Below are 115343 nucleotides of genomic sequence, written 5' to 3'. Positions count from 1 at the left end.
GTCCAGCAAGCGGCGACGCTTACCTACCAGCATTTTCAGCGCCCGGGAGGTGTTGAAGTCCTTGTGATTGGCCTTCATGTGCTCCGTCAGGTGGCTGATGCGATAGGTGAACAGCGCGATCTGGCTCTCGGCCGATCCGGTGTCCGCTTTCGATTTTCCGTACTTCTCAAAGATCTCTTCCTTTTTCGCTGAATCTAAATACATGTCGTTTTACTTCTGAATAAATTGATACCATATTATTTAAGCGCGGCAAAGGTATTCCTTCGATCCGGACGCGCAAACCCGGGAGGGCATGGAGATCAGGCCCTTTCAAGCGGCGTCACGGCACTGAAATGCCATTTCTGGTGACTCGAAATGGCCGCAAACCTCTTTTTAGTCGTTTCGGGCGGCCCGAAATAGCCGCAAACCTCTTTTTAGTCGTTTCGGGTGACCCGAAATGGCCAAAAACTACTTTTTAGCCGTTTCGGGTGGCCCGAAATGGCCGCAAACCTCTTTTTAGTCGTTTCGGGTGACCCGAAATGGCCAAAAACCTCTTTTTGGTCGTTTCTGGCGAAAAGATGCGGTTCCGAACTTCCGCTTCATCCCCCCAAAAGATGGATTGCGGCCTATATTTCACTTCGCCCGTATTTAAGCGGACGCTTACTTTTGCCCCCGATTTTTCAACGAGAGATATATACGACAGATAAGTACGATGCAGAAAATTAGGAACATTGCAATCATAGCACACGTCGATCACGGCAAAACGACCCTGGTAGACAAGATGCTTTTGGCCGGGAAACTTTTCCGCGAGGGACAAGCCGAGCCGGATCAATTTTTGGACAACAACGACTTGGAACGCGAGCGCGGCATTACGATCCTCGCCAAAAACGTCTCCATCAACTACAAGGATTACAAGATCAACATCATCGACACCCCGGGCCACGCGGACTTCGGCGGCGAGGTGGAGCGTGTGCTCAACATGGCCGACGGATGCCTGCTGCTGGTCGACGCCTTCGAGGGGCCGATGCCGCAGACGCGCTTCGTGCTCCAAAAAGCCATCGGGCTGGGGCTGAAACCGATCGTGGTCATCAACAAGGTCGACAAGCCGAACTGTCGGCCGTCGGAGGTGCAAGAGATGGTGTTCGACCTCATGTTCAGCCTCGACGCTACGGAAGATCAGCTCGACTTCCCCACCATCTTCGGCTCGGCCAAGCAGGGCTGGATGTCCGACGACTGGCAGAAGCCGACGGACAACATCTACCCACTCCTCGACGCCATTATCCAGTACATCCCCGAGCCTGAGACGCTCGAGGGGGCGTCGCAAATGCTGATCACGTCGCTCGACTATTCCAAATACGTAGGCCGTATCGCCGTCGGGCGTGTCCACCGGGGCGAACTGCGTGAGGGGCAGGACATCGTCCTCTGCAAACGCGACGGCAGCGCGGTGCGGTCGAAGATCAAGGAGATCGACGTCTTCGAGGGCTTGGGGCGCAAGAAGGTGGACGCTGTGGCATCGGGCGACATCTGTGCCGTGATCGGCATCGAGGGCTTCGAGATCGGCGAAACGATAGCCGACGCTGCGACGCCCGAGGCCCTGCCCACCATCGCCATTGATGAGCCGACGATGTCTATGCTTTTCACCATCAACAACTCGCCCTTCTTCGGCAAGGACGGCAAATACGTCACCTCTCGCCATGTCCACGAGCGACTGCTTCGGGAGCTGGATAAAAACCTGGCGCTGCGGGTGGAGGCTACGGATTCGGCCGACTCGTGGAACGTGTTCGGGCGTGGGGTGTTGCATCTTTCGGTGTTGATCGAGACCATGCGCCGCGAGGGATACGAATTGCAGGTGGGTCAACCCCAGGTGATCATCAAGGAGATCGACGGCGTAAAGCACGAACCGGTGGAGCAGCTGACGGTGAACCTGCCCGAGGAGAGCGCCAGCAAGATCATCGACGTCGTGACCCGCCGCAAAGGCGAAATGACCTCCATGGAGAGCAAGAACGGACGCGTCTTCCTCGTCTTCAACATCCCCTCACGCGGCATCATCGGCCTCAACAACCTCGTGCTGACGCTTTCGGCCGGGGAGGCTATCATGGCCCACCGCTTCCTCGAGTTTCAGCCGTGGAAGGGCGACATCGAGCGCCGCCAGAACGGCTCCATCATCGCGATGGAGACCGGCAACGCCTTCGCTTACGCACTGAACAACCTGCAGTCTCGCGGCCGCTTCTTCATTGCCCCGGGCGAAGACGTCTACGCCGGGCAAGTCGTCGGCGAACACAGCAAGGAGGGCGACCTGGTCGTCAACGTCACCAAATCCAAGAAGCTGACCAACATGCGGGCCTCCGGATCGGACGACAAAGTGTCGCTGGCGCCGCCGTTAGTCTTCAGCCTCGAGGACGCGCTGGAGTATATCAAGGCGGACGAGTACGTCGAGGTGACGCCTCACCATATGCGTATGCGCAAGATCATCCTCGACGAAATCGAACGCAAGCGGCAGAACAGAATATAGGCAGTTAAAAGGGTAGTCAGAGGGTAGTTAGAGGGAGTAAAAGGTAGTCATTCGATTACTCTTCTGCATTCAGCCTGCCTCTAGCTACCCTCTAACTACTTCTAACTCCCCCCGAACTACTTATTAGAACAAATGGAAATCGCCGCACTTGTCTCCGGGGGCGTGGATAGCTCCGTCGTGGTGCATCTGCTGAAGGAAGCCGGATACACGCCCACCATCTTCTACATCCGCATCGGCATGGAGCGGAGCGACGGCACCATCGATTGCCCCGCCGAGGAAGACATCGAGATCACGACCTACATCGCCCGCAAATACGGCTGCCGGATGGAGGTGGTCCCCCTCCACGAGGAGTATTGGGACCGCGTGGTGGGATACACCATCGACGCCGTCCGCCGCGGCCTGACGCCCAACCCGGACATGATGTGCAACCGCTACATCAAGTTTGGCTGCTTCGAGGAGCAGTGGGGCCACCACTTCGACCGCATCGCCACGGGCCACTACGCCACCACCACCGAGGTCGACGGCCAGACGTGGCTCTCGACGGCCGCCGATCCGGTGAAGGATCAGACCGACTTCCTCGGGCAGATCACCGGCCTACAAGTCGCCAAGCTCCTCTTCCCCATCGGCCACCTGATGAAGCATGAAGTGCGCACCATCGCCGAGTCGGCGGGCCTGCCCAGCGCGCGCCGCAAGGACAGCCAGGGCATCTGCTTCCTCGGCAAGATTCGCTACAACGACTTCATCGAGCGCTACCTCGGTCGCCGCGACGGCGACATCGTGGAGTGGGAGACGGGCCGAACCGTCGGCCGTCACCACGGCTTCTGGTTTCACACCATCGGCCAGCGCAAAGGGCTCGGCATGAGTGGCGGCCCCTGGTTCGTCGTCGGCAAAGACGCCGCCGCGAACATCGTCTACGTCTCCAATGGCTACGACCCCGAAACGCAGTATGGCCGGACGATCCGCACCGCCGGATTCCACTTCATCACCGCCGACCCTTGGGGGGCGTTCGACGATGAGCGTGAAATCACGTTCAAAATTCGCCACACGCCCGACTTCACACGGGGCCGCATCCGCCGCGTAGAGGGCGGATACCAGATCGACAGCGAGGAGAAGATTCAGGGCATCGCTCCGGGCCAGTTTGCCGTCGTCTACGACCGTGACCACCGCCTTTGCATCGGCAGCGGGCCCATCGTCGAGGGCCGCACGGAGCCGGCGGCCGTCGTCACGCGCTGAAATATCTACCATTTCTTTTGAACCCTCATCGTTGCGCCGCGCAACAGCCACTCCGCCCATGGATCGGAGGCTGTTGTGCGGCGCAATCGTTATTGCCCATTCGTCATCAGAATAAATTTTTCTGTTGGTAGGGTAGATCCGTACTGCATCCCCGCCATCTGTACTTGAAAATCTAATCGTTCACCCCTTACAGTCCATATCAAAGCGCGTATTCAATACGCCCAGACGCCGCTATTCCCCAAATGATTGATCGAAAGCTATCCCTCAGACTGATTCATAACCTTCGTACCATGCGACAGCTTCCCCTCTCACAGAAACATCGCTATCGAATCACGCAGAAAGCTGCCCGCTCATAGATACATAGCTATCGCGCACAGCGATATGAATCCTACACGCATGATACTTAATATCGCATACAGCGATAATAAATTCTCGTGCGGAGCATTTAATATCGCGCACGTAACTAATAAGTCCTCACGCAGGACATTCAATATTGAGCGAGTTTATAATAAATATCCTCGCAGGACGCTCTATATCGCACACAGAAATAATAAGTATTCGCGTAGGATCCTCCATATCGCGTACATCAATAATAATCCATCGAATAGTTCGCTTAATATTGACAGCATCAATGGGGTGTGATCGCAGAATCACATAGCTATTGAGATGCTCAATGACTATGTGATTTGCAGAAGCATTCTTATTGCACTATGCAATAGCTATGTAATCCACATACTGGCCCTCAGCGCTTTACGCAATACTCATCCAACTCACAGAGAGGTTCTCAGCGCTTTACGCAACGGCTATGCCTCTGCCTGAATGATTTTCACCGGCAAATGAAATGACTATACTTCTAATTAGCGCTCCATTTTTTATTCATGGAATGGCTATGTCTCTCTGAAAAAAGCTCTTATCTCTTTATGCAACTGCCAGGCCCCTGCCCAAATGATTTTTGCCGACAAATTAAATGACTATGCTTCTAATTAGTGCTTCATTATTTATTCATGGAATGGCTATGCAGCTCTGAAAAATACTCTTATTTCTTTATGTAACAGCCATGCCTCTGCCCGAATGATTTTTGCCGACAAATTAAATGACTATGCTTCTAATTAGTGCTTCATTATTTATTCATGGAATGGCTATGCAGCTCTGAAAAGTGCTCTTATTTCTTTATGAAATAGCCATGCCTCCGCCAAAATGATTTTCACCGACAAATTAAATGACTATGCTTCTAATTAGCGCTTCGTTCTTTATTCACGGAAGGACTATGCCTCTCTGAAAATCCTCCTTATTTCTTTATGCAACAGCTATGCCTCTCCTCAAATCTTCCTTATTCCTTTGTGAAACAGCTATGCATTGATCCGATGAATAACTATCATATCAGACAAAAAGGAAGATCAGCAATGGAGGGTGATCCATGATAAAAAGAATGGCAATCCGACTCCAGAAAGGAAGATGATTTTTGAGGTAAACATTTATCGGAATACAAAAAGGGCTGCCCGAGACATCATCTCGGACAGCCCTTTGTTGATGCGCACGCCTATCGGCGGAGATTTAGCGGAAGGCTTGCAGTCGGTCGGTCAAAATTCGGACGCCTTCGGAGGCGCCGTAGCGAATGAACTCAACGTCGTTTCGGTAAACGGCCACCTCCTTGGGGTCGATCAGGAAGATGGGCTGGCCGCGGCGAACGTAGCTGAGCAGACCTGCGGCGGGGTAGACGTTGAGCGAGGTGCCGATCACGGCGAAGAGGTCGCAGTCCGTGACGATGCGAATCGCCTCCTCGATCATAGGGACAGGCTCGCCGAACCAGACGATGAACGGGCGCAGGCGGCCGCCATCGGGGGCGGTGTCGCCCAGGCGCATGTCGGGGTGCTCGGGATCGATGTCGATCGGGCGATTGAGGTTGCGCTCGGAACAGGCTTTCATCAGTTCGCCGTGGAGGTGGATGACGTGCGAACTGCCGGCGCGTTCGTGAAGGTTATCCACGTTTTGCGTGACAATGCGAACGTCAAAGTCGCGCTCCAGGGCCGCCAGTCCGCGGTGGCCGTCGTTGGGCTCGGCGCGAAGCAGTTCGCGTCGGCGAGCGTTGTAGAAGTCGAGGACGAGCTGCGGATTGCTGGCGAAGCCCTCGGGCGTGGCGACATCTTCGACGCGATAATTCTCCCACAGCCCGTTGGAGTCGCGGAAGGTGGAGATGCCGCTCTCGGCGCTCATACCGGCGCCGGTAAGGATGACTAACTTTTTCATGCGATGGGTGGAATTTGAAATGTTCGTGATTCGACACAATGAGGGGTAGCAAAAAGCGGCGAGAAAGGGTTGGGTGCGGCGGCGCCCGTCCCTTTTTTCACGGCTTTATGCTACCCCCCGGTGTACTTATTTCTTCTCTTCAGGTCGGCTGAGGGTCTTGCGATACAACTCTCGGTCGGCGAGCACGTCGAGGGCCTTCTGGAGCGTCTTATCGTCCTTGAGGTTCTCGATCATGGCGCCCTCCTGGTAGTAGTAGCGCTTGACGATTTCAGCGGCGATGAGCTTTTTGATGTCGTCTTTATAACGCTCCAAGTCGCGGTCTAAGTTCGGCTTCAGACGCGCCTCAAGAGCGACGAAAGTGGCGGAGTCCTCGGCCAGATAGCCCTCATATTCGGCTACTTCCCGAAGGCTCTTGAGTGCCTTCTCACTCTGGCGGTCGTAAGTGAAATTGGCCTCCTTGAGACGCTTCTTGAAGGACTCGTAATCGGCGTCGGGGAAGACGAAATCTTTGGCCGGCGCGATGGTGGGATGGGCCCGCACCCAGTCAGTGACGAAGTCGAAGAATGCAAAATCGTTGACGAGGTAGAAGAGCATCGTGGGCGTCTTTTTTTCCTCCATCTCGAAGTCTGGACGGATGCCGCCGCCGTCGCGTACGGGCCGCCCGCTGGCGGTGTAGAAGACGGACGTGAGGCTGTCGGGTACAGCCGAGACTGAACCATCGGCGTTGCGATGCGAATAGTCGAGCTGCTGAATGCAGCGGCCGCTGGGGATGTAGTATTTACTGGTCGTGATCTTGATCTGGCCCTCGTAGGGCAAGTCGCGGGGAGTCTGCACAAGCCCCTTGCCGAAGGATCGGTTGCCGATCAGCACGGCGCGGTCCATGTCCTGCAGGGCGCCGCTGACGATCTCGGAGGCCGAGGCGGAGTTGCCGTTGATGAGCACCGCGAGGGGGATGACGGAGTCGACCGGATCGAGCGTCGTGCGGTAGGTGCGATCCCAAAGCTTCATCTTGCCGCGGGTGGAGAGCACTTCGCGACCCTTCGGGACGAACAGGTTGACGATCTGCACGGCGCTCGAAAGGAGGCCGCCGCCGTTGTCGCGGAGGTCGAGGATGAGGCTCTTGATGTGGTGGTTCTGCTTCAGATCTTCCAAGGCTTCGCGCACCTCATCGGCGCTGCGCTCCTTGAATCCCTCGAGATAGATATAGCCCGTGCCGTCGCCATAGACGCCGTAGTGCACGACTTGCTTCAGGGATACCTGTTTACGGGTGACTTCTACCTTGCGGGGCTTCTTCTCGCCCGGGCGCTCGATCTTGATCACGACTTTGGAGTTGGGCGTGCCCTTGAGCAGCTCGCTGACGCGCTCGGTGGTAGCCTTGCGGACGTCGGCCGTGTCGATCATCAAGATGCGGTCGCCGGCCTTCAGTCCGGCCAGGGCGGCGGGCATGCCTTCGAAAGGCTCCGAGATGATCACTCCGCCATCGCGGGCACGGATATAGGCGCCCACGCCGCCGTATTCGCCGGTGACGAGCATTTTTATGTTGTCCGTCTCCTGCTCCGGGTAATATTCGGTGTAGGGATCGAGGCCCTTGAGCATGGCGTCAATGCCGCGGCGTACGACCTTCTCGGTCTCCACCGAATCGACGTAGAACATTTCGACTTCCTTCACGATCGCGTTCAGGATGTCCAGTTGTTTGCTGACTTCGAAGCGGCGCTCCGTCTGCGGTTTCTGCGCCCAAAGTGGGCCACCGATGCTTAGCGCAATAGCCAGGCAGAAGACTTGCGCTCTCTTTACTTGTAACATGTATGTGATGTGTATGATTAGTAAGTCTACGATCAGCCGAGGATGCTGCTGACCTTCGACGTGATTTGCGCCCATCGTTCAGGCACGATCTGCGGCCCGACGGTCTCGACGACGTTCCCCGCCATCAAGGCACCGATTTCGGCCGATTGGCGGAGGGTGGCCCCGCGTGAGTAGCCGTAAAGGAAGCCCGCAGCGAAGTTGTCGCCCGCTCCCGTAGTGTCAACGGGGTTGTTGCTCACGGCCGGCACATGGACCGTCTCGCCAGCGTGACCGGCCAGCGCCCCGTCCTTCCCGACGGTAACGACGGCGTACTTCACTTCTTTCATGATCTCACGAAGCGCTTCCTCGGCCGACTTGCCGGTGTAGGCCTCCGCCTCGGTCTCGTTGGAGAAGAGGATGTCGACGTATTCCGGGATGGCCCGGTGGAGCATGTAGCTGAAGCCGTTGACGATGTTGAAGTTCGAGAGGTCGAGCGCCACTTTCTTCCCGAGGGCCTTCGCGCGACGTAGGATGGGGAGGAAGAGGCGATCCGTCGAGGCGTTGGAGATCAGGTAACCCTCGACATAGATACAATCGTAGGCGCGGAGTGTCTCGTCCATGATCTCGTCAGAGGTGAGCGTGGCGGCGGGGCCGAGGAAGGTGGCCATCGTGCGTTCACTGTCCGGCGACATCAGCACGGTACAGCAGCCCGATATGCCTTCTGAGCGCACGATGTGCGGCGTCACGCCAGCATCGCGAATGGCCTGCTCATAGAAGGCGCCATTGGCGTCCGTCCCAACCTTGCCCACGTAGCCGACTGAGGCGCCGAGCAATGCCAGCGCGCGCATCGTGTTGCAGACTGATCCGCCCGGGGCGTCCGAGCGTTCAAGGCCCGATTGTTCTTGTTGGATGGCGCGCATCGTAGATTCGTCTACCAGCTCCATGACGCCTTTCTTCATTCCCATTGCTTGCAGCGTAGCGTCGCTCTCGAGGCGCAACAGCACATCGAGCAACGCGTTTCCGATTCCGATAATTCTCATGTCTCGCTTATTTTTTTCGCAAAAGTATTGCATGTCTCCAATCTGCCCCTATCTTTGCGGCGTCTTTTTGAGGAACAGACACCTTCTTCCTTAGCTCAGTTGGTTAGAGCATCTGACTGTTAATCAGAGGGTCCTTGGTTCAAGTCCAAGAGGAAGAGCGAGAGGCGATCGATTATTCGGTCGCCTCTTTCGTTATCCCCCGAAGTAACCCAATCATCCACATCAACAGCCTTGTCTCTGGCTCTATCGAAGCCGATTTTAGGCGGAACGTGAGCGAAAAGAGCTGATGCGTGAGCTTTATCTCACTGGTGCACGAGCCTGTCATTGCTGGCAAATGAGCATTGATAAGCTGGCGCGTGAGCTTCACCATGCTGGTGCGCGAGCTTGTCGTTGCTGGCGGATGAGCATCAGTAAGCTGGCGCATGAGCTTCGTCTTGCTGGTGCGCGAGCTTCGTCTTGCTGGTGAACGAGCATTAGTAAGCTGGCGCGTGAGCTTCATCCTGCTGGTGCACGAGCTTGTCGTTGCTGGCGCATGAGCATCAGTAAGCTGGCGCGTGAGCATCATCCTGCTGGCGCGCGAGCTTGTCGTTGCTGGCGGATGAGCTGGCCGTGGCTGGGGCGCCAGCTTGCTACTCTCCCCTTGCGTACTACTTTTGCGGCCGGTATTTACTATTAATCATTCGACAGAAATGAAACGTATCTTATTTGTATTGACAGCCATCTTAATGATGACGGCAGGAGCTCTCTCGGCTCAAGAGAAGAGCGCGTCGATCACAGCTACAGGCAGTGCGACGTTTGACTTTGGTGACATCAAAGAATCGGCCGGCCCCGCCAGCCATGTCTTTACGGTGATGAACAACGGCGAGCTGCCGCTGGTTATCTCGCGTGTCGTAGCCTCTTGCGGCTGTACTACACCGGAATGGACCAAGGAACCGATCGCTCCGGGTAAGACGGGACAGATCAAAGTGACCTACAACCCCGCTGGACGCCCCGGTAAGTTCGTCAAGACCATCTCAGTCTACAGCAATGGTAAAGCCGACGGAGGCAACTATGTGCTGACCATCCGCGGTAATGTCATACAAAACTCCTGAGACAGGGATGATCGGTAAACCTCACCGCGCACTTAGTTTACTGGTGACAATTGGATGTCTCTTTCTGTGGCAGTACTCAGCTGCCCAGAAAGAGGCAAAATTGTTTATAGGCCAGACGGTTCACGACTTCGGACGCATCGACGAGAAGAAAGGCGCCGTCAAGCACGACTTCATTCTGCGCAACGACGGACAGGCGCCGCTGGAGCTGCAACGCGTCACCTGCGCCAACCGTAGCGTCATCACCCGCTGGTCCCGGACGCCCATCGCACCCGGACAGACGGCTCGCCTGGAGGTGACCTACAATCCCGCGGGCCATTCGGGCGACTTCAGCATCCTCATCGATGTGCTCAGTAGTGCCTCATCCGAGGCCACCGCACTCGTCATCAAGGGCAGCGTGAAGCCCAACCCGAACGCCCCCAAGCAGCCGATGGCCGACTTCTCGCCCGACCAGTGGACCTTCGACTTCGGTAAGATCAAGGAGGAAGACGGCTTTGCAATGCACGTCTTTCGCATCAAGAACACCGGAACGGCGCCGCTGAACATCTCCCACGTGCAGTCGTCCTGCGGCTGCGCCGAACCGGAGTGGACACGCACACCGATCCCCGTCGGTGGCATAGGCGACGTGGTCATCACCTACGATCCCACCGACCGCCCCGGCCCCTTCCGTAAGAACATCACCGTCTACTCCGACGCCAAAGGTGGCCGCCACAAGCTGACCATCACCGGCGAAGTGATCGCCAAGGCACGCAGCCAGAAGATCCTCTTCCCCGACACCATCGGGCGGATCGGCACCCAGCAGCGCCGCTTCGACTTCTACCTGCTCCGTGAGCGCGAGATCGCCTCGCAAGAGGTATGGATCGAGAACCTCTCGGACGAAGACGTTCGGCTCTCCTTCAGTCATCTGCCCGCCTATGTGCACGTAGATGCCCCCCGACTGCTGGCACCGCACAAGGCGGAACGCATCAAGGTGACCGTCGACGCCAAGGCCATCCATAGCAAGGGCCGCACCGAGGGCTATTTGGTCTGGAAGTCTGAGGACGCCAAAGGCCGCGAGATCGCCTCGCGGGAGATCCCCGTGGCCGTGAACGTGGTGGACGACTTCAGCACCCTCTCGCAAGCCGATAAGGACGCAGGGCCAGCGCTCTCACTCTCCGCCACCGTCATCGACTTCAGCGCCAAGAAGGGCGCTACGAAGCAACAGCTGACCATAACCAACACGGGCCACGCCCCCCTTGTCTTTCACAGCATCACCTGCGACGCATCGTGGGTCAAGGTGAGCGGCAACAAGAAAAAGGAGCTTCGCCCACGCGAATCGATGACGCTCACCTTTGCCCTGAAGGACAAAGCGTATAAGGGTGCAACCGAGCTCTACATCGTCTGCAACGATCCTCAAGGCCCAGTGCGCATCGTGCGCATCAAGGCAGAATAAGTTGTTAGCGGGTAGTAGGAAGTAGTCGAGGGGATTCAAGCGTAGAACCCACTATTTCCCGCTACCCCTAACTACCACCCTCTCACTACTCCTCATCCCCCCCACTCATATAATCACTGACACACATGAATCATCCTGAGAACGACGAGAAATACAAAGGGCTGAAGGTGAACAGCGGCACCTCTTACGCGCCGACTGTCAGTCCCTACCTCACGGCCCGACGCCCGCGCAGATTCACCACCACGGAGTTTGTCGAAGGCATCCTCCGCGGTGACACCTCCATCCTCAGCCAGGCCGTCACACTGGTCGAGAGCTCCCGCCACGAACACCAACAGCAGGCCCAAGAGATCATCGAGCACTGCCTGCCACACACCGGACACTCCGTCCGCATCGGCATCACGGGCGTACCAGGTGCCGGCAAGAGCACCTCGATCGACGTCTTCGGCATGCACGTCCTCAAGCGCGGCCATAAGCTGGCCGTACTGGCCATCGACCCCAGTAGCGAACGCTCGAAGGGCAGTATCCTGGGCGACAAGACCCGCATGGAAGCCTTGGCGCGCGAGAAGAACGCCTTCATCCGACCCTCCCCCACGGCCGGCTCCTTAGGTGGCGTGGCTCGTAAAACGCGTGAGACGATCATCCTCTGTGAGGCCGCAGGCTTCGACACCGTCTTCGTCGAGACCGTCGGCGTGGGCCAGAGTGAGACAGCCGTCCATTCGATGGTCGACTTCTTCCTGCTCATCCAGCTGGCCGGAACGGGCGACGAGCTGCAAGGTATCAAGCGCGGCATCATGGAGATGGCCGACGGTATCGTCATCAACAAGGCCGACGGTGACAACATCCGCCGTGCCGAGATGGCCGCGGGCCACTTCCGCAACGCCCTTCACCTCTTCCCCCCGACGGAGTCCGGCTGGTTCCCCAAAGTGCTCACCTACTCCGGCTATTACGGCCTCGGCATCGACGAGGTCTGGGCCATGATCGACGAATACATCGCCTTCACCAAGCAGAACGGCTACTTCGACCGTAAGCGTAACCGTCAGGCCAAATACTGGATGTACGAGAGCATCCACGACATGCTCCGCGACGCCTTCTATCGCCACCCCGGCATCGAGGAGCGCCTGCCCATCGTCGAACAACAGGTGCTGCACAACGAGATCAGCTCCTTCGTAGCCGCCAAGGAGATGATGGACATCTTCCTGAAGGGAACAACGAAAAACTAAAAACGGCGGGGAGAATCCCCCGGTCATACATCGAGCGCAGGCGAGGAGAACGCATCCGGTTTCTCCTTGCCTGCGCGCTTTTTATGCCCATACCTCACAGGGGGGAGTGTAGAGGAGAATCATCATTCACTCAGAATCTGAAAGCCTCGTCATGCCGCATGACGCCTCCGCTGGATCAAAAGTGACGCTGGCATGCCGCATGACGCCTCCGCTGGATCAAAAGTAACGCTGGCATGCCGCATGACGCCTCCGCTGGATCAAAAGTAACGCTGGCATGCCGCATGACGGGGCCGCTGGGTCAAAAGTGACGCTGGCATGTCGCATGACGAGACCAAAATGGCCGTTGAGACGCCGTCGTGCCGCATGACGAGACCAAAATGGCCATTGAGGCGCCGTCATGTCGCATGATGAGGTCAAAATGGCCATTGAGACGCCGTCGTGTCGCATGATGAGACCAAAATGGCCATTGAGACACCATCATGTCGCATGATGAGGCCAAAATGGCCGTTGAGACGCCATCGTGTCGCATGACGAGACCAAAATGGCCGTTGAGACGCCATCGTGTCGCATGACGAGACCAAAATGGCCGTTGAGACGCCGTCGTGTCGCATGACGAGACCAAAATGGTCATTGAGACGCCGTCGTGCCGCATGACGAGACCAAAATGCCCATTGAGACGCCGTCGTGCCGCATGACGATCGAACTCACGTCTCAATCCGCTTCTGATTCGCCACTAAAAACATAAGCCCCTCCACCCGCGGGAATGGGGCAGAGGGGCTCTCGGAACAACACCCACGGATGGGCGCGAGGAGGGGCGATCAATCGTGATCGTCGTGGTGGTCGTGCGGCTTAGCCGTCTTGCTGAGCACGACGTCGCGAGCCACGTAAGACTCGTTACCGGCCTCGTCCGTGCAATAGATCATCAGGTGATACTTGCCCGGCGTAGCAGTAGCCGGGATCTTGATGTCGTGATGATGGATGTGCGCCTCACGCTTGCCCGTGAGATCGTACTCCTTCTTGAAGCTGAAGGGCGTCGTACCATCTCCTGCACGCGTGTGGCTATGGCCATCGAAGTTGTTGTGCACATCGATCTTGTACGACTTCAGCATCACGTCGTCCGAAAGATCCATCTCCAGATGGACACCATGCGTGTCACCGATCAGGAGGCTGTCGCCGTTCTCAGGCTCTTCGAGCTTGATCACAGGCTTCGTTACATCAGAATTCTCCTTCTCACAGGCGGTGAAAAGGACGGCGCTCACGGCCAAGAGGCAGAGCGCGGCTGCGGAAAAAATCTTCGCTTTCATTTTGAATGTTGATTAAAGGGGATTTTGATGGATAATTGGAAGTTTCGACCCGGTTCGGGGATCTCCACTTTCCGATAAAAACTCAAGTGGTTGTAATACTTCGTATCGAACACATTTCGGGCATCAAGCGCCACCTCCACGTGCGTACCGAGGGCATGCAGGCGGAGGCTGCCGCCGACGTGGAGCAGGTTGGCCCCAGGCGTCTCGTCCTCGTTCCGGGCGATGCGCCGCTGGCTGGCAATGGCCTGCCACTCGGCGTAGAGGCGCACGCGGCCACGCTCCCACGTCAGCGTGTTGCGCATGGAGGCGGGGGGCGAGAAGCTCAATGCCGTGCGCTCATCCCGGTTGCGGGTGTAGACATACTCGCCGGCCAGGCGATAGCTCAGGTTGGCCGGCAGAGGCACGTCGCAGGTCACCTCGCCTCCGGCAAAGACAACTCGCGCACCGGTGTAGCGATAGATCTGTCCGGCGTGTGGCAAGACGGACCACTCGCCCGTGGGGCGCAGGTAGATGTAATTGTCAAAGAGGCTGAGGAAGGGCGAGACGGTCAGCTCCAGTGCCCCGCGGCGAAAGCTGTACGAGGCGTCCAACTGCCATCCGCGCTCGGAGCCGAGCGAGGGGTCGCCCTGCTCATGACGGAAAGTGCCATGATGGACGCCGTTAGAGGCTAACTCATTCGCGCCGGGCAGACGGAAGCTGCGGCCGAGGTTCACCTTCACGAGGTGCTGCGGCATAGGATTCCAGACGATGCCTGCCGAGAGCGAGTAGTCGCCATACGTGCGATCGGCACCCACGCTCCGCTGCTCGTACGCCTTGACCTTCTCCTCCTCATACCCCTGCCGACGGAGGTACTCCGCGAGGTAAGGATCCGTAGAGGCCGCCACGCGTACACGTCCCAAGTCGTAACGCGCGCCACCGCTCACCATGAAGCGATTGCTGGGCCGATACATCGTGAGCCAGTAGGCCCCCGTGGTGAGGCGTCGGTATTCAGGCAGCAGGAAGGTGTATCCGCCGATGTCGTTGCGCTGCGCTTGGGCGTCAAGCCCCACGGTGTGCTCCCACGTGGTGGAGGGCAGCAGCCGGAGTCGGAGCGAAGCACTGAGGGTGTGGAGTCGGAACTCCAGCTCCTTGTCAGGGTCACGCTCGGGCAGGGGCTGCGTGTCATAGTGGGTGTGGAAGGCGCTCCACTCCTCGCGGTGGTTGTATTGCCAACCGAAGTCGCCGGAGAAGATGAAGCGCTCGCCGAAAAGCTCCTGGTGGGTAGTCAGCTTGAGGTGGTTGACGCGGCTAAAGGGCAGGTCGATGTTGCGCGAATCACCGTCGTCCTGCACACGGGCCAAGTCGGGCACGCCGTGTGCACCGGCGAAGAAGCCCATCTTCTGGTAGGCATTACTCAGGGCCACGTTCATGCGGTAATGGCCGCGAGCGTAGGCCGAGAAGAGCGATGCGTTACGTTCCACGCCAGCCGTGTTCTTGAGTCGCCGCCCGTAGACGGGCATCTTTTGCGTCAGGTAGACGACCGTGTCCGTGGGAACCCGATAGTCGCCGTATCGCTGCTCCGAATAACGCCCCTTGACGTACCATGCGCCGCGCTTCCAGCCCAGCATGAGCGATCCGCCCAGCGTGCCGTTGACCGTCTTGCCGAGCAACACCGCCTCGCCCGCCAGTCCGTTCAGGATGGGCGTCACGGGAGGCAATACCTCAATCACGCCGCCCATCGCATCGCTACCGAAGAGGAGCGATGCAGGCCCTTTACGGACGCGCACTTCGTCGATATTGAAGGCGTCGATCTCCAGCCCGTGGTCACTGCCCCACTGCTGGCCTTCCTGTTTGATGCCGTTTTCGGATACCGCAATGCGATTGAACCCCAGTCCGCGAATGACGGGCTTGGAGAATCCCGCACCGATATCCATCGAATGCACGCCGGGTATTTGTTCGAGGGTCTGCACCAAATTGCCCGAGAAATGGCGCGAAAGGAAGTCCTTACGCACCACATCGACGGGCAGCGCCGTCAGCTTCTCCTGCCGCGTGCGGTAACTCTCCGAGACAACGACCTCGTCGAGTGCTACCGTACGAACCGAATCGGCCGACTGCTGCGCATGAATGGCCCCTGCGAACAGTATGCCCAGCGTACCCGAAAGGAGTTGGATACGCATGTATTCTGCTTAAAAAATGAATGGATAATGAATGGCTGAAATACGTGCCCCGCGCCTCCGTCGAACGATGGATGCGCCTCTGGGGGTGGAGATTCAGCAGGCGGGCGGTGCCCGGAGGTTGTACGAAGCGACGGGCTGGCCAAAGAGCGGCTCGCGGAGGGTGCCCGGTTCGTGATGGGTGTAAGAAAGGGTGACGGAGAGTGTGAGGCTCTCGCCCGGGGTGAAGGGTTCGAGGGAGAAGTGGCAGATGGGGCAGCTGTCGTCGCCGCAGGCTGACTGCGACTGCCCGGCGTCCGTCGTCTGACAGATGGCCGACGGCACGACCTCGTGGTGATGGATAGCCTTCACCGCGAAGAAGGGCATGAGCGTTGCCAGTAGCAACCATGCGATCCGTATTCTGCCTTGTAAACTCGTCTTCACTGTCGTTCTCGTTCTCTCTCTGCATGGATCCTGGGGGGATAAGCCCCCCTTTTTTCCCAGAGCGGCGGCAAAGAAAGGGCAAAATCTCAGTGAATGCATTGATTGCCTCCCTGTACTGCATCAAATCATGGATATTTGGCCTGATTCTTACACGATAAAGATGATCGATATGAAAACGTATTTATTGAATGGACTTTTCTTGCTTGCTGTTTGTCTGTCATCAGCCTGCACAGAGAAGACTTTGAACAAAAAAAGCGACGGACAGAAGGACTTCCCCACATTGTCCGCCATGGAGATTTTTGACAATCTGGATGCTTCTTTTGAGGCGGAAATGCCCCTTGTGGATTCCGGAGGCACACAAATCCGCTCGGCAGGTATGGGTATCCATCCAAGGCTTCCCGACTTTTATGGTGGGGGATATTACGATGCAGAGGGTCATGCGGTGGTGCTTGTGAAAGGAGATCCCGACGCTTATCTCGATGAAGTACGGGTGCGTACGAAGAGCAATAATGTGATTGTCCAACGCTGCGACTACGCTTACAATGAACTGGTCGCATTGAATGACAGCTTGGGGATTCCGTTTGAAGACGAGGCCTTGTGCCGCGAGCTGGGATGGACCGGCAGCGGAATTGATTCAGAAAAGAACCGGGTGATGGTGGGTCTGCTTCCCCTCACGGAAAAAGCAAAGCGTCGGTTCAAAGAGCGGGTTTGCAGTTCCGGAGCCATCGAGTTTGAAGAGGGAGGAGTCAGTGTATTGGATGCCGCTCGGTTGAAGCAACCACAAGCCTCGCCCTTACATTTGCGGCCTTCAAACAGGTAGCGACGCCTCTCCTGCACGATGGATCGGTACGTCTCTCCCTTTCATTACCCCTAACTCATCCCCCCGTTATGCACCCCATCTCCATCATCTCGCTCGGACCGGGCGACCCCGAGCTGATCACCCTCAAAGGCCTACGCCGACTGCGCCAGGCCGACGCCATCTATTGCCCTGCCACCGTCCAGCCCGACGGCTCACTCGCCTCTCGCGCGGCCGACATCCTTCGCGCACTCGATATCGACCTGGCGGCCATCCGACCGTTCCCCGTCGCCATGCGCGACGACCGAGCGGCGGCGCTGGCGGACTATGGCGCGGCCGTCGAGCGGATCGCGGCCGAATGTGCCGAGGGGCGTCGGGTGGCCGTCACGGCCGAGGGAGATGCGGGCTTCTACTCCTCGTCGGGCTACGTCAGCGCACTGCTTGCTGAGCGGGGACTCTCGACGGAACGCATCGCCGGCATACCCGCCTTTGTGGCCTGTGCAGCGTCGGAAGGCGTCGTTATTGCCGAGCAGACGGAGGAGACGGACGTACTGACTACCCTCGCTTCGGCCGACGAGCTGCTCGGCCGTGTGGCTGCGGGGCGTAGCGTGGTGCTGATGAAGCCCTCGCGCTATGCCCCGGCCGTCAAGGAGGCCCTCGCGCAGGCCCCCGACGGCGTGGCCTTCCATTATTTCGAGCACGCCGGCGCCGACGCGGAGAGGGCGTTCTACAGCTGCCGTCGCGACGCCATCCTCGAGCGCCGTTTCCCGTACTTCTCGCTGCTGATCGTCCGTCGGGGGTGACGCAGCGGTTGCATCCTGGGGCAGAAAAGGGCATTGCTGACGGACAAAGCCAATTTCTGGGTCAGGAAAGTGCTTTGTTGGCCAACAATGCCCTTTTCTGGGTCAGGAAAATGCTTTGTTGGCGAGCAATGCTGATTCCTGGGTCAGGAAAATGCTTTGCTGGTGAACAATGCCGATTTCTGACTCAGGAAGCGGGCTTGTCGAAGTTCATTTCACACAAAAAGGCGCCATCAAAAGGGCATTGTTGGCCCAGATAGCCGACCCAACGACCTCTTTCGGGCCTGTTCTGCCGTGCGAAAGGCCTCACACTCCCACACACGGGGGCCGATCTTTGTTACCGACCGCCTCTAATCCCTCTTTACCTTTGCGGCATTCATTATAAATACGAACACGATGACGACGATCCGACCGAAAAAGGCGCTGGGCCAACATTTCCTCATAGATGATTCCATCGCGGCGCGCATAGCCGACACGCTGGCCGACTACCGCGGGCGGCCTGTGCTGGAGGTGGGGCCGGGGACGGGCGTGCTGACGCGCCACTTGCTGGCTGCCGGCCACGACCTCTCGGTAGTCGAGATCGATCCCGCATCGATCAGCTTCCTCCGCACCCATTATCCGGCCCTGGAGGGGCGCATCCTGGATGAGGATTTCCTGCAAATGGACCTCCGCACACGCTACCCGTCGGACTTCATGGTGATCGGCAACTATCCCTATTACATATCGAGCCAGATCTTCTTCAAAGTGCTCGAGGAGCGCGACCGCGTGGTGTGTTGCTCGGGCATGATCCAAAAGGAGGTGGCCGAACGACTGGCTGCACGACCCGCCACCCGCACGGCAGGCATCCTCTCGGCGCTCATTCAGCCGTGGTACGAGGTGGAATACCTCTTCACCGTCCCCCCCTCGGCCTTCAATCCGCCGCCCAAGGTGCAGAGCGCCGTGGTGCGATTGACACGCAACGATCGGCAGGAGCTTGGCTGCGACGAACGGCTGTACAAGACGGTCGTCAAGACGGCCTTCAACCGCCGTCGCAAGACACTCCGTAACGCCCTCGAACCCCTGCTCGGACGCACTTTCGAGGGCCGCGACGACCGCCTCTTCAGCCTCCGCGCCGAGCAACTCACGCTGGACGACTTCATCCATCTCACCCACCTCACCGAGGCGTACCTCCAGCGCACCCACGCAGCCGCAGACGGCGCGATCTAAGCGACTAAGCCGCCCCACCCCCAGTTCAAACATTCTTCTCACCCCTCTAACAACTTATTCACATGTCAGAGATTCGCATTTTCTATCGTGAAGACAATCGCCTGAAACTATCGAAGGACATCGAGGTGCTGAAACGGGCACCCCGCGAGAACCTGCTCTGGATCGACCTCAACGACGTGCCCGAAGAGGCCGAAAGTCGCCTCGAGCAGTTCCTCAAGATCTACATCCAAGAGGAGGAAGAAATGGAAGAGATCGAGATCAGTTCGCGCTACATGGAGACCGAGAACTCGCTCGTGGCCAACTCGCGCTTCCTGCTGTCAAACTTCGAGGAGGAGACGGTCTCGTTCATCATCAAGGATAACACCCTCGTCTCCGTACGCAGCCAAGAGCTCCCCTCGTTCAACGACACCATGCGCAAGCTCTTCGCCAGCCCCCGCAGCTATCCCACGGGCTACCACGTGCTCACCACACTGCTCGAGACCCGAGTCGACTACGACGCCGACCTCATCGAGGATCTCACCCGTGAGATCACCGAACTGAGCAGCCACCTCAAATCCGAAGAGGACGTCGACAACGCCATCCTCATCGCCATCAAAGAGCTGCAAGAGCGCACGATGATCATCCGCGAAAACATCGTCGACAAGCAGCGCGTCTGCTCCAACATGATCAAGAGCATCCTCATCCCCGCCGACGCCAAGGCCAAGATGAGCATCCTCATCAAGGACATCAACTCGCTTTTCGAGCACCTGCGCTTCAGTTTCGATCGTCTGGAGTACATGCAGGACACGTTCCTGGGCCTCGTCAACATCCAGCAGAACAAGATCATTAAGATCTTCACCATCGTCTCCGTCGTCTTCATGCCACCCACGCTCGTAGCCAGCATCTACGGGATGAACTTCAAGTTCATGCCCGAGCTGGAGTGGAAGTTCGGCTATCCGTTTGCCATCGTGCTTATGATCTGCGGCGTGATCGGCATCCTCTGGTACTTCAAGCGGAAGAAATGGTTCTGACGGCCGTTCCGTTTGGCGCGTAGTCTCGCATACACTCTATACACGTCCTAACCACCTTTATCCCCCTATTCCACTCACTCATGCTCATTAAAACCTTTTCGGCAGCCGTATACGGCATTTCCGCCACCATCATTACCATCGAAGTTAGTTGTACGAAAGGCATACAGTTCTTCCTCGTCGGATTGCCCGACGTGGCTGTACGCGAAAGCCACGAACGCATCGTTTCTGCCCTGCAAGTGAATGGCTATCCCTTCCCTCGTCATCGCATTGTGATTAACATGGCTCCCGCCGACATCAAAAAAGAAGGATCGGCCTACGATCTGCCTCTCGCCATCGGCATTTTGGCTGCGTCCGGGGAGCTCAAGACTGACGGATTGCTCGATCGCTATTTGCTTATGGGAGAGCTATCACTCGACGGTAGCCTCATGCCCATTCGCGGAGCCTTACCGATTGCCTTAAAGGCCCGCGAGGAAGGATTTGAGGGCATCATCTTGCCTCAGCAGAACGCTCGCGAAGCGGCTGTGACGGAGGGACTGACCGTATACGGCGTGAATAACATTCGCGAGGTGGTGGAGTTCTTTGCCGGCGAACGCAAGCTGGAGCCAACGGTGATCGACACCTACGCGGAGTTCTTCAGCCAACAACATTTCGACCTCGACTTTGCCGATGTTCGTGGGCAAGAGAGCGTCAAGCGTGCCTTAGAGGTGGCAGCTGCGGGCGGACATAATTTAATCATGGTGGGACCGCCGGGAAGTGGGAAATCCATGCTCGCTAAGCGTCTGCCGTCGATTTTACCCCCGCCTACGCTTCAGGAAGCACTTGAGACGACCAAGATACACTCCGTGGCCGGTAAGACAGGAGCTGGGACGGGGCTTTTGGCCCAGCGCCCTTTTCGTGCACCCCATCACACCATCTCGGACGTGGCGATGGTGGGCGGAGGGTCATTTCCGCAACCCGGTGAGATCAGTTTGGCGCATAATGGGGTACTCTTTCTCGACGAATTGCCCGAATTTAATCGCAACGTGCTCGAGGTGCTCCGCCAACCTCTCGAAGACCGCAACATACACATCTCACGAGCCCGCTTATCTGTCGATTATCCGGCCAGCTTCATGCTCGTAGCCTCGATGAATCCTTGTCCCTGCGGTTATTACAATCACCCAACGCGTCCTTGTGTCTGCACTTCCGGAGCGGTGCGTAAATACATGAATCGAATATCCGGTCCGCTGCTCGATCGCATTGACATACAGGTGGAAATTGTTCCCGTGCCTTTCGAAAAGATCTCCGAGCAACGTCCATCGGAACCTTCTTCAGATGTTCGTGTGCGGGTCGTTCGGGCGCGCGAAATTCAGCAGCAGCGCTATGTCGATGAGGACGGCATCTATTGCAACGCGCAAATGAGCTCCCGCATGCTGCACCGTTATGCCGTGCCCGACGCGGAGAGCCTTGCCCGACTCAAGCGGGCCATGGAACGGCTGAATCTTTCAGCTCGCGCCTATGATCGGATCCTGAAAGTGGCCCGAACGATAGCCGACCTCGACGCGTCGTCCGACATTCGTCCCGAGCATATCTCCGAGGCTATCGGATACCGTACGCTCGATCGCGGCACATGGGGCGAAAGTGTCGGGTAAGGCGAAAATTCATATCCCATCGTGTTCAAAACGGGCGGAACCCCTCGGTTCACGCCCGTTCTTATTTTCGGACATTCCGGAGGTCCTTTTTACGATTCCGATAGAAGTTGCCGCGTGGCCTGAGGTGCTTTTTTCGACCGCAATGGGAATTGCGGAGTGAGCCGAAGTGGCATGCCCCGATTTGAATACACCTCATTCATCTCTTCGCCTCCTTGCGACGTGAGCTTAAATCTAACACAAGATTAACCTTGTCCCCTCAGAGGGGCGTATATCTTTGCCCGCGTTAAATCAACATTTATATAGAATGAAAATGCAATTCAAACACATGCTGCTGGGACTGGCCGTGCTTTGCTTTACGGCTACAAAGGCGCAGCAAATGCCCACTGTTCCGGTGGACAAACAGGTGCGCATCGGACACCTCGAAAACGGATTGACTTACTACATCCGTGCTAACAAATTGCCCGAAAACAGGGCGAACTTCTACATCGTGCAACGCGTGGGGTCGATTCTTGAAGAGGAGAACCAGCGCGGATTGGCCCACTTCCTCGAACACATGGCTTTCCACGGTTCCAAACACTTTCCAGAGGATCAAACGGGCAGCGGAATCATCTCCTATCTCGAAACAATCGGTGTGAAATTTGGGAGAAACCTTAACGCCTATACGGGAATGGACGAAACGGTGTATAACATTGATGACGTGCCTACGGACCGCCGTGGCGCTGTCGATTCGTGTCTGCTGATCCTTCACGACTGGTCAAATTCACTCTTTCTGCGTGACAAGGATATCGACAAGGAGCGAAAAGTAATCCACGAGGAGTGGCGGACACGTCGCAGTGCCTCGTCGCGTTTGATCGACTCTATCGCGCCAGTCATCTTTGCCGGAAGTAAATACGCCGAGCGCATGCCGATTGGCTTGATGAGCGTCGTGGATCATTTTAAGCCGAAGGAGTTGCGCGACTACTATCATAAATGGTATCGTCCGGACCTCCAGGCCATTATCATCGTCGGAGATTTCGATGCCGAGCAGGTCGAGAAAGACGTGAAGCGCATTTTTGGCAGTATTCCCAAACCGGTGAACCCCGCCGAGCGTGTGTACGAAAAAATACCTGATAACGAAGCGCCTGCCGTAGCCGTGGTGACGGATAAGGAGCAGCCCACGGGTTATTTTATGGTCTCTTATAAGCGTGACGCCCTTCCCAAAGAGCAAAAAACGGTGATCGATTATCTCGTTTACGATTTCGCTACGGATATGATCGACAGGATGTTGACGGATCGATTTCAAGAGATGATGCAGAACCAAAATCCGCCTTTTGCATATGCTCGAGCGAGCAATGGATCCTTTTTTGGCGTGGCTACGACGGATGCCATGCAGTTGGCGGGCGTCATTAAACCGGGGCAGGCCGACACGACCCTCTTGACCCTTCTTCGCGAAGCCAAACGAGTGCACGATTTTGGTTTTACCCCCAGCGAATATGAGCGCGCGAAGGCCGATTGGCTCAGCGACATCGAAAAGCTCTACAACGAGCGAGACAAGCAAAAGAACAACTATTACGTGCAGCAATATGTGGAGCACTTCCTGCTCGGGGAGCCCATTCCGTCGCTCGAGGAATACTATCAAATCATGTCGCAGGTCGTCCCCTCGGTTCCTTTGGAGGCCATCAATCAATTGGCTGCGGAATTTATTTCGGACAACAATCGCGCCGTCGTCTTGATGGGCAATGAAGAGCAACGCCCCACTTACCCAACGCCGGATAGGATCCGAAAAATTATCGCACAGGTTGACGGTGAGCACTTAACGGCTTACGCCGATAAATCGATCAATGAGCCCCTTATCGCAACCCTTCCCAACAAAGGAAAGATCACTAAAGAGGAAAAATTGACAGATCGCGGCGTCACCGTTTGGACTTTATCCAATGGCGCAAGGGTGGCTGTGAAAAAAACGGACTTCAAAAAAGACGAGATCCTCCTCGCAGGATTTGCTTACGGAGGTAAGTCGCTCATGGATCCCCGTTACGCGGCGGAGCAGAAGTTGATGGATGACGCATCGTCCGTGGGCGGACTCGGAAAGTTTAGTGCGACAGACCTGAAGAAGGTTTTGGCCGGAAAGAATGCCGACGTGAGTGCCTCGATCAGCGAATACAATCAATCCGTGGGCGGCAGGAGTAGCGTGAAGGATCTGGAAACGCTCATGCAGCTGCTCTACCTGCAATTTACGGCCGTACGAAAAGACGAAACGGCTTACGCGGCCCTCGCAACCCGTCTCAAGGGCATTTTACCCATGTTGGCCAACAATCCAGATTATGCTTTCAATGATTCCGTGATGATGGCCATCTATAAAGACAATCCGCTCATGCGCATTCCGACCGTAAAGGAGATTGATGCGGTCAATTACGATAAATTGCTCGATCTTTTCCGTGCTCGACTTGCTAATGCAGCAGATTACACATTTACCTTCGTAGGTAATGTCGACGAAGCCACTCTTCGCCCACTTGTGGAGCAATACGTAGCCTCGCTGCCCTCGAATGGCAAACCTTCGAAGGCCTTTAATAAGGATTATTTGCCGGTTCGTAAAGGTCAGTTCGAAAATCATTTCTCCCGTCAGCTCGAAACGGAGAAGGCAACAACCTCCATCTATTACTCTGGCGATATGGCCTATACGGCGGACAACTTGATCCTTCTTTCTGCCCTCGAACAGCTGTTCAACATGGAGTTTGTCGATAAAATTCGCGAGAAGTTAGGCGGCACGTATGGCGTAAGTGTCAGCAGCAATGCGCAGAAGCTGCCCACGGAAGGCTTTAGCCTCCAATTCCAATACGATTGCGCCCCCGATCGTCGCGTGGAGTTGACCAACGCCATGAATCAGGTGTCCGAGCGTATGCGCAAGACCGGTCCGGACGCCGTGATGCTGTCCAAAGTCAAAGAATATATGCTCAAACAGCACGCCGACAACCTCAAGGAAAACGGCTACACCCTTCGCGCCACATGGCGTTACCTCGTCTTTGGCATTGATCTCAATGCCGACTACGAGAAGAAGGTCAACGCCCTGACCATCGAATCTGTCCGCGATTTTGCCAACCAACTGCTCTCTCAAGGCAACCGCATCGAAGTTTCGATGAGCAGCAAATAGTTCACAACTGCGTTTTGAACCCTAAGTAGGACTCAAAACGTTTGCTTAACGGCCGGATGCCTCAAAAGAAGGTGCCCGGCCGTTTCTTTATCTCCCATCTTCCGCAAAAGATAGACATCAAAAACACTTTCACCTCATTTTGAGCCTCAAAAAGTACCTCAAAAACATTTGGACTCCATTTTTAGCCTCAAAAAATACCTCAAAAACATTTTGATTCGATTTTGAGCCTCAAAAAGCACCTCAAAAGCATTTGAACTCGATTTTGAGCCTCAAAAAGCACTTCAAAAGCATTTGGACTCCATTTTGAGCCTCAAAAAGAACCGCAAAAGTATTTTGACTCGATTTTGAGTCTCAAAAAGCACCACAAAAGTATTTTGACTCCATTTTGAGCCTCAAAAAGCACCGCAAAAGTATTTTGACTCGATTTTGAGCCTCAAAAAGCACCTCAAAAGCATTTTGAGACCTTCTTTTTTCATCCGGTAGGGTAGGGGCGTATTGCATACGCCCCACAAACGATCTCGGGATAGATCGAAAATTGTTTGATATAAATAATTCGGGTCTTTATGGGGTTAGAACAAAACGGCACATCGGCCTATCGCTTCGTATAGGGCTATTTGTTTGTCCCCTGTGGGGACATTTGTGGGGCGTATGCAATACGCCCCTACCCGGGTACATTTATATATAGGTATATGACCTGCGGTGTATCTTGATGCCTTCTTTTGATCATCAATCGCAGATCATGACCTATTGATGGTCAAGGATTCATATTCAGTTGCCCTGCACCTTATACACGAGCTCCATCCAGACCCAATAACGGAGGGCTTTGCCGATGAGCATCCAAAAAATGACGGGGCCAATGCGTGCACGAAGGAAGCCAAGTGCTACGGCAATAAAATCGCCTACCCCGGGAGTGAAGACAAAAAAGGCTGTCCACGATCCACGGCCTTCAATCCAATGCTGAACTCGTTGGAGACGTGTAATGTCGAGTCGGAGGTATTTTTTGATCCATTCTATTTTGCCGAGACGACCCAAAGCGTAGCAGGTCATGCCTCCGAGCGTGTTTCCGAGTGTTGCCGCCACCATGCAAGGCCAATAGGAGCCGCCGGCAAGCAAGACGCCCGTTAGGACTACCTCCGAACTAAACGGCAAGACCGTTGCCGCAAGGAAGGAAGCGATGAAAACGCCGATATATCCATAACTGATTAGGATGTCCATAGCCGTGTGAGGAGCAGATAGACCAGAAAGGTGAGGATAAGTATGTAAAAGAGATACGTCAGCAGGTTGCGCTTGTCTGAGAAGAAATAGGCAACCAAAATAGAAGCTGGGACATAGAGTACACACAAAATATCGGGCGCGTCGTTAGCATAGACGCATAGTAAAGTGAAGGCCCAGCCGACGAAGACGGATAAGAAGGATAGGTTTTGGCGTGTGCGAACTGAATTTTCCGTGTTGTGCAGCGAGAGGTATATGCTGGTGACGATGACGAGGCAAACGACACACAGCGAACTGATCCAATTGGGCTCAAAGACAGCATGGAGAAAGGGGACATCGGGCGTTGCGAGGGCGTTATAGAAGGCTTGAGGCAGGCGGTAGTCGTTTTGCCAAAGGCACCAGGCGAAGACAAACCCGAACACCGTCAGGAGGCCCAAGACGGACGTCAGCAGTCCGCGAGCTGACAAGGATCCGAAACGATACATGCCATACCAAAAGAGCGGTATGAACCACACCATGTGGGGCCAGACGAGGGCTCCCAGCGATAGGCAAACGGAGATATTAAAGGTCCTCCCGATATCGTCGGGCCGTTGCCAAGATCTCAAAAGCTGACTCAAGGCTAACGTTAAGCCGATCAAACTGAGGGAGACGGGCCTCAAGGGAAACGTGTCGAGGTTGGTGCTGACAAAGAGGAAGAAAAAGAGGGCTGGAAGGGCTCGCCGACCGCGCACGATGATGTATTTGTAGTTAATGCGCTGCACGATTCCAGCCACCAAGGCATAGAGCGAGGCCCCGATGACGTAAGTCGTCAGGCGATCGGGCAATAGGCCGATGAGGGACTGCCAGGTGGGCAAATTTTCGGGCCTCGTGGCCACCGGATATCCTGCCGAATAGGTATAACCCATCATCCAGCACAACAGACATACTGCCGCTGAAAGCAAAAGGTTAGGGATGCTCGTGACATCCATTTTAATCGCGCGCCGCAGCCTACTCTGTGGTTTTCGTCGCCTTCCTGCCGTTTCCATTGGGGGTATAAAGCTATGGGTGAATCAAAAAAAGAGGGGGAGTAGCTGCTCCCCCCGGACTTGTATTTTAGAGATCGAAGCCGATGTCTCGGCGGTAGTATTTTTTCTCGAACGTGATGGCTTCGGCGCCACGATAAGACCGTCGGAGGGCCTCCTCGACCGTGTCAGCCAGGGCTGAGACGGCTATGACTCGCCCGCCTGAGGTGACAATCGCACCATCGGAGCCGACCGAAGTGCCGGCGTGAAAGACGATGGCACCATCCAGCCGCGGGTCGTCTAATCCGGAGATCGTTTTGCCCTTTTCGTAGGCCTCGGGGTATCCGCCGCTGGTCAGCATGACGGTCGTGGCTGCCCGCGGGTCGATCTTGGGCGTATAGTCCTGCAATCGACGGTGGGCCGTAGCCTCAAATAATTCCAAGAGATCGTTCATCAGACGCGGCATCACGACCTCCGTTTCCGGATCGCCCATCCGACAGTTGTATTCTATCACCATCGGTTCGCCCTGGACGTTGATGAGTCCAAAGAAGATGAATCCGCGATAGTCAATGCCCTCAGCGGAAAGTCCCTTCAGCGTGGGACGGATGATTTTTTCGTCCACCTTACGCATGAACTCCTCATTGGCAAACGAGACGGGAGACACGGCACCCATGCCCCCCGTGTTGAGCCCCGTATTGCCCTCGCCGACTCGTTTGTAGTCCTTCGCCTCGGGTAAGATGAAGTATCCGTCGCCATCGGTCAGCACAAAAACGGAGCACTCGATACCATCGAGGTATTCCTCAATCACAACCGTGCGACTGGCGGCCCCAAACTGTCCGTGGAGCATACGTCGGAGTCCTTCGCGGGCATCATGGAGCGACTCGACAATCAATACGCCTTTTCCCGCGGCCAATCCGTCGGCCTTGAGCACGTAGGGCGGGCGAAGGGTGGCCAGATAGAGCTCTGCGACGTCCAATTCGTCGGCCGTGAAGCTGCGGTAGTGTGCCGTGGGGATGTTGTGCCGACGCATGAAGGCCTTGGCGAAATCCTTGCTGCCCTCGAGCTGTGCGCCGGCGCACTTCGGGCCTATCACGGGCACGCGCCGCGGCGCACGATCGCTGTCAAAGTAGTCCGCGATGCCCGCCACGAGCGGATCTTCGGGCCCGACGACGATCAGGTCTATCCGCTCCGCCTCCACGAAGCGCCCGAGCGCCTCGAAATCTCCTGTAGGCAGGTTGACATTCGTACCCAGATGGGCCGTACCGGCGTTTCCGGGCGCAATAAAGAGCTTACCGAGGCGCGGACTTTGCGCCATTTTCCAGGCCAACGCATGCTCGCGCCCGCCAGATCCGATCAGCAACAGATGTAATCCTTTCTTGTCCGTCATTGTGGTGTGATGTAGGGGTTGTGGGTGTATCTATATATGTATGGCCTCTCTGAGGCTGAAAAATGGGCGACAAAGATAGGCGGGGGTGGAAACGAAAAAACGAAAGGCAGAAAACGAAAGTCGGAAGTCTCGCCTCGATCGGCGTTTCCAGTCCTCAGCTTGCGGCACCTGACGCATTCAAAACGCAATGTCGAGGAAGGCGTTCGTGAAGGTCAACATCTTGCGCATAGGGACTACGGGCGAGGTGTCGTAGATGAATCGGTACGTGCCGCGCAGTCCAACGACTTTCGAGAGGTGAAACTTCAGATCCAAGGCACCTCCGAAGCGTGCGCGGCTGAAGTAATAACGTGGATTGGCCTGATGGATGGCTGTGGCAGTGATCTCCCATTTGTCGCTGAGACGATGGCGATAACTGGTCGAGAGATGGAGGCGGATGTTGCGGTTGTAGCCGTACGGAGGGCTAAGGGTGTCGCCGGAGAGGTTTTTCCAGTCCTCGGCTTCATAAAAAAGCGCGGTAGTGAGGAACATCAGGCTGTGCTCAGTATTAATCGGCCGATAGCGCGCCTGTACACCGGTCGATACTTTGCGAATCAGACCGCGCGTGCCTGCCCACTGGGCCTCGACGTAGGGATAGACCTCAAAAGAGGGCTGCAACAGGTAGCGGTACTCGGCATGCAGATCGCCCTCGTCTACAGTGATCTTGCTGCCATAGGTGGTGAATTCAAAGCGCCCCATGAGGTTGATCACATGGCGACGCCCGAGCAGAATGTTGAGGTTTGAGAAGGTCTTGACCTCAAAAAGTTCCTCGTGTTCGGTCTTGAAGTTGACCATGGCGGAGAATGTGCCTTGGATGGGCTTGCTGCTGTCGATCTTCATCGTCATGTTTTCCGAGAAGAGCATCTGGGCTTGCAGGGAGAGGGCGACGGAGAGGAGGAAGAGGGTGAAGAGAAAGGCGCGGCGTCGCAGCAGGTTGCGGGTCGTTGTCGATTTCATAAGGAAGGGGTGTTACGCGTGATGAAACTGCCGCAAAGGTCTCACATAAACCGAAATCAATGATCGAGGCACCCGCCGCGTATCGCACGGACCGAAACGCGCTGTTTTTCACTCCCTGCGTTGCGCAGGGCTCCGAAAGAGACCCTTTTTTGCTCCCTGCGTTGCGCGTGGGGCCGAAAATCATGGCTTTTCACTTTCGAGCGCTGCGAATAGCCCCCTGAACCGGCCGCCGATTCGTCGCTGCGCTTTCGCCTCTGGTCGCACTGTCTATATTTGCGCACCAATCATAAAAAGTACAGATAGATAACATGAGAAGATGGATTACTATGGCTGGCGTGGGCGTCATGATGACGGCCCTCACAGCAACGTATGCACAGGATGCAAAGAAGGACGAGGCCAAGACCGAAGGCCTACAGTTTACCACCGTCAAGGAGCTGAAGATTACACCGATTAAGAACCAGAACCGCACGGGCACGTGCTGGTCGTTCTCCGGCGTAGGCTTTATCGAGTCTGAGCTGCTCCGCACGGGCAAGGGCGAGGTGGACCTCTCGGAGATGTTCATCGTCAACCACTCTTACAAGGACAAGGCAGACAAGTATGTGCGCCTGCATGGCATGCTGAACTTCGCCCAGGGCGGATCGTTCTACGATGTGCTCTACGCCTTCAAGCACTACGGCGCTATGCCGAACGAACTCTACACCGGCCTCGAGTATGGCGAGGACAGCCACGTGCACAACGAGCTGGCGGAGATCGCCACCGCCTACGTCAAAGCCGTCGTGGGTAACAAGAATGGCAAGCTCTCGCCCGTCTGGAGGCAGGGCTTCGACGCCCTGATCGACGCCTATCTGGGCAAGATCCCCGAGAAGTTCACCTACAAAGGCAAGCAGTACACCCCCAAGAGCTACGGCGAATCGCTGGGCCTGAACTTCGACGACTACGTCTCACTGACCTCCTTCACGCACCACCCCTTCTACACCCAGTTCCCACTCGAGATCGAGGATAACTGGCGCTGGTCAGAGAGCTACAATGTGCCTATCAACGAACTGATGGAGGTGATCGACAACGCCATCAACTCCGGCTATACGCTCGCTTGGGGCACCGACGTGAGCGAAAAGGGCTTCACCCGCGATGGGATCGGCATCGCAGCCGACGTGAAGGCGCTCGAGACCTCCGGTTCTGATCAGGCGCGTTGGGTAGGCCTCTCTCGCTCGGCCAAGGACGAGGAGCTGCGCAAGATGATCGAGGCCCCGGGTTGCAAGGAGATCAAGGTCACGCAGGAGCTGCGCCAGCAGGCCTACGACAACTTCCAAACCACGGACGACCACGGCATGCTCATCTATGGCATCGCCAAGGATCAGACGGGTCGTAAGTATTACATGGTGAAGAACTCCTGGGGCACGGACACGAAGTATAAAGGCATCTGGTACGTTACGGAGGCATTCGTAGCCTACAAGACGATCAACATCGCCGTACACAAGGACGCGCTGCCCAAGGCGTTGCGCACGAAACTGGGAATCAAATAAAGCCCTCACTCGCATATGCAGACGTTAGTTGATAAAGTGGAACGCGCCGAAGAGCGTCGTCGCAAGCTGCGCCGAATGCTCCGTGTCGCTGTGCCGATCGTGCTGATCGCCTTACTGATCGTGGGCGGATTCTATTACTACTTCCCGTTTGCCACGGGCATGAAGTCGGGCCGACTGAATTACGTTGTCTATAAAGGCATCGTGTTCAAGACCTACGAGGGAAGACTGATTCAGGCCGGCATTCGTCCGGCGGATACGGGCGGCTTCCAGTCGAACGAGTTCGTTTTCTCCGTCTCTGACAAAGAGGTGGCCGAACAGCTGATGAACGCCGGAGGCCAGACCGTCGAGCTGCACTACACGGAGTATCTCGGTGCCCTGCCCTGGCGCGGCTATTCGCGCTACGTGGTAGATCGCATCGTGAACATCACGGACAATGGTGGCGATGGTGTGGCGGCTCCGACAGAGGGGACGCCCGACATCATGTAGTTAGCCAACTTGGCTGGCGCCCCTGGCGCCTTGATCTTCTTTTGCTTCTTTTCTTTCATCAAGGGAAGAAAAGAAGGTTGGGGTAAGCCCTCAACAGACAAGCATACAAAAAGTAGAAGGGGTCTCCTCACCAAGAGGAGGCCCCTTCTTGTATTCGGTCGTTCCATTCTTTTCACGACCAACAGCGCGTTAGGACGACCGTTTTTACTCGTTCATTTCTCCATGTCCTCACCGCCCGTGTAAGTGCGACGGACAGCACCCTTGTAGTCGATCGAGGGGTGCTGCTCGAGGTACTTCATGATCTCGTCGGCCGACTTGACGTGCAGGTTTGTGCCGTCCTTATCGCCGCGCTTATAGTCGGCCACGGAGGCCACATAGCTGTTGACGGCCACCTTGTAGGTGCGATTCTCGTCGAACTTGCCGCCCTTCTCATTCCTCACCTTGATGGCCTTCACCTCGCGATTCGTGCGGCCCAGGTCGATCTGATACGTGATGCCGGAGACGTAGGCGGGGCCGTAGTCGTCAGCGCGGCAGATAGCCTTCAGCAGCTCCTTGACCTCGGCGCCGGTGAGGTTGAAGATCATCATCTCGTTGCCGAAGGGATCGAGTCGGAGCACATCGCCCACCGTCATGCCTCCCTTGGGGAGCGTCTCGTAGCGCACACCGCCGCAGTTCTGTATGGCAATGTCGGCACCCGTGGTGGCACGTTGCGCGTCGGCCATCATGCAGCCCAGCTCCTGCTTCGAGGAGAATCCGTTAGGCACCTGCGTCAGCACACGGTTGAGGAAGGGGTTGTCGCTGAACTTATCGACCATCGCCTGAATGGCCGTATCGATGCGGGGGCAGTCAGCGATGCGGATCAGGTGCGCCTGCTTGTCGATGACCTTACCGTCTTGCAGCTTCAGCTTGATCTCGGTGACGTTCGTCAGCTTCTTGCCCGCCTGCGTGATCAGCACGCCGCTGTGCAGATGGTTGCCCTCGAGCGGCGTGTGCGAGTGTCCACCGACGATGAGGTCAGCCTCGGGGAAGACCTTGGCCAACTCTATGTCCGCCTCATAGCCGTTGTGAGTAAGCAGGATCAGTACGTCGCAGCGGTCACGCAGCCATTTGTATTCCGGCGCCACGTCGTTGGGATAGCGGAAGGTGATGCCCCGCATGGCGTCCGGGTGAGCGTCTGGAATGCCGTTGCGATTGACCTGTATGAACCCGAGGATACAGAAGCGGATGCCATCGCGCTCGAAGAACTTGTATGGCTCGATGTGCAGCCGGAGCGTATCGTTGGGATACATGTTGGCGCATACGTAGCGAAAGTTGGAGAGGTTGATCAGCTCGCGAAAGCCGTCGAGCTTGGAGTCGAACTCATGATTCCCGACGGCCGAGAGGTCGAAGCCGATGCGGTTCATCAGCGCCACCATGGGATAGCCCGTGATGGGATACATGTCGTTGATCGGGTTGCCCGTGCGATTGTCGCCGCCTGAGAGCAGCAGCAGGTCGGGGTGCAACTCGCGCACACTGTCCACGATGGCCGCAAAGCGGGAGAAGTTCTCCACCGCCGCGTGCATATCGTTCGTGGCCAGAATCGTAAACTCTTTCGTCTGGGCCGATGCTGACAGCGTCAGCACAGCCAATAGGGAGATGCAATAGCGTTTCATATGAATGGTTTATAGGGTTTATGCAGGTTGTTTCTCTTCGTTCTTCTTTCCACGGCGCTTCAGGAACACGATGCCCGCAATGGCCAGCACAAGCAGCGAGATGCCAATGATCGGCCGGAAGACAAGCCATGCGATGGCGATGATGATAAATGACCACGCCAGCCCTAATATCCAGCTGACCAGCCCCACACCGGCATCGACTATGCTACCCAAGAACGGCAGCACCTTAAACAGCATCGGCAGCAATCCGAACATGCCCTTCAGGCCGATCACGATGAGCAGTACACCCACCAGACGCAGCACCCAGGTCAACATGTTGTTCTCTGACCGAGCCTGCTCGATCATCTCGTCCGCGCTCACCGTACCCATCTGCAACCGCGAGAAGCTCTGCCCGTTCTTGGCCCTGTAAGCCTTGAACGTCGAGCCGTCCACCTGGGCGATCAGCGAGATGTCCGCCGGTGGCACCTTGGTGAAGGTCACGCGTACGTCACCGACCTGCGGACTGTTGGGCGAGAGTCCCAAGTAGACCGTGTTCGCGCTCGTGTGCACTAACGACGTCTCAGTATTCACCTTCGGCCTGAGCATATGTAGCCGCTCATTCCACGTAAAGCGTTGCTCCTCCGTCATGCGCACCTCGACGGGCTCGCTACCACTGATCGATGCGACGAACGACTCGGGCAGCGTGTAGGCCCCGAACGTCACGTGCTGCGCCATCTCGTTGCGCTCCTCCACCTCGCTCAACACCCGGTTGGCGTTCCGATATCGCGACTCCTTGAAGTTACTCGAGTTGACCGGCTTCTTGACCCACTCCTGCTCGTAGGTGTACGTCGTGATCGTCTCCTCACCGCCGCCGACCTTATCGCGCTTTTTCCTCTGTGAGTGCTCCACCCACTGGTAATACTCCACCTTGCGGTCAAGCTTTATAGCCTGCTCGCGCACGCCGAAAAGGTCGTCCGTGAGCGTGTCCTTCGTGTCGGCAAAGGCTGACGCATGGATCAGCTTGCCGTTGAGCGAGGCGTCGACCCTCGAGACGTCCGCCACAGACTCCACGTGCGATGCCGCATCGCCGATGGCCTTGGCCGTTCTCACCGTCCGTCCCTCGTTCCACCACAGTAGGCATGTGCCGATGATGAACATCATCAGCCCGCCGATCATTCCCTTCGCTGAGCCGGCCAGGCGTTGGCCGTAGCTCGTGCTTGTTGTCTCAGTATAAGCCATGATTCGTATAGATTAAAAATGTATGGTCTGTCTCCCTTCTCCCCGCATCATTTCGGCTTTTGATCCGAGGGTTCGCCCCGTTTCCGTGCCACCCCTTTTTGTCCCCACAGCGTCTCCTTGTATTCATAATCCGGAGCTGCCAGCCAATTGTCGCATTGCTCAATGAGCAACTCGCAATAGCGATCCAGTCGCTTAGCTCGCATCACCAAATCTTCTCTGCTCATCTTTTCCGTTTCCATCGTAACCGTGTCTTGATTTCGAGGGCAAAGTTACGCCTACCTCTTCCAGCCGTCCTATACGTAACATTACGTATATCCGAATGTTAACGAGGCGAATGATCACGCGTGGGGCTCGACGTCAGAATAAAGCCCGCAGAGAGTTTCTACGGGAGCCATGCGATGGTCTAATCGTTTTCGGAAATGCTTGCAACAATGTTGCAAACGCCAGAAAGTTTTTCGTGAGACTTGCAACACTGTTGCAAACGCCAAAAAGTTTTTCGGGGCATTTGCAGCGTTCCTGCAAGGGCCCTTTTTCCCATTTTGGCGTTTGCAGAACTTCTGCAAGCGCGCTTTTCCCCATTTTGGCGTTTGCAGAACTTCTGCAAGGGCCCTTTTCTCCATTTTGGCGTTTGCAGAACTTCTGCAAGCGCGCTTTTCCCCATTTTGGCGTTTGCAGAACTTCTGCAAAGGCCCTTTTCTCCATTTTGGCGTTTGCAGAACTTCTGCAAGCGCGCTTTTCCCCATTTTGGCGTTTGCAGGACTTCTGCAAGCGCGCTTTTCCCCATTTTGGCGTTTGCAGAAGTTCTGCAAACACCAAAAAGTTTCTCGAGGCATTTGCAGCGTTGCTGCAAGCATTTCCAAAAGCTCTGCGCTGCCTTTAGCGCTCTATCAAAGACATTCTTCCGGGATACGGATCCTCATTCTTTCGCCGAACTCGCGTTTGGAATGTGTTTCGTACAGATTTTTTGTATAGTTCGCAGCATGTATGCCCATTGCGAGGGGGTGCAGATAGATATTCCTTCTATCTTTGCCCCCAATAAAAGAGATTTTACATGAAGCAGCCAGAATCAAGATTAACGCGAAAATACCTGATGGATCATGGCATCAGGCCCTCTACGCAGCGAATTGCCATCATGCAATTTCTATTAGACAACCATACCCACCCTACGGCCGAAGAGATCCATCTGAAGCTCTTGCCTAAGATCCCTTCCCTCTCCAAAACAACGGTTTACAACACCATGAAACTGTTTATCCGCAAGGGTGTGGCGATCATGATCGATATCGATGGCCGTAACGCACGCTTCGACGGCGACGTCTCTACGCACGCTCATTTTCAATGTCGTTCATGCAATCGCATCTTCGATTTGGCCATTCCAGGCCTGTATTCGACTATTTCGTTAGAAGAAGAATATTCTGTTGAAAGCGTTTGCCTCAATATGCGTGGACTGTGCCCCGAATGCAACCGCCGCAAGCAGGCTGAATCCGGTGCAGGTGCAACCAAGACCAACCGGCCAACGCACCCATCTATTGAACAGCTGCTGAATGAGAATCAAGCGGAAGAAGCCATGGCCCTGCAGCTCGAAAGCGAAATGTGATTAGGGTTTGAGTCCCCCGAGCCGCTCCACGACCCGGCGCACGATCCGCTCGGGAGCAATACGCGTCATGCAGGCCCAGTCGCCACGATGGCAGGGCTTGTCGCCAAAGGTGGAGCAGGGGCGACAATCCAGATCCTCTTGGATGGCGTCCTCCGGCGACAGTCCGTACGGATAGAAGCCGGCGAAAGGGTGCGTGGCGCCCCAAACAGAGACGACCGGTGTGCCAACAAGCGCAGCAAAGTGCATGTTGGCCGAGTCCATGCAGAGCAATACGTCCAAGCGGCTGATCAAGGCCAACTCCTGATTGAGCGTGTACCGGCCGGCCATACTCCGCACCCGCGGCCGCGCCGCAGCCCAGCGGTCAAGCACCGCTTGCTCGTCCCCCTTTCCCCCAAATAGAAACAAGGTGATGTCCTCACGTCCGGATAGCAGATCGATCACCCGCTCCATCTGCGCAGGCGGATAGATCTTGCCCACATGGCGGGCGAAGGGCGCAACACCCACCCAATGGCCCGTCTTCTCTCCAGCCATCTCGCTGATCACCGTCTCGTCAACCGGATGAGCTGCAAAAAGCGACACGAACGTGCGTGAAAACGATAGTCCAGCTGCCCGAAAGACGTCAGCATAGCGCTCTGTTACGGGCCGTAGTGGGCGGATCATTTTAGGCGGACGTGCCGTCAATGCCCGACGTTCCCGCCGCATCTTGTCCAGCCGATAGACGGGTACTCCCCGCAATTGAAACACGAGTCCAATCGCTCGGCTACGGATCACATTGTGCAGATCCACCACTCGGTCAAATCGTTCATGCGTCAGCCGAAGGGCCAATCGCACAACGCCCCACAGCGAGTGCTCCGCACCCTTCGTATCGACCCCGACGAGGGTCACATTCTCCGGACGGTGAATAAAAAGCGTAGTAAGGAAGGGCTGCGTCAGCACCGTAAACGCGTCCTCTGGGTGAGCACGTGCGACGGAATAGATGATGGGGATAGTCATAGCCACGTCGCCGATGGCCGAGAGTCGGATGATGAGCGTCTTTGCCATAGACGTGTGGTCTGACGATTAGGCCTGATCAGGAAGGGGACTTCCACATAGCACATGCTCAATCACCTGCGGATAGTAAGCGTATTCGAGTGCATGCACCCGCGTAGCCACCTCTAAGGCGCTGTCGCCGGGCAATACAGGGCATTGCGCCTGAAAGACGATACGTCCCTCGTCGTAGCAGCTATTAATATAATGTATGGTGATGCCCGTCACCCTGTCGCCAGCTGCGATCACGGCCTCATGCACATGCATGCCATACATACCCTTGCCTCCGTGGCGGGGCAGGAGGGCGGGATGAATGTTCAGGATTCTCTCCGGATAGGCCTGGAGTATCACGTCGGGGATCTTGTTCATGAATCCAGCCAAGACGATGAAATCAATCGCAGCCTCGGAGAGTTTCTTGAGCACCGCTGTACCGTCGGCGAAGTCTGCATTGGAAAAGGTCATGGAGGGGATCCCTAAGCGTGCGGCCCGTTCGTGAACCCGTGCGCGGGGATTGTTGGAGCAGATAAAAACGATGTCTACGGACCTATTTCCGGAGAAATATCGGGCAATGTTTTCGGCGTTGCTACCGTTGCCCGAAGCGAGGATGGCTATTCGTCTCATTTCGATTATGGATCAATTGTGGAGCTATGAAGTGCACAAACAAAGCGCGAATGTGCAGGATTTGGGGTTTTTTATAGGACAAAACCAATGAGTGACGGGGGAAAATACTTTCCTTTGCGGCGCAAATGTAAAAATGTAGTATTACACTAATCTTTAAAACTTAGAATTATGTCTGATGTAGCATCTCGCGTAAAGGCGATTATTGTGGACAAGTTGAGTGTCGAGGAATCGGAAGTAACAAACGAAGCGAGCTTCACCAACGACTTGGGTGCAGACTCTCTCGACACAGTAGAGTTGATCATGGAGTTTGAGAAGGAGTTCGGTCTTTCGATTCCGGATGATCAGGCTGAGAAGATCTCCACGGTAGGAGACGCCATTGCTTATATCGAAGCAAACGCGAAGTAATCCCCACGCTTTTTATTCGTCATGGAATTAAAAAGAGTCGTAGTGACGGGCCTTGGAGCCATCACTCCGATCGGAAACACCGCCCCGGAAACGTGGGCGGCGTTACTGAACGGGGTGAGCGGAGCCGGGCCCATCACTCAGTTTGATGCCTCCAAATTCAAGACGCAGTTTGCCTGCGAGGTGAAGGGCTTCGATGCATCGAAACACTTTGACCGAAAAGAGGCGCGCAAATACGACCGCTACGCTCAGTTGGCGCTCGTATCGGCCACCGAAGCGATCGAAGACGCCGCATTGGACTTGGAGAAGGAAGACCTGAACCGGATCGGGGTCATCTTCGCCGCCGGTATCGGAGGGATCCGCTCGTTTGAGGACGAGGTGCGGGACTACAACGAGGAGCGTGGACCACGCTTCAACCCCTTCTTCATCCCTAAGATCATTGCAGACATTGCAGCGGGACATATCTCGATCAAATACGGTTTCCGGGGGCCAAACTTTGCCACCGTTTCAGCCTGCGCTTCGTCGACGAATGCGATCGCCGATGCGTTCAACTATATCCGACTGGGTAAGGCCAACGTCATCGTAGCCGGCGGAGCGGAAGCAGCCGTGGCCATCGTGGGCGTGGGCGGATTCAACGCCATGAATGCGCTCTCGACGCGTAACGATTCGCCGCAGACCGCCTCACGTCCGTTCAGCGGTAGCCGTGACGGATTCGTGCTTGGCGAAGGTGCCGCGGGGCTGGTGTTGGAAGAGATGGAGCACGCCGTGGCTCGCGGAGCGAAGATCTACGCCGAAGTGGTGGGATCTGGTCTCTCGGCCGACGCGTACCACCTGACGGCCAGTCATCCAGAAGGCTTAGGCGCCATCTTAGTGATGCAAAACGCGCTGGAAGACGCCGATCTCACACCCGACGCCATCGATTATATCAACGTGCACGGGACTTCGACGCCAATCGGCGACATCTCCGAAGTGCGAGCTATCAAGCAAGTTTTCGGTAATCATGCCTACGAACTGAATATCAGCTCGACGAAGTCCATGACGGGCCACCTGCTCGGCGCCGCCGGAGCCGTCGAGGCATTGGCATCGGTGCTGGCGGTGAAGAACGACATCGTGCCGCCGACGATCAACCACGCCGAGGGCGACGACGACCCGGAGATCGACTACAAGCTGAACTTCACCTTCAATAAGGCCCAGAAACGCACCGTTCGCGCGGCGCTTTCTAACACGTTCGGCTTCGGCGGGCATAACGCCAGCGTGATCGTCAAGAAATTCGAGAAGTAACGGTGAATCGTTTTTTCCAAATGATAGCAAGGCTCTTTGTTCTCAGGAACAAGGAGCCTTATTCATCGATGTATCGCATGTTGGGATTCTATCCGAACAGCATGTGGCTCTACGAGCAGGCCTTCACCCACCGCTCGTCGCACAACACGCCCGAGGGCAAGCGCTCGAACGACAACGAGCGACTGGAGTTCCTAGGCGACGCCGTGCTGGGCATCGCCGTGGCCGACATCCTCTACAAGCATTTCCCCAACCAAAAGGAGGGCTTCCTGACCAGCACAAGGTCGAAGATCGTGCAGCGCGAGACGCTCAACCGCATCGCCCTCGAGATGGGACTGGACAAGATGATGGTCTCCACCGTGCGCCCACAGACGCACAACAGTTACATCCTCGGCAATGCTCTGGAGGCGCTCATCGGCGCCATCTATCTGGATCAGGGCTACCGACGCTGCCGACGCTTCGTGCAGGAGCGCATGATAGACCGATACACGCCCCTGGATAAGGTGGCGCAGAAGGAAGTGAACTTCAAGTCGAACCTCTTAGAATGGGGGCAGAAAGCGAAGCTGCGCATCGCCTTTGTCCTGAACGAGACGTCGACCGACCAGAACGGCAACCGCATGTTCCAAAGCACTGTCCATATCGAGGACATGCCCTTCGGAACGGGCTCCGGATACACCAAAAAGGAATCGCAACAGATAGCGGCCAAGAAGGCCATCAAAAAGATTCGGTACGACCGCGAGGCGCAGACGCTGCTTGCCGAACTCCGCCAACGAGTCCTCGAGGCCAGGGCCACCCCGGACGTGCTGAGCGAAGCACAACCGGAGTAGTTGCGGGCTGTTTATCGCTGATAATCATCCCAAACAGAAGGAGCCAATAATCGATCGATTATCGGCTCCTTCTGTTGTTATGGGCCAATTGTATCGTACAATCACGAGAAAAAAACTTTTTCGGCCCATTGTATCGTACAATCACGAGAAAAAAACTTTTTCAGCCCATTGTATCGTACAATCGCTTGAAAAAAACTTTTTCGGCCCATTGTATCGTACAATCGCACGAAAAAAACTTTTTCGGCCCATTGTATCGTACAATCGCGAGAAACCCTTTCGGCCCATTGTATCGTACAATCGCACGAAAAAAACTTTTTCGGCCGTTTGACTGAGTCAATTGCCCACCGGAGCCCCTCCGTGGGTCTTTGGCGTACTTTTGTCCGCGTCTCCCGAACGAGACGTTGCTTTCATTCGATTATTCACATCCAAAACCATCCATCATGTTTGATTTCCTACAAGCCTACCCCTGGGCACTGCCGCTCGTGATCTTCTTCGGGCGTATCTGCGACGTGACACTGGGCACGCTGCGCATCATTTTCGTATCGAAGGGCGAGAAGATGAAGGCGCCCATCGTCGGATTTTTCGAGGTCTTCATCTGGGTCGTGGTCATCTCGCAGATCTTTTCGCACGCCAACGACCTCACCGCCTACCTGGCTTACGCCGGCGGCTACGCGGCGGGCAACTTCGTCGGCATACTGGTCGAAAACAAGATCGCCCTCGGCTACTTCCTCATTCGCATTTACACCAAGAAGGGCAGCGCCGCGCTGATCCACGAACTGAACACGAACGGCTTCGGCTCGACCCATATCCGCGGTGAAGGCGCCATTTCCGAAGTCTCGATCATCGAAACCGTCGTCAGTCGGAAATCCGAGCGCCGCGTAGTCAACCTCGTCACCACCTTCGACCCGAACGCCTTCTACGTGATCACCGACATCCGCTCCAAACGCAAAGGCTTCTTCTCCGCCGCCGGAGCACCCCGACTGGGCAAATAACCGGCCCACCCTCTACTCTCCACCCTCTACCCTCTATTCTCTACCCTCTATTCTCTACCCTCTATTCTCTACCCTCTATACCCTCTATGCAATACAACCTCAAAGCCCCCGACCACCTGCAAGCCACCGTCACGCTGCCCGCCTCGAAGAGCATCAGCAATCGCGTCTCGATACTCAGCGCACTCGCCCCCGAGGCCGCGCCCCTCATCAACCTGGCCGACAGCGACGACGGCCGCGCCCTGCAACACGCGCTTCGGTCGGCAGACGAGACCGTCGACATCGGCGCCGCCGGCACAGCCATGCGTTTCCTCACCGCCTACTTCGCCGCCCGGCCCGGCCGCACCCGCCTGCTGACAGGCAGCGCCCGCATGCGTCAGCGCCCCATCGGCCTCCTGGTCGACGCCCTCCGGGGACTCGGGGCCGACATCGCCTACACCGAGCGCGAGGGCTATCCGCCGCTCCGGATCGTCGGCCAGAGGCTGCGCGGCGGCGAGGTGACGATGGATAGCGGCGTCAGTTCGCAGTTCCTCTCCGCCCTGCTGATGGTGGCGCCCACGATGGAACGCGGCCTGCAGCTTCGGCTCACGGGTGCCACCGTGTCGGAGACTTATCTCAGGATGACCGTCGGGCTGATGCGTCGCTTCGGCGTTGTGGTAGAGGAGTCCGATGGCGGGCGGACGTTCCGCGTGGCACCGCAGCCGATCCGCGCCGTGCCCTTCACCGTAGAGGCCGACTGGAGCGCGGCCTCGTATTGGTACGAGATGGTGGCCCTCGCTCGGGATACCACGGCCACGGTAGAGCTGTTGGGCCTCACGCCGGACAGTCTGCAGGGCGACGCCGCCATTGCTGCGCTATTCGAGCGCCTCGGCGTACGCACCACCTTCACCGACCGCGGCCTACGCCTCGACCGGCTGCCCGGCCATCGCCAGCCCGAGCGCTTCACGTGCGACTGCGTCCTGATCCCCGACATGGCCCAAACGCTCGTCGTCACCTGCGCCGCGCTCGGCCTGCCCTTCCGCTTCGACGGCCTGCAAAGCCTGCGCATCAAGGAGACGGATCGGCTGGCCGCCCTACAAACCGAGCTCCACCGCTTCGGCTTCGTCCTCACGGAGCACGACGGCCGTACCCTCCAGTGGGACGGCACGCGTTGCCCGCCCGAAGCTACGCCCACAGTCGCCACCTACGATGACCACCGCATGGCCATGGCCTTCGCACCCCTTGCACTCGTCCGTCCGGGTGGCGTCACCATCGCACACCCCGAAGTAGTCACCAAGAGTTACCTCCGTTTCTGGGACGACCTCCGCGCCGCCGGCTTCCGGTTCTGACGCCCTCGTTTCGCCCCCCCTCATATTTCACTTTACGCTTCTTAGAAATTTGTTTCACCATGTGGTATATCCTGATCAGTATCGTAGTGTTAGGCCTCGTGGCCGCCGGCCTGGGGCAATGGGATCGCCGCCGTCGTCGGCAACGATTCGAGCGGGGCGAGATCGCCTCGATGGAGGATGAAACGCCTCAGACCGTCATTCCCGAGGGCTGCTGTGGACAGCACGAAACGTGCGAGCGCGACAGCCTCCTGGCTGCCGTTGCCGCCGGTCGGAAGGCCGAGTATTACGACGACGAAGAGCTTGACGCCTACCGTGGCACACCCTCCGATGCCTATGCCGAACCCGTCGTGGAGGAGTTTCGCGAAGTGCTCTACACCCTCCGCCAGGACGAGGTGCCCGGCTGGATACGCAGCCTCCAACTCCGCGACATCGCCCTGCCCGACGCCCTCAAAGCCGAAACCCTACTCATCGTCGAAGAGCTGCGCGACAGTCGAGGGTGAGACGCTGAAAACTTTCATTCATATCGAGACAACATGATCCAAACCCACGCCATCACCAAGCGCTTCGACCGGCTACAGATCCTCAAAGGCATCGACATCGAGGTGCATGACCGCGAGATCGTCGCCATCGTCGGACCCAGCGGCGCCGGCAAAACAACCCTCCTGCAGATCGTCGGCACGCTCGACCGACCCGACTCGGGCCACGTCATCATCGACGGCGTCGACCCCTTCACCCTCAACGAACGGCGCATGGCCGCCTTCCGCAACCAACACATCGGATTCGTCTTCCAGTTCCACCGACTCCTACCCGAGTTCACGGCCCTCGAAAACGTCATGATCCCCGCCCTCATCGCCCGCGATTCTGCCGCCGAAGCCGAACGTAAGGCGCGCGAACTGCTCGACTTCCTCCACCTCTCCGACCGCATCACCCACAAGCCGGCCGAGCTCTCCGGCGGCGAAAAGCAACGCGTCGCCGTGGCCCGCGCCCTCATCAACCGGCCCAGCGTCGTCTTGGCCGACGAGCCCTCGGGCAGCCTCGACTCGCACAGCAAGGACGAGCTTCACCGTCTCTTCTTCGATCTTCGTCGCGACCTGGGCCAGACCTTCGTCATCGTCACCCACGACGAATCCCTCGCCGCCCAAGCCGATCGCACGATACGAATGAGGGATGGCGTCATTATCGATTGACACCACCCCTCGTTACGCTTAAAAGCACAGGCCGCAGCCCGCGTTCAGCGCTTCTTCCCGGCCTGATATTCGGCCCAGCCTAAGTAGCCCGTGTCCAGATTGTAGATCACCCGGAAGCCCGCCTTTTGCAGCATCTGCGCCGCCCGCATGCTTCGCTTTCCGCTGCGACAATAGACGGCCACCGGACGCTGCGCGTCGAGCGACTTTTGCGCACGGTCAAGGAAGTCCGACGCCGTCACGTCGATCAGCTGCGCCCCATTGATATGGCCCGCCGCGAACTCGTCCGGCCGACGCACATCCACCAACTGTACCGCCTGATCGCGTGCCAGCAGTGCCTCAAACTCCGCCGCCGTCAGCGACGTGATTCCACCTTCGGCCCCTTCCGACGGCGCGCACGCCATCGAGAGCCATACCGAGAATAATGACATAAGTAACTTGATCATTAGTGTTTGCATTAAAAATATCGGCGCCAAAAATAGGGCATCAAGGCCGCCCGCCAAGTTTTGCCCGGCGCCCGGCCAGCTTCTCCGGCCTCGGTAGAGGCCCTTGCATCAAGGCAAGAAAAGGAAGACATTCATTCACCTCATTAAAACCATCACCCATTATGCGTTACGACAACACATCCGTCCGGCGCCAAGACCGCCTCCTCGACGAGGCCCGCGCCCTGCAAATCCTTCACGAAGGCGAATACGGCTTTCTGGCCCTCGTCGAAACCCGCGCCGATGCCGTCGCTGGCTACGGCATCCCCATCAGCTACGTCTTCGAACCCTCCACCGACCGCATCTACCTGCACTGCGGCCCCGAGGGCCACAAGCTCCGCTGCCTCGACCTCCGTCCATTAGTCACCTTCACCGTCGTCGGCCACACGCGCGTCGTCCCCGCCGGCTTCACCACGGCCTACGAGAGCGTCCTCCTGCGCGGCCGTGCCCTCCGCGGCCTCCCGCCCGAGGAGCGCATGCACGCCCTCGAGCTCCTCATCGATAAGTACAGCCCCAACGACAAGGTCGTCGGACTGAAGTACGCCGAAAAGTCCTTCCACCGCACCGAGATCATCCGTATCGACATCGACTGCGCCTCGGGCAAGCAGAAAGTGATCCGTCCCACAGGCGCCACCCCCGATTGACGCCTCTTTTATAACTGTCGAAGCCTCGTCTCCACCCGGAGTCGAGGCTTTTTCTTTTTTCCATTGGCCAGATACTGCTATAAAACCATTCTTTCAATCGAAACACGACTTTCATCAGCTATGAAAATCATATTTCATATAAAGAACAACTTCCATAGACTATAAATATCACTCCTTCTTTGAAAAGCCATAGCCATACTCTATGACGAATTGACTCTATCTCTATACAATAATTCATCAGCTATGATGATCGTATTTCATCTAAAAACCAACTTTCATAGACTATGAACATTCTTCCTTCTTTGAAAAGCTATATCCACAGTCTATGACAGATTCTATTTACCTCTATCCAATACTTCATCAGCTATGAAAATCATTTCCCATAAGAGAACTATCTCATATACCATATAATAACTTGATATTATCTGAACAACATCTCACATCGTCTATAAAAAATATACTTCGTATAAATACTCCTCACCTATACGATAACTTCTCGATTACATATAAAAACGTATCCTCATAGTCTATGAAAATAGATATCCAATTGAAAGTAAACTATCATAGCCTATAAGAATAGATTTTCGATTGTTCATTTACTCTCATAGCATATAAAAGTCCTATTTCTCATGGAAAAATGCTTTCCTTGCAGTCCTATTGGGCTTCGACGGGCAATAATCGGCTGTCGGAGGCGCTGCCGTCATTTTGACGAAATGAAAAGCCCCGCCTACAGATGCAGACGGGGCCTTTTGTCAAGAGATCGGCCGACCGCCGCTCCCTTTATGGCAAAAAAGAAGGAGCCACACCTTACAGGCAGCTCCTTCTCCTTACTAAACTGAATTCTTGTATGCGAAAGTCCAGTTATTTAGTCCACGTTCAACGTGACACGCTTGAAGGCGGTTACGGTGAGCGTCTTGCTCTGCTGCTGCAGGTATTGTTGGACGGTCAATTTGGCATCCTTGACGTACTCCTGCTGCAGGAGGGTGTTCTCTTTGAAATACTTCTGGAGGGCGCCCTCGGCGATGCGGTCGAGCAGATTCTCGGGCTTACCGGCCTGACGGGCCTTGTCGCGGGCCACCTCACGCTCGGTGTCGAGCACATGGGCGGGCACCTCGTCCGGGGTCACAGCCACGGGGTTCATGGCGGCCACCTGCATGGCGATCTCGCGCGCTACGTGGTGGTCGACCGGCTCGTTGAAGGCTACAATCGACGCGAGCTTGTTGCCCGGGTGGATGTAGGAGACGGTGGCGGCGCCTTGGACGGACTCGTAGTATCCGAGCTCCATCTTCTCGCCGGTGACACCGATGCGGTCCGTGATGTGGTTCTCTACCGTGCGGCCTCCCTGCAGCGTGGCTGCGAGAAGGGCCTCTTTCGAGGCGGGTTTGCCGGTCATGGCGGCGTTCAGGATGTCCTGTGTCAGCGCCACAAAGTCAGCATTCTTGGCTACGAAGTCGGTTTCGCATTTCAGGGCCACGATGGCGGCGAATCCGCCCTCGTCGGCTGCGAGCACGCAGCCTTCGGCGGCCTCGCGGTCGGAGCGTTTGGCGGCCACAGCCTGACCCTTCTTGCGAATGATCTCCATTGCCTTTTCAAAGTCGTTGTCGGCTTCTTCCAAAGCCTTTTTGCAATCCATCATCCCGGCTCCGCTCATCTTGCGGAGGTGGGTGATATCTGCCATTGTTACTGCCATATTGCTATGATTCTCCTTTGTTTGGTTTATGTGGATTCGTTATTCCTCTGAGGTGGCTTGTCCTTCGGCGGCCGAGGCTTCAGCTTCGGCTGCAGGACGAGCCTCGTCGTCACGACGTGAGCGGCGGGCGTTCGACTTGGCGCGGCGATCGCGACGCGGATTGTCTTCGCCGGCTCCCTCTTCAGCGGCGTGGTTGCGCTCGTCTTCTTCCTTATCGCGGGCCTTGCTCTCTTGGAGGCCTTCGTGAATGGCCTGGCAGACGGTGCCGACGATCAGCTCGATGGACTTGGTGGCGTCGTCGTTAGCGGGGATGACGAAGTCGATATTGCTCGGATCGGAGTTGGTGTCGACGATGGCGAAGACGGGAATGCCGAGGCGCTGTGCTTCGCGTACGGCGATGTGCTCCTTGAGTACGTCTACGACGAAGAGTGCCGATGGCAAGCGGTTGAGGTCAGCGATAGAGCCGAGCATCTTCTCGAGCTTGGCGCGCTGGCGGGTGATTTGGAGTTTTTCGCGCTTGGAGAGGTTATCAAACGTGCCGTCCTTACTCATCTTGTCGATGGTGGACATTTTCTTGATGGCCTTGCGGATGGTGGGGAAGTTGGTAAGCATGCCTCCGGGCCAGCGCTCGATGACGTAGGGCATACCTACGGAGGAGGCCTTTTCGGCTACGATCTGCTTAGCCTGCTTCTTGGTGGCCACGAAAAGGATGCGTCCCTTACCGGCGGCGATGTTCTTGAGGGCATCGGCGGCCTCGTCCACCTTGGCGGCTGTTTTATACAGATCGATGATGTGAATACCGTTGCGCTCCATGAAGATGTATGGAGCCATGGCAGGGTTCCACTTCCTTTTTAAGTGTCCGAAGTGTACGCCTGCTTCTAATAACTGTTCGAAACTAAGTCTTGACATTTCTTGGGGTGTTATGATCGTTTACTTTCTCTGTTCGTAGGATCAATCGTGCGGTAGTCTCTATCTGCCTCTCAGCATGTATGGGCTGAGAATCCGCATGATTTAGATACTAAACGTCTTCTCTCTGTCTACTTCCTGTTTGGGAGGTGTATATATAGGTATACATCAACGTTTGCTGAACTGGAAGCGCTTGCGTGCTTTGGGACGTCCCGGTTTCTTACGTTCCACCTCACGGGGGTCGCGGGTGACGAATCCTTCAGCCTTCAGTGCAGGCTTCGACTCGGGATTGATCTTGATCAATGCACGGGTGATGGCCAGACGGGCTGCTTCGGATTGTCCTTTGAAGCCTCCGCCTACGAGGTTGAGCTTGATGTCGTACTGCTCGGCCACGCTGAGGGTGTTCAGGGGTTGCTTAACGACGAACTGCAGGATGGAGGAGGGGAAATAGTCGGCCAGTTCGCGGCGATTGACCGTGATCTTGCCCGTTCCTTCGCTGATATACACGCGTGCGATGGCGGCTTTACGCCTTCCGATTGCATTTACTGTTTCCATGAATTCTTCAGTTGAGTGAATTAATATCTATCGACTTGGGCTGTTGCGCCTCATGTTTGTGTTCGGTGCCGGCATACACGTAGAGGTTGCCGAGCAGCTTATCGCCCAGACGATTTTTGGGCAGCATGCCTTTTACCACTTTGCGGAAGAGGCGATCTTCACCCTTGGCCTTGAGGCGTGCGGGGGTTGTCTCGCGCTGTCCACCGGGGTAGCCGGTGTAGCTCAAATAGACGCGATCGTTCCACTTGTTGCCGGTCAAAACGACTTTGTCGGCATTAATCACGATGACATTGTCTCCGCAATCCACGTGCGGAGTGAAGTTGGGTTTGTACTTGCCCCGGAGCAACTTGGCGATCTTGGAGCACAGGCGTCCCAACGTTTGGCCGTCTGCATCGACGACCACCCATTCCTTGTTTACGGTTGCTTTGTTCGCAGAAATGGTCTTGTAACTTAACGTATCCACTTGCTTTACCTTTTAATTAGAAAATCTACAATGGGGTCTTTCCTCGTCTGCCGTTTGATTCTCCCGGACACTGGGGTGAGCATTCAGCAAGACGCTAAAGACGAATCATTTAACACGTTTGATAATAATCGGGTCGCAAAAGTAGACCTTTTCGCCACATACGCAATCCAAGGCGCAGGCCTGCGGTCAGGCCTATGGGAGGCGGGGAATCGCCTCTAAGCGGCGACTTTCTGGCCCATTTTTGAGCGGTTGCCTCTGGCAGGCGGCCTGACAACATCACTGGAGTGTCCGATAGCTCTGGCAGGCCGCCTGCCAACATCACCGGAGTGTCCGATAGCCCTGGCAGGCGGCCTGACAACATCACCGGAGTGTCCGATAGCCCTGGCAGGCGGCCTGACAACGTCACCGGAGTGTCCGATAGCCCTGGCAGGCGGCCTGACAACGTCACCGGAGTGTCCGGTAGCCCCGGCAGGCGGCCTGACAACGTCACCGAAGTGTCCGATGGTCTTGGCAGGCGGCCTGCCAGTGTTTTTCGGGGCCGATAAGCGAGAGTTTGGCTCGGAGTCGCTGTCTCAAAGCCTTCCGGAGACGGGGGCATAAAAGAATCCGGGGACGGGCCTCGCTCCTGTTCATAGGTGGAGTGAGGCGCCGTCCCCGGATGGCGATGAGGTGTGGGGGAAAAGACGAGATCGGCTTAAAGCAGCTTATTCATCTTCTCCACGAAGGCGGCTTTCTGTCCGGCGCCGACTTGCTTGTCGACCACCTGTCCGTCTTTGAAGAAGAGGACGGTGGGGATGTTACGGATACCGTATTCGGCCACGACGGTGTCGTTCTCGTCTACGTTGACCTTACCGACGGTGATGCGGCCGTCGTACTCCTCGGCCAGCTCGTCGATGATGGGGCTGACCATGCGGCAGGGACCACACCATTCGGCCCAAAAGTCAAGTACTACCGGCTGGCCGGCTGCTAACACTTCCTTGTAGTTTGCATCTGATACGTTTACTACTGACATGATTGATACTGTTTTTTGATGTTGAATTATGATTGATTGATGGTGAAGTCCATGTTGCCAGACTCGCGAATGAAGTCGACAAGCTCCTCGGTGACGCGGATACGGACGTCGTGGGAATACAAATTCAATGCCACGTGGTCGCGACCGAGGATGTAGAAGCTGAGCTGCGTCTTACCGGGATGGCTCTTGACGATGGCTGAGAGCTCGCTGATGGTTTGTTCGTTCAGGGCGTCGATGGGGGCGTTGATGCGGATCGATTGCACGAGGCTGTCCTTGACGTCCTGCAGGAGGCGGATGGTGGAGATGCGGAAGTCGAACTCGGACTCCTTCCAGCGCCGCGGCTGCACGGTGGCGTTGACGAAGAGGTAGAGCCCTTCGCGGCCGTACTTGCCGAAGTTGATGTAGTCATCGCCAAAGAGAGGGATCTCACCGCTGCCGGAAAGGTCTTCGATACGGATGATGCCGTAGGGCTTGCCGTTCTTGGTGAGGCCTTCGCGATAGCCGGTGACGATGCCTCCGAGCGAGAGTTGTCGGCCTTGGAAGCTCTCCCATTCGCGGCTGTCGACGTCCTGCATGGTCATGTTGCAGACGTGGTTGAGGATGATGCGATACTCGTCCAGGGGGTGGGCCGAGAGGTAGATGCCGACCAGCTCCTTCTCGCGATTGAGGCGCTCCAGGGCGCTCCAGGCGTCGAAGCGCGGGATGTCCGGGCGGGCTATCTGCACGGCGTCGTCGGCGCCAAAGAGGGAGAAGGAGGTGCTCTGACGGTCGAGCTTGAACTTGTTGCTGTAGCGCAGGAGGACGTCGGTGAAGGTCTCCTTGCGATCGTTCTCCACGAAGAAGGGCTCGCGGTCGACGCCGAGGCTATCGAAGGCGCCTGAGATGGCCAGCGTTTCGAGGGTCTTCTTGTTGCACGCCGCGGAGGGCACGCGCTCAACGAAGTCGAAGATGTCCTTGTAGGGCCCATGCTTTTCGCGCTCCTCGATGAGGGCCAGCGCGGCACTCTCGCCCATGCCTTTGACGGCCACCAGTCCGAAGCGGATGTCGCCCTTACGGTTGACGCCAAACTTGCGGTGCGACTCGTTCACGTCCGGCCCCAAGACGCGGATCTTCATGGCCCGGCATTCGTCCATGGCCTTGGTGATTTCCTTGATGTTCGAGAGGTTGCGACTGAGCACGGCCGCCATGTATTCCGACGGATAGTGGGCCTTGAGGTAAGCCGTCTGGTAAGCCAGCCAGGAGTAGCACGTGGCGTGACTTTTATTGAAGGCGTAGGAGGCGAATTTCTCCCACTCGCCCCAGATCTTTTCCAGCGTCCTGCGGTCGTGACCGTTGCGGGCGCCGCCCTCGAGGAACTTCTCTTTCAGCTCCATCATCTTATCGATGAGTTTCTTTCCCATCGCCTTGCGGAGCGTGTCGCTCTGCCCGCGTGTAAAGCCGGCCAGGAGGCGCGAGAGGAGCATGACCTGCTCTTGATAGACGGTGATGCCGTACGTATTCTTCAGGTAGCGCTCCATCTCGGGGATGTCGTAACGGATCTCCTCGCGTCCCTGCTTGCGGGCGATGAAGGCGGGGATATGGTCCATCGGTCCGGGGCGATAGAGGGCGTTCATGGCGATGAGATCCTCGAACTCCGTCGGCTGGAGTTCCTTGAGATACTTCTGCATACCGGCCGACTCGAACTGGAAGGTGGCCACGGTGCGTCCGGCACAGAAGAGGTCGTAGGTCAGTTTGTCGTCGATGGGGATGTTATCGATATCGACCACCTCGCCCGTCGTTTGACGGATGTTCTCGATCGCCTCCTTGATAATCGAAAGCGTTTTGAGGCCGAGGAAGTCCATCTTGATCAGGCCCGTTTCTTCGATCACGGAGCCTTCATATTGCGTCACGAGCAGTGTCTCCTTCGTCTCCTTATCCTCGGCCGTAGCCACGGGCACGATGTCCGAGATGTCCTGCCGACCGATGATCACGCCGCAGGCATGCACACCGGTGTTGCGCACATTGCCCTCCAGTTTCTGCGCGTATTTCAGCGTGTCGCGCAGGATGGGGTTCGGACTGTTGGCCGCCTCCTTCAGCTCGGGCACGACCTCAATGGCCGTCTTGAGCGAGTTCACGCGGTCGGGGACCAGCTTAGCCAGCCGATTCGACTCCCGGAGTGGTAGTTGCTCCACACGCGCCACGTCCTTAATGGCCAATTTGGCAGCCATCGTGCCATAGGTGATGATGTGGGCCACGTGATCCTGCCCGTATTTCTCCGTCACCCATTTGAGCACCTCGCTGCGACCGTCGTCGTCGAAGTCGATGTCGATATCAGGCATCGAGATACGGTCCGGATTGAGGAAACGCTCGAACAGCAGGTCGTACTTGATCGGGTCGATGTCCGTAATGCCGAGGCAATAGGCCACGACCGATCCTGCGGCCGATCCACGCCCGGGCCCTACGGATACGCCCATCCGACGCGCCGCTGCGATGAAGTCTTGCACGATGAGGAAGTAACCCGGGAAGCCCATCTTCTTGATCGTGTTCAGCTCGAAGTCGATGCGGTCGCGCGCCTCGTCCGAGATCACGCCGTCGTAACGGTTCAGCTCCCGGGCACGCTCGAAGGTAAGGTGGCGCAGGTAGTCGGCTTCGAACTTGATGCGGATCACCTTCTCGTAGCCCCCCAGACGCAGGTAATTGTCCGACACGACGCGCCCCTCGGCATCCGTATCGTTGAACTCCTCCATGAGGTCTTTGGCGGTGTATTTAGCCCGATACGCCTCCTCCGATCCGAACGACGGATCGATCTGGAAGAAGGGCATCAGCGCCGGCGAGTCGATGGAGTACATCTCCACCTTGTCAGCGATCTCTACGGTGTTGCGCAGCGCCTCGGGCACATCGGCGAAGATGGCGTTCATCTCGGCCGTCGTCTTGATCCACTCCTGTTTGGAGTATCGCATGCGGTTCGGGTCGTTGATCTCCTTGCCTGTGCTGAGGCAGATCAGTCGCTCGTGCGCATCGGCGTCATCCTCGTTCACGAAATGCGCGTCGTTCGTAGCGATCAGCTTCACGCCGTGCTTTCGCGAAAGCTCCATCAGCACCCGGTTCACCTCCACCTGCTTCGGATACGTCGTCATGTCCGCATCCGGCGCATGCGTCTCGTGGCGTTGCAACTCGAGGTAGAAATCTTCGCCGAAGAGCCCTTTGAACCACAGCAGCGACTCCTCGGCCTTGTCCTGCTTACCGGCCATGATCAGTTGCGGGATCTCGCCCCCGAGGCAAGCCGAGGAGACGATCAGTCCCTCGTGATAGCGTTCCAAAAGCTCCTTATCGATCCTCGGATTGCGATAAAAGCCCTCCGTCCAGGCCAGCGAAACGAGCTTGATGAGGTTCTTGTAGCCCGTGAAATTCTTAGCTAAGACCAAGAGGTGCCAGCCGCCCAGGTCGTCCTTTTCCTGCTTCTGGAGCCGACCGTTGCGCGCGCAGTAGCACTCGCAGCCGATGATAGGCTTGAAGAGACTCTGGCGACAGGTGCTGATCTTCTCCGAGAGTTTGCGTATGCGCTCCGTCTCCTCGTCCGTCGGATGCTCCTTATCGCTGAGCGCACGCAGCTCCTTCTCGCAGTCCTTGATGGTGGCGGTGTACTTACTATTCTTCTTCTTGACCTTGTTGTAAAACTCCTTGATGCCAAACATGTTTCCATGATCGGTCAAGGCGATGGCAGGCATGCCGTCACGCTGCGCCTTATCGATCAGCGCATCGATAGACGACTGGCCATCGAGCAGCGAGTATTGCGAATGAACGTGTAGATGAACGAAGGGTTCCATATGGTGTGTGATAGTGGTGGGACAGCTTCTCCTGCCGGTAGGGTAGGGGCGTATTGAATACGCCCCAGCGTGTACCCGGCTGTTTGATTATTCGCCCCTTGCGGGACGTTCGTGGGGCGTATTCAATACGCCCCTACCCAGAGGGGAAGAAAGAAAAGAAGAGACGACGCCCCCCAAGCGGATCAATAAAATCTATACCCAAACGACAGCGCCACGCTGTTTTGGTAGACCTGCGATTCAAAAGGCTGCTTCTGGCGCAACTTATCGATGAAGCCCGTGCGGCCGTAGACAGAGAAAAAGACGCTGTGATACTCCACATAAAGCCCCGCGCCAGCCCCCACATCGAAGCGACGGAACTCGCGGCTGATCCACTCGTGGTGCTCACGTTCGCGTGTAGAGACAGAGGCGAAAGGCCCAGCCATGATGCCCATCTGCCAGTCGGCAAAGCGAATCTTGTAGACCATATTGACCGGCAGGCGGAGCGAGAGATAGCTGCTGCTGTGGCGTCCGGTGATCATCATATCGTCAAAGAGATAGAGATAGTTGTACGCGCCGCCCTCATTGGCGACGGCCAGCTCCGGGACGATCGAAAAGCGCTGTGACAGTGGGATGTCAAGCAGTCCCGCGGCCTCAAATCCGATGCGTCCGCCGTAGGTCACTTCCTCGTCGACGATCTGCGTGAGCTGGTTGTATGACAGCCCCAGGCGCACCCCAGGGATGATCTTAGCTTGTGCGGCGCAGGTCCAGAGCCCGGCCAGGAGAAGGAGGAGATACTTTTTCATCGTTGGTCTCTTGTTACTCGTTATTCATATACACAAAAGTAGACCTTTCGCGGCACGCGCGCTGCAAACGCCCCCGCAGCCCCCCGTTTCGCCCCAGCTCATCCCCGCGAAGATCTCGCGGCATTCTATTTCACCTCAGTTTACCCCAGCAAAGGCCCTACGGACATCTATTTCGCCTCAGCTCGGCCCCGCAAAGGCTCCACGGACATCTATTTCACCCCAGCTCAGCCCCGCGAAGATCTTGCGGAGGTCCGTTTTGTGGCTAAACTGACAGGGGAAGGCCCCACGGACTGTCATTTTGTCCCCGATCGGCTCCGCGCAGGCCTTACGGAGTACGTTGGAAAGCTTTCGGAACTTCCCGAACGATTCTATCTAACTATTTCAGCTATTCGGAAAGCTCCGAGACCTATCTATATGCTTATCCTAATCTCCGGAAAACTCCGAAGCATTTATCCATTATATTACAAGTCTTCGGAATATTCCGATCGATTGAAAACATGATCCTAATCCTTTCGGGAATCTCCGAAAAGTATAAATTCAAGATTATAACTCTTCGGGAAAATCCGAATGGCTACTTCATTGATTTTATATCGATCGGAAAATTCCGGATACTTATATTCCTGTGTTTAATCGCATCGGGAAGTTCCGATGAACTGTATCTATGAGTAATACTTCTCTGGGAAGTTCCGAGCACTTATATCCATGAGTAGTATGCCTTCGGGAAGTTCCGAAAGCCTCCAAACGCAGCCCGTAAGGCCTGCGCGGAACCGATCGGAGACAAAATGACAGTCCGTGGGGCCTTCCCCTGTCAGTTTAGCCACAAAACAGACCTCCGCGGGACCTACACAAGGCCGATCCGAGGCGAAATAGAACGCCGCGGAACCTGCGCAGGACGTTTCTGGGGCCTGACCGTGCGACATGGGGCTCGCACGGGCCGTATCTTTGCCGTCAGAGAATGGATTAACAAGCGACTGTTGACAATGGATGATTTTGCGGCAATAGATTTTGAGACAGCCAACCCGTACCGGAGTAGCGTGTGCAGCGTGGGGGTGGTAGTGGTTCGTGCGGGGCGGGTGACGGATTCGCTCTATCGACTGATCCGCCCGGAGCCGAATTATTATATGTCATGGAATACGCGCGTGCATGGGCTCACGGCGGCGGACACGGACAGCGCGCCGACGTTTCCGGAGGTGTGGCAGGAGGTGGTGCCGCTGATCGGGGGACTGCCATTGGTGGCGCACAACAGTCCGTTCGACGAGAGTTGCCTCCGGGCGGCCTTCAAGCGGTACGAGTTGGAGTATCCGGACTATCGGTTTTACTGCACTTGTCGGGCGGCACGACGGGTGTTCAAACAGCTGCCGAACCATCGTCTGGAGACGGTGGCTGCGGCCTGTGGCTTCGACCTCACTCAGCATCATCATGCCTTGGCCGACGCGGAGGCTTGCGCAGAGATCGCGATCCGGATCTTGTAGGGGGGGCTATCGCATACGCCCCGCAAGAAGCCTTCTCCCTTCTTCTTTTCTTGCCTTGATGCAAGAGGCCTCACCGAGGCCGGGGAAGTTTGGCCGGGTATCAGGCAAACTTGGCTGGCGTCCCTGACGCCCCTTGATGCAAGAGGCCTCACCGAGACCGGGGAAGTTTGGCCGGGTACCAGGCAAACTTGGCTGGCGTCCCTGACGCCCCTTGATGCAAGAAAAGGAACAAAAGAAAATCAAGGCCCCACCGGGGCCGGGGAGGTTATCGCCGGGTACATGCTGGGGGCTCTATGTGTCCGGCGCTTTCGATAGAAAGTAAGATCCCCCGCCACACGGGGTGCGACGGGGGATCTGCTTGAAAAATGTAAGCTATGAGTAGCCTCTTATTGGGAGAGGATTTTCTTGACGGCGGCGGAGATGGCTCCGCCTTCGGCTCGTCCGGCCAGTGCGGCGGTGGCGGCTTTCATGACGTGTCCCATGTCTTTGAGGCTGGTGGCACCTGCCTTCTCAATCAGAGCGCGAACCTCGGTCTCGAGGGCTTCGGGCGAGAGTTGCTGCGGCAGGTAGCCCTCGAGGGCCGCGACTTGTGCCAGCTCGGCTTCGGCGAGATCTGGACGGCTCTGCTCGGTATAGATGCGGGCGGACTCGCGGCCTTGCTTGACGAGCTTTTGGAGGATGCTGAGGGCGGCCTCGTCGGTGAGGGTGTCGTTCGCACCGGGGGCGGTTTTGGCTTCGAGGAAGCATTTCTTGGCGTTACGGAGCGCCTCGAGTTTGACCTTGTCTTTGGCCAACATAGCGGCTTTGATGTCGCCGCTGATTTGATCGAATAAATCCATTGTTTACTTGTATTTAGAGGGTAGAGGGTAGAGGGTAGAGGGTGGAGGATAGAGGGTAGAGCTGGGTACTCATCAATTCTACCCTCTACCCTCTAATCTCTACCCTCTATATCATCCCATGCGAAAGCTGATGCGCGGGCGGCCACTGGGCTTGCCTACGGGGGGGATGTCGGTGCGGGTGGTGGAGGTGTTTAATGTGCCACCGCTTCGGCTTCGGGCGCGGGCCAAGAGACGGGCGTCACGGTTGTAGGCGGGATTTTCCTCGAGGAGGGTGATGATGGCGTCGTCGTCCAACTCGCCTACGGTGAGGATGGCCAGGTTGTAAGTCGGGCGACGTGCAGGCCGTCGGTCTTCCGTCTTCCGACCGTAGTATTTGGCCATGAGCTCGCGCTCGCGCTCCTTCTGGCGGAGGATCTCCTCTTCCTTGATGATCTCGTCTTCGCTTTTGAGCAGGTGTTGCTCGTCACGCTTACTGCGGATCTCGGGGATGTCGTTGAGGTCGAAGCCGGTGGCCAAGACGGTGAATTTGACCTTGCCCTTGAGCGATTCATCAATGGCGGTACCCCAAATCACCTCGATATCGTCGCCGAATTGCTTCATGAACTCCGTCATATAGTTCACCTCGTCCATGCGGAGCTCGTTGCCCTCCTCGCCGATCGTATTGCTACTGAAGGAGATGTTGAAGAGGATCTTCTTGGCGTTGGAGATGTCGTTATTGTTGAGCAAGGGTGAGCGGAGGGCATCCTGAATGGCCTGCTGGAGGCGGCCTTCACCCTGTCCGTAGCCGTTACTGATGAGGGCCACGCCACCGTCCTTGAGGGTGGTCTCGACATCGGCAAAGTCGAGGTTGATGACGCCGTCGAGGGTGATGATCTCAGCGATGCTTTTGGCGGCCACCGTGAGCGTATCGTCAGCCTTTTTGAAGGCGTTGAGCATGGTGAGATCAGGGTAGATCTCATTCAGGCGTTCGTTATTAACCACGAGCAGCGCATCGACGTTTTTGCTGATGGCCTCGACGCCCTTGAGCGCTTGAATGATCTTGGGCGGCCCCTCGAAGAGGAAGGGAATGGTGACGATGCCAACGGTCAGGAGGCCCATCTCTTTGGCCACACGAGCGATCTCGGGGGCAGCGCCCGTACCGGTGCCACCGCCCATACCGGCGGTGATGAAGACCATCTTCGTGCCGTCGTCGAGCATGGTGCGGATATCGTCCTCGCTCTCCTCTGCGGCACGTTCGGCGCGTGCAGGATTGTTGCCTGCGCCGAGTCCCTCGGTGACGGTACGTCCGAGGGCGATCTTGACGGGCACGTCAGAGCGTGACAGCGCCTGGCTGTCGGTGTTACAGAGTACGAAGGAGACGTCGTGTATGCCTTCCTTGAACATATGCGTGACGGCGTTGCCACCGCCTCCGCCCACGCCGACCACCTTGATGATCTTTCGCGTGTCTCTTGGGAAGTTGAATTGCAGGGGGGTTGTATCGTTACTCATTGCTGTATGTGCTTAGTGTGGGGGATGATTGTGGATGTTATTCTTCGTCGAAGAGCCCGCGGGCGATGCGCCCGAAACTACCGAAGATTCCGCCGCGTTTCTGCGTGCGTCGGTTCTGACGTTGCTCTTCTTCTCGGTCACGTTCCGGCTCGATGCGTTCGGGTTCCGGCTCGGGTTCCTTAACAGGCTCGACGGGCTGAACGGGAGGTGCTGGCGCTGGTTCTTCCTGCTTCCGACGAATCGGACCGACACAGCTCTCAGTGCCTTGCAACAGCAGGCTGAGGGCCGACATGTAGCGCGGGTCACTGACCTTGTCGCTGGCGTCGTCCACGAGTCCTTTGCGGATGGCAGAATAGCGCACCTCTTGCAGTTTGAACGTATCGCGGATGAGCTCTTGCAGGTTCTTCAGCGATGCGCCGCCTCCGACCAGGACAATACCTGCGCCGAGGGCGTTCGTGAGCTTATTCTCCTCGATGCGGGCGTAGACGTTCTGGACGATCTCCTTCGCACGCGCCTCAACGACCATATCGATCTCGCTCAGATTGATCTTGCGCGTACCGATGCCGTCGACGGTATCGAGTGAAATGCTGCCTTCTTGATTCTCGTTGGGCTTGGCGTTACCGTAGGTGATCTTCAGCCGTTCGGCTTCGGATTCGACGAGACGGAGACTCGTCAGGTCGCGCGTGATCAGGTCGCTGCCAAGAGGAATGACGCCGAGGTAGGCCAGATAACCGTTCTTGTAGACGACGATGGAGGTGACGCCTGCGCCAAAGTCGATCACAGCGCAGCCTAACTCCTTTTCGTTGCGAGTCAGGATGGCTTCGGCCAGTGCCAGGGGCGACACGATGATTCCGGACACGGTAATACCAGCCTGCTGCTCGATGCTATTGATGATGGATTTGCGAATGATCGGCTGTCCGACCACCAGCTTGTAGCGCGCCTCGATGCGACGGCAAGAGACCCCAACAGGATTCGAGGTGCGTTTGTCATCGAGATAATAGACGGGCGGTGCGATAGCCAGGACGTCTGACATTTCGGGGCGGTAGCTTTTGCACTGTTCGTTGAGCAGTTGGATGTCTTCTTCTGACACGAAAGCGTCAGCGCGGATAGTTCGCACCTCGGAGTGATCAATGGATCGTAGCGATTGGCCTCCGATACCGATATAGACCTTTTCGATACGGAGGTTAGGAAGTTTGTTCTGCAGTTCCAGCACGAGTCGTTTGATGCGTGCGGCCGTCTCAGCCACGTTGTGGATGCGTCCACGCCGGATGCAGCCGCTCGACTCCTTCACCTCTTCGGCTACGATGGAGAGCGCGCCCCGACTGTTCTTTTTCCCGACCATCCCCACCAAATGAGAAGTGCCCAAATAGATCGCTACTATATAGTCCGTCACCATAAATTCATTTTTTAGTACATACAATCTGGTTCTTGTATTTCAAATTGATCATCTCGTATTTATCCCATCCTACCTTAGGTATAGCTTGCTCGTAGAACAGTTGCAGATGATCCATCTTCTCTTCAAAGCCATCTAAACTGCCCAAGAATATCCGAAAGTCGCCCACCCGTGGAATCAGTTCTATCTCCTTATTGGGGTAAACAAAAATCTGTTCGATTTGGTTGTTCCAGAAGTCATGCTTGTGCAAAAATACGGCAAACTTGTACAAGTCTGTTGTGGCAAAGGTTTTTTCGATTTTCCCGCAAGCTACGGGCAAATAGGCCGCATAGCGAGAGCTGACCGCCATGGCATGCCCCTGTTCATCGACGTAATAACTCCCGCCATCGGCAAAGACTCGAAGGATGGGCGTTTTCTGCGTGATCTCGATGTGAACCATTCCCGAGGGCGTCTTGTAGACTTTCGTCCGCTCGACGGGGCCACTTTCTAAGATGCGACGCTCGATGCGTGCCGTGTTGATGGCACGGAGAGGGGTATCGACGGGGTAGAGATCGGAGCTGCGGAGCAGACGGATGACGTCACGATGGGTGATGAAGTTGCGGTCGGCACTGTCCTTGATTTCCACCGTCACGCCACGGCAAACGGCGTCCATCCCCTTCTCGTTCACCAGAAGAATCGAGAAGACGATGTAGCAGACGAAGACGACGGCGACAATGACAGGCAGCAGCTTTTTCATCGTTGGGCGAGGATTTGGCGGATGGGCTCGACAAGACGATCAATGTCACCGGCGCCAAGGATGAGGACGACATCGAATGTACCCGCAGCGATAATGTCGGGCAGTTCAGCTTTCGTGCAGCAACGCTTGTCGGCGATGGTGACGTGCTCAAGGATCATCTCTGAGGTGACACCGGGGATGGGTTCCTCACGAGCCGGATAGATGTCGACCAGAATCAGTTCGTCGAGTAAGGAGAGGCTACGGGCAAACTCGTCGGCAAAGTCGCGGGTGCGGGAGTAGAGGTGGGGCTGGAAGATGCCCGTGATGCGACGGCCAGCGTAAAGCTCTTTCACGGAGAGGATGCTGCGGGTGAGCTCCTCTGGGTGATGGGCGTAATCGTCGATGAGGACGACGCGATCGTTACGGAGGCGGATATCAAAGCGACGCTCAGCACCGGAGAAGGTGGCCATGGCCGATCGGATCTCGTCGGGGCGGACACCGTGGAGCCAGACAGCAGCAATGGCTGCGACACCATTCTCGACGTTGATGCGGACAGGAACGCCAAGGTGGATGTCAGCGATGCATGTACCGTCCGAGAGAACGCAATCAAAGACAGCTTCCCCCCCGCCGATGCGGACGTTCTCGGCGTGAAAGTCGGCTGAGGTATCGGTGGCGGAGTAGGTATAGCAACGGACATCGGGCTGGAGGCGTGGGGTGATGGGGGCGCCCTTCTTGATGATCAATGTGCCGCCAGGCCGAATGAGTGAAGTAAAGACCTCGAAGGCCTCGCGATAGGCGGCGGGAGTGCCGTAGATGTCGAGGTGATCGGGGTCAGCAGAGGTGATGATGGCCGTGGTGGGGTGGAGGCGATGGAAGGAACGGTCGTACTCGTCGGCCTCCACGACGGTCAGGTCGCTGTGATCGGAGAGCATCAAGTTGCTGGCATAGCCCTTCAAGATCCCGCCGAGGAAGGCATTACAATCCACATGCGACTGCTTGAGCAGGTGTGCCGTCATGGAGGAGACAGTCGTCTTACCGTGCGTACCAGCTACACAGATGGCGCGGCTAGCCGACGTGATCAGTCCGAGCACCTCGGCACGTTTCATCACCTCGAAACCCGAACGACGGAAATGGTTCAGCTCCGTGTGGTCAGAGGGGACGGCGGGCGTGTAGACTACAAGCGTCGTTTGCGGATCTGAGAAACCGTCGGGGATGAGGTGGACATCGTCTTCGAAATGGATGGCGGCGCCTTCATCAATCAGGTGGCCGGTGAGGGGTGAGGGGGTACGGTCGTAGCCCGCCACGCGGACGCGACGCGCCATGAACCAACGAATCAGGGCGCTCATGCCTATGCCACCGGCACCGATAAAGTAGGCGGAACGAATGTGTGCTATCTCGATCATCTTTTCTTTTCTGTTTGAGGCGCCTTGGTTGCTCCGAGGCGCTTATTGTTTTCGATTAAAGTCACCAGCTCGTCCACGATTCGCTCATCGCTATCCCGTTCGGCCAATTGACTGCTGTGGAGGGCAAGCGCCTTCAATTGCTCGCGGTCGCCAAAGAGGCGGCGGAGGGTGTCGGGAAGCAACTTCCGCACTTCGCCGTCAGCGATCATCACAGCTCCGCCCCGATCGGCCACAGATCGGGCGTTCTTCGTCTGATGATCTTCCGCCACGTTAGGCGACGGCACAAGGATCGCAGGCTTACCTAACAGACACAGCTCGGAGATAGAGCTGGCTCCGGCACGCGACACGACGAGGTCAGCCGCGGCATAGGCGTAATCCATCCGTGTGATGAACGGCCCAACCCAGCGTTTGGGCTCCGGCTCGAGGTCGGCAACACGGCTGCGAATGGCATCGTAATAGCTGCGGCCTGTCTGCCAGATCAGCTGGACGCCGAGGTCAGCCAACGTGGGGAGGGCGACCTCTACGGCCTCGTTGATGGTGCGTGCGCCGAGGCTACCGCCGAGTACGAGCAGCGTCTTGCACGCCGGGTCGAGACCGAAGTGTTTCAGTGCCTCGTCGTGACAATTGATAGCTTCCTCCAAGTCTTTTCGCACCGGATTGCCCGTCAAGACAATCTTCTCTGCGGGGAAGAAGCGCTCCATGCCGGGATAGGCCACACAGATACGCGCGGCGCGTTTGGCTAACCATTTATTGGTGATGCCGGCGTAGGAGTTCTGCTCCTGAATGAGTGTTGGCACACCGGCCGCTTCGGCCGCGCGAAGCAGGGGACCACTGGCGTAGCCACCCACACCGACGGCCACGTCAGGCTGAAAATCGCTGACGATCGTACGGGCACGACGGAGGCTGACCCACAGCCGACGCATCACGCCGATGTTACGCCATGGGCGCCGACGGTCAAGGCCACTGACCGGTAGCCCGATGATCCGATAGCCGGCGGCGGGGACGCGCTCCATCTCCATACGCCCTTCGGCGCCGACAAATAAAACTTCGGCGTCGGGGTAACGACGCCGAAATGCATTGGCGATGGCTATGGCGGGGAAGATGTGGCCGCCTGTTCCGCCACCGCTGATGATGATTTTATAGTGACTCATGAATGTTCCTTTATCCCTGATTATTCAGCCGTTTCGGCCGCGAAGATAGATTTTTCGGCTGCCTGCCGGGGGGATTAGAAGCTGTTTTGAATTTATTGAGTGGTCGCATTAAGGCGTTGTTTGGACAGATCTTTCTCCTTTCTATTTCGAACCTATCGAAGACAGAAACATACTCCCGATACTCTCCGAAATAAATTCCAAACAGCTTCTTAGAGACGTTGCGCCGCCGCGCACCCTTACGACACAGCCTCGGCTGCTTCGGCCTCGGCCTCCGCTTCCTCGACAGCTTCTTCCTCGGCGGCCTCTTCATCGCCCATGCCGGCGCCGAAGCGACTTACGCTGAGGATGAGTCCGAAGTAGACGCAGGTGAGGACGGTCGATGTGCCGCCGCGACTGATCAGCGGCAGGGGCTGACCGGTGACGGGCATCAGATTGACGGCCACAGCCATGTTCGTCAGTGCTTGGATGACGATCATCAGGCCGCAACCGATGACGAGGTACTTCTGGAATAGCAGGTTGCAACGCCGCGCGATGATGCCCACACGGATGAGTAGCATGATGTAAAGCAACAAGACGACTGTCCCCCCGACCAAACCCAACTCTTCGATAATGATGGCGAAGATGAAGTCCGAATAAGCCAGCGGCAGGAAGTCACGCTGCACGCTGCGCCCGGGCATCTTGCCAAAGAGGCCGCCGCGGGCGATAGCGATCTTGGCGTGCGAGACCTGATAGTTGTCGTCGGTGATGACTTGCGGATTATCGTCTTTGACGAGGTCGTTGTCCGAGGCGCGATCGTCGAGATGCTCCGTCAGACGGTTGCTCCACGTCTCGAGGCGTGGCAGCACGCGGTGCGTCGTCTCCGGGGCGATCTTGGCTAAGCCTAATAGGGCCACGAGCAGGAGCAACAGCACGAGCATCATGCGCCCGATGCGGATCAGGGAAATGTGTCCCACGAACATCATCAACAGGCAGACCAGCCCGAGGAGCACCGCTGTGGAGAGGTTGTAAAGCAGGATCAGGGAGCAGACGATGCCCACGCCGCCGATGATCCAATAAAAGGCCGTCTTTTCCGTGAAGCGAACGCCGATTTTACTGAGCAGGAAGGCCACGTAGACGACGCTGGCCAGCTTGGCCACCTCCGAGGGCTGAAACTGGATGCCAAAGAGGCGGATCCAGCGCGAGGCATCGTTCACGCTGATACCGACGAAGGGTACGGCCGCCAGCAGGATGATGGCCAAGACCATCAGGACCGAGCCGCCCATGGGGAAGTAACGCGTGGGCATACGCGTCAGGCCCAGAACACAGAAGAAGCCAATCGTAAGGTGCATGGCATGGCGCGCGATGGGCGTCCAGATGTTCGCCTCGTTGTAGGCCAGCGTGCTGGTGGCGCTGAACACCTCCACCAACGAGAGGCTACAGAGGAGCATGAAGATGATCCAGATCGGAATGTCGCCCTGGAACACTTTGCGGGTGAACGTCTCCTTGGTCATGCCCCGGCCTCCTTTCCGTCCGCCAGCGCATGGACACATTGTTTGAACTGCTCGCCGCGGTCTTCGTAGTTGCGGAAGAGGTCGAAGCTGGCGCAACAGGGCGAGAGCAGCACCGTATCGCCCGGACGAGCCATGCGGGCGGCCTGGGCGATGGCCTCTGCCATCGAGCGGGCGTCGCAGGTGGCGGGCACCTTACCGTCGAAGGCCGCGTGGAGCTTCCGATTGTCCACACCGAGGAAGACGAGCCCGCGGGCCTTCGCCCGTACCATGGCCTCGATCTCCCCGTAATCGTTGCCCTTGTCTGTGCCGCCGAGGATGAGCACGATCGGCGTCTCGACGCTTTGCAGGGCATAGCGGCAGGAGTCGATGTTCGTGGCCTTCGAATCGTTGATGTATTCCACCTCGGCCACGCGTGCCACCGGCTCCAAGCGGTGCTCAACGCCGCGAAACGTCTCCAGACCGCGGCGGATCGAGGCATCGTCAGCCCCAGCCAGACGGGCCGCCGTGGCCGCGGCGAGGGAGTTATAGAGGTTGTGTGTGCCACGCAGCGCGAGGGCTGTGCGGGGGATACGGAGCGTGCCGCGGGGCGTCTCGATACAGATCTGCCCGTCGGCCGTGAGGCGGCCCTTCAGCTCCGGCCGGTCGGCGTCGGAGAAGGGGTAGCAGGCGGCCTCGGGGTGATGCTTGGCCACCTCGCGCCGCAGGATGGGGTCGTCGGCCCAATAGATGAAGGCGTCCGCCCGGGTTTGGTTTTGCAGGATGCGCAGCTTGGCGTCCACATAACGCTGCATCTCGCCGCCGTAACGGTTCAGGTGGTCGGGCGTGATGTTCATCAGCACAGCGATGTCGGCCTTGAAGCTGTACATGTTGTCGAGCTGGAAACTGCTCAGTTCGATCACGTAGCACGCGTGCGGATCCTCGGCCACTTGCAGGGCCAAGCTGCGCCCGATGTTGCCCGCCAGACCAACGTCCATGCCGGCCTCGCGCAGGATTTGGTACGTCAGCGACGTGGTCGTCGTCTTGCCATTGCTGCCCGTGATGCAGACCATCTGCGCGTCGGTGTATCGTCCGGCCAGCTCGATCTCGGAGAGGATCGGGATACCACGCTCCACGGCCGCGCGCACGATGGGCGCCGTGTCGGGTATGCCGGGGCTCTTGACGATCTCGTCGGCGTTGAGGATCTGGGCCTCCGTGTGATGGCCCTCTTCAAAGAGGATACCGCGATCGAGCAGCATCGCCTTGTATTTCTCCGCGATCGTGCCACAATCGGACACGAACACGTCGTAGCCCTTCGTCCACGCCAACACCGCGGCTCCCACGCCACTCTCGCCTGCACCCAGGACGACGATTCGGCTTGCGTGGCGTGTCGGGAGGCCATCTTGCGACCCGTCTGGTTCGCCGCACGCCGGGCGGAGGCAAACAGGCGCCTGTTTATTAAGGCACAGATCATGCATTGAGTAAACAGGCGCCTGTTTATTAAGGCGCAGATTATTCATTGAGCAAACAGGCGCCTGTTTGTTAAGTTGCAGATCATTCATTGAATAAACAGGCACCTGTCTATTAAGCCGCAAATCATGCATTGAATAAACAGGCGCCTGTCTATTAAGTCGCAGATTATCTATTGAACAAACAGGCACTTGTTTGCCTTCCGCGCGTTTGGTGGAGGTCGTCCGGGGTGTATCCGGGGGCAAAACGAGGGTTTGAAGCCCGGCTGCGATGTGTCCGGGAGTATGAATCAGGGAGGATGGGTGGTTGTACATGATCTTTGATCAATTATGCGTTGGCTTCTAAGAATTGGGGCTCTATCGCAATTTCAACGTGATAATGGCGATGGCGGCGAGGATGATGCCGATCAACCAGAAGCGGACGACGATCTTCGACTCTGGCACCACGTTGAAGGGCTTCTGGATGATGGCGTCGATGCCTGCATTGCCGGGCTTCTGGAAGTGGTGATGCAGGGGGGTCATCTTGAAGATGCGCCGCCCCGTGCCGGTCTTCTTTTTGGTGTACTTGAAGTAGAAGACTTGCAGCATGACCGACAGCGCCTCGACGAAGAAGACGCCGCAGAGGATAGGCACCAGCAGTTCTTTGCGGATGATGATGGCGAAGACGGCGATGATGCCGCCGAGGGTCAGGCTGCCGGTGTCGCCCATGAAGACTTGCGCAGGATAGGCGTTGTACCACAGGAAGCCGATCGTGGCGCCGATGAAGGCCGAGGCGAAGACCACCAACTCCTCGGCGCCGGGGATAAACATGATGTTGAGGAAGGAGGCAAACTCGAAGTGTGACGAGGTGTAGGCCAGCACCCCGAGCGCGATGCCGACGATGGCCGAGCTGCCCGCCGCCAGTCCGTCGAGTCCGTCGGTGAGGTTCGTGCCGTTCGAGACGGCGGTGACGACGAAGATGGTCATCAGCACAAAGAGTAGCCAGGTGACTTCCGTCTTATAGCGACCGGCCCAAGCGGCCAGCACGGAGTAGTCGAAGTTGTTGTTCTTGACAAAGGGGATGGTCGTCTTGGTGGACTTCACTTCGCTGGGGTGGATACGCACCTCCTCGATCGTGTCCTGCCCCGCACGACGGATCTCCATGTTTTCGCGGATCACGACGTCCGGACTGAAATAGAGCGTCAGGCCGACAATCAGCCCGAGGCCTACTTGGGCGATGATCTTGAAGCGCCCGTGCAGCCCCTCCTTGTCTTTCTTGAAGACCTTGATATAGTCGTCTGCAAAGCCCAGTGTGCCCAACCAGATGGTGGTGATGAGCATAAGGATCAGGTAGATGTTGTTCAGCCGGGCGAAGAAGAGCAAGGGGACGATGATGGCGATGATGATGATGATGCCGCCCATCGTGGGCGTGCCTTTCTTGCTCAGCTGACCCTCAAGGCCCAGTTCGCGGACGGTTTCGCCGATCTGGAGGCGGCGCAGGCGGTCGATGATGCGACGCCCGATGGCCGTGGAGATGAAAAGGGCCAGGATGAAGGCCATCACGGAACGGAAGGAGACATATTTGAAGACGCCTGCACCGGGGACGTCCAGTTGATCCAAGTAGTTGAACAGTTCGTACAGCATGGGGCCTTCGATTATGCTTTAGAGGTGGAGAAAAGGGTGCGCAATACCTCGCGATCGTCAAAGGGGTGCTTCACGCCGCGCACCTCCTGATAGTCCTCATGCCCCTTACCGGCCACGAGCACGACGTCGCCACGGCGAGCCAGTCGGCAGGCCGTCTTGATGGCCGACAGTCGGTCGGTGATGCAGAGCACACGCACCTGAGCGGCAGTGTCGAGCCCGGCCTCCATCTCGCGAATAATGGCGTCTGGATCCTCAAAGCGGGGATTGTCTGACGTAAGAATGAGCTGGTCGCTCTGTCGGTCGGCCTCACGGGCCATCAGCGGACGCTTGCCCGTATCCCGATTGCCACCGGCGCCGACCACGGTGATCACGCGCCCCGTGCCCCGCAGCACCTCGTGGATGCTCGTCAGCACGTTAGCCAGCGCGTCCGGCGTGTGGGCATAATCAACGATGGCCGTAAAGCCCTCGGGCGAAGTGATCGTCTCGAACCGTCCGGCTACGGGCCGGAGGCTGCTCAGCGCCACAAGCACCCGCTCCGCATCCTCGCCTAACGCCACCGCTGTGCCATAAACGGCCAGCAGGTTGTAGGCATTGAAACGGCCGACGAAAGCCACCGTCACGTCGCGCCCATCGATGAGCAACTCCGTCCCCTCAAAGTGTGCCTCCACGATCTTACCCTTGAAGTCGGCTACGGTGCGCAGCGAATAGGTCAGCTTGCGGGCAGCCGTGTTTTGCAGCATGACGGCACCCGACTTATCGTCGGCGTTAGTCAATGCGAAGGCCTCGGTGGGCAAGGCGTCGAAGAAGCGCTTCTTAGCGCGGAGGTAATTCTCGACCGTCTTGTGATAGTCCAAATGATCGCGGGTGAGGTTGGTGAAGACGCCGCCGGCGTAGTGCAATCCGGCGATGCGCTGCTGATCGACTGCATGCGAGCTCACCTCCATGAAGACGTGCGAACACCCGGCCTCGGCCATGCGAGCGATCAGCGCATGCAGTGTGACGGGGTCGGGCGTCGTGTGGTCGGTGGGCAGTGTCTCCTCGTCGATGCGGTTGCAGACGGTGGAGATGAGTCCCACGTGGTAGCCCAAGCGGCGGAAGAGGTCGTAAAGGAGCGTGGCAACGGTTGTCTTGCCGTTCGTCCCCGTCACGCCGACGAGTGTCAGACGACGGGAGGGGTGGCCGTGCCATGCGTCGAGCAGTTGACCGAGCGCCGCGGCCGCATCCGGCACGACAATAAACGGCACGCGGGCCTTTACGGCCTCATCGATCGCCTCCGGGATGCGTTCGCAGACAATGGCTGAGGCACCGCGTTCGATGGCCGAAGCGATATAGTTGTGCCCGTCGACGGTTGTGCCTTTGACGGCGACGAAGAGCATGCCGTCGGTGACGCGACGCGAGTCGGCCGCGATGCCGGTCACGTCGACGCCGTCGGTAGATGTACCATCGCGGCGGGTGATCTGTAAATCGTGTAGCAGTTCTGTCAAATTCATGTGTGTATGCTGTCTTTTTCTTGTTTCGAAAGAATCCCTCCTCCCTCAATTCAATATGATATCAATCGTCTGCCCACGCGTCACGGCTTGCCCCGACGGGACGGATTGCAAGATGACACGCCCATGACCGGCCAAGTTGACGCGCAGTCCGCATCGCTCGAGGGCATAGACGGCGTCTCTGGCCCCCATCCCGATCACGTAAGGCATCATGCCCTCGCGGACCGTCAGCTTGCGGACGTTGAGCGTGTCACGCGTAGCGTTACGCCAGTAGGCCGAGAAGTCGGCGTCCACACGCTTAGGCGTGGTCCGTATGTCGAACCATTTGACTACGGCCTGTGCCGAACGCGACTCGCCATTCTTAACCGGCGGCATGAGCGTGCGACCCGCTTCAGGCTTCATGGAGCTGAGGTCGTAACGGATCTGGTTGGAGTAGACCTTTTCAGCGATCTCCTTAAACACCGTACCGGCCATCATACCGCCCGAGACGATGCCCCGACGTGGCCGAGAGATGACGACAATGCAGGAGTATTGGGGGTTCTCGTAAGGGAAATAGCCGCAGAAGGACAGGTTGTGCGCGGCCTTAGAGGCAGCGATCTGCGCCGTACCCGTCTTGCCGGCGATGGAGACGACGTTCGATCGGGCGGGCTTGCCCGTGCCGTCACGTCGGCCCACGGGATCTTGATAGTTCACCACGTTGTACATCATCTCTTGCACCGCCCGAAGCGTGCGCTTGGAGCAGATCTCGGGGATGAGTACTTCCGGCTCGTAGACGCGCAGCTCCTTGCCGTTCTTGAGGATGCTCTTGACGAACATCGGACGCATGAGTCGGCCGTTGTTGGCGATGGCGTTGAAGAAGGCCAGCGTGTTGATCGGCGGGATCTGCACCTCGTAGCCGAACGACATCCACGGCAGCGTCATGCGCGACCATTGCGGATCGCCCGGCTGACGGATCTTGGCGTGACCGGCACCAGCGATGTCGAGATTCAGATCAGCGTCGATACCCGTGCGGTGGAGACCGTCGATGAACTTACGCGGATTGTTGCCGTAGCCCTTGAGGACGATCTTGGCGATGCTCACGTTGGAGGAGTACCAGATGCTCTGCGCCACGGTGATCGTACCGTAGCCGCCGCTCTGGGCATTATGGTCGCGGATGGTGCGGCCGTTGAATTTGTAGGTGCCGTTACCCACATCGATGGGCGATTCGGGGGTGCAGATGCCATCCTCGAGGGCCACCATCATGGAGGCGATCTTGAACGTCGAGCCCGGCTCTAACTCGTCGGCCAGCGCATGGTTGCGCAGCTCGGCATAGACGCCCGGACGGATGCGCTCCATATTCGATATGGCCTTCACCTCGCCCGTCTTCACCTCCATAACGACTGCCACGCCCGACGCCGCGTCAGCCTCCTGGAGCTTATCCACCAGCGCCTTCTCGGTGAGGTCTTGAATCTGCAAGTCGATCGTCGTGCGGATATCCAGACCGTCGACCGGCTCCTCCTCGACGACGTTCGTCCACCGTCCGCCCACGCGCACGATGGAGTTATAGCCCGGCTTGCCGTGCAGCAGCGTGTCGTAACGCAGCTCCAAGCCATTCTTGCCCTTCGACAGTCCGCCGGTCTCTATCTCATTATAAATGTCGCCGATGGTACGTGAGGCCAGGGATCCGAACAGCTTCTGCCGCTGCACCATCTCGCGCTCGTAGAGCCCGCCAATGTTGCGGCCGAGGCGGAAGAAGGGGAACTCGCGGATCTCTTTATAGTCGGCGTAAGAGAGGCGGTATTCGTAGAGTGGATACTGTCGGCTCTTCTGTCTCAGCCCACGCAGTAGGTAGGCGCGATAACCCGCGGCGGTGCGGTTCTTCAGCTTACGGGCTAAATAGTAAGCGAGCGAGTCAATGCCGTTTTCGCGCGACCGCATGAAGGTGTCGATGTTCACCACCTTCTTCCCCTTGGGCGAGGGCGCGCGGAAGCCTGCGGCTTGAAAGTCGACGTAGAGGTAATAGCGCGGCACGCTCGTAGCCATCAGCTTGCCGTCGGCCGAATAGATATTGCCGCGGCTGGGGTTCACGAGTCGGTTCGGCTTCTTGCGGCTCTCGGCCACCTTGGTCCACTTCGTTTTCTCTAAGATGGCCGTCTTGAAGGCCAGAAACAGGATGCCCGCTGCCACGGGGCTAAGCAGCATGACGATGATAAAGTATCGCGTCAGTATCTGCCCGCCCTTTGCCTTGCGCGCGGCTTGCTCGCGGGCGCTGTCTTTCTCTTGCTCTGACATATCTATTTACAGCTTCTAAAGCGTGAGGCCAGTGAGCTGCTCACTGGATGAGAAAAGGCTTTCATCGCTGGCATGTCATTTACGAATGATGTAAGGCGGCGTCTGAGCCGTCTCGATGTCTAAGCCTTTCTCCTTGACCAATAGCTCGATTTGCGACAGGCGATTGCTGCCCGTCAGCTGTCCCGACACAGCCAGCGATTCATTCTTCACGTCCTTCAGCTCGCGCTGCAGACGGTCTATCTCGCGCAGTTTCAGCAGGCAGGTGTAGCGGTTGCTGATGAAGATGAAAAGCATCACCACCACCAACACAATCAGGCGGGTATGGCGAATGATGAAGTCCTCCTTCAGCACGCCTCCGCCCAGGATATAGAGCAGCGTGAGCTGCCTTTTGGGTTTGCTTGATGTATTCGTTTCGTTCGTCATTGTTCCTCTTCGTTTATGATTTCTCCCACGCGCAATTTGGCGCTGCGCACCCGCGGATTGCGCGCCACCTCATCGGCCGTCGGCACGATGGGCTTACGGCCCACGGGGCGAATAGGCGAAAGGCGATTGCCATAGACGTCCTCCTCGCTCCGCCCGTCGATGCGACCGGTGCGCATGAAGCGCTTCACGGGCCGATCCTCCAGCGAGTGGTAGGTGATGACCGCCAGCCGTCCGCCGGGCCGGATCACACGCAGCGCCTGACGGAGCAGGTCGCTCAGGGCGCCCATCTCGTCGTTCACCTCGATCCGTAGCGCCTGGAAGACCTGCGCATAGTAGCCCGACGCATCTCGTCGGCCGGCCATGGGTTGCAGGATGGCGGTCAGCTCGGCCGTCGTGCGGATGGGGCGTTCGGCACGCGCACGGACGATGGCCTCGGCGGCACGGCGTGCATTCGTCAGCTCGCCGTAGGTCTGTAGTAGGCGGGTGAGCTGCTCTTCGGTGTACGTATTCACCACCTCGGACGCAGTGCGCCCCGCACGATTGTTCATGCGCATATCGGCCTCGCCGTCGAAGCGAAAGGAGAAGCCGCGCTGGGGCGTATCGAAGTGGTGCGACGAGACGCCGAGGTCGGCCAGCACCCCGTCCACCTGTCTGACGCCGTGATAGCGCAGGAAGGAGGCGAGATAGCGAAAGTTGCTGCGGATAAAGATGAACCGCGGATCGTCGGTCGGGGCGTTGGCCTCGGCGTCGGCGTCTTGATCGAAAGCGAAGAGTCGGCCGTCGGGGCCCAGTCGGCTGAGGATGGCACGGCTATGGCCGCCGCCGCCGAAGGTGACGTCTACATAGACGCCATCCGGCGACAGGCTGAGCGCCTCCAAACATTCGTCGAGCAGGGCGGGGACGTGGTAATCGTTTCTTTCTCTATCCATCATTTATGCGGTGTCTGCTGATCAGCAGCGGGGGAAGTCAATTGTTAAAACGCGGGCAAAACTACACACGCAGACAAGAGTTTGCTGTTCCCTCCGTGCAAAACAGCTTCTTAGGCCCCCGCCAGACTGTAATCCGTGAGCAGGGGATGATACTGGCGGCAGAAGAAGCGGATGTCCGGTTCGGTGATGGCTTCGGGATAGGTCATGACGAGCAGGGGGACGGGCTGACTGCTCTTCTCGTAAGCCGGCTGCGTGTAGTCATGCTCGTTGAGGGTGAAGCCCACGCGACGGTAGAAGCCCACGCGACGGTTGCGCAGGTCGTTGTCCGGCGGTTCCACCTCCAGCCAGACAGGCATGTCGGATTCGGAGAGGAAGCGCCGGAGGATGCGTTCGCCGTGCTGCATGCCGCGCAGGGTGGGGACGACGGCCAGGTGTTCGATGTAGCGCACGCTCTCAAAATCCCACCAAAGCAGGATGCCGATAAAGACATTGTGATCCATCACGACATCAAAATGGTAGATCGATCGGAGCATGATGCGGCGATGAGAGTTCAGCCGCCGACGTTCGTCGACGGGGAAGGATTCTTTGTAGAGCCGCCAGGCACGAGCAAAGTCCGGGTGGCTGGGGTCAGTCAGTCGAATGCGTTTCATTGTGTCGAAAGTGGGGGGAGTAGCTGTTTGCCTTACGAGACTTCAAGAGCGATGGCGATAGGTCTGTTCCATGTACTGAATGAAGGCACGGTTGACTAAGCGTGTGCCACCGGGCGTGGGATAGTCGCCCGAGAAGTACCAATCGCCGGGGTGATGCGGACAGGCACGGTGGAGACCCTCGAGGGACTGGAAGACGATGCCGATTTCGGCGTGGATGTCGGATCCGGTGAGCATACGCGCCATGTGATCAGAGATGTCCTCGTCAGTGAAGGGCGCGTAGATGGCTTTGACGCAGTTCACGCGCAGCTCGTCGGGCGTACCCTGCTGACGGCGGGCACGATCGTAAGCGTCCGTGATGACGTGGGCCATGCCGCGCGTTTTCAGCAGGTCGATGGCCGTGCGGAAGGCGATGAATTCGCCGAGGCTGGACATGTCGATGCCGTAATAATCCGGGTAGCGGATCTGCGGCGAGGAGGAGACGACGATGATGCGACGCGGGTGGAGCCGATCGAGGATGCTGATGATGCTGCGCCGAAGGGTGGTGCCGCGCACGATGCTATCGTCGATCACCACGAGATTGTCTTCGTAAGGCTCGATGCTGCCGTAGGTGATGTCATAGACGTGCGCCGCGAGGTCGTTGCGGGTGTTGCCCTCGGCGATGAAGGTGCGGAGCTTGATGTCTTTCAAGACGACCTTCTCGCTCCTTACGCGTTGGGCCAAGATGCGGCGCACGGCCTCGGGATCGCTGAGCACTGCGGGTTCGGCCAGCTGCTGCTCCATGCGTCGATCGAGGTGCTTCTGTAGGCCTTCGAGCATACCGAAGTAGGCCATCTCGGCGGTGTTGGGGATGAAGGAGAAGACGGTGTGCTCCAGGTCGCCGTCCACCTTACGGAGGATCGGTGCGACGAGGTTTTCGCCCAGCTGCTTGCGCTCGCGATAGATGTCGCGGTCGCTGCCGCGGGAGAAATAGATGCGCTCGAAGGAGCAAGCGCTGAGGGCGCGGGGTTCGAGGAGCTGCTCGGTGCGCCAGGTACCGTCGCGGCGGATGAAGAGCGCTTCGCCACGGCCCAGCTCGCGGACGTCGGCGGCTTGCACATTCATGACGGTCTGAATGACGGGGCGCTCGGAGGCGATGACCACGATCTCGTCGTCGGCGTAATAGAAGGCGGTGCGGATGCCCCACGGGTCGCGGATGGTGAAGGACTCGCCGCTGCCGGTGGCGCCACAGATGACAAAGCCGCCGTCCCAGGTCCGGGCAGCGGGCTGCACGATGCGCGAAAGGTCAATGTGCCGCTCCACCTCACGCGTCACCTCCAGCCCCGTACGCCCCTCGTCGACTTCGAACTGTCGGCGCAGGCGGTCGGCCTCCGTGTCGAGCAGATGGCCCACTTGCTCGAGGATAAAATACGTGTCGGCATACTTGCGGGGGTGCTGCCCGGAGGTGCGGATCTCGGCGAAGATGTCGTCCGTGTTCGTGAGGTTGAAGTTGCCGCAGAGGGCCAGGTTGCAGGCGCGCCAATTGCTGCGGCGCAGGAAGGGGTGGATGTAAGCGAGGCCCGACCGGCCGGTGGTGCTGTAACGCAGATGGCCCATGTAGAGTTCGCCGGCGAAGGGCAGACTGGCCGCGGCGTGAGCCGGATCGGCGAGGCGCTCGGGAGCGATGTCGCGATATTGGCTGTAGACCGTCTCGAAGATCTCCGTGATGGCACCCGTCCCAGCGGCCCGCTCGCGAAACATATACTCCTCGCCGGGCGTGGCGCTGAGCTTTACGCAGGCGAAACCCGCGCCGTCCTGCCCGCGATTGTGCTGCTTCTCCATGAGGAGGTAGAGTTTGTTGAGGGCATACATCCAGGTGCCGTATTTACGATGATAATACTCGAGCGGTTGGAGCAACCGGATCATTGCCACGCCGCATTCATGCTTCAAAGTCTCCATTTCGTTTGTCGTGAATTTATTCTGAGGCGGCAAAGGTAGAGGCGGAGGGGGGAATTGTCAATTGATCGTTGCCTACGATGACCCGGGGAGATGATCTGCCACAGGATTTAAGGGATTTCTGTTTCTCATCCGCCGGCAAGTCAGTTGACAGGCCCGCTGGGTCGAAAGCGACGCCAAAAAGTCGCTCGGGCGACGCCGCTGGCACGCAGCGACGCCAAAATGTCGCATGACGGAGCCGCTGGCACGCAGCGACGCCAAAATGTCGCATGACGGAGCCGCTGGCACGCAGCGACGCCAAAAAGTCGCTTGACGGGCCCGCTGGGTCGAAAGCGACGCTAAAAAGTCGCTTGACGGGGCCGCTGGCTCCCAGCGACGCCAAAAAGTCGCTTGACGGGGCCGCTGGCTCCCAGCGACGCCAAAAAGTCGCTTGACGGGGCCGCTGGCACGCAGCGACGCCAAAAAGTCGCTTGACGGGGCCGCTGGCACGCAGCGACGCCAAAAAGTCGCTTGACGGGGCCGCTGGCACGCAGCGACGCTAAAAAGTCGCTTGACGGGGCCGCTGGCACGCAGCGACACCAAAAACTCGCTTGACGGGGCCGCTGGGTCGAAAGCGACGCCAAAAAGTCGCTTGACGGGGCCGCTGGCACGCAGCGACGCCAGAATGTCGCATGACGGAGCCGCTGGCACGCAGCGACGCCAAAAAGTCGCTTGACGGGACCGCCACCCCCGCTTCACACCGCGGGAAGGCTCATGCCGGTGATCTTGCGATAGAGGTCGAGGGCGTAGACGTCGGTCATGCCTGAGATGTAGTCGAGGGCGCACTGGATCTTGCCGTAGACGGTCGGCGACGCGGTGTCGTACTGGCTGGGGATGCGGCTGAGCAGAAGCCGACTGTAGGCGTGGGTGGGATGGAGGACGGCGTCGATGACGGCCGTCAGGAGGTAGCTAAAGATCCGGTGACCGGCCAGCTCGATGTCTACGACCTCGCCGGCGGTATAAATTTTTCGACGCGCCACCTCGGAGCAGGCTTGGTAGGCCGCAGCGGCGTGACCCCCGATGCCCTCGATGAGCGGGCCGGGGAAGGCGCCCTCGAGCAGTTCGGCCTCGTGGTCGACAAACGTACGGGTACATTCATCTACCAGCAGCCCGATGACGGAGGAGCGGAGGTAGGCGATACGTTCGTTCGTGTCGTCCACGATCATCATCGTGCGGCTGACGTGCTCCAGCTGTTCGCCCTCGAAAAAGCCGAGGAGGAGGCCGATCGCCTCGTCGGCGGACAGGATGCGGAGCTTGTGGGCGTCCTCGATGTCCATGACTTGGTAGCAGATGTCGTCCGCCGCCTCGACCAGGTAGACGAGCGGGTGGCGGGCGAAGCGGCCGTCGAGGTGGGGGATGCCCAGCTCGTTGGCGATGCCGAGGTAGGTGGGCTCTTCGCTCTGGAAGAAGCCGAACTTGCCGCGGCTGCCGGCCAGCGTGGAGGCGTAGGGATACTTGACGATCGAGGCGAGCGTGCTGTATGTGAGCGCGAATCCGCCCTGTCGACGGCCCACGAAACGGTGGGTGAGTAGGCGCATGGCGTTGGCGTTGCCTTCGAAGCAGACGAAGTCCTCCCAGCGGCTGCCTTCGGCACGGACGGCCGTCTCCAACGTGCGACCGTCACCGTCGGTGAAGAAGGCCGAGATGGCGCGCTCGCCAGAGTGGCCAAAAGGTGGGTTGCCCATGTCATGGGCCAGACAGGCGGCAGAGACGATGGCGCCCATTTCGTGGAGTGCGGCGGCCGTGTCGGCGTCGTGTCGGGGGGCGAGGCGGGCAGCCACGTTGGCCCCTAACGAACGTCCGACGCATGAGACCTCCAAGCTATGCGTAAGCCGATTGTGCACGAAGATGCTGCCAGGCAGGGGGAAGACCTGCGTCTTGTTTTGCAGCCTTCGGAAGGGGGCGGAGAAGATCAGCCGATCATAGTCGCGCTGGAAGTTGGTGCGCTCATGTTTGCGCTCGTGATAGGATTCGATGCCGAGTCGGCGGCCTGAAATCAGTTGTTGCCAGTTCATAGGGGGGAGTCTAAGTGTTACGGTGTTGGGAGGAACGGTCCAGGCGACTACAAACGAAAGCCGGGTACAGGAGGGAGACTCGCCCCCATCCGGTATCCGGCCGTCCGTTCGCCTTTAGACGTGCGTTATTAGTTCATCGACGGGGCTGCTTCCACCTTGACCTCGGCGGGGATGGCAAACTTATCGGCGGGTACATCCACGTTCTCCTCCACCTCGGAGGCCTCGTCGGTTACCATCAGGTTGCCCTGATAGCGGGCCTCGTAACGAAGCATGATGCCCTCCCAGATCCAGACCGTAGCCTGGAGCTTGACTCCGGACTGGGTGAGTTCCATCTCGTACTTCTTGCAGGGCTTTCCGGCCACGTCGCCCGTGCCCACCTCTTTGATCTTGAAACGCTCGATGTCCTCGGGTGAGAGTTGGCGGAAGTTGCGCGGCTGGTCGGGGGCCGGCATGCGGAAGGCCTTCTTCTGGTCGAGATCCAGGGTGACGTTCATGCGGCCACCGTCCTCAGCCACGACACGGAGGTGCTTCTCCTCTTCGCCCATTTTCATCGTCATCTCGGTCGCCTCACGGTCGCCGAAGTTGTCGAAGTAGAGCGTGTTGGCTATCGCGCCGGCCATGGACTTCGTTTCTTTCTTAATGATGGCCGAACGGATGCCGTAGCGATGGCCAGCGGTAGGATCGAGTTGCGCCGAGAGCGTGCCCGTAAGCAAGAGCGACGCAAGAATCAAAAGTGTTGTCTTCATATCGTTTATCGTATAAAATGAGGGTGGCAAATGAAAAGCTAAAAACGAAAAGCTAAAAACGAGGCGGAGTATCTACGGCCTTGACACGCCACACATGTATCTGACTGTTGTTAGTCCTTCATTTCCCAGCTACCTACCTCTCCAATCTTTGACCTTAAAGCCCCGGGGGATTTGGAATTTCTCTTGTGGGACGTCAACATTCACCTGGATCGACTTCACTTCTTCTCGCTCTTCCCACCCGGGGACTTCATCATACTTGAGATCTGACTTCAGATTGATACCCTCCCAAACGTAGTGCGTGACCGTTACCATGTAGCTCTTCAACCACGTATTTTGCTTGTACACCCGACAGGTCTTGCCTAACAACACCTTCGTACCGGCCTCCGTCAGGCCATAGCGTTCCAATTCCCCGAGCTTGAGGTGGCGATAGTTGATCTGACGCTTCGACTCCCACCCACCGATATTGACGGTACGCTCGCTGAAATCCACTACGACCTCTGTCTTGTCTTTTTCATTGCGGATTCTCAGCGATTGATGCTTGCCCATTCTATCCTCTTCGGCCTCCCTGGCCCCGTAATCATCTATATAGATGGTGATCTCACGGTCTCCTCCCGGGCCATAGAAGGACTTCTTGATGATAGCTGACTTGACACCGTAGCGTGCGCCGGCAGGGGGCACATCCGTCTGTGCCCGGAGTGCGTCCTCGCCCGTGGTAAGTAGCAGGAGCACGGCTGCGATGAGTGTAATAGTCGTTTTCATATGCGTGTGTAATTAAAATGTGTGCGGGATCTACTCCTGCCGCTGCTGCCACTTCCAGGCGTTGCGGAGGGTGTCGGAGAGGGGGGTGCGGGCCGTCCAGCCGAGGACACGGTTTGCGCGCGTGGGGTCGGCCCAGACCTGCTCGATGTCGCCCTCGCGCCGGCCTACGATCTGATACGGTACACGGACACCGGTGGCTTCCTCGAACGTGCGGATCAGCTCCAAGACGGACACGCCGCGGCCTGTGCCGAGATTGAAGACCTCGAGCGGCTCTGTGGCCTGCCCATCGACGAGTCGACGGACGGCCTCCACATGCGCACGGGCCAGATCGACGATGTCGATATAGTCGCGGATACAGGAGCCGTCGGGCGTGTCGTAGTCGTCGCCAAAGACACGTAGCTCGGGGCGGATCCCGGCGGCCGTCTGAGTGAGGTAAGGCACAAGGTTCTGCGGTGTGCCCGCGGGGCGTTCGCCGATCTCGGCCGATGGGTGCGCGCCGATGGGGTTAAAGTAGCGGAGGAGGATGGCGCGGAAGGGCGCGTCGGCATGGATGGTGTCACGGATGATCTCCTCGTTGATCTGCTTGGTGTTGCCATAGGGCGAGGTGGCGGGCCGAATGGGCGCGTCCTCGGTGACGGGCAGATCGGAGGGCGCAGGCTGGCCGTAGACGGTGCAGGAGGAGGAGAAGACGATGCCCTCGACGCCGTGCCGAGGCATGAGCTCGAGCAGGTTGAGGAGGGAGACGATGTTGTTGCGGTAATAAAGCAGCGGCTTGTGGACAGACTCGCCAACGGCTTTGCTGGCGGCAAAGTGGATGATGCCGCTGACGGGGGCGTGCTGGGCGAAGATGCGATCCATCGCCTCGCGGTCGTTGCAGTCGGCCTCGTAGAAGGTGGGGCGCCGGCCGGTGATGCGCGCAATGCCGTCGGGCACGTCGGCGGTGGAGTTCGAAAGGTTGTCGATGGCGACGACGTCGTATCCGGCCTCGATCAGCTCTACCGTGGTGTGCGATCCGATGTAGCCTGTGCCGCCTGTCACAATGATTGTCTTACTCATATCGTATGGGGGTTGGTTCTAAACACAAAAGTAGAACGAGGTGCGAATGGATTTTGTATACCCATCCCAAGAAATCCGCGCCCCCCGGATGGCTTTCAGGGGCAAAAACAGGTTCTGCTTGGGAACCTCCGGGTGCTTTTAAGGGCAAAAACAGGTTCTGCTTGGGAACCTCCGAGTACTTTTAGGGGCAAAAACATATGCTGATTATTAAATCAAATCACTTACAACTTAATAAGCAGATTCTTCCTAATAAGTCAATTCGCCTGTGATTTAATAAGCAGATTCTTCCTGCTAAATGAAAGCACATGCGACTTAATAGGAAGATTCTTCCTATTAAATGAAATCACTTGCGACTTAATAAACAGAAGCCATTAGGGCCACCTACGCCCGTCCGAGGGTGCCCATATCATGGGGGAGGGGCGGATGGATACTTTTGCGGCCATGAGAAATGCATCTGATGTAGTGCGCGACATGAACCGGGCCGGAGCGGCGGGCCGACCCTTCCTTTTCGGCTTCGACTTCGAGCTGACGCACGCCTTCTTTATCCCCGACCCCCTCCACCAGACGGAGGTGCGATTCAACCTGCGCGGCGTCAGCAACGCGTCGGACGACGGCTCCGAAGTGCCTTACACCTTCGAGCGGATGCCCGAGCCTGAGGCGATCTATGCGCACCGTTTCGACATCGTCCGTGCGGGACTGCTCCGCGGCGACTCCTTCCTGACCAACCTCACCGTCCGCACGCCCATCCGCACCGACCTCGCCCCCGACGCCATCTACCGCCGCGCCCGAGCCCTCTATAAAATGTACTACCCGGGGGCCTTCGTCTGCTTCTCGCCCGAGCGCTTCGTGCGGATCGATGCCGACGGCACCATCGCGTCGAACCCGATGAAGGGCACCATCGACGCCCGACTGCCCGAAGCCCGTGAGCGCATCCTATCCGACCCCAAGGAGACGGCCGAACACAACACGATCGTCGACCTGATCCGTAACGACCTCTCGATGGTGGCTGAAGGGGTGCATGTGCGACGCTTTCGATACATCGACCGACTCGAGACGTCGGCCGGGCCCATCCTGCAAGTCAGCTCCGAGATCGTGGGGCGTCTGGCCACAGATTGGCGCAGCCATGTGGGCGACGTGATCGCCCGACTGTTACCCGCGGGCTCCGTCTCCGGCGCACCGAAAGACGCCACCGTGCGACTCATTCGCCAGGCCGAGCAGACGCCGCGCGGATTCTACACCGGCGTCTTCGGACTCTTCGATGGGCACACGCTCGACTCGGCCGTCTTCATCCGCTTCATCGACCTCACGACCGACCCCTTCACCTACCAGAGCGGCGGCGGCATCACCGCCCGCAGTCGCATGCACGACGAGTACGAGGAGGTCATCCAAAAGGTCTATCTCCCCTTCTAATAATAGAAGGTAGTCAGGGGTAGTCAGAGGGTAGTTAAAGGGTAGTCTGATGTAGTGCCACAACCCTTCTCTCTCTCTACTTCTAACTACCCCCTAACTACCTTATACTACCCTCTGACTACCCTTTAACTACCCTATACTCCCCCCATGTTCATAGAAACTATACGCATTCAAGACGGCCACGTGTGTCACCTCAGCGACCACACCGACCGCATGCGCCGCACCGCCGACCACTTCGGCTTCACGGCACCCACGTTGCCTCAAGATCTGGAAGCGCGCCTCCCGACGGACCTGCGCACGGGCACTGTCCGCTGTCGCGTGTTGTATGACCACACATTGCGCGAGGTCACCTTCACGCCCTACCGTCGGCGGCACATCGAGCGACTCTTCGCTGTGGATGCAGGTACCACGACGTACGCCTTCAAGTACGCCGACCGTGCGCCGCTGGCCCGGCCGCAGATCTCCCTTGCCGAGACTGACGAACTGCTCTTCATCCGAGACGGTTACCTGACAGATACGTCGTACACCAACCTCGTCCTCCGTCGTGGCCGCGAACTCGTCACCCCCGACACCTTCTTGCTCGACGGCACCTGTCGCCGACGGCTGCTCCGCGAGGGCGTCGTCCACATGGAGCCTGTTCGCCTCCATGACCTCCCGACCTACGACGAGCTGCTACTCATCAACGCCATGATGCCGCTCCGTGAGGCCATTCGCCTGCCTACGACGGCTGTCCACCTCGATTTCTACACTTTTGCGCCGTGAAAGAGACCCCCTTACAACCCGAACCCGATTTCGCCCAGTGGCACAGCCGACTGCAAGATCCCTCCACCCGACGTGCCGCTTTCGCTGAGGCGGTCGAGGCCTTCAGTCAGCGACTTTACTGGCTGATCCGACGCATGGTCATCTCGCACGAAGACGCCAACGACCTGCTCCAAAACACCTTCCTCAAGGCTTGGGCCAACCTGGACACTTTCCGCGGTGAAGCCCGCATCTCCACTTGGCTCTACAAGATCGCCACCAACGAATGCCTCACCCATTTAGAGAAGCAGCGCCTGCGCCGCCACCTCTCGCTCGATGACGCCGACAGCTACCTGGTGGAGACCCTTCGTGGCGACGAGTTCTTCGATGGCGATGCGGTCCAAACCCGCTTCCAGACGGCTGTTTTGCAGCTGCCCCCCAAACAGCGACTCGTCTTCAACCTGCGTTATTACAACGATATGAAATACGAAGACATGTCCGAGGCCCTGGGCACCTCCGAGGGCGCCCTCAAAGCCTCCTATCACCACGCGGTCAAGAAAATCACGGCCTACATGACCAGCGGCAACGATTAAACCCGTTCACGCAGCCTCCGTCCTACGGCCGCTTTACCCCCAAAAACAGATCTGATGAAGACAAAAGAAGAACCCCTCACCCCGGACTTTCCCAGCCGTGACACCGAACCGTTTCGTGTGCCCGACGGCTACTTTGAAGGCCTCACGAACCACATCCTCTCCGCCCTGCCCGACCCTCCAGCCGACGCCCCTCCAGCCGACGCCCCACAACCGCCTACGGTCTCCCTCATGGAGAAGGTCAAACCGCTGATCTACCTGGCAGCTGCCTTTCTGGGCATGGTGCTCCTGTTCAAAGGACTCTCCGCCCTCCGCCCAGCCGATCGCACCACCGAGCAGCCGCTCTATGTGCAGCACGCCACCACACCCTCCGCCGCGGCCGACGACGAGGCCGACTTTCTGGACTATCTCGAGGCGCAATACGCCGACCTCTTTTTCTCCGACGACATCAATGAATGGGAATAACAACAACGACAGATGAAGACACTCCTACTACTCCTTACCCTCATGTTCACCCTCATGGCGCCCACACCATCCGCGGCGCAAAAGGGAGACCCGCAGAAGCACATCGACCGCGAAGCCTTCTTCGCCCGACGCAACGCCTACATCACCGCCGAAGCCGGCCTCACCGCCGACGAGGCCGCAGCCTTTATCCCGCTCGAAAACGAGCTCCAGCGCCGCAAGATGGAAGTCGGCCGCGAGTGCCGTAAGCTAGCCCGTAAGAACCGTTCACATCAAGGCCTCACCGATCGCGAGCGCCGCGAACTCTCCGACTGCCTCACCGAGACACGCCTCAAAGAGGCCCAGTTAGAGAAGGAATACATCGAGCGTTTCAAGAAGATCCTCTCCGTCGAGAAGCTCTCCAAATACCAGCAAGCCGAGGCCGAGTTCCTCCGTAAGTTCCTTCAAAATCGCAAGCGAGACGACTAACCCTCGGGGGCGTCAGGGACGCCAGCCAAGTTTGCCTGGTACCCGGCCAAACTTCCCCGGCCTCGGCAGAGGCCTTGATCTTCTTTTCGCTTCCTTTCCTTGCATCAAGAGGCGTCAGGGACGCCAGCCAAGTTTGCCTGGTACCCGGCCAAACTTCCCCGGCCTCGGTGAGGCCTTGATTTTCTTTTCGCTTCCTTTTCTTGCATCAAGGGGCGTCAGGGACGCCAGCCAAGTTTGCCTGGTACCCGGCCAAACTTCCCCGGCCTCGGTGAGGCCTTGATCTTCTTTTCGCTTCCTTTTCTTGCATCAAGGCAAGAAAAGGAAGACATGAAAGAGAAGACACGAAAAAAGGCCTTCCACTGTGGATCAGTCCACGAGTGGAAGGCCTTCGCTTTTTTATTCATCTGAATACCGGTGATTCGCCTGGGGCTCGAACCCAGGACCCCATCCTTAAAAGGGATGTGCTCTACCTGCTGAGCTAGCGAATCGATGCATCGTCTATCTCTCCGATGCGGCGGCAAATGTAGACCTTTTTCCATATCGCACAAACGGCGTCACACTGTGCAGACCGCCTTTTGCGACGTTCCAAAGAGCCATCCACGACCGTTTCCCATGCTTTTTCTTGTCCCAAAGGACACGATCCACCGCATGACAGCCTCTCTCTTTCCTCAGAAGCACGCTCCTCGACGCATGACAGCCTTTCTCAGCAAAAAGGAGGGTACGATTCACCGCGTGACAACCTCTTTTTTCTTCCAGAAGTGCTATCACCTGGTTCATTCTATATCTCATCTAAAAATATCGTATAATCTGAACCATGAATCACCTCTATATTTTCTGATACATCATTAGCATCCTATCCATTTATAGTGTATCTCAAAATATGGTACTATTATCTTCTATGCAAACATCTCATTTCGAAATATCTATTCGTATGATGGTTCTTCTTATATCATATCTCGAAATATGATACTATTCAATACACACTGGATACTTCATCTCAAAATATAGATCAAGACAAGCATCTTTTTCTTGCGCATCTAAAAATACAATACAATATGAAGCATGATATCATATCGAATTTCGAGATGAAATAGCGGTGTAAGGTCAGATTATTATATATTTCGAGATGTACTCCTAATAGAGAATATGATTGGTATCAAATTTTGAGATGAGATAGCGATGGTATATCGGATCATTACGTATTTCAAAATATGCTCCTAAAATGGAGCATGATTGCTGCGTATGGAAAAATAAGATGCCGACTGCGGCTTCATTTTCCTTCTTATTTCAAGATATAATATCAACTGAAGCATTTGACACTACTTTTGTGCGACAAAATGAAGTAGAACCTTGTAACGAGAAGGGATTTAGAGATGAAAATCGGGCATTTGAGTGTGGCGTCACTGCATATGATGGAGGATTTCGGGTTTCATGGGGCCGTGATAAGGCATCTTTCGGATTTGCCTCTCAGTGACGGGGCCGTGGGATACACTCCGGGATTGAAGCAGGCGGCGCAGGCGTTCAAGACGGTCTTCCAAGAATGGGATGACGCCGTGAACGCCACGAGCGGACCGACTCCGGCTGCGGTGGCGAAGAAAATCGACCGACAGCGGGTGCGTACCTGGCGCGAGATGCGGGCTTTCGTGCGGGCGTCGATGGCCTTTCCTGACGAGAAGGTGGCGGAAGTGGCCCGACGGGCAGCCGACCTCTTCAAGGCTTATGGCAATATGCCGCAGAAGTCGGAGACGGGTCGATCGGGGCGGATGAAAAACTTGACGGACACGCTACGCAATCTGGGGGCGGAGGCGCTGGAAAAGGCGCGTCTGACACCGTTTCTGGAGAAGTTGGAGCAGGAGAATGAGGTGCATTTTGCGGCTACCGAGCGGCGAGCCATGGCACGGGGGGCACGCGTCAAGGGACTCTTGCGTGCGAAGCGGATGGCGACCGATGCGGCTTATCACACGCTGGTGGAAACAGTCAATGCGCTGATCTTGGTTAATGGTGAGGCGCCATATCAAGCGTTCACGGCGAGCCTCGCCGGAGAGATCTCGCATGCGCACACTAAGCTGGCTACACGGCGCACGATCTTGGCCAAACATCGGTCCGCACGAAAGGCGAAGGAGGAAGCGAAGAACTAAAGACGAACAACTCAATACGGACGGGCATGGGATGGAGCATCGTCCCCCCGCTCTATCCGACTCAGCCGTTTTTCGCCTTCCGTTTTTCGTTTCCCCCGCTGCCCCCTTCCTTTGCAGTCGATTTTAACGGTATATAAACGACACATAAACAGCAAGCAGAAATGAAGACGAAGAAATTCTTACTGCAGGAGCAGGATATTCCCACAGCATGGTACAACATCGTGGCTGACATGGCCACCAAACCGCAACCGATGTTGAACCCGGGCACAAAGGAGCCACTGAAGGCCGAAGACCTCTACCCGCTCTTCGCCCGCAGCCTGGCGGAGCAAGAGCTGAACACGACAGATACATGGATCGAGATCCCCGAAGAGGTGCGCGACCTCTACAAGAACTGGCGCCCCACACCGCTCGTCCGGGCCTACGGGCTGGAGCGCGCGCTGGACACGCCGGCACATATCTACTTCAAGAACGAGAGCGTCAGCCCCGTCGGGTCGCACAAGCTGAACTCAGCCATCCCGCAGGCCTACTTCTGTCGGAAGGAGGGCGTGACGAACATCACCACCGAGACGGGCGCAGGTCAATGGGGCGCCGCCATGTCGTACGCTGCGCAGGCCTTCGGGCTGGAGCTGGCCGTCTACATGGTCAAGGTGAGCTACAACCAGAAGCCTTACCGACGCTCCATCATGCAAACATTCGGCGCGCAAGTCATCGCCTCGCCGAGCATGAGCACGAAGGCGGGGAGGAAGATCTTGACGGATCACCCGACGTATCAGGGCAGCCTCGGGACGGCTATCTCGGAGGCCGTAGAGCTGGCCATGCAGACGCCAAATTGCAAGTATGTGCTGGGCAGTGTGCTCAACCATGTGGCGCTCCACCAGACAGTAATCGGGCTGGAGGCGGAGAAGCAGATGGAGATGGCGGGCGAATATCCGGACGTAGTGATTGCCTGCTTCGGCGGCGGATCGAACTTCTCCGGACTGTCGTTCCCCTTCCTACGGCATAAGTTGACCGAGGGTCGCACGCTGCGTGTCGTAGCCGCCGAACCGGCCTCTTGCCCAAAGCTGACGCGCGGTCGCTTCCAATACGACTTCGGCGATGAGGCGGGTCACACGCCGCTCATCCCCATGTACACGCTCGGCCACACATTCGCTCCGGCACATATCCACGCCGGCGGACTGCGTTACCACGGCGCGGGCGCCATCGTCAGCCAGCTGAAGAAGGATGGGCTGATGGACGCCGTAGACATTCCGCAGCTTGAGACGTTCGACGCCGCCCGACTCTTCGCCGCAACGGAGGGCATCATCCCCGCGCCTGAGTCGGCCCACGCCATCGCCGCCACCATCCGTGAGGCGAAGGAGGCGAAGGAGGAAGGCAAGGCACGCACGATCCTCTTCAACCTCTCGGGCCACGGGCTGATCGACATGACGGCTTACGATCAATACCTGGCCGGCGACTTGACGAATTATGTGCTTCCAGACGAGGTGCTGAACGCATCGCTGAACGCCTGATAGATACGGCCTGGCCAAACTAACCGGGTACGTATTCTTCTAACTACCCCTGACTACCGCGCCATTAGGCGCATAACTACCCCCTGACTACTGCGCCGTTAGGCGCATAACTACTTCTGACTACCGCGCCGTTAGGCGCATAACTACCCCTGACTACTCTTATCACACAATGGACTATACCTTCAGAGAAATCGAAAAGAAATGGCGTGAACGCTGGATCGCCGACAAGACCTACGAGGTGCATGAGGATAATGCACGCCCGAAATACTACGTGCTCGACATGTTCCCCTACCCTTCCGGTGCAGGGCTACACGTTGGCCATCCGCTGGGCTACATCGCCTCCGACATCTACGCCCGCTACAAACGCCTCTGTGGCTTCAATGTGCTCCACCCGATGGGTTACGACGCCTACGGTCTGCCGGCCGAGCAGTACGCCATCCAAACGGGTCAGCACCCGGAGGTGACGACGGTGAACAACATCAATCGCTATCGCGAACAGTTAGATAAGATTGGCTTCTCGTTCGACTGGAGCCGCGAGGTGCGCACCTGCGAGCCAACGTATTACCACTGGACGCAGTGGGCCTTCCTGCGCATGTTCGGCAGCTACTATTGCCACATCGGGCAGCATGCGCAGCCGATCGAGAAGTTGATCGCAGCCTTCGAGGCTAACGGCACGGAGGGCGTCAACGCAGCATGCACCGAAGAGCTGTCGTTCACCGCGGCTGAATGGCAGGCGATGAGCGAACGCGAACGTCAGCAGACGCTGATGAATTATCGCCTGGCTTACCTCGGCGACACGATGGTGAACTGGTGTCCGCAGCTTGGCACCGTGCTGGCTAACGATGAGGTGAGCGAAGGCCTATCGATCCGCGGAGGCTATCCGGTGGAGCAGAAGGTGATGCGGCAGTGGTGTCTGCGCGTGTCGGCCTATGCGCAACGCCTCTTAGACGGGCTCGACACGGTCGACTGGAGCGATTCGCTCAAAGAGACGCAACGCAACTGGATCGGCCGTAGCGAGGGCGCCGAGATGCTCTTCCCGCTGGCCGACGGGTCGGAGTCGCTGAAGATCTTCACCACGCGGGCAGACACCGTCTTCGGCGTCACCTTTATGGTGCTGGCGCCTGAGAGCGAGTACGTCGGGCGACTCACAACCGACGCGCAACGGGCCGACGTGGAGGCGTATCTCGAAGCGGTCAAGCGGCGCACGGAGCGCGAACGCATTGCCGACCATAAGGTGACGGGCGTCTTCAGTGGCTCGTACGCCATCAACCCGCTGACGGGCGAACAGATCCCGATCTGGATCAGCGACTACGTGTTGGCTGGCTACGGCACGGGCGCCATCATGGCCGTCCCCGCGCACGACAGTCGCGACTATGCCTTCGCCCGCCATTTCAACCTCCCCATCGTTCCGCTGATCGAGGGTTGCGACGTCTCCGAGGAGAGCTTCGACGCCAAAGAGGGCCGCATGATCAACTCGCCGATGGTTGGCCGGGAACGCGCGGGCGGACTCGTGCTGAACGGCATGGATGTGCCCGAAGCCATCGCCGCAACGAAGCGCTACATCACAGCCGAAGGGCTGGGTCGGATCAAGGTGAACTACCGCCTGCGCGACGCCATCTTCAGCCGCCAGCGCTACTGGGGCGAACCGTTCCCGATCTATTACGACGCCGACGGTATGCCGCGTCCGTTGCCCGAAGAGTGCCTGCCGCTGCGACTGCCGGAGGTGGACAAGTTCTTGCCGACCGAAACGGGTGAGCCGCCGCTGGGTCGCGCTACGCATTGGGCGTGGGACAGCGCGAAGCGTGAAGTGACGGACAACAGTCGCATCGATAACCAGACCATCTTCCCGCTTGAGCTTTGCACCATGCCCGGATTCGCCGGCTCGTCAGCCTACTACCTGCGCTACATGGATCCGCACAACGACCGCGCACTCGTATCGCCCGAAGCCGACGCCTATTGGCGCAACGTGGACCTCTACATCGGCGGCACGGAGCACGCCACGGGTCACCTGATCTATAGCCGCTTCTGGAACAAGTTCCTCTTCGACGTCGGCACCTCGTGCGAGGAAGAGCCCTTCCGCAAACTGATCAACCAAGGCATGATCCAAGGCCGATCGAACTTCGTCTATCGCATCGTGGGCACGAACCGCTTCGTGTCGTACGGCCTGAAGGGCGACTATGACGTGACGCCGATCCACGTGGATGTGAACATCGTCAGCAACGATGTGCTCGATCTGGACGCCTTCCGCGCTTGGAACCCGGAGTATCGCGACGCTGAGTTCGTGCTCGAGGATGGGCGATACATCTGCGGATGGGCGGTGGAGAAGATGTCGAAGTCGATGTACAACGTCGTCAATCCGGACACAATCGTCGAGAAGTACGGCGCCGACACGCTCCGCCTCTATGAGATGTTCCTCGGCCCCCTGGAGCAATCCAAGCCGTGGGATACGAACGGCATCGACGGTGTCTTCCGCTTCCTGAAGAAGCTCTGGGCCACCTATTACTCCGGCCCGGACGGCGCGTGGGGCGTCGTCGACGACGAGCCTACGGCCGACGAGCTGAAGGCGCTCCACAAGCTGATCAAGAAGGTGACGCACGACATCGAACACTTCTCGTACAACACCTCCGTGAGCGCCTTCATGATCTGCCTCAACGAGCTCACCACACTGCGCTGCCGCAAGCGCGCTGTGCTGGAGCCGCTGCTGATTGTGCTCGCGCCCTTCGCCCCGCATATCGCCGAGGAGCTGTGGCACGCGCTGGGCCACACCACGACCATCTGCGACGCCGCATGGCCCGACTACAACGAACAATACCTCATCGAAACCACCGTGCGCTACGCCGTCTCCTTCAATGGCAAGACGCGTTTCAACCTGGAGCTGCCCGCCGACCTCGACCGTGCGTCCATCGAGCGCGCCGCCCTCGGCCACGACGCCGCCGCGAAGTGGATCGGTGACAAGACCCCTAAGAAAATCATCATCGTACCCAACAAAATCATCAACATCGTTCTATGAAAGATTCTCTACTCAAAGTCTACTACCCGGTGAAGGATTACCTCCTCATCATCCTCGGCACCGCCCTCTACGGCTTTGGTTATAACGCCTTCATCCTCTCCAACGAGATCGTCACCGGCGGCCTGAGCGGTATCTGCGGATTGATCTTCTTCGCCACCAAGCTGCCCGTCTCCGTCTCCTATTTCGCGATCAACGTCGTCCTGCTTGGCATCGCCTTCAAGATCCTCGGGCTCAAATTCCTTGTCAAGACCATCCTTGGCGTCGTCTCGCTCTCGTTCTGGTTCTGGTTCTTCGAGCTTGTGTTCGCCGGCCAACCGCTCATGCAGCTGCAAGAAGTCTTCATGTCCGTCATCATCGGCGCCATGATCTGCGGTTCGGGCCTGGGGCTCGTCTTCTACGCCGGCGGCAGCACGGGCGGAACGGACATCATCGTGGCCATCATCAACAAGTACAAGGACATCTCCATCGGCATGGGCATGGTGTTGCTCGACTTCCTGATCGTCAGCAGCTCCTACTTCCTCTTTGCCAACGTGGATAAGATCGTGCTCGGACTCATCGAGATGGGCGTCAACTCCTACATGCTCGACCGCGTGATGAACGCCAACACACAGTCGGTGCAGTTCATGATCTTCTCGCGCAAATACGACGAGATCGCTGATGCCATCATCCACCGTCTGCAACGCGGCTGCACCATCCTCGAGGGCGAGGGCGGCTATTCACACAAGCCGATCAAGGTGATCGTGCTCGTGGCCCGCAACCGCGAGCGGACAAACATCTTCCGCCTCATTAAGATGATCGACAGCCAGGCCTTCATCTCGCAGAGCACCGTCCGCGGCGTCTACGGCGAAGGCTTCGACGCGATCAAGGTGTAGGCCAAACGCCCCCCCGTACCCGTTGACAACTGTCAGAGGCATGCTCCGGTGAGTTTTCTGCCCTCTGACTGTTGTCAATGACTAGAAAACCCGAGTTTTCTACCCGTTGTCCATTGACAATGGCCGAAAAACCCGGGTTTTCTGTCCTTCGACGATTGTCAACGATCAGAATCCGCAAGTTTTCTACCCTCTGACTGTTGTCAATGACCAGAAAACCCGAGTTTGCATGCCTCTGACTGTTGTCAATGGGGCATCTCTTAAAAGATTTAACAGATTGCGGATTGCTCATCGGGCCTATCCCTGCTGTACATGCTTGAAGACGGGCAAACCTCCCCGCCCCGGTAGGGGCCTTTCCCCTTTTTCTCTTTTACGCGTACGTTTGTCCGCCGAAAAAATCCCCCATACATATGATCTACAAACGAATCCTACTCAAGCTAAGCGGCGAGTCACTCATGGGCGGCCGCGCCTACGGCATCGACGAGGTGCGCCTCGGCGAATACGCCAAACAGATTAAAGAGATCTCCGATCAAGGCATACAAATCGGCATCGTCATTGGCGGAGGCAACATCTTCCGCGGGCTCGCCGGCGCCGCCAAAGGCTTCGACCGCGTCAAGGGCGACCAGATGGGTATGCTGGCCACCGTCATCAACAGTCTTGCGCTCAGCTCAGCCCTCGAGGCTTTCGGCGTAGAGGCCGACGTACTGACGGCTGTGCGTATGGAGCCGGTGGGGACGTATTACAGCCCATCACGCGCCGCCGAACTGCTTCGCGACGGCCACGTCGTACTCATGGCCGGCGGCACGGGCAATCCCTTCTTCACCACCGACACCGCCGCCGCGCTGCGCGGCATTGAGATCGGTGCCGACGTCTTGCTCAAAGGCACCCGCGTGGACGGCATATACACCGCCGACCCGGAGAAAGACCCCACGGCCGTGAAGTTCGACGAGATCACCTTCGACGAGATCTACTCCCGCAACCTCCGCGTGATGGACCTCACCGCAACGACGATGTGCAAGGAGAACAACCTCCCCCTCGTCGTCTTCGACATGGATACCCCCGGCAATCTCAAGCGCGTGCTCTCCGGCGAGAACATCGGCACACGCGTCACCCTCTGAACAACTTTAGAACCCCTCATCATATGGCAGCAACAGACACCAAACAAATCATCAAGGACGCCGAAGCGAAGATGAACGCCGCCGTCCAGCATTTAGACGACGAGCTGGCACGCATCCGCGCCGGCAAAGCCAGTGCACGCATCCTCGACAACGTCCGCGTGACTTACTACGGCGACCTCGCGCCGCTCTCGAACGTAGCCTCCGTCACCACCCCTGACGCCAAGACGATCCTCATCACCCCGTGGGAGAAATCCCTGCTGAAGGAGATCGAAAAGGCCATCCTCGCCTCCGAGGTCGGCATCACGCCCGAGAACAATGGCGAGACCATCCGCCTGGGCATCCCCCCGCTCACCGAGGATCGTCGCCGTAGCCTGGCCAAGAACGCCAAGCAACAGGCCGAAGCCGCCAAGGTCAGCATCCGCAACGCCCGCCGCGACACGATCGACGTGATCAAGAAAGCCGTCAAGGACGGTACGCCCGAGGATCTCGGTAAAGACGCCGAGGCCGAAGCGCAGAAGATCCACGACAAGTATGTCAAGAAGGTAGACGACCTCTACGCCGCCAAGGAAAAGGAGATCATGACGGTCTGAACCCCCTCCCTATCCCCATGCACGGATTAGTCATTAAAAACACCGGCAGTCGTTATACAGTTTGTATCGACGGCGGCCGGTGTTTCGATTGTAAGATCAAGGGAGCCTTTCGCATCAAAGGCATCCGCACCACCAACCCCGTGGCCATCGGCGACCGCGTCACGGTCGAAGTGCCCGCCAACGAAGCGGACACGGCCTACATCACCGCCATCGCACCGCGCCGCAACTACATGATCCGCCGCGCCTCGAACCTCTCCAAAGAGTCACACATCCTGGCCGCCAACATCGACCTCGCCCTACTAGTCGCCACCATCGATTTCCCGGCCACCACCCTCACCTTCATCGACCGTTTCCTGGCCACCGCTGAGGCCTACTCTATTCCCGCCCTGTTAGTGTTCAACAAGATCGACCGCTACGACGCCGATGCCCGCCGTACGCTCGACGAATACGTCGCCCTATACACCGCCATCGGCTATGACTGCCTCCCCATCAGCGCGCTCACGGGCGAGGGTGTCGAGGCCTTGGCCGAGCGTCTGCAGGGGCGAATCACGCTCCTCTCCGGCCATTCGGGCACAGGCAAGTCGACGCTCATCAACCGCCTCCTGCCACACGCCGATCTGCGCACGCAAGAGATCTCGGAGTACCACCGCACGGGCGTCCACACAACGACCTTCTCCGAAATGCTCCCCCTCGCCGACGGTTCGGGTTACCTGATCGACACACCGGGCATCAAGGGCTTCGGGACGATCGAAATGCAAGGCCCGGAGGTAGCCCACTACTTCCCCGAAATCTTCCGCGCATCGGCCGACTGCCGCTTCAACAACTGCACCCACACGAATGAACCCGGGTGCGCCGTACGTCGCGAGATGGAGTGTGGAAACATCGCATCGTCGCGTTACCGCAGCTACCTGAACATCTTGGAAGACGCCGACGGCAACAAGTATCGCGAGGCGTACTGACATGCATCGTCGCACAGAAAGGCACGGACAAGCCGCTTCAGCGTTATCGGAAATGCGCTCGAAATACATTTTGAACCCGAGCAAACTTTCCGGCCTCGGCAGAGGCCTGCGCAGACCCGAACAAGTACTCGATTGGCTTCGCGCAGTGTGCGCGGCCCAAAACAGAGGTCTGTTTGGCCTCAATCCCTACGGATTCTGACGGATCGAACGCCTGGCATGGGGTAAAACCACCTTCCTCTACCCGCCATTCATTTCTATTAGACAATAACACATCGCACGGACGAACGCCGTCCCCCTCACTTTTACACAACACCCCATCATATGAATAAGCATAGGACATCCCCCCAGCAAATCGAGATCCGAGGTGCACACGCACATAACCTCAAGCACATCGACGTGGACATACCACTCAACAAGATCGTAGGCATCGCCGGCGTATCAGGTTCAGGCAAATCATCACTCGCATTGGGCGTACTTTATGCCGAAGGATCGCGTCGCTACTTAGAATCACTCTCCACCTACACCCGCAGACGGATGACCCAGGCCGCACGCGCACAAGTCGACGACGTGCGATACGTCCCCGCCGCGCTGGCCCTCCACCAACGCCCCGCCGTGCCCGGCATACGCTCCACCTTCGGCACATCCACAGAGCTGCTCAACAGCTTGCGGCTAATGTATTCGAGACTCTCCAGCCACCGTTGCCCCAACGGGCATTACCTCCCGCCCTCGATCAACGTAGCCGCCGAACGCGAGCTGATCTGCCCCGAATGCGGCGCCCACTTCTATGCCCCCGGCGCCGAAGAACTGGCCTTCAACAGCCAGGGCGCCTGCCCCACATGCGACGGCACGGGCCTCGTAAGCCATGTGGATGAATCTACGCTCGTGCCCGACGAATCGCTCACCATTGACGAGGGTGCCGTGGCACCGTGGCAGACACTCATGTTCTCGCTTATGACCGACGTCTGCCGCGCAATGGGCGTGCGCACCGACGTGCCCTTCAAAGAGCTGACAGACAAAGAACGCGAGATCGTCTACCATGGGCCGGCCGTGAAAAAGCACATCCTGTATAAGTCCAAGACCTCCAACGTCGCCGGCGAAATGGATTTTACCTACTACAACGCCGTCTATACGGTGGAGAACGCCTTGGCCAAAGTGACGGACGAAAAGGGCATGAAGCGCGTGGAGAAGTTCCTGCGGCAAGACGTCTGTGCAGCCTGCGGCGGCACAAGGCTCAGCGACGCCGCCCGGGCACCCCTCCTGCGAGGCATCTCACTGGCCGACGCCTGCCGGATGACACTCGGAGAGTTAGTAGAGTGGGTCGCAGGCGTACCCGCATCCTTGCCCGAAGAAATGCAACCAATGGCTGAACGCATTTGTGAGGCCTTTTATGACACGGCTCGCCGACTGATGGAGCTGGGCCTCTCTTACCTCACCCTCGATCGAGCCGGCGCGACCCTCTCCACAGGGGAACGGCAACGCGTGCAACTGGCGCGCGCCGTACGCAATCGAACCACCGGGGTGCTCTACGTACTCGACGAACCTTCCATCGGCCTACACCCGTCCAACCTCGAGGGCCTGATCGGTGTAATGAACGACCTCGTGGCGGATGGCAATTCAGTAGTGCTCGTAGACCATGACACCCAAGTGCTGCGTCATGCCGACCACCTCATCGAGCTGGGGCCTGCGGCGGGCGCAGGCGGGGGGCAAATCATCGCAGAGGGCACGGCGGTGATGCTCTGCGCCAACCCATCGTCACGCATCGGGCCCTTCCTAACCCCCAAACCAACGCACCACCCCACGCCAGCCCCACCCCTCTTCGACCTCGGCACCATTCGCCTTGTCACCCGCGCCATCCACACCGTGCAACCTTTAGATGTGCGCATCCCCAAAGGCCGGCTCACCGTAGTGACAGGTGTATCCGGATCAGGCAAGACGACCCTGGTCTTAGAGTGCCTTATCCCCGGACTCAAGGCGTCCATCGAGGGGAAAGAGCTGCCCACGCAGGTAGCAGCCGTTGAGGCAGAAGGGATACGCCGAGTGCAACTGATCGACGCCGCACCCATCGGCGCAAATGTCCGCTCCACAGTAGCCACCTATTGCAATGTGCACGACGATCTGCGCAAAGTCTACGCCCGCAGCGAAGAGGCTAAAACCGGTGGATACAAGGCCGGGGACTTCTCCTACAATACAGGCCGGCTGCGTTGCCCCACATGCGACGGCACAGGCAGCATCAGTCTCGATGTGCAATTCCTGCCCGACGTCGACATCCCTTGCCCCGACTGTCGCGGATCGCGCTACGCCCGGGCGGCCTACTCCGTCCATCGCACAAGGAAGCATGCAGGAGCCGGTCGCTCCCTCCCCGAACTGATGGCCATGAGCGTAGATGAAGCCCTGACCGACTGCGACGATTTGCCCGTGATCAACAGCCGGCTGCAAGTGCTTCACGACCTCGGTCTGGGCTACCTCACACTGGGCGAAGCCACACCGGGACTGTCCGGTGGCGAAGCGCAACGCCTGAAGTTGGCCAGTGAGATGGGCCGAGGGCAGGGCGATGCAGTGTTTGTCTTCGACGAGCCTACGATCGGCCTACATCCGCTTGATGTGCAAACGCTCATGAAAGTCTTTGAGCACCTGACTGACCAAGGAGCAACGGTCATTGTTATCGAACACGACTTGGATGTCATTCGTCGAGCGGACTACGTTATGGATATGGGCCCGGGCGGCGGATATGCCGGCGGACGCATGGTGGCTACAGGCCGCCCCCATGACGTGGCCAGTAATCCGGAGAGCATCACCGGGCGATACATCTAACCGTTACCCGCAATAACCGCCCCTACCAAAGCCCTCCCCCCCTATGATCGACTCCGCAACGAAAGACCGCATCCTCGAGGCGGCACAGATTGTCGATGTCGTCTCCGAGTTTGTCACGCTGAGGAAGCGCGGCGTCAACTACGTCGGCCTTTGCCCCTTCCATGCCGACAAGAACCCCTCGTTCTACGTCTCGCCCGCCAAGAACCTCTGCAAATGCTTCGCCTGTGGCGAGGGCGGTTCGCCCGTCTACTTCATTATGAAGCACGAGCAGCTGAGCTATCCCGACGCCCTCCGCTACCTGGCCAAGAAGTATCACATCGAAATCCGCGAACGCGAGCTTACGGACGACGAGCTGCGCGCCCAGAGCGACCGCGAAAGCATGTTTATCCTCAACAATTGGGCGCAGAAATACTTCACCAGCTGCCTCATGGAGCACGAAGAGGGACGCACCATCGGCCTCTCCTACTTCGCGCAGCGCGGATTTCGCGAAGAGACGATCCGCAAATTCCAGCTGGGCTACGGTCTGGAGGCGCGCGATGCACTCTACCGCGCCGCCATGGCCAAGGGTTTCAAGCGGGAATACCTCGAAAAGACCGGCCTCTCCAGCTTCTACGAAAACGGCATGGTGGCCGATCGCTTCCGAGGGCGAGTGATTTTCCCCATTCATACCATCAGCGGAAAGGTGGCCGGCTTCGGCGGGCGCATTTTGGACTCCACCAAGAAAGTGGGCAAGTATCTCAACTCGCCAGAGAGCGAGATCTACCACAAAAGCAACGAGCTTTACGGACTCTATTTCGCCAAGCAAGCCATCGCCAAGGCCGATAAATGCTACTTGGTGGAGGGATATACGGACGTCATATCCATGCATCAGTCGGGCATCGAGAACGCCGTATCCTCGTCAGGCACCGCCCTCACCCAGGGGCAGATCCACCTGATCCACCGCATGACGAATAACATCACCGTGCTCTACGACGGCGACGCAGCGGGCATCAAAGCCGCCATTCGAGGGATCGACCTGCTACTCGAGGCGGGCATGAACGTGAAAGTATTACTGCTGCCCGAGGGTGAAGACCCAGACTCTTTCGCCCGCTCGCGCAATGCCTTCGATCTGTCGGTCTACCTCAACAACCACGAAACGGACTTCATCCGCTTCAAGACACAGCTTCTGCTCCGCGAGGCCGAGGGCGACCCCATCCGACGGGCCGCGCTGATCACGGACATTCTGCAATCCGTGGCCTTGATCCCAGACGCCATCAAGCGCTCGGTTTACCTACAGGAATGCAGTCGGATGATGGAGATCAAAGAAGCCATACTCCTGGCCGAGCTGAATAAGATCCGTGCCACGCGTCGATCAGCGCCCCCACTTGTTCGTCCCGCTGCGCCACCGCCACAGGCAGTGCCCGTGTCCGCTACTACGTCGGCACCAGCTGAGCCCCGTCCGGAGCCATCGCCCAATGAATCGTCTGCTGACCCCGCACCGACGCCCACCACGCCGACGCCTGAACCGCCTCGTCCCACTCCAACACCCACATCCCGCACGGTGCGTTCCCCTTATCGCGCGGCCGAGGAGGCGCTCATGCGCTACGTCGTGCTCCATGGCGAAGAGACGCTCTATGACTACACCGACGAGGAATCGGGCGAGCACGTCGTCATCCACATCGCGGAGTATATCCTCTCCGAATTGCAGCGCGATGGGCTTTCGCTCTCCGTGCCTATCTTCCAATCCATCTTGGATGAAGCCGTTGCACACGTCTCTGAACCGGGATTCCGCGCCGAAAGTCATTTCCTCTCGCACCCCGACGAGGGCGTGTCGCGCGTGGCCATGTACCTCATGGACGACCGCTACCGAACGATCGAAGAGGAACCGGACGACAACAACCGAATGACAGACGATGAGCGACAAGAGATCGCCCAAAAGCGCCTCAAGGAGCTTGAAAAAGCCATTGTGCATGACCTCTTCGCACTCAAGGGGGCCTACCTGCTGCAACGTATATCGGCCATCAACAGCCGCATCAAGGAGCTTCAGACCGAGGGACGCCTCGATGAGGCCATCGAACTGATGAAGGAGCAAAAACAGCTGAACGAAATTAAAGTGGCGCTCAGCCGTGAGTTGGGCGACCGGATCATTTTGAAGATGTAAATCCTATGAACAAAAACATTCTTGTATACACCCTCCTGCTCTACGCATGCTGCATGGCGCTTCTTTCTTGCTCGAACAAGAAGGCGGCCATTTTCAAGAATGAGCAAGGGCAATATCAATATGAGGTAGGGAGTAAGACCTATCTGCTCCCCTACCATTACACCGGCGGAGATGGCGTCTTTGTCGACGGGCAGGCTGTTGCTGTGCTCGATGGCAAGTGGGGCCTTATAGACGAGCAAGGGAATACGGTGCATCCCTTCGTCTATGATTGGATCTCCGAAAAAGGAGAGGCCGGATTTGCCGATCAATATCTGGTAAAGGTTGGGCACGTCGATCCAGAGCGAAAGTTCTATCTCTCTGGTGGGCAGACCGGGATTATCAATGAACGTGGGGAGGTTGTCCTGCCGCCTTCCTATGTCGCGATCTATCCTGCGGTCACCTTCGGCTTAATGATGGTCAACGACGGCACAAGCATCGACCTTGCCAATGACTCCGTCCACTTTGACGGTTTATACGGCTACATAAACAAGACGGGGCAGATCGTCATTCCTTGCGAATATGAGGAAGCCTCCCCGGCCTTTGATGAAGACGGTACGGTGTGGGTGCGAAAGTCCGGCCGTTGGGGAAAGATCGACACGCTGGGCCGTGTGAAGGAGCCGTTTGTGCATGATCATATAGAGCACTGACCGCCCCCCCATATCACACCCAAGCCCTCGGCTGCCCCGCTTTCTATGGGATGGTCGGGGGCTTACTTATACCCGGCACATCGTCACTCATTTACAGGTAGCGGCTTTACCAGGGGCGGGGATGGGCGCACGGCTTGGAAGGGGGCGGATCGGCCTGTACTTTTGCCGCCCTCATTATGCAACACGAACACCATGTATTTTATAGAAGCTGACAACATCGTCAAGCAATACGCTAACCATCGTGCCCTCGATGGGGTAAGCCTGCGTGTCCCGGAGGGGAAGATCTTCGGACTATTGGGGCCTAATGGCGCCGGAAAGACGACGCTCATACGTATTATCAACCGTATTACGGCCCCGGACAGTGGCTCCATTCGCTTCGACGGACACCCGTCGCAACCGGACGACGTCCGCCACATTGGCTATCTGCCCGAGGAGCGCGGCCTGTACAAGAAAATGAAGGTCGGCGAGCAGGCGCTTTATTTCGCACGGCTCAAGGGGATGAGTGCCACCGATGCTCGGGCGAGCCTGACGGAGTGGTTCGAACGGTTCGACATCATGGCTTGGTGGAACCGGCGCTTGGAGGAGCTCTCGAAGGGCATGCAGCAGAAGGTACAGTTCATCATCACCGTCGTACATCGGCCTGCACTGCTCATCTTCGACGAACCCTTTAGCGGCTTCGACCCCGTCAATGCCGAGCAGCTCAAGTGCGAAATGCTCCGCCTCAAGGCCGAGGGGCGGACGCTGATTTTCTCTACGCACAACATGGCCTCGGTGGAGGAGGTTTGCGACGAGATCGCACTCATCGACCACTCCCGGGTGGTGCTCTCGGGCAATGTGCACGAGGTGCGGGAGCGATATAAGGAGCACCTCTTCGAGGTGGAATATGTCGGCGCCATCACCCTCCAACCCGACCCCACGCGATACACCCTGATCAGCGCCGCGCCCTCAGGCGGCGGTACTGCGATCCGAATCCGTAAGTCGCCGACCGTAAGCAACGCCGAACTGCTCACCTCCCTGAGCGCCCAAGGTGAGTTGCGTGCCTTCCGCGAGGTGCTGCCCTCCATGAATGAGATATTTATCAAGACTGTAGAGGGTAGAGGGTAGAGGGTAGAGGGTAGAGAGTAGAGGGTAGAGGGTAGAGAGATGCGCCTTCTACGTTTGAGATCACAAGACGACAGACACAGGATATGGCTGGAAAGAGTTTCCGAGAATTAATCGTTTGGGAAAGGGCAATGCAACTGGCGGTGTATGCCTATCGCCTTACCCTGCTTCTTCCTCGAGAAGAGAAATTCGCAATCGGAGATCAGATGAGGCGCTCTGCGGTATCTATTCCCTCCAATATCGCCGAAGGGAATGCACGAGGCCCAAAAGAAATGGTGCACTTCCTACAATACGCCCAAGGATCACGCGTCGAATTAGAGACCCAAGTCGAAATCTGCTATCGAGTCGGATATATCACCGAGGCACATCTGAGACAACACATCGAACTCTCAACAGAAGTAGGACGCATGATCAGCAGCATGATCAAAACGCTATCCAAATACTATTGACTCCACCCTCTATCCTCCACCCTCTACCCTCTACCCTCCACCCTCTATCCTCCACCCTCTATCCTCCACCCTCTACCCTCTACCCTCTACTCTCCACCCTCTACCCTCTAACCCCCTATTCAATATGTCTACCCTCTACCCTCCACCCTCTACCCTCTACTCTCCACCCTCTACCCTCTAACCCCCTATTCAATATGTCTACCCTCTACCCTCTACCCTCTACCCTCTATCCTCTACCCTCTACCCTCCCCCTGATCATCCGCCGCGAGTACCTCTTCCGCGTACGCAAGAAATCCTTCCTGCTGCTCACGCTACTCACGCCCCTGCTGATGATCGGTATGATCTTCGTGCCACTCTGGCTGGCCTCGTTCCGAGCCGATGACGTGCGCACCGTGGCCGTCATCGACCACACCGGACGCTACGCACCGCTCTTCACCGACACCGATGGCTATCGCTTCGTCACCACGCGGACCGACGACCCCTTCGCCACGTTGGAAGTCACCGACGACCTGCTCCGCGACTCCTCGGCCGCCACGCTCTATTCCCGCCAGCAAATCCCCGCCGACCTCTCGCGCTTAGTCAACGAGACGCTCCGCCAGCGCATGGAGCACGACAAGATGGCCGCCTATGGCATCCCCAACCTTGAGCAGATCGTCCGTGACAGCCGCGTGGATTACCAGATCCGCACCGTCAAGCTGAACGACGACGGCTCCGAGAGCACCTCCTCCACCCAACTGGCCTACATCATCGGCATCGTCTTCACCCTGGCCGTCTACATGTTCATCACCCTCTACGGGTCGATGGTCATGCAGGGCGTGTCGGAAGAGAAGACGAACCGCATCGTCGAGCTGATGGTCTCCTCCGTGCGGCCCTTCGACCTGATGGCGGGTAAGATCATCGGCATCGGACTCGTCGGACTCACCCAGCTCCTACTCTGGGGCGTGCTGACCCTGGTCGGCGTCGGGGCCATCACAGCCCTCACCGGCGCCGCAGTCACCCCGACCGACACCGCCGCAGCGCCCGCCGACGTGGCCCAGACGGCCGAATGGATGGCGGCGCTCAGCTCCTTCAACCTGCCGTTGCTCCTGCTCTCCTTCGCGGCCTACTTCGTGGGCGGATACTTGCTCTACGCCTCCCTCTTCGCCGCCATTGGCTCCGTGATCGATCACCCCGAGGACGCTCAGCAGTTCATGATGCCCGTGATGATGGTGCTCATCTTCGCCCTCTACGCCGGCATTTACAGCCTCGACAACCCCGACGGCCCGCTGGCCTTCTGGTGCTCCCTCATCCCGCTGACCTCGCCCGTGGTGATGATGATGCGCCTGCCGTTCGACATTCCCCTCTGGCAGCCCCTGCTATCCATCGCCCTGCTCTACGCCACAGCCCTGGGCGTGGTCTGGCTCTCGGGCCGCATTTACCGCGTCGGCATCCTGCTTTATGGCAAGAAACCGAACCTGAAGGAGATCGTAAAGTGGATCGGGTATCGATGAATCATACGCAGGCGACACTGTCGCCGGGGCTACCACACCCCATGAGCATGCCGGCGACACTGTCGCCGGGGCTATCACACCCCATGAGTATGCTGGCGACACTGTCGCCGGGGCTATCACACCCCATGAGCGTGCTGGCGACACTGTCGCCGGGGCTATCACACCCCATGAGTATGCTGGCGACACTGTCGCCGAGGCTACCACACCCCATGAGTATGCTGGCGACACTGTCGCCGGGGCTACCACACCCCATGATCGTGCTGGCGACACTGTCGCCGGGGCTACCACACCCCATGAGCATGCTGGCGACACTGTCGCCGGGGCTATCATACCCCATGAGTGTGCCGGCGACACTGTCGCCGGGGCTATCATACCCCATGAGTGTGCCGGCAGACATTCTGCCGAGGCTATCATACCCCATGAGTGTGCCGGCAGACATTCTGCCGGGGCTATCATACCCCATGAAGGCGTCGGCAGACATTCTGCCGCGACTATCATACCCCATGAGTGTGCCGGCAGACATTCTGCCGAGGCTATCACACCCCATGAGTATGCCGGCAGACATTCTGCCGAGGCTATCATACCCCATGAAGGCGTCGGCAGACATTCTGCCGCGACTATCATACCCCCTCCATCGACCCATCGCTTACGCCGCACCCGCATTAAGAAGTGGCTCGGAATAACTCGTCCCCACCCCAGAACATGAAACAGAAGAAATCCCCCTTTATCGTCCCCGACGGTGCCGACCGCGTGCTGCTCCACGCCTGCTGTGCACCCTGCTCCAGCGCCATCTTGGAGTGGATGCTGGCCCACGGGCTGCACCCGACGCTGATCTTTTGCAACCCGAACATCTTCCCCCTCGAGGAGTACACCAAACGCAAGGCCGAGCTCCAGCGCCACGCCCTGCGCCTCGGTGTCCCCTTCACCGATGCAGACTATGACCACGCGGCTTGGCGCCAGCGCGTCCGTGGCTTGGAGCACGAACCGGAGCGCGGCGCCCGCTGTCAGATGTGCTTCGCGGTGCGGCTCGAGACCGTGGCCCGCTACGCACACGAACACGACTTCCCCGTCTTCACCACCACCCTCGCCTCGTCGCGTTGGAAGAGCCTCGAGCAGATCACCGCGGCCGGTGAAGCGGCTGCAGCGCGCTATCCGGGGCTCACCTTCTGGGCGCAGAACTGGCGCAAGGGTGGCCTCAGCGATCGCCGCAACGCACTGATCAAGGAATACAACTTTTATAACCAGAACTACTGCGGATGCGAGTTCAGCATCCGACCAGAGTCGCAAAACCCCTCATCCAATGAACAATCAGAAAGAACCGAAAGCCAACTCAACGCCTGAATCAGACGAGGAGAATCTGCCGCTTGTCGTCCTCCCCGCCGAATGGGAGCCCCAAAGCGGCATACAGCTCACGTGGCCGCACAGCGGCACCGACTGGGAGCCTATGCTCGACGAGATCTCACAATGCTACGCCCGCATTGTCCGCGAAATCATCCGCTTCGAGCCCGTGATGATTGTCACCCCGAGTGCCGACATCGTCCATCCCTACATCGAAGACCTCGATCAGGATCGCATTCACATCTGTGAAGTCAGGGGCACCAACGACACCTGGGCGCGCGATCATGGCGGCATCACTGTCACAAACAACGACAAACCCGCGGTCTTCAATTTCATCTTTAACGGCTGGGGGATGAAGTATCCAGCCAACTACGACAACCAGATCGTCTCCGAGATGGAAAGCGGCCAGGCCTTCGCCCCCGGTATCAAAGTCTTTAGTCCTCCCTTCGTGCTGGAGGGCGGCAGCATTGAGTCCGATGGATGTGGCACAGTGCTTACCACCGCCAGCTGCATCTTTTCTAAGAACCGCAACGAGCGCCTGTCAAAAGATACGATCATGGGCATCATAAAGGGCATATTCGATGCTGACCGTATTCTTATTCTGGAGAACGGATACCTCGAAGGTGACGACACGGACGGCCACGTGGACACCTTGGCGCGTTTCTGCGACCCGGAAACGATCGCCTATGTACAGTGCACCGACCCAGACGACAGCCATTTCGACGAGCTACTGGCCATGGAGCGCGAACTCCTCGCCCTACGCACGGCCGAGGGGAAGCCCTACCGCCTCATTTCGCTGCCAATGGCTGAGCCTGTCTTTGACGAGGACGGCTATCAGCTGCCAGCCACGTATGCGAACTTCCTCATCCTAAACGGTGCCGTGCTGGTGCCTGCCTACGGTAACGACGAGCTGGACGAACAGGCTCGAGAGGTTCTCCAAACAGCTTTCCCCGACCGCGAAATCATCAGTGTGGACTGCCTGCCACTCATCCAGCAAGGCGGTGCCATCCATTGCGCCACCATGCAGTATCCTGCGGGCGTGCTCAACGTCTATACCGACGACGATGACGCGGAGTCGGACGAATATTCCCCTCTTTAATCCCTATTTGAACGATGAAAATTGGACTCATTCAACAGCATAACAAGGCCGACATGGCCGACAACATCGCCCGCCTTACGGACGCTATCCGGACGTGTGCCGCCGAAGGTGCCGAGCTCGTGGTGCTTCAGGAGCTGCACAACGGCCTCTATTTCTGTCAGACGGAGGACACCGCCGTCTTCGACATGGCCGAATCGATCCCCGGACCCTCGACCGCGCACTTTGGCGAGGTGGCGCGTGCGTGTGGTGTGGTGCTCGTGCTATCTCTCTTTGAGCGACGTGCACCGGGGATTTACCACAATACGGCCGTCGTGATCGAAAAAGACGGAACGATAGCAGGGCGGTACCGCAAAATGCATATCCCGGACGATCCGGCGTACTACGAGAAGTTCTACTTCACGCCCGGCGACCTCGACTTCCGGCCCATACCGACCTCCGTGGGTCGTCTTGGCGTACTGGTTTGCTGGGATCAGTGGTACCCGGAGGCCGCTCGACTGATGGCCCTTCGTGGTGCAGATCTGCTTATCTATCCCACGGCTATTGGCTGGGAACGTTCCGATCGGCCGGAGGAGCAAAGTCGTCAACTCGACGCTTGGCGAACCGTGCAGCGTGGCCATGCTGTGGCCAACGGCCTACCCGTCATTACGGTTAACCGTGTCGGGCACGAAATAGACCCCTCTGGGCAAACTGCCGGCATACAATTCTGGGGAAACAGCTTTGCCTCAGGTCCGCAGGGGGAAATCTTGACCGAATTACCGACCGATGCGGAGGCTATCCGTGTGATTTCGGTCGATTTGCAGCGTAGTGAACATGTGCGCCGCTGGTGGCCTTTCCTACGCGACCGTCGGATCGATGCGTTTGGCCCCCTCACGCGTCGATATTTGGACGAGGAATAAGTGCACAGCCGTTTTTGATCTAAAAGAAGGACTCGTGGGCCTTTGTAAAAACATCGGGCGCCCCCTTCATACGTGAAAGAGGCGCCCGTTTTGGCGATTGGTGTGGAGAAATCCGTCAGACGAATTTCGCAGGATGGCTGCTTACTTGATCAGCGTGAAGTTGCCAATCAGCGGCAGGGGTTTCATCTTCCCACCAGCTGCGTTGATGACACCGATGATGAAAAATACGAATCCAGCAAGGTATCCGACGGTGGTGATAAGCCAGCCAATCTTCGGAATGACTCCCAAGATACCGCACACGAATACAAACAGGAACAAAATAAGCCCTTGGTTGGTGTGATAGCGTGCATAAGCCGACTCTTTTGCAGCCAAGAGAGGGATCAGAAACAAAATTCCGAAATAGGCCAGGATGGCCATCACTTTGTTACTCTGCACATCGTTCGGATCGGGCGTAACATTTACTTCTTCCATACTTTATCGATTTTTTAAGTGGATAAAAAAGAATGACTTCAATCATCCCTCGGCCATGATTTCCCTCATGGAATTTAGCACGGGGACGGCGGCAAAGATAAAACCCTTTCTTAAACATCAAAGGAGGCAAATAGATAGAAGAAAATGAGTTACGCACGATTCTTGTCTTTTTACAATCTGCATTTTTGTAAGGTGCAGAATGCAAATTCGTCCCTTACAAATTGTCCTACCTTTGCCATCCAATGAATGGCTGTTTAGGATAGATTAAAGGGGAAGCCGCAGAAGGACATCGAAATCTTTCGAGGCTTTTCTTGATGGGCGCCATTCGGAAGGATCTCTGCTCTTCCGCAGGATGGGGTCGCGAGACATGGCACGACCATATTTCGGACCCAAACGAGCCACGCGGGCAGCGAAACGACCGAATAAAAGCCGAAAAATGTACCTCTGCAGCCCCTAACAAGTGAACATATTAAACTAAGTAGAAAGAAATGAATGCTTTTCTCGATGATCTTCTCCTGAGGCGCTGCCGTGTACAAAGTGCACTGGCCGACGCTGCGGCGGACGGGGCCCTTTTCGCTTCGGACGTCCATCTCTTTTACCTTACCGGGCGCGTCTTCAATGGTTGGCTCTATTTGCCGACGGAAGGTGCGCCTGTTGCGTTTGTAAGGCGTCCTGCTGACTGCGATTTGCCGGTCGAGGCGGTTCGCGTGCATCGTCCGGACGACATGCTCGGCTGGTTCAGCAATGCACCGGGACAATCACGGCCCAAACACCTCCTGTTCGAGGCCGATACACTCTCGTATAGCGATTACATGCGCCTTTACAACCTGTTCCAACCCGAAAAGGCTGGAAACGTCTCCGCTGCCATGCGGCGCGTGCGTATGATTAAGACACCCTGGGAGGTGGAGCAATTGCGGCTCTCTTCCCAGCGTCACGCCGAGGTCTATGCAGAAATCCCGGACTGTTTCCACCCCGAAATGACTGATCTGGAACTTCAAGCCGAGATCGAAAGGCGGATGAGGCTTCACGGGTCGATTGGCATCTTCCGTACTTACGGGCCAAATATGAACATCTTCATGGGCAGCCTTCTGGCTGGCGAGAATGCAGAGGCCGCGTCACCTTTCGACTTCGCTCTTGGCGGCGCAGGACAAACGCCGATATGTCCCATCGGTGCTAATGGCACGAAATTGACGGACGGGACGGCCATCATGGTCGATATGGCGGGCAATTATACGGCCTACATCTCTGACATGACGCGCGTTTTCTCCGTAGGAAGGCTCAGCGAAAAGGCCTACCGTGCGCATGGCACGGCAAGAGACATCATGGCGGCTGCCGAGGTCGTTATGCGACCCGGATTGGCATGCAGCGAACTCTACAGCATGGCTGTTGGCATGGCAGAGAAGGCCAATCTGGCTGACTGCTTCATGGGAACGCGTCAACAGGCCAAGTTTGTAGGCCACGGCATTGGTTTGGAAATCAATGAGCCACCCGTGCTCACTCCCCGCTCAAAAGATGCGCTGCAACCGGGCATGGTGATCGCCTTCGAGCCTAAATTTGTGATCCCAGAGGTGGGCGCGGTAGGTGTCGAGAATAGTTATCTCATCACAGAGACGGGCGCGGAAAAGCTCACCCATTTCGAAGAGGAGATTATCTCGCTGACGTAAGGCGGAACGCTGAAAATGAGCATCTAAAAAGGAAACGTGTCCGGGTGCACGTGTCCATCGTGATACAAAAAAGGACCCGAGACATTCACCAGTAGGGTAGGGGCGAAGCATTTTTCGCCCCTGCTTTTTTCCGGAATATACCCTTCTCAAAAAAATACGCCCCTGGCGCTTCTCAGGGGATGTTCCTTCTGAAAAAATACGTCCCTGTCCCTTCTCAGGATATGTTCCTTCTCAAAAAATACGTCCCTGGCGCTTCTCAGGGGATGTTCCTTCTGAAAAAACGCCTCCCCGACGTTTTGCAGGGAAAGTGCCTTCTCCAAAAAGACACCTCTGACGCTTCTCAAGAAATATATCGCTCAAAAAAATGCTCTCCCGTAACTTTTCAAGTAATTAGCACGCTCAAAAAATACACTTATCCTATTTATATTCATCCTATAATCCGTTTAATCAGATGAGAAAGACAACATCTACGCTCTTGTTGCTCGTTGCGATGGCCCTGTGCGGACGTGCGAGCGCGATTGATCCGGCCGATGTGAAGCCGGTCAAAAACCTGATCCTCTTGATCCCCGATGGAACGTCTATTGCGACCGTGTCCACGGCTCGCTGGTACCAATGGTACAAAGATCCCAATCGGCAGCACCTGGCCATCGACCCGTATCTCTGTGGTACGGTTCGGACCTTCTCTTCCAACGCCCCAATCGGCGATTCTGCACCTACGACCTCCTGTTATGTGACCGGACATCCGAGCCGTACAGGTTACATCGCCACTTACCCGCCGGCTGATCCGGGCAATGACATTTTCCCCGTAGATCCCTCGCGCGCTTATCAGCCTATGATCACTCTGCTGGAGGCCATGCGACTGGTACAAAACAAGGCTACCGGTTTGGTTGTCACTTGCGAGTTCACACATGCCACTCCTGCAGACTGCTCCGCACATAGTTACAGCCGAAAACGCTATGATTGGATTGCGCCGCAGATCGTCCACAACGATGTAGACGTTGTGATCGGTGGTGGCGTCTCTCTTTTGGACAAAGAAGGCGAGGCTTACCTTCGGTCGCGGGGTTACAGCGTCTATCGCGACGATCTGGCCGGTATGCGCGCTGACAACAATGGCAAAATGTGGGCCCTCTTCGGTAAGAAAGAGATGGATTACGACTTGGATCGCGATCCTGCCCAACAGCCTGCCCTCGAAGAGATGACACGAAAGGCCCTCGAGAAACTGTCCAAAAACGAAAATGGCTTTTTCTTGATGGTTGAAGGAAGTAAAGTAGACTGGGCGGCGCATGGCAACGATCCCGTGGGTATGCTTACCGAATATGTGGCCTTTGACAAGGCTTGTGCCGTGGCGCTTGACTTTGCCAAGAAGGACGGACAGACGCTCGTGGTTGTCGTGCCCGATCATGGCAACAGTGGTTTTAGTCTGGGGCGCCGCGACTGTAAAGGTTACGACAAATTGACCAAGGATCAGCTCTTCAGCTTTGTCACTGGCGTAAAAAATACGGCCCAGGGCTTTGTCAACAAGCTCAACGCCGCGCCATCGACAGAGGTGCAAAAGATCTTCAAAGAAAACGCTGGATTTGAGTTGACCGACGAGGAGCTGCAGGCCCTTTACAACTGCAAAGATTATAAGAACAGCCCCATCCCGGAGGATAAACGCGCGGAAAAAGAGTCCCTGTCGGCCCTCTACAGCAATTCTCTCTACGGATTTGTAGCTAAGCTACTTACCTCCAAGACCTGTTTTGGCTTTACCACGGGCGGGCACACCGGCGAGGACGTTATTTTGGCCGCATATCACCCCCAGGGAACCCTCCCCATAGGTGTAAACACGAATATCGACCTCCATCGCTACATGGCCTCCGCCGTAGGCCTCTTAGGGAAGCCCGACGAACTCACCCAGGAGTATTTTGTGCCCCATACCGAATTGTTGAAAGGCTACAAATACACTATCTTGCCGGCGAAAACGGAGAAGGACAATCCCACGCTCGTTGTTAAGGGCAAAAAACAACAGCTGACGATTGTGCCCTTCACCAACATCATCCGAAAAGGGAAGAAGGCAAACGACGAGATCCGTCTTTCGACCGTGATTGTCTACGTAGACAAGAACAACACCTTCTACCTGCCGCGATCTATCACAAAGTATCTTGAATAAGAAAGTCTTTCGATATGTCTTTTATTCGCCCAGTAAGATGGGATATGTTTTGATTGGGTCCTGACAAGGCCTTTATTTGGTTTCATTGCATTATGATAAGAGGTGCACCCGCGACGGGTCCACCTCTTTTTTTATCTCCCGAAAAAGAGGGAGAGGCAGAAAGACATACATCCCCATCGTCCGAAAAAACATATCCCGCCAAATGGCAGCACCGATTCATTCTACCTATCCAGTACCCGGAAAAATAGAAGGCGATCATCGCCTTGATTTTCTTTTGCCTTCTTTTCTTTCATCAAGGAAAGAAAAGAAGATAAGGGATCAGAGAACAAAGCCCTCATAGAATTTCGTAGACAGACGAGACACATGCCAAACGGTAGCAACGATTCATTCTACCTATCAAACATCCCGCCAAACGGAAGCACCGATTCATTCCACCTATCCAGTACCCGGAAAAATAGAAGGCGATCATCGCCTTGATTTTCTTTTGCCTTCTTTTCTTTCATCAAGGAAAGAAAAGAAGATGAGAGATCGAAGAACAAAGTCCCCATAGATTTTTGTAGACATACAAGGCATATGCCAAACGGCAGCACCGATTCATTCCACCGATCCAGTACCCGGAAAAACAGAAGGCGATCATCGCCTTGATTTTCTTTTGCCTTCTTTTCTTTCATCAAGGAAAGAAAAGAAGATAGAGGACCAGTGAACAAAGTCCCCATAGATTTTCGTAGACAGACGAGACACATGCCAAACGGAAGCACCGATCCATTCTACCGATTAAGCATCCCGCCAAACGGCACCACCCATTCATTCCACCGATCCAGTACCCGGAAAAATAGAAGGCGATCATCGCCTTGATTTTCTTTTGCCTTCTTTTCTTTCATCAAGGAAAGAAAAGAAGATGAGGGATCAGAGAACAAAGCCCCCATAGATTTTTGTAGACAAACGAGACACATGTCAAACGGCAACACCGATTCATTCCACCTATCCAGTATCCCGCCAAACGGAAGCAACGATTCATTCCACCTATCCAGTACCCAGAAAAATAGAAGGCGATCATCGCCTTGATTTTCTTTTGCCTTCTTTTCTTTCATCAAGGAAAGAAAAGAAGATGAGGGACCAGAGAACAAAGCCCCCATAGATTTTTGTAGACAAACGAGACACATGCCAAACGAAAGCACCCCTTTTCGCAGACATACAAGGCACACGCCAATCTGCATACATCATTTTAAGCCCCACAAACCCCTCCTGCCTTTTTGCAACGTCCTCGTTTGGGATTGGGAGGGGCTTGTGCGGAGTGGCAGGGGGATTGCTTGGGCGGAAAATATTAAATGACGGGAATGTTGTTTAGTTGCTCCGTTGAAGCAATTAAGCCGCAAAAATGTTTCTTAGTTGCTCTGATGAAGCAATTAAGCCGAGAAAATGTTTCTTAGTTGCTCTGATGAAGCAATTAAGCCGAGAAAATGTCTCTTAGTTGCTCTGATGAAGCAATTAAGCCGCAAGAATGTTTCTTAATTGCTCTGATGAAGCAACTAAATAACATGCGCGTTGTTTAGTATTTTACATGCATGTTGGAGGTATGAAAAATCTTCGCATCTTTGCCGCGTCACAATCTTTTGTCTTGAAAGATGACGGACATGTATCACATCACAAATAAACAGAGTTTACAATGCCAGAGACACCTTCTGCTCCTCAAAATCCGTCGGCGGGGATTGTACCGCCTGTCGAAATCGACACAATTAACTGCACGCTGATGACCAACGGTGCGCACTTCTTGTTTATGAAGAACGTGAGCGACCGCATGGCCACCGAAACGGCCCTTTTGGCACACCCGAAGATCAAAAAGGCTGCCGATCTGCTCGCTGCGGCGACCAAGAAAGAGGACGACTGTTACGCTAAGTCGCAAAAAAGCCTCATTACGGTCGACATCCACAAAGCGGATCAGGAAAGGGGACGTATGCTGAACGCCCTACGCAAAACATTGAAAGGTTTTGCAGAGCATCCAGAAGCCGACAAGGCTCGATCGGCCGCAACGATCCTCAAGGTGATGACCGCCTATCGTCTCGACGCCCGTATGCAGCTGGAGCGAGAGACCGGGGCCATCATTAGCTTCGTGGGAGACTGCGAGAAAACGTACGCGACCGACGTTTCGTCGCTGGGCGTTAAGCCGTATGTCGACTCGTTGAAAGCGGCCAACGAAAAAATCGAGAAGTGGCTCACCGAGCGTTCCGACAACATGCCACAAACGCTCGGCTCACTCCGCGCGGCCCGTCATGAGTCGGATTTGGCTTACCAGTGGCTCGTCAGGGTAGTCAATGCCTTGGCGGTGGTTGACGACGCACTCGACACGGCCCCCTTTATCATTCATATGAATAAGGTGGTCCATCGCAACAAGACGCAAGTGATCGGATCGAAGAAGAAGAAAGACGGCGAGGATCCCGAAAAGCCGAAAGATCCGAAGCAGCCGAAAGAACCGAATCCCAAAAAGCCGGGAAAGGATGACGGCAAACCCGACATCCATCTCCCTGAGGATAAAGATTCGAAGAAACCAGACCCCAAGACTCCCGGAAGCGAAGGAGAGAAGCCCAAGCAACCCGGAGGCAGTCAAGGCAGCGGGCCAGATATTACCCTGCCAGAAGAATAAACCGTCGTTTTTAATGATGAATCATCGGTAGTTATGCCGGGTGCAGCATAGGTTCGCCTATGTATGTGCCCGGCATTTTTCATGGGGTTCGTTTTTCCGAAAATGAACGACATGCGGATCGGCATGAGTGTTTTTTGTTGAATGTTTTTTGTTGGGGGTTTCTGTATGAACGTTTTACCTAATCGGGAACGGATAGCGTAAAACCGCATGAATCTTGCACACATCCAAAAATGGATGATGCAAATACACGGTATTCGTTTTCTACTGAAAACGTTTGTAGGGCGTATTCAATACGCCCCTACACGGGGACATGAATGGTTCATGCAGATTCGCATGAGTGTTTTTCGTTGTTCGTTTTTCGTTATGCGTTTTCGCATTTCCTCCTTATTATCCCCATTATTGGGGATTGTGAACAGCATTCTCTACGTTCTACTTTTGCAGCCGTATTTGTTTAAGTGCAGAATGTATTTTATATTGTATCATAAGAACATGAAGAAGAGAAACACCCTATGGATGCTTTTCGCGTGCCTGCTGACGATCGCCTGGAGTACGTCCACGGCGCAAACGGCACGCATTACGGGCGTCGTGACCGACGCTGCGAACAACGAACCGCTCATCGGAGCCAGCGCCTTTATCGAACAACTGAAAACGGGAGAGGTGACAGACGCCAAGGGCAACTTTTCGATCCAAAATTTATCCCCGGGCACCTACACGGTCCGATTTGATTACATGGGCTACGAAAGCCATTCGGAACGGGTCACGATACGCGAAGGGGAGGTGCGCCGCATAAAGGTACAACTGCAATCGGAGTCGAAATCGCTCAGCGAAGTAGTGGTAACAGCCAAAAGTGAGGCCCGACAATTGCGCGAACAAGCGATGCCTATCTCTGTCATATCCATGAATCAGTTGAGCGGAACGGTGGCAGGCATTGCGGACATCTTGTCGAAGACGGTCGGAGTTACATTGCGCTCGTCTGGCGGAGTGGGAGGCGCTACAAGACTGTCCGTGCGCGGCTTGGAGGGAAAAAGGATCGGGTTCTTTATCGACGAGACGCCCATGAACGATAATTCGGACTTTATCGACATCAACGACATCCCTATCGACATGATTGATCGCATTGAGATTTACAAGGGTGTCGTTCCGGCCAAATTTGGAGGCTCGGCAATGGGCGGGGCCGTCAATTTGGTGCTGAAAGAGTATCCGGCACGTTACGCGGACTTTAGTTACACGCTGGAATCGTTCAATACGCACAAAGTGCAAACCGTTTTGAAGCGAAATTTACACAATCAGGGCCTCGTGTTCGGCATCGGCGGCGGATATACGTACTCGGACAACAACTACACCATGCTTTCGCCCTATGTGGACGGCCTGAAGATCCGCCGCGACCACGATGGATTCCGAAAATTGATCCTAGGCGGCTCCCTGAAGGCCTACAAATGGTGGTTTGACAAGGTGGAGATTGAACCGGCTTTCGCTTTGACGAATCATGAGATACAGGGCATCGAAAAGGATATCCGTAAGGCGGAAACGCACTCCATGCTCTTTGCCCTGGCCAATAAATTGGAGAAAAAAAACTTCCTGACGCCTGGCTTGGACTTCGATATGCACCTGGCAGCGGCCATTACGTCTTACGGGCTCGTGGATACGGCCAAGCAATGGTACGACTGGGACGGACGGGCCTATCCCTCGCCATCTATTTATGGCGGAGAATTGGGCAATCGTTATGCGTCGCATTCTTCGGATAAGAAGTTTACCATCAGCCACAAATTGAACTTAGAATACTTGCTGCATAAACAGCACTCGCTCAATTTCAACTCACTTTTTACCCTGGCAAACGGTTTCCCCAAAGATTCGCTGCGAGAATTGAGCATAGGAAGAGAAGCGGTCTTCAATTCGCGCATGAGGAGTTGGTCGGCAGGCTTAACGTACGATTTTCGCACGCCGAAAGACCGCCTGCTGAACTCCCTAACCGTGCGTTACTACCTATACACGATGAAGACACGTCAGGCGGACATTTTTGGCATCGGTGAGGTACATGATGTGGACGTCAACAAGAGCGCTGTGGGCGTTAATGATGCCCTGCGGTTCCGCATCTTGCCAGATTTGATGGCGAAATTGTCCGCGGGGTATGACGTGCGTATCCCCTCGGAAACGGAACTCTTGGGCGATGGCTACACGGTCTCTCCGGCCGAAAATCTAATGCCGGAGCGAAACACGAGCCTCAATGTGGGCTTCTTGTACGACCTGACGGGTCGGGCAGCAAGTAATCTTCAGATCGAAGTCAATGCCTTCTATATGTATCTGCAACATATGATCCGCTATACGAAGGGAATCCTCGGCGCACAGTATCAAAATTTTGGCGAGATGCGTACGATGGGTGTCGAAGCAGAGGTGAAAGCCGACATAACGCCTTGGCTCTATGGGTATGCGAACGCTACGTTCCAAGATCTTCGTGATGTACGTGAGCATGATGAAGGAAGTTCGCTACCTAATCCTACGAAGGGTCTGCGCATGCCCAACATTCCCTATTTAATGGGCAATGCAGGATTGGAATTCCACAAAGAGAATCTTTTTGGCGGCCGCGGACAGAACACGCGTCTTTTTAGCGATCTATCTTTTGTGGAGGAATATCTCTACGACTTCGAAATGGCGGCAGATCAACGGCGGATACCCCGCAGCACAACCGTCGACCTTGGTTTGGAGCATAGCTTTTTCAACAACAGCCTTTTTCTCTCGGCCAAGATCAAGAATCTGACCGACGCGCGCGTCCTCAGCGAATTTAATCGCCCCCTGCCAGGTCGCAGCTTCGGCGTCAAGGTGAGATATGTGTTCAAGTGAAACGTTTCAGGGGCTGCGGCCCCCTGCGAAGTTTGCCGGGTACCTGCATAAGCAAATCAGTCGCTAAAAATTTGGCCCCGACATTTGTCCAGAACCTATTTAGAGCAAAAGACAGACAGCTGCATACGTTCGTGAACCTTTTTTCCGCCCGATGCAGCGTCTTGCAACGCCTCACCGTCCCCTTTTCCGATTGAATTTTTTTCGGGCGAAAGCCCATAACCCCTATTTTTTAACCGACAAAACGTATTGAGATGATGAACAAGAAAATGATGTGGGCAGCATGCCTCGTTGCCCTTGTGATGACCACCGGATGTGGAAAAGACACTCCCCCGGAACCCAAGCC

98 protein-coding genes and 2 tRNA genes (2 of these 100 running past the window's edge) are annotated in these 115343 nt (G+C 57.1%); 50 read left to right on the top strand and 50 right to left on the bottom strand.

The annotated features are described in order from the left end of the window. Positions 1–204 carry the 5' portion of a 30S ribosomal protein S15 gene (rpsO, locus tag C7123_RS06385; RefSeq protein ID WP_037997158.1) on the bottom strand. 66 nt of this gene lie to the left of the window's left edge, so only the first 204 of its 270 coding nucleotides appear in the window; the start codon lies at positions 202–204; its stop codon lies beyond the left edge, outside the window. A gap of 487 nt (positions 205–691) precedes the next feature. Between rpsO and typA the strand changes: the two genes are divergently transcribed. Both typA and mnmA read left to right on the top strand, forming a co-directional pair. Continuing rightward, positions 692–2491: a translational GTPase TypA gene (typA, locus tag C7123_RS06380; protein ID WP_069176188.1), complete on the top strand. Its 1800-nt coding sequence runs from the start codon at positions 692–694 to the stop codon at positions 2489–2491. Positions 2492–2623: 132 nt separating this feature from the next. After that, the gene (mnmA, locus tag C7123_RS06375; protein ID WP_069176187.1) at positions 2624–3724 is read left to right on the top strand and encodes a tRNA 2-thiouridine(34) synthase MnmA; all 1101 of its coding nucleotides are present in this window, start codon (positions 2624–2626) and stop codon (positions 3722–3724) included. 1554 nt (positions 3725–5278) lie between these two features. On the opposite strand, the gene C7123_RS06370 is transcribed toward mnmA, so the two are convergent. The 3 genes from C7123_RS06370 to C7123_RS06360 form a co-directional block, all read right to left on the bottom strand. Further along, positions 5279–5971, bottom strand: coding sequence for an SIR2 family NAD-dependent protein deacylase (locus tag C7123_RS06370; RefSeq protein ID WP_069176186.1), 693 nt, complete (start codon positions 5969–5971; stop codon positions 5279–5281). A gap of 126 nt (positions 5972–6097) precedes the next feature. Continuing rightward, the gene (locus C7123_RS06365) at positions 6098–7774 is read right to left on the bottom strand and encodes a S41 family peptidase (RefSeq protein WP_069176185.1); all 1677 of its coding nucleotides are present in this window, start codon (positions 7772–7774) and stop codon (positions 6098–6100) included. A gap of 32 nt (positions 7775–7806) precedes the next feature. Beyond that, positions 7807–8793 carry an adenosine kinase gene (locus C7123_RS06360; RefSeq protein WP_069176184.1) on the bottom strand — a complete coding sequence of 329 codons (987 nt, stop codon included), beginning with the start codon at positions 8791–8793 and terminating at the stop codon, positions 7807–7809. An 84-nt stretch (positions 8794–8877) separates the two neighbouring features. Between C7123_RS06360 and C7123_RS06355 the strand changes: the two genes are divergently transcribed. After that, positions 8878–8951 (top strand) — tRNA-Asn (locus C7123_RS06355). Positions 8952–8965: 14 nt separating this feature from the next. Here C7123_RS06355 and C7123_RS12895 read toward each other — a convergent pair. After that, positions 8966–9292, bottom strand: coding sequence for a hypothetical protein (locus tag C7123_RS12895; protein ID WP_159049856.1), 327 nt, complete (start codon positions 9290–9292; stop codon positions 8966–8968). A 190-nt stretch (positions 9293–9482) separates the two neighbouring features. Here C7123_RS12895 and C7123_RS06345 point away from each other — a divergent pair, with 190 nt between their 5' ends. From C7123_RS06345 to meaB, 3 genes are all read left to right on the top strand, one after another. Further along, a complete protein-coding gene (locus tag C7123_RS06345; protein ID WP_037979600.1) occupies positions 9483–9884 on the top strand; it encodes a DUF1573 domain-containing protein in 402 nt (133 codons plus the stop codon). Positions 9885–9984: 100 nt separating this feature from the next. Next, positions 9985–11313, top strand: a complete 1329-nt coding sequence (locus C7123_RS06340; protein ID WP_069176182.1) for a DUF1573 domain-containing protein — start codon at positions 9985–9987, stop codon at positions 11311–11313. Between the two features lie 125 nt (positions 11314–11438). Beyond that, positions 11439–12533 (top strand): methylmalonyl Co-A mutase-associated GTPase MeaB, encoded by a 1095-nt coding sequence (gene meaB / locus C7123_RS06335; RefSeq protein ID WP_069176181.1) that lies wholly within the window; start codon positions 11439–11441, stop codon positions 12531–12533. An 818-nt stretch (positions 12534–13351) separates the two neighbouring features. Here the strand turns inward: meaB and C7123_RS06330 are convergent. From C7123_RS06330 to C7123_RS06320, 3 genes are all read right to left on the bottom strand, one after another. Beyond that, a complete protein-coding gene (locus C7123_RS06330; RefSeq protein WP_069176180.1) occupies positions 13352–13837 on the bottom strand; it encodes a DUF4625 domain-containing protein in 486 nt (161 codons plus the stop codon). Next, complete coding sequence (locus tag C7123_RS06325) at positions 13834–15993, bottom strand: TonB-dependent receptor (protein WP_069176179.1); 2160 nt, start codon at positions 15991–15993, stop codon at positions 13834–13836. Before C7123_RS06325 ends, C7123_RS06330 begins: the two co-directional genes overlap by 4 nt. A 93-nt stretch (positions 15994–16086) precedes the next feature. Further along, on the bottom strand, positions 16087–16413 hold the full coding sequence (locus C7123_RS06320) for a hypothetical protein (protein WP_037984174.1): 327 nt from the start codon (positions 16411–16413) through the stop codon (positions 16087–16089). A gap of 169 nt (positions 16414–16582) precedes the next feature. Between C7123_RS06320 and C7123_RS06315 the strand changes: the two genes are divergently transcribed. From C7123_RS06315 to C7123_RS06290, 6 genes are all read left to right on the top strand, one after another. Continuing rightward, on the top strand, positions 16583–17233 hold the full coding sequence (locus C7123_RS06315) for a hypothetical protein (RefSeq protein WP_159049855.1): 651 nt from the start codon (positions 16583–16585) through the stop codon (positions 17231–17233). Positions 17234–17301: 68 nt separating this feature from the next. Continuing rightward, positions 17302–18012 carry a precorrin-2 C(20)-methyltransferase gene (locus C7123_RS06310; protein ID WP_069176177.1) on the top strand — a complete coding sequence of 237 codons (711 nt, stop codon included), beginning with the start codon at positions 17302–17304 and terminating at the stop codon, positions 18010–18012. A gap of 393 nt (positions 18013–18405) precedes the next feature. Continuing rightward, entirely contained in the window at positions 18406–19215 is an 810-nt protein-coding gene (gene rsmA / locus C7123_RS06305) for a 16S rRNA (adenine(1518)-N(6)/adenine(1519)-N(6))-dimethyltransferase RsmA (protein ID WP_069176176.1), read from the top strand. 62 nt (positions 19216–19277) lie between these two features. Then, on the top strand, positions 19278–20225 hold the full coding sequence (corA, locus tag C7123_RS06300) for a magnesium/cobalt transporter CorA (RefSeq protein WP_069176175.1): 948 nt from the start codon (positions 19278–19280) through the stop codon (positions 20223–20225). Positions 20226–20305: 80 nt separating this feature from the next. After that, a complete protein-coding gene (locus C7123_RS06295; RefSeq protein WP_069176174.1) occupies positions 20306–21853 on the top strand; it encodes a YifB family Mg chelatase-like AAA ATPase in 1548 nt (515 codons plus the stop codon). 304 nt (positions 21854–22157) lie between these two features. Beyond that, a complete protein-coding gene (locus tag C7123_RS06290) occupies positions 22158–24980 on the top strand; it encodes a M16 family metallopeptidase (protein ID WP_069176173.1) in 2823 nt (940 codons plus the stop codon). Between the two features lie 768 nt (positions 24981–25748). On the opposite strand, the gene C7123_RS06285 is transcribed toward C7123_RS06290, so the two are convergent. From C7123_RS06285 to C7123_RS06270, 4 genes are all read right to left on the bottom strand, one after another. Beyond that, positions 25749–26195: a YqaA family protein gene (locus tag C7123_RS06285; protein WP_037984325.1), complete on the bottom strand. Its 447-nt coding sequence runs from the start codon at positions 26193–26195 to the stop codon at positions 25749–25751. Further along, complete coding sequence (locus C7123_RS06280; protein WP_159049854.1) at positions 26183–27067, bottom strand: DUF6427 family protein; 885 nt, start codon at positions 27065–27067, stop codon at positions 26183–26185. The genes C7123_RS06285 and C7123_RS06280 overlap by 13 nt, the downstream gene beginning before the upstream one ends. Before the next feature lie 217 nt (positions 27068–27284). Continuing rightward, complete coding sequence (gene purD / locus C7123_RS06275; protein ID WP_069176172.1) at positions 27285–28580, bottom strand: phosphoribosylamine--glycine ligase; 1296 nt, start codon at positions 28578–28580, stop codon at positions 27285–27287. Positions 28581–28757: 177 nt separating this feature from the next. Beyond that, entirely contained in the window at positions 28758–29573 is an 816-nt protein-coding gene (locus tag C7123_RS06270; RefSeq protein ID WP_083206992.1) for a DUF481 domain-containing protein, read from the bottom strand. Between the two features lie 308 nt (positions 29574–29881). Here C7123_RS06270 and C7123_RS06265 point away from each other — a divergent pair, with 308 nt between their 5' ends. Together C7123_RS06265 and C7123_RS06260 are read left to right on the top strand one after the other, a co-directional pair. Then, entirely contained in the window at positions 29882–31096 is a 1215-nt protein-coding gene (locus C7123_RS06265; RefSeq protein ID WP_394365887.1) for a C1 family peptidase, read from the top strand. Between the two features lie 15 nt (positions 31097–31111). Beyond that, a complete protein-coding gene (locus tag C7123_RS06260) occupies positions 31112–31582 on the top strand; it encodes a hypothetical protein (protein ID WP_069176171.1) in 471 nt (156 codons plus the stop codon). Between the two features lie 212 nt (positions 31583–31794). Here C7123_RS06260 and C7123_RS06255 read toward each other — a convergent pair whose 3' ends face one another. The 4 genes from C7123_RS06255 to C7123_RS06240 form a co-directional block, all read right to left on the bottom strand. Further along, on the bottom strand, positions 31795–33234 hold the full coding sequence (locus C7123_RS06255) for a bifunctional metallophosphatase/5'-nucleotidase (protein WP_069176170.1): 1440 nt from the start codon (positions 33232–33234) through the stop codon (positions 31795–31797). 18 nt (positions 33235–33252) lie between these two features. Next, complete coding sequence (locus C7123_RS06250; RefSeq protein WP_069176169.1) at positions 33253–34452, bottom strand: TMEM43 family protein; 1200 nt, start codon at positions 34450–34452, stop codon at positions 33253–33255. A gap of 47 nt (positions 34453–34499) precedes the next feature. Further along, positions 34500–34691 (bottom strand): hypothetical protein, encoded by a 192-nt coding sequence (locus C7123_RS06245; protein WP_037984151.1) that lies wholly within the window; start codon positions 34689–34691, stop codon positions 34500–34502. 118 nt (positions 34692–34809) lie between these two features. Beyond that, positions 34810–35265, bottom strand: coding sequence for a hypothetical protein (locus C7123_RS06240; RefSeq protein WP_159049853.1), 456 nt, complete (start codon positions 35263–35265; stop codon positions 34810–34812). A gap of 238 nt (positions 35266–35503) precedes the next feature. Here C7123_RS06240 and C7123_RS06235 point away from each other — a divergent pair, with 238 nt between their 5' ends. Beyond that, complete coding sequence (locus tag C7123_RS06235; RefSeq protein WP_069176167.1) at positions 35504–36046, top strand: Fur family transcriptional regulator; 543 nt, start codon at positions 35504–35506, stop codon at positions 36044–36046. On the opposite strand, the gene C7123_RS06230 is transcribed toward C7123_RS06235, so the two are convergent. Together C7123_RS06230 and purN are read right to left on the bottom strand one after the other, a co-directional pair. Beyond that, positions 36047–37087: a glycosyltransferase family 9 protein gene (locus C7123_RS06230; protein ID WP_069176166.1), complete on the bottom strand. Its 1041-nt coding sequence runs from the start codon at positions 37085–37087 to the stop codon at positions 36047–36049. An 18-nt stretch (positions 37088–37105) separates the two neighbouring features. After that, entirely contained in the window at positions 37106–37693 is a 588-nt protein-coding gene (gene purN / locus C7123_RS06225; RefSeq protein WP_069176165.1) for a phosphoribosylglycinamide formyltransferase, read from the bottom strand. Between the two features lie 168 nt (positions 37694–37861). On the opposite strand from purN, the gene C7123_RS06220 reads away from it, so the two are divergent. The 7 genes from C7123_RS06220 to C7123_RS06190 all read left to right on the top strand — a co-directional run bounded on the left by C7123_RS06220 (position 37862) and on the right by C7123_RS06190 (position 43704). After that, a complete protein-coding gene (locus C7123_RS06220; protein ID WP_014224504.1) occupies positions 37862–38098 on the top strand; it encodes an acyl carrier protein in 237 nt (78 codons plus the stop codon). Positions 38099–38119: 21 nt separating this feature from the next. Further along, the gene (gene fabF, locus C7123_RS06215) at positions 38120–39376 is read left to right on the top strand and encodes a beta-ketoacyl-ACP synthase II (RefSeq protein ID WP_069176164.1); all 1257 of its coding nucleotides are present in this window, start codon (positions 38120–38122) and stop codon (positions 39374–39376) included. A 20-nt stretch (positions 39377–39396) separates the two neighbouring features. Next, the gene (rnc, locus tag C7123_RS06210) at positions 39397–40200 is read left to right on the top strand and encodes a ribonuclease III (RefSeq protein WP_069176163.1); all 804 of its coding nucleotides are present in this window, start codon (positions 39397–39399) and stop codon (positions 40198–40200) included. 440 nt (positions 40201–40640) lie between these two features. After that, a complete protein-coding gene (locus C7123_RS06205; RefSeq protein WP_037997204.1) occupies positions 40641–41192 on the top strand; it encodes a DUF2179 domain-containing protein in 552 nt (183 codons plus the stop codon). 86 nt (positions 41193–41278) lie between these two features. Further along, positions 41279–42517, top strand: coding sequence for a 3-phosphoshikimate 1-carboxyvinyltransferase (locus C7123_RS06200; RefSeq protein ID WP_069176162.1), 1239 nt, complete (start codon positions 41279–41281; stop codon positions 42515–42517). Positions 42518–42576: 59 nt separating this feature from the next. After that, a complete protein-coding gene (locus C7123_RS06195) occupies positions 42577–43017 on the top strand; it encodes a hypothetical protein (RefSeq protein WP_037979148.1) in 441 nt (146 codons plus the stop codon). Between the two features lie 33 nt (positions 43018–43050). After that, positions 43051–43704: an ABC transporter ATP-binding protein gene (locus C7123_RS06190; protein ID WP_069176161.1), complete on the top strand. Its 654-nt coding sequence runs from the start codon at positions 43051–43053 to the stop codon at positions 43702–43704. Positions 43705–43748: 44 nt separating this feature from the next. Here the strand turns inward: C7123_RS06190 and C7123_RS06185 are convergent, their stop codons facing one another. Beyond that, the gene (locus C7123_RS06185) at positions 43749–44147 is read right to left on the bottom strand and encodes a rhodanese-like domain-containing protein (RefSeq protein ID WP_237269290.1); all 399 of its coding nucleotides are present in this window, start codon (positions 44145–44147) and stop codon (positions 43749–43751) included. 161 nt (positions 44148–44308) lie between these two features. Between C7123_RS06185 and C7123_RS06180 the strand changes: the two genes are divergently transcribed. After that, positions 44309–44827: a pyridoxamine 5'-phosphate oxidase family protein gene (locus C7123_RS06180; RefSeq protein WP_037986571.1), complete on the top strand. Its 519-nt coding sequence runs from the start codon at positions 44309–44311 to the stop codon at positions 44825–44827. Positions 44828–45692: 865 nt separating this feature from the next. On the opposite strand, the gene tsf is transcribed toward C7123_RS06180, so the two are convergent. The 7 genes from tsf to C7123_RS06140 all read right to left on the bottom strand — a co-directional run bounded on the left by tsf (position 45693) and on the right by C7123_RS06140 (position 54041). Next, positions 45693–46517, bottom strand: a complete 825-nt coding sequence (tsf, locus tag C7123_RS06175) for a translation elongation factor Ts (protein ID WP_037981829.1) — start codon at positions 46515–46517, stop codon at positions 45693–45695. A gap of 39 nt (positions 46518–46556) precedes the next feature. Then, entirely contained in the window at positions 46557–47426 is an 870-nt protein-coding gene (gene rpsB / locus C7123_RS06170) for a 30S ribosomal protein S2 (protein ID WP_069176160.1), read from the bottom strand. A gap of 165 nt (positions 47427–47591) precedes the next feature. Continuing rightward, positions 47592–47978 (bottom strand): 30S ribosomal protein S9, encoded by a 387-nt coding sequence (rpsI, locus tag C7123_RS06165; protein ID WP_037981825.1) that lies wholly within the window; start codon positions 47976–47978, stop codon positions 47592–47594. 7 nt (positions 47979–47985) lie between these two features. Continuing rightward, the gene (gene rplM / locus C7123_RS06160) at positions 47986–48441 is read right to left on the bottom strand and encodes a 50S ribosomal protein L13 (protein ID WP_037981824.1); all 456 of its coding nucleotides are present in this window, start codon (positions 48439–48441) and stop codon (positions 47986–47988) included. Between the two features lie 694 nt (positions 48442–49135). Then, the gene (gene trxA / locus C7123_RS06150) at positions 49136–49453 is read right to left on the bottom strand and encodes a thioredoxin (RefSeq protein ID WP_069176158.1); all 318 of its coding nucleotides are present in this window, start codon (positions 49451–49453) and stop codon (positions 49136–49138) included. Between the two features lie 26 nt (positions 49454–49479). Continuing rightward, positions 49480–53259 carry a DNA polymerase III subunit alpha gene (gene dnaE, locus C7123_RS06145; RefSeq protein ID WP_069176157.1) on the bottom strand — a complete coding sequence of 1260 codons (3780 nt, stop codon included), beginning with the start codon at positions 53257–53259 and terminating at the stop codon, positions 49480–49482. A 182-nt stretch (positions 53260–53441) separates the two neighbouring features. Further along, on the bottom strand, positions 53442–54041 hold the full coding sequence (locus C7123_RS06140; protein WP_069176156.1) for a porin family protein: 600 nt from the start codon (positions 54039–54041) through the stop codon (positions 53442–53444). Positions 54042–55021: 980 nt separating this feature from the next. On the opposite strand from C7123_RS06140, the gene C7123_RS06135 reads away from it, so the two are divergent. Continuing rightward, a complete protein-coding gene (locus C7123_RS06135; protein WP_037986669.1) occupies positions 55022–55513 on the top strand; it encodes a 3'-5' exonuclease in 492 nt (163 codons plus the stop codon). 386 nt (positions 55514–55899) lie between these two features. Here C7123_RS06135 and C7123_RS06130 read toward each other — a convergent pair whose 3' ends face one another. From C7123_RS06130 to galE, 19 genes are all read right to left on the bottom strand, one after another. Next, positions 55900–56352 carry a GatB/YqeY domain-containing protein gene (locus C7123_RS06130; RefSeq protein WP_069176155.1) on the bottom strand — a complete coding sequence of 151 codons (453 nt, stop codon included), beginning with the start codon at positions 56350–56352 and terminating at the stop codon, positions 55900–55902. Between the two features lie 111 nt (positions 56353–56463). Next, positions 56464–57840 (bottom strand): cell division protein FtsZ, encoded by a 1377-nt coding sequence (gene ftsZ, locus C7123_RS06125; protein ID WP_037981812.1) that lies wholly within the window; start codon positions 57838–57840, stop codon positions 56464–56466. Positions 57841–57877: 37 nt separating this feature from the next. Beyond that, complete coding sequence (gene ftsA / locus C7123_RS06120; protein WP_069176154.1) at positions 57878–59236, bottom strand: cell division protein FtsA; 1359 nt, start codon at positions 59234–59236, stop codon at positions 57878–57880. 4 nt (positions 59237–59240) lie between these two features. Next, positions 59241–59969, bottom strand: coding sequence for a cell division protein FtsQ/DivIB (locus C7123_RS06115; protein WP_069176153.1), 729 nt, complete (start codon positions 59967–59969; stop codon positions 59241–59243). Beyond that, positions 59966–61348, bottom strand: a complete 1383-nt coding sequence (gene murC, locus C7123_RS06110; RefSeq protein WP_069176447.1) for a UDP-N-acetylmuramate--L-alanine ligase — start codon at positions 61346–61348, stop codon at positions 59966–59968. Before murC ends, C7123_RS06115 begins: the two co-directional genes overlap by 4 nt. Further along, positions 61348–62502: an undecaprenyldiphospho-muramoylpentapeptide beta-N-acetylglucosaminyltransferase gene (murG, locus tag C7123_RS06105; RefSeq protein WP_069176152.1), complete on the bottom strand. Its 1155-nt coding sequence runs from the start codon at positions 62500–62502 to the stop codon at positions 61348–61350. Before murG ends, murC begins: the two co-directional genes overlap by 1 nt. 236 nt (positions 62503–62738) lie before the next feature. Next, positions 62739–63992, bottom strand: coding sequence for an FtsW/RodA/SpoVE family cell cycle protein (locus tag C7123_RS06100; RefSeq protein WP_069176151.1), 1254 nt, complete (start codon positions 63990–63992; stop codon positions 62739–62741). Then, positions 63989–65341, bottom strand: coding sequence for a UDP-N-acetylmuramoyl-L-alanine--D-glutamate ligase (murD, locus tag C7123_RS06095; protein ID WP_069176446.1), 1353 nt, complete (start codon positions 65339–65341; stop codon positions 63989–63991). Before murD ends, C7123_RS06100 begins: the two co-directional genes overlap by 4 nt. Before the next feature lie 453 nt (positions 65342–65794). Next, complete coding sequence (gene mraY, locus C7123_RS06090) at positions 65795–67060, bottom strand: phospho-N-acetylmuramoyl-pentapeptide-transferase (protein WP_037981800.1); 1266 nt, start codon at positions 67058–67060, stop codon at positions 65795–65797. An 11-nt stretch (positions 67061–67071) separates the two neighbouring features. Further along, entirely contained in the window at positions 67072–68550 is a 1479-nt protein-coding gene (locus C7123_RS06085) for a UDP-N-acetylmuramoyl-L-alanyl-D-glutamate--2,6-diaminopimelate ligase (protein WP_069176150.1), read from the bottom strand. A gap of 45 nt (positions 68551–68595) precedes the next feature. Next, on the bottom strand, positions 68596–70818 hold the full coding sequence (locus C7123_RS06080) for a penicillin-binding protein (protein WP_069176149.1): 2223 nt from the start codon (positions 70816–70818) through the stop codon (positions 68596–68598). Between the two features lie 75 nt (positions 70819–70893). Then, entirely contained in the window at positions 70894–71241 is a 348-nt protein-coding gene (locus C7123_RS06075) for an FtsL-like putative cell division protein (RefSeq protein ID WP_037981790.1), read from the bottom strand. After that, positions 71238–72170, bottom strand: coding sequence for a 16S rRNA (cytosine(1402)-N(4))-methyltransferase RsmH (gene rsmH / locus C7123_RS06070; RefSeq protein ID WP_069176445.1), 933 nt, complete (start codon positions 72168–72170; stop codon positions 71238–71240). Before rsmH ends, C7123_RS06075 begins: the two co-directional genes overlap by 4 nt. Before the next feature lie 110 nt (positions 72171–72280). Next, the gene (locus C7123_RS06065) at positions 72281–72820 is read right to left on the bottom strand and encodes a GNAT family N-acetyltransferase (protein ID WP_069176148.1); all 540 of its coding nucleotides are present in this window, start codon (positions 72818–72820) and stop codon (positions 72281–72283) included. A gap of 42 nt (positions 72821–72862) precedes the next feature. Next, complete coding sequence (locus tag C7123_RS06060) at positions 72863–74755, bottom strand: amidophosphoribosyltransferase (protein ID WP_069176147.1); 1893 nt, start codon at positions 74753–74755, stop codon at positions 72863–72865. A gap of 731 nt (positions 74756–75486) precedes the next feature. Beyond that, a complete protein-coding gene (dgt, locus tag C7123_RS06055) occupies positions 75487–76806 on the bottom strand; it encodes a dGTP triphosphohydrolase (protein ID WP_069176146.1) in 1320 nt (439 codons plus the stop codon). 128 nt (positions 76807–76934) lie between these two features. Beyond that, positions 76935–77552: a hypothetical protein gene (locus C7123_RS06050; protein WP_069176145.1), complete on the bottom strand. Its 618-nt coding sequence runs from the start codon at positions 77550–77552 to the stop codon at positions 76935–76937. 129 nt (positions 77553–77681) lie between these two features. Next, a complete protein-coding gene (locus C7123_RS06045; RefSeq protein ID WP_069176144.1) occupies positions 77682–78311 on the bottom strand; it encodes a hypothetical protein in 630 nt (209 codons plus the stop codon). Positions 78312–78341: 30 nt separating this feature from the next. Then, positions 78342–79367: a UDP-glucose 4-epimerase GalE gene (galE, locus tag C7123_RS06040; protein WP_069176143.1), complete on the bottom strand. Its 1026-nt coding sequence runs from the start codon at positions 79365–79367 to the stop codon at positions 78342–78344. 441 nt (positions 79368–79808) lie between these two features. On the opposite strand from galE, the gene C7123_RS06035 reads away from it, so the two are divergent. The 5 genes from C7123_RS06035 to C7123_RS06015 all read left to right on the top strand — a co-directional run bounded on the left by C7123_RS06035 (position 79809) and on the right by C7123_RS06015 (position 83035). After that, positions 79809–80777 carry an aminodeoxychorismate synthase component I gene (locus C7123_RS06035; RefSeq protein WP_069176142.1) on the top strand — a complete coding sequence of 323 codons (969 nt, stop codon included), beginning with the start codon at positions 79809–79811 and terminating at the stop codon, positions 80775–80777. 147 nt (positions 80778–80924) lie between these two features. Further along, positions 80925–81539: an aminotransferase class IV gene (locus tag C7123_RS06030; protein ID WP_069176141.1), complete on the top strand. Its 615-nt coding sequence runs from the start codon at positions 80925–80927 to the stop codon at positions 81537–81539. Further along, positions 81536–82108, top strand: a complete 573-nt coding sequence (locus tag C7123_RS06025) for an RNA polymerase sigma factor (RefSeq protein WP_069176140.1) — start codon at positions 81536–81538, stop codon at positions 82106–82108. The genes C7123_RS06030 and C7123_RS06025 overlap by 4 nt, the downstream gene beginning before the upstream one ends. A gap of 54 nt (positions 82109–82162) precedes the next feature. Further along, entirely contained in the window at positions 82163–82570 is a 408-nt protein-coding gene (locus C7123_RS06020) for a hypothetical protein (RefSeq protein WP_069176139.1), read from the top strand. A gap of 42 nt (positions 82571–82612) precedes the next feature. Then, the gene (locus C7123_RS06015; RefSeq protein ID WP_394365937.1) at positions 82613–83035 is read left to right on the top strand and encodes a hypothetical protein; all 423 of its coding nucleotides are present in this window, start codon (positions 82613–82615) and stop codon (positions 83033–83035) included. 415 nt (positions 83036–83450) lie between these two features. Here the strand turns inward: C7123_RS06015 and C7123_RS06010 are convergent. Continuing rightward, positions 83451–83523: transfer RNA gene (locus C7123_RS06010), tRNA-Lys, on the bottom strand. An 885-nt stretch (positions 83524–84408) separates the two neighbouring features. Here C7123_RS06010 and C7123_RS06000 point away from each other — a divergent pair. From C7123_RS06000 to C7123_RS05940, 13 genes are all read left to right on the top strand, one after another. Further along, the gene (locus C7123_RS06000; protein WP_069176137.1) at positions 84409–85173 is read left to right on the top strand and encodes a DUF6261 family protein; all 765 of its coding nucleotides are present in this window, start codon (positions 84409–84411) and stop codon (positions 85171–85173) included. A 161-nt stretch (positions 85174–85334) separates the two neighbouring features. Further along, positions 85335–86681 carry a TrpB-like pyridoxal phosphate-dependent enzyme gene (locus C7123_RS05995; RefSeq protein ID WP_037986609.1) on the top strand — a complete coding sequence of 449 codons (1347 nt, stop codon included), beginning with the start codon at positions 85335–85337 and terminating at the stop codon, positions 86679–86681. A gap of 169 nt (positions 86682–86850) precedes the next feature. After that, the gene (gene leuS, locus C7123_RS05990) at positions 86851–89691 is read left to right on the top strand and encodes a leucine--tRNA ligase (protein ID WP_069176136.1); all 2841 of its coding nucleotides are present in this window, start codon (positions 86851–86853) and stop codon (positions 89689–89691) included. Next, on the top strand, positions 89688–90563 hold the full coding sequence (locus tag C7123_RS05985) for a YitT family protein (protein WP_037986611.1): 876 nt from the start codon (positions 89688–89690) through the stop codon (positions 90561–90563). Before leuS ends, C7123_RS05985 begins: the two co-directional genes overlap by 4 nt. 407 nt (positions 90564–90970) lie before the next feature. Next, on the top strand, positions 90971–91678 hold the full coding sequence (gene pyrH, locus C7123_RS05980) for a UMP kinase (protein WP_037983411.1): 708 nt from the start codon (positions 90971–90973) through the stop codon (positions 91676–91678). 23 nt (positions 91679–91701) lie between these two features. After that, positions 91702–92268: a ribosome recycling factor gene (gene frr, locus C7123_RS05975; RefSeq protein ID WP_037986613.1), complete on the top strand. Its 567-nt coding sequence runs from the start codon at positions 91702–91704 to the stop codon at positions 92266–92268. A gap of 17 nt (positions 92269–92285) precedes the next feature. After that, positions 92286–93227: a ribosome small subunit-dependent GTPase A gene (gene rsgA / locus C7123_RS05970; protein ID WP_069176135.1), complete on the top strand. Its 942-nt coding sequence runs from the start codon at positions 92286–92288 to the stop codon at positions 93225–93227. Positions 93228–93548: 321 nt separating this feature from the next. Beyond that, on the top strand, positions 93549–96038 hold the full coding sequence (locus tag C7123_RS05965) for an excinuclease ABC subunit UvrA (protein WP_069176134.1): 2490 nt from the start codon (positions 93549–93551) through the stop codon (positions 96036–96038). A gap of 43 nt (positions 96039–96081) precedes the next feature. Further along, a complete protein-coding gene (dnaG, locus tag C7123_RS05960) occupies positions 96082–98178 on the top strand; it encodes a DNA primase (RefSeq protein WP_069176133.1) in 2097 nt (698 codons plus the stop codon). Positions 98179–98183: 5 nt separating this feature from the next. After that, positions 98184–98864 (top strand): WG repeat-containing protein, encoded by a 681-nt coding sequence (locus C7123_RS05955; protein WP_069176132.1) that lies wholly within the window; start codon positions 98184–98186, stop codon positions 98862–98864. 192 nt (positions 98865–99056) lie between these two features. Continuing rightward, positions 99057–99968 (top strand): ABC transporter ATP-binding protein, encoded by a 912-nt coding sequence (locus C7123_RS05950; RefSeq protein WP_069176131.1) that lies wholly within the window; start codon positions 99057–99059, stop codon positions 99966–99968. An 83-nt stretch (positions 99969–100051) separates the two neighbouring features. Then, a complete protein-coding gene (locus C7123_RS05945) occupies positions 100052–100414 on the top strand; it encodes a four helix bundle protein (RefSeq protein ID WP_037983394.1) in 363 nt (120 codons plus the stop codon). Between the two features lie 194 nt (positions 100415–100608). Beyond that, the gene (locus C7123_RS05940; protein ID WP_069176130.1) at positions 100609–101904 is read left to right on the top strand and encodes an ABC transporter permease; all 1296 of its coding nucleotides are present in this window, start codon (positions 100609–100611) and stop codon (positions 101902–101904) included. A gap of 1 nt (position 101905) precedes the next feature. Here the strand turns inward: C7123_RS05940 and C7123_RS05935 are convergent, their stop codons facing one another. After that, the gene (locus tag C7123_RS05935; RefSeq protein ID WP_069176129.1) at positions 101906–102547 is read right to left on the bottom strand and encodes a hypothetical protein; all 642 of its coding nucleotides are present in this window, start codon (positions 102545–102547) and stop codon (positions 101906–101908) included. A gap of 59 nt (positions 102548–102606) precedes the next feature. Here C7123_RS05935 and C7123_RS05930 point away from each other — a divergent pair, with 59 nt between their 5' ends. The 3 genes from C7123_RS05930 to C7123_RS05920 are packed head-to-tail and all read left to right on the top strand — an operon-like array spanning position 102607 to position 105237. Continuing rightward, positions 102607–103245: an epoxyqueuosine reductase QueH gene (locus C7123_RS05930; RefSeq protein WP_069176128.1), complete on the top strand. Its 639-nt coding sequence runs from the start codon at positions 102607–102609 to the stop codon at positions 103243–103245. After that, positions 103205–104341, top strand: coding sequence for an agmatine deiminase family protein (locus tag C7123_RS05925; protein ID WP_069176127.1), 1137 nt, complete (start codon positions 103205–103207; stop codon positions 104339–104341). The genes C7123_RS05930 and C7123_RS05925 overlap by 41 nt, the downstream gene beginning before the upstream one ends. A gap of 14 nt (positions 104342–104355) precedes the next feature. Next, positions 104356–105237 carry a carbon-nitrogen hydrolase gene (locus tag C7123_RS05920; protein WP_069176126.1) on the top strand — a complete coding sequence of 294 codons (882 nt, stop codon included), beginning with the start codon at positions 104356–104358 and terminating at the stop codon, positions 105235–105237. A 141-nt stretch (positions 105238–105378) separates the two neighbouring features. On the opposite strand, the gene C7123_RS05915 is transcribed toward C7123_RS05920, so the two are convergent. Next, on the bottom strand, positions 105379–105708 hold the full coding sequence (locus C7123_RS05915) for a DUF4870 domain-containing protein (RefSeq protein ID WP_037982327.1): 330 nt from the start codon (positions 105706–105708) through the stop codon (positions 105379–105381). Positions 105709–106196: 488 nt separating this feature from the next. Here C7123_RS05915 and C7123_RS05910 point away from each other — a divergent pair, with 488 nt between their 5' ends. Continuing rightward, positions 106197–107372 (top strand): M24 family metallopeptidase, encoded by a 1176-nt coding sequence (locus C7123_RS05910; protein WP_069176125.1) that lies wholly within the window; start codon positions 106197–106199, stop codon positions 107370–107372. A gap of 451 nt (positions 107373–107823) precedes the next feature. Continuing rightward, entirely contained in the window at positions 107824–109521 is a 1698-nt protein-coding gene (locus C7123_RS05900) for an alkaline phosphatase (protein ID WP_069176123.1), read from the top strand. 389 nt (positions 109522–109910) lie between these two features. Here C7123_RS05900 and C7123_RS05895 read toward each other — a convergent pair whose 3' ends face one another. Both C7123_RS05895 and C7123_RS05890 read right to left on the bottom strand, forming a co-directional pair. Continuing rightward, positions 109911–110192: a hypothetical protein gene (locus C7123_RS05895; protein ID WP_069176122.1), complete on the bottom strand. Its 282-nt coding sequence runs from the start codon at positions 110190–110192 to the stop codon at positions 109911–109913. A gap of 96 nt (positions 110193–110288) precedes the next feature. After that, positions 110289–110612, bottom strand: a complete 324-nt coding sequence (locus C7123_RS05890) for a hypothetical protein (RefSeq protein ID WP_069176121.1) — start codon at positions 110610–110612, stop codon at positions 110289–110291. A gap of 575 nt (positions 110613–111187) precedes the next feature. Between C7123_RS05890 and C7123_RS05885 the strand changes: the two genes are divergently transcribed. From C7123_RS05885 to C7123_RS05870, 3 genes are all read left to right on the top strand, one after another. Continuing rightward, positions 111188–112162 (top strand): DUF6261 family protein, encoded by a 975-nt coding sequence (locus tag C7123_RS05885; protein ID WP_069176120.1) that lies wholly within the window; start codon positions 111188–111190, stop codon positions 112160–112162. Positions 112163–112651: 489 nt separating this feature from the next. Next, complete coding sequence (locus C7123_RS05880) at positions 112652–115000, top strand: TonB-dependent receptor (RefSeq protein ID WP_083207041.1); 2349 nt, start codon at positions 112652–112654, stop codon at positions 114998–115000. A 254-nt stretch (positions 115001–115254) separates the two neighbouring features. Next, positions 115255–115343, top strand: partial view of a YncE family protein gene (locus C7123_RS05870; RefSeq protein WP_069176443.1) — the 5' portion only. It continues 1210 nt past the right edge of the window; only the first 89 of its 1299 coding nucleotides appear in the window; it begins with the start codon at positions 115255–115257; the stop codon falls past the right edge of the window.

Source organism: Tannerella serpentiformis (assembly GCF_003033925.1).
GTDB classification, from domain to species: Bacteria; Bacteroidota; Bacteroidia; order Bacteroidales; family Tannerellaceae; genus Tannerella; species Tannerella serpentiformis.
Note: the sequence above shows the minus strand (reverse complement) of the source record. Positions and strands in the feature narration are given on the sequence as shown.

Coding starts and splice junctions, on each gene's coding strand:
- C7123_RS06295 (WP_069176174.1), top strand. CDS start 20,306: ATGCTCATTAAAACCTTTTCGGCAGCCGTATACGGCATTTCCGCCACC.
- C7123_RS06130 (WP_069176155.1), bottom strand. CDS start 56,352: ATGGATTTATTCGATCAAATCAGCGGCGACATCAAAGCCGCTATGTTG.
- trxA (WP_069176158.1), bottom strand. CDS start 49,453: ATGTCAGTAGTAAACGTATCAGATGCAAACTACAAGGAAGTGTTAGCA.
- C7123_RS06030 (WP_069176141.1), top strand. CDS start 80,925: ATGTTCATAGAAACTATACGCATTCAAGACGGCCACGTGTGTCACCTC.
- C7123_RS05880 (WP_083207041.1), top strand. CDS start 112,652: ATGAAGAAGAGAAACACCCTATGGATGCTTTTCGCGTGCCTGCTGACG.
- galE (WP_069176143.1), bottom strand. CDS start 79,367: ATGAGTAAGACAATCATTGTGACAGGCGGCACAGGCTACATCGGATCG.
- C7123_RS06285 (WP_037984325.1), bottom strand. CDS start 26,195: ATGGACATCCTAATCAGTTATGGATATATCGGCGTTTTCATCGCTTCC.
- rnc (WP_069176163.1), top strand. CDS start 39,397: ATGATAGCAAGGCTCTTTGTTCTCAGGAACAAGGAGCCTTATTCATCG.
- C7123_RS06220 (WP_014224504.1), top strand. CDS start 37,862: ATGTCTGATGTAGCATCTCGCGTAAAGGCGATTATTGTGGACAAGTTG.
- mraY (WP_037981800.1), bottom strand. CDS start 67,060: ATGCTGTACGAACTGTTCAACTACTTGGATCAACTGGACGTCCCCGGT.
- ftsZ (WP_037981812.1), bottom strand. CDS start 57,840: ATGAGTAACGATACAACCCCCCTGCAATTCAACTTCCCAAGAGACACG.
- C7123_RS06185 (WP_237269290.1), bottom strand. CDS start 44,147: ATGATCAAGTTACTTATGTCATTATTCTCGGTATGGCTCTCGATGGCG.
- C7123_RS05910 (WP_069176125.1), top strand. CDS start 106,197: ATGAATGCTTTTCTCGATGATCTTCTCCTGAGGCGCTGCCGTGTACAA.
- C7123_RS05890 (WP_069176121.1), bottom strand. CDS start 110,612: ATGAAAGAAAAGAAGGCAAAAGAAAATCAAGGCGATGATCGCCTTCTA.
- C7123_RS05900 (WP_069176123.1), top strand. CDS start 107,824: ATGAGAAAGACAACATCTACGCTCTTGTTGCTCGTTGCGATGGCCCTG.
- C7123_RS06190 (WP_069176161.1), top strand. CDS start 43,051: ATGATCCAAACCCACGCCATCACCAAGCGCTTCGACCGGCTACAGATC.
- C7123_RS12895 (WP_159049856.1), bottom strand. CDS start 9,292: ATGAAGCTCACGCGCCAGCTTACTAATGCTCGTTCACCAGCAAGACGA.
- C7123_RS06000 (WP_069176137.1), top strand. CDS start 84,409: ATGAAAATCGGGCATTTGAGTGTGGCGTCACTGCATATGATGGAGGAT.
- C7123_RS05940 (WP_069176130.1), top strand. CDS start 100,609: ATGTCTACCCTCTACCCTCTACCCTCTACCCTCTATCCTCTACCCTCT.
- rsmA (WP_069176176.1), top strand. CDS start 18,406: ATGACGACGATCCGACCGAAAAAGGCGCTGGGCCAACATTTCCTCATA.
- C7123_RS06245 (WP_037984151.1), bottom strand. CDS start 34,691: ATGGAAACGGAAAAGATGAGCAGAGAAGATTTGGTGATGCGAGCTAAG.
- C7123_RS05895 (WP_069176122.1), bottom strand. CDS start 110,192: ATGAAAGAAAAGAAGGCAAAAGAAAATCAAGGCGATGATCGCCTTCTG.
- C7123_RS06100 (WP_069176151.1), bottom strand. CDS start 63,992: ATGACCAAGGAGACGTTCACCCGCAAAGTGTTCCAGGGCGACATTCCG.
- C7123_RS06065 (WP_069176148.1), bottom strand. CDS start 72,820: ATGAAACGCATTCGACTGACTGACCCCAGCCACCCGGACTTTGCTCGT.
- C7123_RS05945 (WP_037983394.1), top strand. CDS start 100,052: ATGGCTGGAAAGAGTTTCCGAGAATTAATCGTTTGGGAAAGGGCAATG.
- C7123_RS06050 (WP_069176145.1), bottom strand. CDS start 77,552: ATGAAGACAACACTTTTGATTCTTGCGTCGCTCTTGCTTACGGGCACG.
- C7123_RS06180 (WP_037986571.1), top strand. CDS start 44,309: ATGCGTTACGACAACACATCCGTCCGGCGCCAAGACCGCCTCCTCGAC.
- C7123_RS05925 (WP_069176127.1), top strand. CDS start 103,205: ATGAACAATCAGAAAGAACCGAAAGCCAACTCAACGCCTGAATCAGAC.
- typA (WP_069176188.1), top strand. CDS start 692: ATGCAGAAAATTAGGAACATTGCAATCATAGCACACGTCGATCACGGC.
- rpsI (WP_037981825.1), bottom strand. CDS start 47,978: ATGGAAACAGTAAATGCAATCGGAAGGCGTAAAGCCGCCATCGCACGC.
- C7123_RS06260 (WP_069176171.1), top strand. CDS start 31,112: ATGCAGACGTTAGTTGATAAAGTGGAACGCGCCGAAGAGCGTCGTCGC.
- C7123_RS05915 (WP_037982327.1), bottom strand. CDS start 105,708: ATGGAAGAAGTAAATGTTACGCCCGATCCGAACGATGTGCAGAGTAAC.
- C7123_RS05965 (WP_069176134.1), top strand. CDS start 93,549: ATGAATAAGCATAGGACATCCCCCCAGCAAATCGAGATCCGAGGTGCA.
- C7123_RS06265 (WP_394365887.1), top strand. CDS start 29,882: ATGAGAAGATGGATTACTATGGCTGGCGTGGGCGTCATGATGACGGCC.
- C7123_RS06325 (WP_069176179.1), bottom strand. CDS start 15,993: ATGCGTATCCAACTCCTTTCGGGTACGCTGGGCATACTGTTCGCAGGG.
- murG (WP_069176152.1), bottom strand. CDS start 62,502: ATGAGTCACTATAAAATCATCATCAGCGGTGGCGGAACAGGCGGCCAC.
- C7123_RS06235 (WP_069176167.1), top strand. CDS start 35,504: ATGAAGCAGCCAGAATCAAGATTAACGCGAAAATACCTGATGGATCAT.
- C7123_RS06020 (WP_069176139.1), top strand. CDS start 82,163: ATGAAGACAAAAGAAGAACCCCTCACCCCGGACTTTCCCAGCCGTGAC.
- corA (WP_069176175.1), top strand. CDS start 19,278: ATGTCAGAGATTCGCATTTTCTATCGTGAAGACAATCGCCTGAAACTA.
- C7123_RS06365 (WP_069176185.1), bottom strand. CDS start 7,774: ATGTTACAAGTAAAGAGAGCGCAAGTCTTCTGCCTGGCTATTGCGCTA.
- C7123_RS06135 (WP_037986669.1), top strand. CDS start 55,022: ATGGATGATTTTGCGGCAATAGATTTTGAGACAGCCAACCCGTACCGG.
- C7123_RS05885 (WP_069176120.1), top strand. CDS start 111,188: ATGCCAGAGACACCTTCTGCTCCTCAAAATCCGTCGGCGGGGATTGTA.
- frr (WP_037986613.1), top strand. CDS start 91,702: ATGGCAGCAACAGACACCAAACAAATCATCAAGGACGCCGAAGCGAAG.
- dnaG (WP_069176133.1), top strand. CDS start 96,082: ATGATCGACTCCGCAACGAAAGACCGCATCCTCGAGGCGGCACAGATT.
- C7123_RS06200 (WP_069176162.1), top strand. CDS start 41,279: ATGCAATACAACCTCAAAGCCCCCGACCACCTGCAAGCCACCGTCACG.
- C7123_RS06250 (WP_069176169.1), bottom strand. CDS start 34,452: ATGGCTTATACTGAGACAACAAGCACGAGCTACGGCCAACGCCTGGCC.
- C7123_RS05985 (WP_037986611.1), top strand. CDS start 89,688: ATGAAAGATTCTCTACTCAAAGTCTACTACCCGGTGAAGGATTACCTC.
- C7123_RS06370 (WP_069176186.1), bottom strand. CDS start 5,971: ATGAAAAAGTTAGTCATCCTTACCGGCGCCGGTATGAGCGCCGAGAGC.
- mnmA (WP_069176187.1), top strand. CDS start 2,624: ATGGAAATCGCCGCACTTGTCTCCGGGGGCGTGGATAGCTCCGTCGTG.
- C7123_RS05930 (WP_069176128.1), top strand. CDS start 102,607: ATGAAACAGAAGAAATCCCCCTTTATCGTCCCCGACGGTGCCGACCGC.
- C7123_RS06290 (WP_069176173.1), top strand. CDS start 22,158: ATGAAAATGCAATTCAAACACATGCTGCTGGGACTGGCCGTGCTTTGC.
- C7123_RS06310 (WP_069176177.1), top strand. CDS start 17,302: ATGCACCCCATCTCCATCATCTCGCTCGGACCGGGCGACCCCGAGCTG.
- C7123_RS05935 (WP_069176129.1), bottom strand. CDS start 102,547: ATGGGTCGATGGAGGGGGTATGATAGTCGCGGCAGAATGTCTGCCGAC.
- rpsB (WP_069176160.1), bottom strand. CDS start 47,426: ATGTCAAGACTTAGTTTCGAACAGTTATTAGAAGCAGGCGTACACTTC.
- tsf (WP_037981829.1), bottom strand. CDS start 46,517: ATGGCAGTAACAATGGCAGATATCACCCACCTCCGCAAGATGAGCGGA.
- C7123_RS06035 (WP_069176142.1), top strand. CDS start 79,809: ATGAGAAATGCATCTGATGTAGTGCGCGACATGAACCGGGCCGGAGCG.
- C7123_RS06080 (WP_069176149.1), bottom strand. CDS start 70,818: ATGTCAGAGCAAGAGAAAGACAGCGCCCGCGAGCAAGCCGCGCGCAAG.
- C7123_RS06270 (WP_083206992.1), bottom strand. CDS start 29,573: ATGAAATCGACAACGACCCGCAACCTGCTGCGACGCCGCGCCTTTCTC.
- C7123_RS05950 (WP_069176131.1), top strand. CDS start 99,057: ATGTATTTTATAGAAGCTGACAACATCGTCAAGCAATACGCTAACCAT.
- C7123_RS06015 (WP_394365937.1), top strand. CDS start 82,613: ATGTTCACCCTCATGGCGCCCACACCATCCGCGGCGCAAAAGGGAGAC.
- C7123_RS05995 (WP_037986609.1), top strand. CDS start 85,335: ATGAAGACGAAGAAATTCTTACTGCAGGAGCAGGATATTCCCACAGCA.
- dnaE (WP_069176157.1), bottom strand. CDS start 53,259: ATGGAACCCTTCGTTCATCTACACGTTCATTCGCAATACTCGCTGCTC.
- C7123_RS06140 (WP_069176156.1), bottom strand. CDS start 54,041: ATGAAAAAGTATCTCCTCCTTCTCCTGGCCGGGCTCTGGACCTGCGCC.
- pyrH (WP_037983411.1), top strand. CDS start 90,971: ATGATCTACAAACGAATCCTACTCAAGCTAAGCGGCGAGTCACTCATG.
- C7123_RS06345 (WP_037979600.1), top strand. CDS start 9,483: ATGAAACGTATCTTATTTGTATTGACAGCCATCTTAATGATGACGGCA.
- ftsA (WP_069176154.1), bottom strand. CDS start 59,236: ATGGTGACGGACTATATAGTAGCGATCTATTTGGGCACTTCTCATTTG.
- C7123_RS06075 (WP_037981790.1), bottom strand. CDS start 71,241: ATGACGAACGAAACGAATACATCAAGCAAACCCAAAAGGCAGCTCACG.
- C7123_RS06255 (WP_069176170.1), bottom strand. CDS start 33,234: ATGAAACGCTATTGCATCTCCCTATTGGCTGTGCTGACGCTGTCAGCA.
- leuS (WP_069176136.1), top strand. CDS start 86,851: ATGGACTATACCTTCAGAGAAATCGAAAAGAAATGGCGTGAACGCTGG.
- C7123_RS06230 (WP_069176166.1), bottom strand. CDS start 37,087: ATGGCAAAGACGCTCATCATCCGACTCTCGGCCATCGGCGACGTGGCT.
- rsmH (WP_069176445.1), bottom strand. CDS start 72,170: ATGGATAGAGAAAGAAACGATTACCACGTCCCCGCCCTGCTCGACGAA.
- purD (WP_069176172.1), bottom strand. CDS start 28,580: ATGACGGACAAGAAAGGATTACATCTGTTGCTGATCGGATCTGGCGGG.
- C7123_RS06045 (WP_069176144.1), bottom strand. CDS start 78,311: ATGAAAACGACTATTACACTCATCGCAGCCGTGCTCCTGCTACTTACC.
- C7123_RS06060 (WP_069176147.1), bottom strand. CDS start 74,755: ATGGAGACTTTGAAGCATGAATGCGGCGTGGCAATGATCCGGTTGCTC.
- C7123_RS05920 (WP_069176126.1), top strand. CDS start 104,356: ATGAAAATTGGACTCATTCAACAGCATAACAAGGCCGACATGGCCGAC.
- purN (WP_069176165.1), bottom strand. CDS start 37,693: ATGAGACGAATAGCCATCCTCGCTTCGGGCAACGGTAGCAACGCCGAA.
- rsgA (WP_069176135.1), top strand. CDS start 92,286: ATGCACGGATTAGTCATTAAAAACACCGGCAGTCGTTATACAGTTTGT.
- C7123_RS06315 (WP_159049855.1), top strand. CDS start 16,583: ATGAAAACGTATTTATTGAATGGACTTTTCTTGCTTGCTGTTTGTCTG.
- fabF (WP_069176164.1), top strand. CDS start 38,120: ATGGAATTAAAAAGAGTCGTAGTGACGGGCCTTGGAGCCATCACTCCG.
- C7123_RS06085 (WP_069176150.1), bottom strand. CDS start 68,550: ATGAATTTGACAGAACTGCTACACGATTTACAGATCACCCGCCGCGAT.
- C7123_RS06115 (WP_069176153.1), bottom strand. CDS start 59,969: ATGAAAAAGCTGCTGCCTGTCATTGTCGCCGTCGTCTTCGTCTGCTAC.
- C7123_RS06360 (WP_069176184.1), bottom strand. CDS start 8,793: ATGAGAATTATCGGAATCGGAAACGCGTTGCTCGATGTGCTGTTGCGC.
- meaB (WP_069176181.1), top strand. CDS start 11,439: ATGAATCATCCTGAGAACGACGAGAAATACAAAGGGCTGAAGGTGAAC.
- C7123_RS06205 (WP_037997204.1), top strand. CDS start 40,641: ATGTTTGATTTCCTACAAGCCTACCCCTGGGCACTGCCGCTCGTGATC.
- dgt (WP_069176146.1), bottom strand. CDS start 76,806: ATGAACTGGCAACAACTGATTTCAGGCCGCCGACTCGGCATCGAATCC.
- C7123_RS06330 (WP_069176180.1), bottom strand. CDS start 13,837: ATGAAAGCGAAGATTTTTTCCGCAGCCGCGCTCTGCCTCTTGGCCGTG.
- C7123_RS06195 (WP_037979148.1), top strand. CDS start 42,577: ATGTGGTATATCCTGATCAGTATCGTAGTGTTAGGCCTCGTGGCCGCC.
- C7123_RS05955 (WP_069176132.1), top strand. CDS start 98,184: ATGAACAAAAACATTCTTGTATACACCCTCCTGCTCTACGCATGCTGC.